Origin of the sequence: Brevibacterium sp. NPDC056726 (genome assembly GCF_042790515.1) — a bacterium.
Taxonomy (GTDB): Bacteria; Actinomycetota; Actinomycetes; order Actinomycetales; family Brevibacteriaceae; genus Brevibacterium; species Brevibacterium sanguinis.
Genome location: NZ_JBHTYZ010000001.1, coordinates 673598 through 788940 on the forward strand (window position 1 = coordinate 673598; position 115343 = coordinate 788940).

A 115343-nucleotide genomic window follows, 5' to 3' on the forward strand; every position below is an offset into this window, starting at 1 on the left:
GAACCGGTTCTGCAGATCGACGAAGAGCTCGAGCACCTTCGCCTGCACCGACACATCGAGGGCCGAGGTCGGCTCGTCGGCGATGAGCAGCTCGGGGTCGAGGGCGAGGCCGCGTGCCAGCGACGCCCGCTGCCGCTGTCCGCCGGAGAGCTCGTGCGGGTAGCGCCCCGCATACTCCGCCGGCAGCTGCACGGAGTCGAGGAGCTCGAGCACCCGGGACTGCCGGTCGCGTGCGGTCATCTCGCGACGGTGGATCGCGAACGGCTCGGCGATGCACTCCCCGATCGTCAGGTGCGGGTTGAACGACGCCGCCGGGTCCTGGAAGACGAACCCGATGCGCTTGCGGATCGGCCGGAAGCCGCCCTCTCTGAACCCGACCATCTCATGTCCGAGGACGCTGAGGCTCCCGCCGCTGGCCCGCGTCAGACCCGCGATCGCCCGGCCGATCGTCGTCTTGCCCGACCCCGACTCGCCGACGAGGCCGTAGACCTCGCCCGCCCTGATGTCGAAGCTCACCGAGCTCACGGCGTGGAAGTCCGGGCGCCCGATGCCGCCGGGGTAGACGATGTCGAGGTCCTTGGCGACGACGACGGAGTCCCTCGCCGAGGCGGTCGCCCGGTCCCGCTCCTCCCCCGCGGCGGGCGCGGTCGCCGGGTCCCGCTCCTCGACGACGGCAGCTTTCCGACTGCCGGCGGCGGCCTTCCGACTGCCGGCGACGGTCGAGCCGAGCTTCGGCACGGCGGCGAGCAGGTCGCGGGTGTACTGCTCCTTCGGCTCGCTGAAGAGCGTGCCCACCGGGGAGACTTCGATGAGGTCGCCGCGGTACATCACGGCCACCCGGTCGGCGAGGTCGGCGACGACGCCCATGTTGTGGGTGATGAGGACGATCGCGGTGCCCGTGGTGTCCCGCAGGTCGCGGAGCAGATCGAGGATCTCGGCCTGCACCGTGACGTCGAGGGCGGTCGTCGGCTCGTCGGCGACGATGAGCTTGGCCCCGAGCGCCAGCGCCATCGCGATGACGATGCGCTGCTTCTGACCGCCGGAGAACTGGTGCGGGTAGTAGTCGAAGCGGTTGGCGGCATCGGGGATCCCGACCTGCTCCATCGCCGCGATCGCCTTGGCCCTGAGCTCGGAGCGGCTCGCCCGCCGATGGTGGGCCCGCAGCCCCTCGGCGATCTGCCAGCCCACCGTGAACACGGGGTTGAGCGCCGTCGAGGGCTCCTGGAAGACCATGGCGACATCGGAGCCGCGCATCTGCCGCAGCTGTTCGGGCGCGACGCTGAGCACGTTGCTGCCCGAGAGCACGACGGCGCCCGTGCGCTGCGCGGTCTCCGGCAGCAGTCCGAGGATCGACCGGGCGGTCACGGTCTTGCCCGAGCCGGATTCGCCGACGATCGCGAGCACTTCGCCGGGACGCACCTCGAGTGAGAGGTCCTTGACCGCGTGGACCTCACCGGCGTCGGTGGAGAAGGTGACGTCGAGGTGGTCGACGTCGAGGATCGGATTGTCGTTCGCACTCATGCTTCGGCCTTTCGATCGCGTGCACCGGCGGCGCCGGCCTTCGTCTTCGCCTTCCGCCGCACCCGCAGGCGCGGGTCGTTGAGGTCGTTCATCGACTCCCCGACGAGCGTGATGCCGAGCACCGTGAGCACGATCGCCAGACCCGGGTAGACCGAGGTCCACCACACGCCGCTCGTGACGTCGGGCAGCGCCTTGTTGAGGTCGTAGCCCCATTCCGCCGCCGAGGTGGGTTCGATGCCGAATCCGAGGAACCCGAGTCCGGCGAGGGTGAGGATCGCCTCGGACGAGTTGAGGGTGAAGATCAGCGGCAGCGTGCGCGTCGCGTTGCGGAAGATGTGCTTGCCGATGATCCGCGTCTTCGACGCCCCGAGGACGATCGCCGATTCGACGAAGGGCTCGGCTTTGAGCCGCAGGGTCTCGGCGCGGACGACGCGGAAGTACTGCGGGATGAAGACGACGGTGATGGACAGCGCCGCCGCGGCGATGCCGCCCCACGCGCTCGACTGCCCGCCGGAGATCGCGATCGCCATGACGAGCGCGAGCAGCAGGGTCGGGAACGCGTAGACGGCGTCGGCGATGACGACGAGGATCCGGTCGAGCCACCCACCGAGGTAGCCGGAGATCAGGCCGAGGGCGACGCCGAGGAAGAGGGAGGCGACGACGGCGACGACGATGACGGCGACCGCGGTCTGGGCTCCCCAGATGACCCGGGAGAACACGTCGTAGCCGCCGACGGTCGTGCCCCAGATGTGCTCGGCGCTCGGCGGCAGCGTGGCCCCGAAGTTCCCCTCGGAGGTGCCGAGCTGGTTGTACCCGTAGGGGGCGATGAGCGGCGCGAAGACCGCGCAGATGAGGACGAGCCCGCAGAGCACGAGACCCGTGACGAGCATGCCCCGCTGCAGACCGACGGACTGGCGCAGATGGGAGACGATGGGCAGCCGGTTGAACCACGACTTCTTCGCCTTCTCATCGAGGACGACGGCGGGGACACCGGTGCCGGGGGCCGCCTCGGCGAAGGACTCCTGGGCGCTCTCCGGCGCTTCGGTGATCCCGGTCTTCTCCGGGTGGGATGTGGACATCAGTACCTCACTCGGGGGTCGATGAAGGCGGCGATGACGTCGACGAGGAAGTTCGTGAACGCCACGATGACGGCGAGGAACACGACGATGCCCTGGACGGCGACGAAGTCGCGGGCGGTGAGGTACTCGGCGAGCTTGAAGCCGAGGCCCTTCCATTCGAACGTCGTCTCGGTGAGCACGGCGCCGGCGAGCATGAGCGCGATCTGCATGCCCATGACGGTGATGATCGGGATCAGCGCGGGCCGGTAGGCGTGCTTCGTGACGAGGCGGAACTCGGAGATCCCGCGGGAGCGGCCGGAGTCGATGTACTGCTGGCCGAGCGTGCCGATGAGGTTCGTGCGCACGAGGCGGAGGAAGACGCCGGCGGTGAGGATGCCGAGCGCCACGGCCGGGAGGACCGCGTGGGCGAGGACGTCGCCGAGGACCTCGAAGTTGCCGATGCGGATCGCGTCGATGATGTAGAAGCGGGTGGGATCGACGACCCCGGACATGATGTATTCGGTCTCCGTCGTGCCGCGCCCCGCCACCGGGAGGATCGGCCAGAAGACGCCGAAGATGAGCTTGAGGATCATGCCGGCGAAGAACACCGGGGTCGCATAGCCGAGGATCGCGAGGATGCGCAGCACCGCATCGGGGGTCTTGTCGCGCTTGTACGCGGCGATCATGCCGAAGGGGATGCCGATGATGAACGCGACGATGAGCGCGTAGAAGACGAGTTCGACGGTCGCCGCCCCGTACGTGAGGAGCACCTCGGTGACGGGCTGGCCGTCGGAGACGGTGGTCCCGAAGTCACCGCGGAGCAGATTGCCCATGTACTCGAAGTACTGGACGAGGATCGGCCGGTCGTAGCCGGCGGCGGCGACGCGTTCGGCCAGCTGCTCCCGGGTCAGGCGCCCGCCGAGTGCCGCGGTGATCGGGTCGCCGGTGATCCGCATGAGGAAGAACACCAGGGTGGTGAGGATGAAGATGGTCGGGATGATGAGGAGGAAGCGGATGAGGACGTAGCGTCCCAGGCCGCTTCCCGGGGCCTTCTTGACCGCGGCGGTCGGCTCGGCCGCCTCGGGTTGGCTGATGGCTGCAGACATGGTTCCTTCGATGTGTCGTCGTGACAGGATCGCCGTCGTGAACGAGCGGAGTCGCGGATGCGCCGCCGGGCGCACGCGCTACCGAGGTGCAGGCAAGCGGTCGGCTCACCTGCACCTCGGTGGCGACGGTCAGGGATGTGACCGTCGCTGCTCGGTGCCGCCTCGGCGCGGGCCGGGACGGGTCACGAGTCGCGTGGTGCTCACTTGCTCAGCAGCGCCAAGCGGAACTGGAACGCGGGGTCGAGGGTCTCCTCGACGCCCTTGACGTCCTTGCCAGACACGGCGATCTGGTTGCCCTGGAGCAGCGGCAGCGTCGGCAGCTGCTCGGAGAGCTGGTCCTGGATCGTGCCCAGCTCCTTCTCGCGTTCGGCCTTGTCGGCGGTCGACGCCTGATCCGTGAGCTCCTTGTTGATCTGGTCGTCACGGAAGTGGTTGGCGAGGAAGCTCGGCGTCTCATCCGTGTCGTAGAAGAACGGCACGAGGTAGTTGTCGGCGTCCGAGTAGTCGGGGAACCACCCGAGCTGGTACATCGGGTAGACGTCGGAGGTGCGGTCCTCGGAGTACTGGACCCATTCCGTCGACTGGAGGTTGACGTTGAACAGCCCGGTCTTGTCGAGCTGATCCTTGATGAGCGCGTACTCATCGCCCGAGGACGGACCGTAGTGGTCAGGGTTGTACTGGAGGTTGAGGTCGACGGGCGTCTGCACTCCCGCGTCCTCGAGAGCCTTCTTCGCCTTCTCGACGTCCGCTCCGCCCTGGCCGTCGCCGTACGCGGACTTGAGCGCCTCGTTCGCCCCCGGCAGCCCGTCGGGGACGAAGGAGTAGAGCGGGGTGTAGGTGTCCTTGTAGACCTGGCTCGCGATCGCCTGGCGGTCGATCGAGTCGGCCATCGCCTGGCGCACGGCCAGCGCCTTCTTCTCGTCGGGGTCGTCGGTCTTCGCACCGAAGGGCATCGTGTCCATGTTGTAGACGATGTAGCGGATCTCGCCGCCGGGGCCCTTGTGGACGGTGAGGTTCTCGTCCTTGCCGAGGTCCTCGATGTCGGTCGCCGACAGCGAGCGCCAGGCGACGTCGATCGTGCCCTTCTGGACGTCGAGCTTCATGTTGTTCGCGTCCGAGTAGTACCGCATCTGCACGCTGTCGGTCTTCGCCGGCTCGACGTAGCCCTGATAGTCCGGGTACGCCTTGTACGTGATGAGCTCGTTGAACTTGAAGCTGTCGATCGTGTAGGGACCCGAGAACGCCTCGGCGTCGACGATCTCCTGGTCCGGGGTGAGCGCGTCGGGCGAGAAGACGTCCTCGTCGACGATCGGTCCCGCCGCCGAGGCGAGCACGCCCGGCCAGGTCTGGTCGTTCTCCCGCTTGAGGTTGAACACGACCGTCTTGTCGTCGGGGGTCTCCACCGATTCGAGCCCGCCGAGGAGGGACGACGGTCCGTTGGGATCCTGGATCTTGAGCTGGCGGTCGAAGGAGAACTTCACATCAGAGGAGGTGAGGTCGTTGCCGTTGGCGTATTTGAGACCGTCCTTGAGCTTGACCTCGTACTTCGTCGGCTCGGTGAAGTCGGCCGATTCGGCGATCGAGGGGTTGAGCTCGGCGGTGCCGGGCTTGTAGGCGAGGATGAACGGATAGATCTGCTGCTCGACGAGCGAGGAGCCGTTGTCGTACGCTCCGGCCGGGTCGAGTGCGACCACTTTGTCAGTGGTGCCGACTGTCAGCGCGCTGCCGTCGCCGCCGGCGTCGCTGCCGGTGGTCGAGGTCGAGCATGCCGAGAGAAGCAGGGCGCCGGCGGCAGCGAGCGCTGCGGCCTTCACACCAGTTCGACGATTCATTGTGTTCCTGTCTTCCACGTGTGCTCTCCGTGTCGTCTTTGCTCGGAGAGATCCGGGTCACATCTTACGGATACCGTCCCAAATAGTGAACTGCCCCACAGAAAATGGTTGATGTCGAAACCATTTCGCAACCTCGCGATCCGCGGATCGACGGGCCTCACCGGCGAATTTGCGTCCCAGCTCACAATCGGCTTCACTTATGAGGTGGCTCACAGCCTAGCCACATCATTCTCTTGGGTAGGGTCCCTTGCGACGTGGCGCACCTGCTGCCCCCGCCGCCCCGGCACCCTCCGACGAAACAACGATTGGAAGAACGTGTCCGCAGTCATCGAATGGCTCAATGGGATCATCTGGTCATCCGCACTCGTGTACCTCTGCCTCGGTGCCGGTGTCTACTTCACCATCCGGTCCCGCGCCGTCCAGATCCGCAAGATCAAGTCGATCTTCACGCAGATGTTCCGGGGCAGGAGCTCCGAGGACGGCGTCTCGTCGTTCCAGGCGCTGTCGATGTCGCTGGCCGGACGCGTCGGCGTCGGCAACATCGCCGGCGTCGCCACGGCGATCGGCTTCGGCGGACCCGGTGCCGTCGTGTGGATGTGGATCTCCGCCCTCCTCGGCGCCTCGACCTCCTACGTCGAATCGACGCTGGGTCAGACATACAAGGAGAAGGACCCCAAGACCGGCGAGTACCGCGGCGGTCCGGCCTTCTACCTCGAGAAGGCCTACGAGTACACGCGCTTCGGGAAGTTCTTCAAGGTCTACGGCTTCGTCTTCGCCGCCGTCACGGTCCTCGCGATGTCGTTCCTCCTGCCCGGCGTCCAGTCGCGGGCCATCGGCGGTGCGGTGACGAACGCATGGAACCTGCCGACCTGGGTCACGGCGCTCGCCCTCGTCGTCATCATGGCCTTCATCGTCATCGGCGGCGTCAAGCGCATCGCGCACTTCGCGTCACTGGCCGTGCCGTTCATGGCCGTCATCTACATCCTCGCCGCGATCGCGGTGACCTTCCTCAACGCCGACCAGATCGTGCCCGTCATCGAGCTGATCTTCAAGTCCGCGTTCGGCATCGACACGAGCACGCAGGCGGCCTTCGGCGGCATCATGGGCCTCGCCGTCCAGTGGGGTGTCCAGCGCGGCATCTACTCCAACGAGGCCGGTCAGGGCACCGGTCCCCACGCCGCGGCCGCCGCCGAGGTGTCCCACCCGACCAAGCAGGGCCTCGTCCAGGCCGGTTCGGTCTACATCGACACCCTCTTCGTCTGCTCGGCCACGGCCTTCATGATCCTGTCGACCGGCATGTACCGCGTGCTCAGCCCCGAAGGCGAGATCATCGGCTCGGGTCGCGGGCAGCTCGTCGAGTCCCTCGAGACGACACCGGGCGAGGGCTGGCCGCAGTCGGGTCTCGACTCGATCTTCCCGGGCATCGGCGCGAGCTTCATCGCGATCTCGATCTTCCTCTTCGCGCTCACCACGATCGTCGCCTACTACTACATGGCGGAGACGAACCTCGTCTACCTGCTCGGCAAGTTCAAGAACCCCGTGTTCCTCACGATCGGCACCCGCGCCCTGCAGGTGCTCATCCTCATCGCCGTCGCGATCGGCGTGATGAACGACAACCCCGGTGATGCGTGGGCGCTCGGCGACATCGGCGTCGGCGCCATGGCGTGGCTCAACATCGTCGGCATCCTCATCCTCCAGCAGCCGGCCTTCAAGCTGCTGCGGGACTTCGAGCGGCAGCAGAAGCTCGGCCTCGACCCCGAGTTCGACCCCCAGGCCGTCGGCATCAGGAATGCGACGTTCTGGGAGGAGCGCTGGGCGCGGATGAAGGCCGGCGAGCAGGTGCCGCAGGGCTGAGTGCCGCGCGGTTCGGGGCACTGCACCGGCTGAATGCCCTGAACCGTGCGCACCGGCTGCCGGCACGAGACCGTGCGCTCCGGCTGCCGGCGCGAGACAGCCCACCTGTTGCAGGCGCGGCACTGAGACGACGAGGCCCGGGACAATGGCGTCCCGGGCCTCGTGCCGTCTCGACTCAGACGGCGGGCAGGTGCTGGGTGATGCAGTGGATCCCGCCGCCGTAGGCGAAGATGTCCCGCGCATCGACGCCGACGATCTCGCGCCCCGGGTACGCCTCGGCGAGCCGGTCGAGCGCGAGGGCATCGTTGGGGTCGTCGAAGGTGCACGCGATGACCGCCCCGTTGGTGACGAGGTGATTGACGTAGCTGTAGTCGGTCCACCCCTCCTCGTCGCGGACCCGCTCGGGAGCGTCGAGCTCGATCACCCTCCACGGCTGACCGTCACGCGCCGAGGCGGCGGCGAGGACCTCGTCGTAGACAGGACCGAGGTGGTGGTCGGGGTGACGGGGGTCCCGCTGCCGGTGGATGAGCACCGTGTGCTCGTCGGGCAGGGTCGCGACGATGTCGATGTGACCGCGGGTGCCGAAGCGCTGGGAGTCCCGGTGCAGCCCGCGCGGGAACCAGATCGTGCGGTCGACGCCGAGGGTGCGCCGCAGCTCCGCCTCGATCTCATCCCGTGACCAGCTCGGGTTGCGGAAGCGGTCGAGCTGGACGGTGTCGGTGACGAGCACGGTCCCGGCTCCGTCGACGTGGATCCCGCCGCCCTCGTTGACGAGCTCGGAGTCGACCACCTCGGCGCCGGCATGTGCGGCGACGATGCGACCGATCTCCCTGTCCTTGCCCCACCGCGCCCATTCCTGCTGACCCCACCCGTTGAACGTCCAGTCCACCGCGCCGAGGCGGCCGCCGTCGCCGATGACGAAGGTCGGTCCGATGTCACGCATCCACGCGTCGTCGAGCGGTGCGGTGAGCAGCTCGATGTCCGCGGTCAGCATCGCCTCGGCGGCGGCGCGGTCGTCAGGGTCGACGACCATCGTCACGGGCACGAAGTCCTGGGTCGCGTGGGCGACGGCCGTCCACGCCCGGCGGGCGTCCTCGGCATCGCCGAAGGACAGTCCGCGGGACGGGAACGCCATGTAGACGCGGTCGTGCGGGGCGGTCTCGCTCGGCATCCGCCAGCGCGGGCTCGAGTCGGCCGCGGGAGTTCCGGTCGCTGTCGTGGTCTCGGTGTTCGTCATCTCGTCATCCTTGGGGTGTCTGTGGGGTCGCCGTGCTGGTCGGCGGTGGGGTGGTCTCGCGGGTGGTTTTGCGTGCGGTCGCCGCGTCGAGGATGGAGGCGGCGCCGAGGCGGATGAGCCGCTGCGCCTCCGCGGTGTCGAGCTGGTCGCTCAGCCACCGTCCCGAGATCCCCTCGACGAGCACGGTGAGGAGGGTCGCGGTTTCGGCCACGACCGCCTCGGTGAGGCCGAGGGAGCGCAGGAGCGGGCCGAAGCGCTTCTCCCATTCCTCCGTCGTCGCGGCCAGCGGGCCGCGGAGTTCGGCTTCGAAGACGGCGATCGCGCGGATCTCGTTCCAGACGACGGAGTCCCCGCGGAGGCCGGCGGCGTCACCGACCTCGCCGACGAGCTGGTCGATGATGATGTCGACGTCGTCGCCACCGGTCGCCGGGTGGAGCACGCGCTCTTCGACGGCCTGGTTGACGGAGTCGATCGTGGCCGTGAGCAGGCCTGCGCGGTCCTCGAAGTGGTAGTAGACGAGTCCGAGGGAGACGCCGGCCCGTTTCGCGACGTTCTGCACCCGCAGCCCGCGCACTCCGTTCTCAGCGATCTCCTCGCGGGTGGCTTCGAGGATCCGCGCGCTTGCATCCGGTTTCGCCATGGTCGGCCCCGCCTCTCTCATCGGCGCGCCTCCTCGGCGAGCGCCGGTACGTCGTCGTCGACACCAGTCTCCGGCCACACCCGCAGCGCACACAAATAGAGTCCCCCGCCGACGATCATCGAGACCGGCAGGCTGATGTCCACGCCCCCGGCGACGTCGGCCAGCGGTGCCGCATAGAGCTCGTTCTGCACGGTGAGGAGGCCGGCGCTCGCGCCGACGAGGAACGGGATGACCGCCCGCAGGTTCCAGCCGCGGGAGAACCAGTACCGTCCGCCGCTCAGCCCGAACCCGAACCGCTGGAGGGCGACCGGGTCGTAGCGGCCCCGGCGGGCGACGAGGAAGCCGATGCCGTTGATGACGACCCACGTTCCGGCGAACGCGTTGAGCACGACGGTCATCGCGGTGATCGAGGAGATCGCGTCGGCGGCGATGACGCCGAGGTACATGACGACGACGGCGATGCCCGAGGTGATGAGCGTCGTCTGGGTCCGCGTGAGGCGGGGAATGATCGATTCGAGGTCGAGTCCGCTGGCGTAGATGTTGATGACGCCCTGACCGAAGCCGCCGAAGACGGCGAGCACGAGCAGCGGGACGAGGTACCAGGTCGGGGCCGCGGCGACGAGATCGGCGACATAGGACTCCGAGAGCACCGGGAACGTCGAGGCGGTGAACGCGCCGAAGACCGCGGTTGCGAAGAGGCCGGTGAAGATCCCCGCCGAGGCGGCCAGAGCCACCTGCCGGTCGCTGAATCTCCGCGGAGAGATCCGCCGCGTGTAGTCGCCGACCGACGGCGCATAGGAGAGGGGACCGCCGATCGAGATCGTCACCGCGAAGAGCCACGTCGGCCAGAAGTCGCCGAGGAGGTAGTCGGCGGCCGGCGCCGCGGGGTCGAATCCGGGAGCGTAGGCGAGGACACCGAGGCAGAGCAGGATCCCGGCGACGGGGATGATGACCTTCTGCAGGGCGACGATCGTCCCATGTCCGAAGAGGGCGATGAGCACGACCTCGACGGCGATGATCGCGTAGCCGATGAGGAACGCCGTGTCGTTCTGCGCGGTCCCGAAGAGGCGGTGCGCTCCGGCGACGAGCGCCTCCCCGGAGGTCCACACGGCGATCGCCGCATAGGCGATGGCGAAGAGGAGCGTCAGCGTCGACCCGAGCAGGCGCCCGCGCATCCCGAAGTGGGCGCCGCTCGAGACGGGATTGTTCGTGCCCGTACGGGTGCCCAGCAGCGTCATCGGCACCATGAGTCCGAGCCCGATGACGAGACCGACGGCGCTCGAGGCGACCGCCTGCCAGAAGCTGAGCCCGAAGGAGATCGGCAGCCACCCGAAGATCACCACGGACAGGGCGAGGTTGCCGCCGACGAAGACGCGGAAGAGGTTTCCCGGCGTCGATCGGCGCGCCGCGATCGGCACGAAGTCGACGCCTGCGCGTTCGACGCGACCGAACCGGTCCGCCTTCCCTCCCACGTCGCGGGCTGCGCCCGGGGTCTGCGCACGTCGTTGTGCTGAGTTCGCCATCTCACTCCTTTGGAAACGTCGTCGTGTCGGCTATCGTAATACTGACTGAATTTTCAGTCAATGAATAACATCGCCATTGAGACCGGGAGCAATGATGACCCCAGTGCCGCCGACCATCACGATCGCCGAACTCCGCGCACAGCTGACTGCGGGCGCGATCTCCGCCGCAGAGCTGCTGGATGTCCACCTCGCCCGCATCGCGGCCGATCCCGCCCTCAATGCCGTCGTCGTCGACAACCCGGCGGCCCATGCCGCGGCCGCGGAGTCCGACCGCAGGCTCGCCGACGGCACAGCCCGCCCTCTCGAGGGAATCCCCTTCACCGTCAAGGACTCGTTCATGGTCGCCGGCCTCACGGTCGCCGCAGGATCCCCGGCGTTCGCCGACCTCGAAGCCCGGTGGGATGCGTTCTCAGTCGCGCGCCTCCGCGCGGCGGGCGCGGTGCTCATCGGCAAGACGACGATGCCGCCGCTCGCCGACGGGGGCATGCAGCGCGGTCTCTACGGGCGTGCGGAGAGCCCCTTCAACCGGGACTTCCTCGCCGCCGCCTACGCCTCAGGGTCGTCGAACGGCTCGGGCGTCGCCGTGGCCGCCTCACTCTGCCAGTTCGGCCTCGGGGAGGAGACCGTGTCGTCGGGCCGCAGCCCCGCCTCGAACAACGGCATCGTCGCCTACACCCCCTCGCGCGGACTCATCTCCCTGCGCGGGAACTGGCCGCTGTTCCCCACTCGCGACGTCGTCGTCCCGCACACGAAGTCCGTCACCGACCTCCTCGAGGTGCTCAACGTCCTCGTCGCCGACGATCCCGAGACGCGCGGGGACTTCTGGCGACTCCAGACCGCCGTCCCGCTGCCGCGACCGAGCGAGTGGCGCCCCGCGGACTTCCGGGCCATCGGCCGGCCCGGCATGCTCGCCGGGGCGCGGCTCGCGGCCCCTCGCCGCTACCTCGGCGCGGATTCCCTCATCGAGGTCCACCCCGACGTGCGCGCCCTGTGGGAGGACACGCGGGCGCGTCTCGAAGCGGCAGGGGCGACGGTCGTCGAGACCGATTTCCCACTCATCGACGAGTACGAGGGCACGAGTCCGACCCATGAGAGGCTCGCCGAGGCGGCCGACCTCCCCCGCGGCTGGATGGAGCACGAATTCACCACCCTGCCCGCCTTCGGCTGGGACGACTTCCTCCGCGCGAACGGGGATCCGGCACTGGACAGCCTCGTCAAGGCCGACCCCGCCCTGCTCTTCCCGCTGCCGGCCGGTACGCTGCCCGATCGCTATCCGGAGGTCGCCGACAACCTCAATCGCTACGACGACATCGTCGCCGTCGCCCGCGCCCACCCCTCCGGCATCGACGTCACTGCGATCCCCGGGTTCGCCGAGGCGCTCGGGGAGCTCGAGGACCTCCGCGTCCGGCTGCTCGAGGACTGGCTCGACGATGAGGGCTTCGACGCCGTCGTCTTCCCCGCGAACGCGGACGTCGGAGGTGCCGACGCCGATCGCGATCCCGCCTCGGCTGACCTCGCGTGGCGCAACGGAACGCACTACTCGAACGGCAACCTCGCGCTGCGCCATCTCGGGGTGCCCACGGTGACGACGTCGATGGGAACGATGGCGTCGACGGGGATGCCGGTTGGCGTCACGTTCGCCGGCGCCGCCTACACGGATGCGACGCTGCTCGGCCTGGCATGGGACTTCGAGCGGGTGCGGGGTCCGCGCCCGCTGCCGCCGATCGACGAGCACTGGGAGTTCGCCGCCGGAACCGAGCCGACCGCCTGAGTTCCGGAGTTTCGGAAAACCTTTTCCATTTCTATCTCAAATGCTGACGTGTCTGTGTGTTTTCTCCGCATGTGCGGATAGATTGACCCAATGAAGAAGAGACTGATTGCCATGTGCACTGCCGCACTGCTCACCCTCAGCGCCTGCTCGACCGGGGCCTCCGGGTCCGACTCGCAGACCGACTCCGCAGAGCCGACGACGCTCACCGTCTTCGCCGCCGCCTCGCTGACCGAGGTCTTCGACGAGATCGCCGCCGAGTACAAGAAGGCGGAGCCCAACGTCGATGTGACGTTCTCCTTCGCCGGCTCCTCCGATCTCGTCTCGCAGATCACCGAAGGTGCGCCCGCCGATGTCATCGCCACCGCGGATGAGAAGACGATGAACGATCTCGAGAGCGCCGAGCTCCTCGCCGGGACGCCGGAGATCTTCGCGTCGAACACGCTCACGCTCGCCGTGGCCCCCGGCAATCCGAAGAACATCGCGAGCTCGCAGGACTTCGCCGGCAACGACCTCGTCGTCTGCGCACCCCAGGTCCCCTGCGGTGCGGCCACGCAGAAGTGGGCGGATCAGAACGGCGTGACGCTCGATCCCGCCAGTGAGGAGAACTCGGTCACCGACGTCCTCGGCAAGGTGAGCGCGGGTCAGGCCGACGCCGGCATCGTCTACGTCACCGATGTCGCCCGCTCCGACGGTTCGGTCGACCAGGTCGACCTCGACGGTGCGGACAAGGTCGTCAACCAGTACCCCGCGGCCACGGTGAAGGCGAGTGAGAACCAGGAGCAGGCCGACGCCTTCGTCAGGTTCCTCACGTCGGACACGGCTGTCGCGATGCTCAAGGATGCCGGCTTCTCGACCCCGTAGGCCGGTGGCACCCCGGGCCACGCGCACCGCTCGCCTCCCGGCGCGCCGGCTCCCGGCACGCCACCTCCAGCACACCGCTCCCCCAGCACACCGAAGGGCCCCGCTTCGCACAATGACGAAGCGAGGCCCTTCGGTCTGTTGCGGCTAGCGCGTGTGCCGCGGCTGGCGCAGCAGGCGGTCACTCGCGCGATCACTCGACCGCTGAATCGCCGTTGCCCGGCTCCAGCGCCCGGCGCTCAGCGCCGCGCGGGCCCGGCGCCGGGTGTCATCACTTGGCGCTCGTGCCCGCCGAGCCGAGGTTCTCGCACGCTTCGACGACGCGCGCGGCCATGCCCGCCTCGGCGGCCTTGCCGTACGACCGGGGATCGTATTCCTTCTTGTTGCCGACCTCGCCGTCGATCTTGAGCACGCCGTCGTAGTGGCGGAACATGTGATCGGCGACGGGACGGGTGAACGCGTACTGGGTGTCGGTGTCGACGTTCATCTTCACGACTCCGTGGCGGACCGCCTCGGCGATCTCCTCTGCACTCGATCCCGAGCCGCCGTGGAAGACGAGGTCGAAGGGCTTGTCCTTGCCGACCTCCTTGCCGACGGCGGCCTGGATCTCGCCGAGGAGCTCGGGACGGAGCTTGACGTTGCCGGGCTTGTAGACGCCGTGGACGTTGCCGAAGGTGAGCGCCGTGAGGTAGCGGCCCTTCTCCCCCGAGCCGAGCGCGCGCACCGTGGCCAGACCGTCCTCGACGGTGGTGTAGAGCTGCTCGTTGATCTCGTTCTCGACGCCGTCCTCTTCGCCGCCGACGACGCCGACCTCGATCTCGAGGATGACATTGGCGGCCGCCGCCAGGCCGAGCAGCTCCTCGGCGAGGGTGAGGTTCTCATCGAGCGGCACGGCCGATCCGTCCCACATGTGCGACTGGAAGTAGGGCTGGCCACCCGACTTGACGCGTTCGGTCGAGGCTTCGAGGAGGGGCTTGACCCAGGCTTCGACGGCGTCCTTGGGGGCGTGGTCGGTGTGGAGGGCGATGTTGACGTCGTAGCTCTTGGCGACTTCGTTGGCGAACGCGGAGAACGCTATCGCCCCGCGCACGCGGTCCTTGATCGTCGGGCCGGAGATGTACTCCGCACCGCCGGTCGAGAGCTGGATGATGCCGTCGGATCCCGCCTCGGCGAATCCGCGGATCGCCGCGTTGATCGTCTGCGAGGACGTGCAGTTGATCGCCGGATAGGCGAATCCCTGGGCCTTCGCCCGGTCGATCATCTCGGCGTACACATCGGGGCTGGCAATGGGCATGTGGGCTCCTTGGTCGGTCCGGTGGCGGTCGTGTGCCTCCACCCTACTCGGTTCTCCCCAGGCGACTGAAGCACATCCGCCGACCTGCTCGCCGTAGGTCGTGCCCGCCCCCGACCGCCCGATCGCGTCGAGTGGCTCGCCGCCGTGTGGCGCCGGGCGGCTCGCCCCGCATTCGCGCCGGGCGACCGGCCCCCGCAGTGTGCCGAGCACGTTTGCGCCAGTTGAAGCTGAGATGGCCAGTTCCCGTATTGGCCATCTCAGGCTCAACTGGCGCAAACCGGAGTGGAGGCCGGCATCGTGGTCGAGCTCCGCGGGTTACCGGCGCCCGCGGGCCGACGCGGGACGCCTCCTGGCGGTCGGGCGCCCGTCGTCGGCAGACCGTCGTCTCCGCGGAAGCTTCCGCTGCAGCTCACCCTGGTTTCCAGGGCTCACGTCATGACATGAGCCGCCGAAACCAGGGTGAGCCCCACCAGGACCCTCGCCGAGGCGGTCGCCGGGTCGTCCGACTCCTGCCGGTTTCGGATCGTTCGCGCAGACGAGAACGGCGGCCATGTGAGGAATCCACATGGCCGCCGCTGCGGTCCGGTGACCGGGCCGAGGCATCTCGGCAGAACACCGTGTCCGGTGGAGGGCCGAGCCGTTTCGCGCCGGAAGCCCAGCCACTCAACCGGACGCCGAACCCGATGACAGGCCCCGACCACTCAGTCGAGTGCCGGGCCCCGCCGCTCGGGGGTCGGTTCCCGAAACCGGGTTCTACTCGAGGCCGTCGCGTCCGGACTGGTCGCGTTCGGAGCCGTCCCGACCAGGACTGTCCTTGCGCAGGCTGAACTTCCGCCCGGTGTCCTTGCCGGACCCGCCGTCACGTGCCCCACCAGAGCGTGCCCCGCCGTCACGTGCCCCACCAGAGCGCGCCCCACCGGAGCGCGGGTCGTCCTTGCGGACGACCTTCTCGTCCTTGCGCACGACCTTCTCGCGCTGACGCTCGATGAGCCCCTTGCTGCGGGTGATCTGGTAGTCGATGCGCTCATCGACGATGTCGCCGAGGTACTCGTCGAAGTCATCGGCGAGGTGCTCGCCGACGGCCCGGTAGGCCGCCGCGCGCTCGATCGCCGCGGTGCGCTTCGCTTCCTTCCCGAACGCCTTGAGCGTCGAGATGCACACGAGGATGAGGATGATGCTGAACGGCAGCGCTGTGATCAGCGACCCCGCTTGCAGCGCGGTGAGTCCACCGGCGGTGAGCAGCGCGATCGCGAGCGCACCCTCGAGCAGCGCCCAGAGCACACGCGACCAGATCGGCGGGTTCGGGTGACCGCCGGAGGCGAGCATGTCGACGACGAGCGAACCGGAGTCCGAGGACGTGATGAAGAAGATCGCCACGAGGATGATCGCGATGACCGAGAGGATCGAGCCCAGCGGCAGATCGCCGAGGACGTCGAAGAGCACACGCTCGGCGACAACGCCCTCCTCCGGGTCGACGAGGTCACCGGCACCGAAGAGCTGGCGGAAGATGCCGGTGCCGCCCATGACGGAGAACCAGAAGAACCCGACGAGCGAGGGCACGAGGAGGACGCCGGCGATGAACTCGCGCACGGTGCGACCACGCGAGATGCGGGCGATGAAGACACCGACGAACGGCGCCCACGAGATCCACCAGCCCCAGTAGAAGAGGGTCCACGACGCGTTCCACTCGGCACCCTCCTCACCGGTGTAGGCGCCGATGTCGAAGGTCATGCCGAGCACGTTGGCGAGGTAGACGCCGAGGGATTCGACGAAGTTCTGGAAGAGGAAGAGCGTGGGTCCGAACACGAGCACGGTGACGAGCAGGACGCCCGCCATCGTCAGGTTGATGTTCGACAGCCACTTGATGCCCGCGCCCACACCGGAGACCACCGAGGTGGTGGCGAGCAGCGTGATGATGACGATGAGGATGATGAGGAAGAGGTTGTCGTACTCACCGACGACGCCGATGTGCGCGAGTCCCGCCGAGATCTGCTGCACGCCGAGGCCGAGCGAGGTCGCGATGCCGAAGACGGTGCCGAAGATCGCGATGACGTCGATCGTGTCACCGGCCCAGCCCTTGACGTAGCGGCCGAGCAGCGGTTCGAGCGCCCAGCGGATCGACAGCGGGCGACCGCGGCGGTGGATCGCGTAGGCGAGCGCCATGCCGAGCACGGCGTAGAGCGCCCACGGGTGCAGACCCCAGTGGACGAAGGTCTGAGCCATGCCCAGCTGGGCGTTCTCGACCTCGTTGCCGCCCCATCCGGGCTTCGGTCCGGTCGTGGCGTAGGTGAGCGGTTCGGCGACACCGTAGAAGACGAGGCCGATGCCCATGCCGGCGGCGAAGAGCATGGCGAACCAGGAGAGGACGCCGAATTCGGGTTCGTCCTCATCCTTGCCGAGCTTGATCCGGCCGTACTTCGAGACGCCGACGAAGATCGCGAAGGCGACGAAGGCGCCGACGACGAGCATGTAGTACCAGCCGAGGTCGGCGACGATCCAGGCCTGGATGTCGAGGATGACCTGCCCCGCGCTGTCGGGGAAGAGCACCGAGAGCCCGGCGACGGCGACGATGACGATGAGGGCGGGCCAGAAGACGCGCGGGGCGATCATGCCCCGGCCGATCTTCACGCCCTGGCGGCGCAGCTTCTCCGTGATCGCGTCGTCGGAGTCGTCCTCGCCGATGTGGAGTCGATCGGGCAGGTGGAGCCGCACCGGATCGGGGGCTCCGAAGAGGTAGTGAGCCTGCTCTTCGGGCGGGATCGCGGTGCCCTGGGAGTCCGCGCCGGGCGCCGCCTCCGCGTCGTGACGGGCGGTTTCGGCACCGTCTCCGCCTGGCGGATCCCCCGCCGCTGTGGCTTTGTCCGCTTGAGAATCAGTCATGATTTCCTTCGCATCGAGTGCACTTAACCGACTTTCTACCTTGCCGGAATCCTGAGGGAACATCAACCGAACTCTCACCCAATGAACAATCTCGGACCTGGGAATTCAGTACAGTGACGTCATGCACTCACCTCCGCGAACCCCTGTCAGCTCGCGCATCGGCGTCTTCAGCTGGGCGCTGTGGGACTGGGGTTCGGCGTCGTTCAATGCCGTCATCATCACATTCGTCTTCACCCCGTACCTGACGAAGGCGGTGGCGAGCAGCGAGGAGTCCGGCTCCGCGGCGCTCGGCTGGTCGATGGCCGCCGCCGGACTCGTCATCGCCCTCGTCGCCCCGGCCGTCGGCACCCGCGCCGATGCCGGCGGGCGGCACAAGCTCTGGCTCGGCGTCCACACGGGAATCGTCATCGTGACGATGGCCGGTCTCTTCTTCGTCCGCGACTCCCCCGCCTATCTGTGGCTGGGTCTGCTCCTCATCGCCGTGGGCAGCGTCTTCTTCGAATTCGCCGAGGTGGCCTACAACGGCATCATGGTCCGCATCACGACCCCCGACAACGTCGGCAAGGTCTCCGGCTTCGGCTGGGGCATGGGCTATGCGGGAGGGCTCGTGCTCCTCGTCCTCCTCCTCGTCCTCGTCATCCAGCCCGAGGTCGGCCTCTTCGGCGCCACCGACGAGGACGGCCTGCGCTTCCGCATCGTCGCAGTGCTCTCGGCCGTGTGGTTCGCGGTCTTCGCGATCCCGGTCCTCGTCACCGCCCCGGGCGCGAAGGTCACGGGCACCTCGGGCGGCCATCCGATCAGGGCGTTCATCGCCGACTACGCATCCCTCGTCCGCCGCCTCGTGCGGATGTGGAAGCACGAGCATCAGACGCTGCGCTTCTTCATCGCCTCGGCGATCTTCCGCGACGGGCTCGCCGCGATCTTCGCGTTCGCCGGGGTGCTCGCGGCCGGCAGCTACGGCTTCTCGGCCACGCAGATCATCATCCTCGGCGTCGCGGCGAACATTGCGGCCGGCGCCGGAGCGATGATCGCCGGGCTCTTCGACGACCGCTTCGGCCCCAAACCCGTGATCATCACCGGGCTCATCGTCATCATCGCCGGCGGAGTGCCGATCCTTCTCACCGACGACCCGGCCGTGTTCTGGGTGTGCGCGCTCGTCCTCAGCTTCTGCGTCGGCCCCGTCCAGGCCTCGTCGCGGTCGTTCCTCGCCCGCCTCACCCCGCCCGAGCGCGCCGGCGAGAACTTCGGCCTCTACGCGACGACCGGCCGGGCCGTGAGCTTCCTCGGCCCGGCGATGTTCGCGCTCTTCATCTCCCTGCTCGGATATCAGCGTGCGGGCACGCTCGGCATCATCATCGTCCTCATCATCGGCCTCGCCCTCATCATCGCGGTGAAGTCGGACGCGCCGCAGCGGTCGATGGCGGCGATGGCGAAGGAGTGAGTCCCGCCGAGGCGGCTGCCCGTTCCGCACCCGACCGCACCGAGGCGGCTGCCCGTTCCGTACCCGTCCCCGCCGAGGCGGGAGGTCGTCAGCGTTCGGCGAGGAGGTCGTCGATCTGCCCGATCGCCGCCGTGGCACCCTCGACGACACCCATCTCGAGGACCGTCTTCAGGCCTTCGGCGGTGTCGAAGACCGAGGTGTAGACGGCCTTCGTGCCGTCGCCGTCGGCGGTGAACGTGTAGGTGTTCGCGCTGCCGGGCAGGGACTGCGCGATGTCGAAGTTCTCATCGGCGAAGTAGTCGCGGAAGGAGAAGCTCACGGGCGCGTCGACGGCGGTGACCTCCCAGAGGCCGTAGTACTTCTCCCCCTCGGGTCCGGTCATGTAGTAGGTGACCCGACCGCCGGGGACGAGGTCGTGGTCGACGACGGTGGCCGGATGCGTCGGCGGTCCCCACACCTTCTCGAGCTGCCGGGGATCGGCGTAGACTTCCCAGACCCTCTCTGGCGGGGCGGCGAACTGCGCGACCATCGTCAGGGTCTTCGTGTCCTCGTTGTGGCTGGTCTCCGTCACCGGCATGACTGCTCCTTCGTCATTGAATCCGTTTATCCCTCCGCGCCCGGGCGGGGCAGAGGCGTCGTGTCCGCGTCGTCGGCGGCGAGCAGGGCATCGATGCGCTCGACGCGGTCCCGCCATTGGAGTTCGAGATCGCCGAGGAGGTCGCGCACGGTGCGGATCGCGCCGACATCGGCCCGGGTGACCTGGCGACGTCCGCTGCGCTCCTTCGTCACGAGACCCGCCCGCTCGAGCACGGCGACGTGCTTCTGCACGGCGGCGAAGCTCATGTCGTAGTCCTCGGCGAGTTCGGACACGGACAGTCCGTCGACGAGGACACGGCGGACGATGTCGCGCCGCGTCCGATCCGCCAACGCCTGGAACATCGCGTCGACATCGTCGTCGAGTCGGGCTGTCATGCTCACATCCTACAACCGAACGGTTGTACGTCAAGGGGTGTGCGCGCACCGCATCGCTCGATCACCCCGCAAACGATGCCCCCGAGGTGGATCCGGCTCGATTTCAGCGGAATCATCGAGCCGGATCCACCTCGCGGAGGGCGGCGCGGCTGCCCGGCGACCAGGCGCAGCCCGTCGACAGCGGCCCGCCGACGCCCCTCTCCGGAGGCGGACCCGACCGCCGGGCTCACCGCGCTGCAGAAAAATTCACCGTCACCCTGTTGACGCCTCGATTGAACACGCGTTTAATATTAAACATGCGTTCAACCACTCCGCGGGACGAGCCCTCCCGCTCCCCCAACTCCTCACCCGAGACGGCTGAGAGGATCCTCGACGCCGCGGTCGGCGAGTTCGCCGCCCACGGCTTCGCGAAGGCGACCGTGCGCGGCATCGCCGCCGCCGCCGGCGTCTCCCCGGGCCTCGTCATCCACCATTTCGGGTCGAAGGAGGGACTGCGCACCGCGTGCGACGACCACGTCTTCGATCTCATCACCGAGAAGAAGGTCGAGAACGCCGGGTACGCGGTCATGGCCGTGCAGATGATGTTCGACGATCCGGCGATGTCGACGGCCGTCGACTACCTGCTCAAGTCGCTGCTCGATCCGAGTGAGCACGGGCAGCGGTACTTCGACCACTACGTCGACCTCGTCGAGTCCTACATCGTCGAGGGCTTCGCCGGCTACGAATTCCGGCAGAGCGAGGACACCCGCGGGCAGGCCGCGATGCTCGCCGTCATGGCTCTGGCCCCGGCGATGCTCAGCCGGCGCCTCGAGGCGAACCTCGGCACCGCGGACGTCGCCTCGACGATGACGCGGCTCGCCCCGCACCTGCTCGACCTCTACTGGAACGGGGTGCTCGCCTCGGCGCCGGAGCAGAGTCCCGCCCCACCGGGCACCGCACAGGCAGGCACCGACGCGGCGCACGACGGGGCACCGGAAACCCCGCCGGGCACCGCCCCACCGACCGGCACCGCCCCACCGACCGACGACACGCCACCTGAGGCCCCACCCCATACCAGCACCACTTCATCACGCACCCAGGGAGATGACGCATCATGACCGCTGACACGAGCACCGTAGACACGAGCACTGCACACGAGACCACGACCTCGACCGCCTCGGCGGCCATCGAGATGACCGACGTCGTCAAGACCTACGGTCGCGTCCGCGCCCTCGACGGGCTCACCCTCTCCGTCGCCCGCGGGGAGGTCCACGGCTTCCTCGGACCCAACGGCGCGGGCAAGTCGACGACGATCCGGATCCTCCTGGGGATCCTGCGCTCGGATGCGGGACGGATCAGCCTCCTCGGCGACAATCCGTGGTCGCATGCGGTGTCCCTGCACCGGCGGCTCGCCTACGTTCCCGGCGACGTCGAACTGTGGCCGGGGCTGACCGGAGGCGAGGCGATCGACCTGTTCTCCCGGCTGCGCGGCGGGGTCGACACGGCCAAGCGCGACGAGCTCATCGAGCGCTTCGACCTAGACCCGCGGAAGAAGGGACGGACGTACTCGAAGGGCAACCGGCAGAAGGTCGCGCTCATCTCCGCACTCGCCTCGAACGTCGAGCTGCTCCTCCTCGACGAGCCGACGGCCGGGCTCGATCCGCTCATGGAAGCCGTCTTCCAGGAGTGCATCCGCGAGGCGAAGGACCAGGGGCGCACGGTGCTGCTCTCGAGCCACATCCTCGCGCAGGTCGAAGCGCTCGCCGATCGGGTCTCGATCATCCGCGCCGGCAGGATCGTCGAGACCGGGGCGCTCGCCGACCTGCGCCACCTCTCACGGACGACGGTGACCGTCCAGGTCGAAAAGGACATCCCCGAGCTCACGACGATGACCGGGGTCCACGACCTCGTCCGCGAAGGACCGCAGCTGCACTTCAGCGCCGACACCGCGCAGCTGCCGGGGATCATGCGGGCCCTGGGCGACCACGACATCCGGTCGCTGACGGCCACGCCGCCCACCCTCGAACAGCTCCTGCTGCGCCACTACGGATCGGAGAACCGGTGATGAACACGCACACGGCGACAACGGCCCGGACCCGCGACGGCGACACCCGCCTGCTCACCTCGGCGCCTCCCGGCACCCACGGCAGGCATGCGGCAGCAGAGGGACACCGGGACCACCCGGCCCACCGGGCCGAGCGGGGCACGAATCTCACCGGGCTCGGCACCCTGTTGCGCTTCATGCTCCGCCGTGACCGCTGGCGCCTGCCGCTGTGGGTGCTCGGCCTCTCGGCGATGGCCGCGTACTTCTCGAACGCGATCGCCCTCGTCCTCGACGGCAGCTCGCTCGAGGCGATGACGGTCTTCGCGAAGAACCCCGTCATGGGCCTCATCACGGGACCCGGTTACGGCTTCGACGACATCACCGTGCCCCGCTTCATCGTCGGGATGTACGGCGTCTTCCTCATGCTCGGGGCCGCGCTCATGTCGATCCTCACGATCTCCCGCCACACCCGCAGCGAGGAGCAGACCGGCCGGGCCGAACTCGTCCGCGCCGACGTCACCGGACGCCACACGCAGCTCATCGCCGCGCTTGTCCTCACGCTGGGGATGAACGTCCTCGTCGCCCTCGGCACGACGCTCGCATTCTTCTACTCCGAGGCCGCACCCCGCCCGTTCTCCTCCGCCCTGCTCTTCGGGGCGAGCATCGGCGCGGTCGGCTGGGTGTTCGCCGGGGTCGCCGCGGTGACCGCGCAGCTCTCCGCGTTCGCACGCGCCTGCTCGGGCATCGCCGGGGCGATCCTCGCGGTGTTCTTCATCGTCCGCGGGCTCGGCGACATGTCCGCCGTCCAGGGCGGGGACCTCGACTGGCTGTCGTGGCTGTCCCCGCTGGGCTGGGCGCAGCAGACGGCGCCGTTCACGCTCGACCGCTGGTGGCCGCTGCTGCTCGGCGTCGGCCTGCTCTTCGTCCTCGTCCCGGTCGCCCTCGTCCTCCAGTCGCAGCGCGACCTCGCCGCAGGCATCCTGCCCGATCGACTCGGTCGCCCGACCGCCTCGGCGGCCCTGTCCTCCCCGTTCGCCCTCGCCCTGCGCCTCCAGCGCTCGAGCCTGCTCTGGTGGTCGCTCGGCGTCCTCATCATGGGCGTCGTCTTCGGCTCGTTCACCTCGGCGATGGCCGACGGCGCGGACGGCATGCCGCCGGAGATCCTGGCAATCATGGGCGGAGCCGACGGCATCGTCGACGGCTACCTCGGGTTCATGGGCCTCTACTTCGCGATCATCGTCGCCGTCTTCGCGCTCATCTCCGCCGGCGGCCTGCGGGCCGAGGAGCAGGGGTTCCGCACCGAGCCCGTGCTCGCCACCGGGGTCAGCCGGCCGGGCTGGATGCTCGCGTGGGCGAGCGTGTCGTTTCTCGGCGCGCTCCTGCTCATGGCGCTCGGCGGCTTCGGCGAGGGCTTCGGGGCCGCGGCCTCGACCGGCGACTGGGATCTGCTCGGTCCCACCTTCGTCGGCCACCTCGCGCAGACCCCGGCGATCTGGGCGCTGCTCGGCATCGCCTTCCTGACCTACGGCATCGTCCCGCGGGCCATGGGCATCGGGTGGATCGTCTTCGCCGCCTCCGCGGTCCTCGCGTTCTTCGGCACGATGCTCCAGCTCGACGAGGCGATCCTCGACCTGTCCGTGTTCGTCCACATCGGGCAGTACCCGTCGGTCGACCTCGAACCGGCGGCGATCGCGTGGCTGACCGCGGGAGGTGTCGTCCTCACCCTCATCGGTGCGCTGGGCTTCCGCCGCCGCAACCTCATCACCGCATGATTCCCCTCGCCGAGGCGGGACGTCGTCACAGCCTGACGACGTCCCGCCTCGGCGGGCTGTCTCCGCGCGACCTTGGTGCGCGACCGCGGCGCGCGCGGCGGTCACGGCGGGAGGAAGCCGAGCGCCCCAGCCCGGGTGATCGCCTCGGCGCGGCCGGAGACGCCGAACTTGCGGTAGAGGGCCGAGAGCCGGTTCTTCACCGTCCCCGGCACCTGGTGGAGCTCCGCGGAGATCTGGGCGATCGAGCGGTCGGTGGCGAGGAGATCGAGCAGGTGGGCTTCGGCCTTGCTCAGCTGCGGCATCGACACCTCGGACACCGACACGGCACCGACCTCGCGCAGCCGCGTGAGGAGCTGGGCGCGCCCGGTGTCGGCGAACGCTCGGAACACCGGCTCCCACGCCGGGTCGCCGGCGCTGAGGTCGAGGAGTCGGGCGCGGTCGGTCCGGGGCAGCCAGGCCAACGGCAGCAGGGAGCTGACGAGCGCGGTGAGCCCGAGGGCCGTGCGGAACTCGTCGCGCGCCTCGGCGTCGCGGCCCAGCCGAGCCTGCGCCGCCGCGCGGATCGCGGCGAGCTCGGCTCGCCCGGTGGGGGTGAGCATCGGGTGGTAGAACCACGCCTCGACCTGGGCGATCGCGGATTCGCTGCGCCCGGCGACGAGTTCGACGCGCACGCTGCCGACGACGCGGGCGGCGGAGTCCGGCGACATCTGCTCGAGTTCGACCTCGGCCCACCGCAGCTGACCGAGCGCGGTGAAGACGGCGCTGCGACTGCCGGACACGAGGTCGCGGCTGAGCCGGGGCAGCGTGGCGGCGCGGTCGTCGAGGTCGTCGTGGGCGACGTCGTCGTTGGCGATGATGAGGTCGGCTGGGGTGCGGGCGGCGAGCACGGCCAGGCGCCGACCGATGACGGGGATCCAGATCCGCAGGCCCATCCCGTCCGGTGCCCGGTCGACGTCGGCGAGGCAGTCCGCGGCGAGGTCGAGGTCGAGGCGGTCGAGGGCGCGCAGGGCCGTGGCGATGCGCCACGGCGAGCGCACGACGTCGTCGACGAGGGTCGGCCGCGGCGCCGTCCGGGCCAGTCGCGCCAGCAGCGCGTCGGTGCGCTCGTGGTCCCCGGCGACCGCTGAGGCCAGCGCCGACCAGGCGACGGCGGCGGGCACGAGGTAGTCGCCGTCGACGTGGCGCGGGGCGGCCTGGACCTCGACGTCGTGGAGGATCGCCCGGGCGCGGGCGACGTCCCCGTCGTGGAAGGCGCAGATCGCGGCCACGAGGCGGATGGTCAGCTGGGCGCGTTTCGCGCCGGGCCGGATGCGCGCCGACAGGCCGAGGTCGGCGGCCTCGCTGTGGCGTCCGGCGGCGACGAGGGCCGACATGTCCCGCAGCACGGACCCCGGCCCCACCTCGGTGGCGATCGCCTGGGGCTGGGGCGGCGCGGCGGTATCGGGGACGGCGAGGAAGCAGAGCTCGCGGAGTCGGCCGGTCCGCGTCTCCCCGATGAGCGCCTCCTGCAGTCGCGCCTGGTCGAAGTCTCCGCCGAGGAGGTCGATGATGTCCTCGGCGATGCGGGCCATGAGGGCGAGGTCGGGTTCGACCGTCATCGCCTCGGGCGGGAGTCCGCCGTAGGCGGCGCAGGCGGCCTGCGGGGCGAGTAGGAACATCGGCAGTCCGACGGAATCGGCGAGCCGGACGAGCACGTCCCAGTGCCGGGCGCGGCGGGCGAGGTCGAGGACGTCGGCGAGCACCTGCGCATCGATCGCCTCGGCGGTCTCGAGATGGTCGACGAGAGCGGGGACGAGATGGGTGAGGAGGCCGGCCGTCTCGCTCCCGCTGTCCGCGGCGGCCGCACTGCGGCGCAGGCTCGCCGCGAGGAGGGCGGGCACCCGCAGGAGTCGCCGGCCGCCGTCGGTTCCGGCATCGGCGACGACACCCGACATGCGCAGGCGCATGAGCACGCCCTCGGGGTCAGGGGGACCGGACCCCAAGTCGGCCGGCGGGGGCACGGAGGCGAGCGCGAAGAGCGCTGTCCGTTCGGTGAACGCGCCGAGGTGGGACAGCACCGTCGCGACCCAGAGGTCCTCGGCGGAGAGGCCGAGGTCGAGCGGCGGCGCCTGGGCGGCGACGTAGTCGGCGAAGCTGCGGGAGGTGGGATCGACGGAGTGGTCGACGCGGGCGGCGGCAGCGGCCGCGATCCGCCCGAGCGCGAGGCACCCGGCGCTCGCGGCGAACAGCTCGGCCGCGAACTCGTCAGACTCGAGACCGAGCTCGCGGGCGAAGCCGGCGATCTCGGCCGCCCGGCCCGTCGGCGCGGGCCCGCCGGCCGGGCCGCCGGCCTCGGCGGGGTCGGTACCGGGGACCATCTTCTCCAGACCTCCACCTCGGCGGGGAACCACCGCGCTGATTTGATCGATGAACATCTCGCAGCCTCTCCTCGATCTGCGTCGCCAGCGGGGAGCTCCCACCGTGGGCGGAACCGCTGCTGTGGAACCAGTCTGGGGGACGCGCCCGCCCGAGGCCGCCGTCGAGCGGCCGGCCTGCGGGAAGCCGTCAGTGTTGTGCGGGTCGGCGAAAGAGTCCGCGGGAGCCATGGAGTCGGGCAGCGGGCCTCCCTACGCTTGAGGATCATGCACACGGTTCGCACGATCGCGACAGATGACTACTGGAGATTCCTCGACCGCACGGGGGACGCCAGCTATCAGCAGACCCCCGAATGGAGTCGCGCCCGCAGCACCGACTGGGAGCATGAGCCCGTGGGCTGGTTCGCCGGCGGCCACGAGCCGGTCGCGGCGGCGGTCATCAGGTACCGGCGGATGCCCGGCAGTCGCCTGCGGTTCGCCTACATCCCCCAGGGCCCGCTCATCGACTGGGCCTCCCCGGAGGTCGACGAGCAGCTCTCCGCGCTCACGACCCACCTGCGCGCCCGCCGCGTCTTCGGTGTGCGCATCACTCCCCCGCTCACCCTGCGGCGGTGGGATTCGGCGACCGTGCGCGCGGGCCTCGCCGATGCCGCGGTCCGCCGCTTCTCCGACCTCCCGCCCGATGCCGTCGACGCGCCGGCCGTGGAGGTGACCGAGCTGCTGGCCCGGCGCGGGTGGCGGCCGATCGTCGGCGACCCCGACACCGAGGCGAGTCAGCCGCGGCTGAACTTCCACCTGCGCTTCGACGACGGCACCGAGGAGACGGCGCTGAAGAAGATGTCGAAGACGTGGCGGAAGAACACCCGCAAGGCCGCGCGCGCCGAGGTGGAGGTCCGTCCGGGAGGTCGCGAGGACCTCGGCGAGGTCCATCGTCTCTTCGTCGAGACGGCCGAGCGCAACGGCTTCGAGCCGCAGCCGCGCGAGTATTTCGAGGCGATCTGGGAGACGATGGGCGAGGCCTTCCCCGGGGAGTTCGCCCTCCATATCGCCCGTCACGACGGGGACGCGGTCGCGGCGAACGCCACCGCGCGGATCGGCGGCCGGGTGCAGGGGGTCCTCGCCGCGACGAGTGCGGTGCGCCCGGAGGCCCGAGGGTCGAACGCGGTGTACTGGGCGATCATCCGCCGGGCCGTGGCCAGCGGCGCGGAGCTTCTCGACCTCGGCGGGGTCGAGGACACCCTCGACGCCGGGGACCACGCGTCCGGTCTCATCCGCTTCAAGGCGGAGATGGGCGCCGATGCCCACGAGTACATCGGCGCATGGGACCTGCCGCTGCGGTCCGCCGTCTACCGCGCCTTCACGACGGTGCTGCCGCTGCGCGCCCGCCTGCGGGCGCTCCGGCCGACGACCGCACGCGCACTGACGACCGCACGCGCACTGCGGAGTCCCGCAAAGCCGCTCCGGAGCGAGACCGAGAGGCGGGCATCGCCAGTAGCATCCCGATAAGCGGGGTATGCACCGCCTCCGCCTTCCACCGACAGGACACCCGATATGCCGAAAGCCTCGCTGCTGTTCGTGACTGTCGGCAACATCGCGACGGCCGCCGCGCAGTGGTACCTCGTGTGGCTCTTCGCCCGCCAGGACGGACCCGCCGCGGTCGGCCAGTATTCGACTCTCATCGCCGCCCTCACGCCGGTGTTCATCCTCTCCCAGCTGGGCCTGCGCAACCTCTATCTCACCCTGCAGGCACGGGTGCGCTGGGGCGTCTACCTCGGTGTGCGGATCTGCAGCGCCGCCCTGGCCGCCGGGATCGGCCTCCTCGTGCTCGGACTCGTCGTCTCCGAACTCTCCTGGCCGATGGCGGCCGCCGTGCTCGTCATCAAACTGTGCGACACGATCGCCGACCTCTTCTTCGCCCGCCTGCAGAGGGCCGAACGACTCCGGGCCTTCGGGCTCATCCTCATCGGCAGCGCCGTCGTCACCGCCGTCACCGTCACACTCGTCATGGCTGTCACGGGGTCCGTGGTCAGTGCCCTGTGGGGTGTTGCCGGAACCGCGCTGCTCGTCGCCGTCGTCACCGCCGTCCTCGGGCAGCGCGCCCCGGCCCCCGAACGCGCCGCGGACTTCGGCCCGCCGGCGGACGCCACTTCCACCGGCACCGAGGTGCGCACCCTCCTCACCGCGGGACTGCCGCTGTCGCTCATGCAGGGGATCTACTCGCTGACGTCCTACGCCCCGCTCGGCGTCGTCGCGCTCTTCGGGGCCGCCGACGACGTCGGACGGTACGCCTCGGCGGCGTATCTCGTCGTCTTCGCGAACCTCGTCGGAGCGTCCGTCGAGACCGTGATGCTGCCCGTCTACCGCCGTCTCCACGAGGACCCCGCGGCACCGCCCCTGCTGCGGACGTCCCTGGTGCGGGGCGGGATCATCATGGCCGCGCTCAGTCCTCTCATCATCGTCGCCCTCGTCCTCGGCAGTCCCCTGCTCGTCGCCGTCTACGGTGAGGCGTTCGCTCTGTCAGCACCGGCGATCGGCATGCTCGCCCTCGCCGCGGTCATCACCGTGCCCACGTACCTGCTGTCGGCGACGCTGCTCGTGCTCAACCGGTACTGGGCGACGACGTTCGTCGGTGCGTTCTCGGTCGCCGTCGCACTGCTCAGCGGCGGGATCGCCGGAGCCGCCGGAATGCCGGCGGTGGAAGCCGGGTGCCTCGCGCTGCTGTGCGGTTCGGTCGGCCGCTATGCCGGTGAGCTGGTCCTCGCGTGGCGGCCCGCGCGCCCTGCCCGCCGCCTCGACCCAGTCGCGGACCCGGTGCCGAGCCAGGGCGGCAGCCGCTGAGGGTCACCGGTCGACGAGGACGTCGAACGACCCGAAGTACACGGCCCACAGGGTGAACGCGACGAGCAGGCCGAGTCGGACGACGGGGGCGGCCGTCCCGCGGTAGGCGAGGAAGGGGATCGACACGACGGCGGGCACGAGCGACCACGAGTACGCGGCGAGGCGGTCGCTGAAGAAGACGAATCCCATGAGCAGGAAGTACCCGTTGAGGAGGATGAAGGCGTTGAGCAGCTTCGGATACCACTCTGGCAGCACCGTGAGCTTCTTGAAGGCGACATAGGACACGGCCAGCGGGCCCGCGCTGAAGAGCCAGAAGCTCGGACGGTTCGTGCCGCCGGTGTACTCCGCGGCCAGTGCGGGATCGGAGTAGACGTCGACCTGCTCGACGCTCGCGCCGAGCGGCCCGGCCAGGCGCTCGTTCATGCCCGTGAAGTAGGCGGCGGAGAGGATCACCCACACGCCGAGGAGGATGTCGGTGCGCATGCGGATGAGCCGGATGAGGACGATGATGAGCGCCGCGGGAATGGCCGACCAGTGGAAGAGGAGACCGACCCCGACGAGGAGGACGATCCACACGACCCTGGCGCCGCGCAGCACGAGGGCCAGGGCGAGGAAGAGGAACGAGATCGACAGCCCCTGCCGGAGCAGGAAGCTCGAATAGTCCATGAAGAAGCCGAAGCAGAAGGTCACGTAGAGCACGACGGCCGTCTGCCACCCGGAGCCGAGGACGAGCCACAGGGTCGCGGCGAGCATGATCCCGCAGAAGGCCGCCGCGACGACGAAGTAGACGCGGGCATCATGGGTGAAGAGACCGACGATCCAGTTGAACAGCAGGTACGCTGGCTCCCTGCCGTCGGCGACGGTGTCGGCGAAGATCTCGTCCGGCGACGCGAAGCTCATCGACTCGAACTCGAGGGCGTAGCGGTTCTTGTCGACGACGTCGTAGTTCGCCGCCGAGGCGGCCAGCACCGTGATCGTCACGAGCGAGAGGATCGGGAACAGCGCGTTGCTCCAGTGCCGGAACTTCGAGGTCTCCCCGACGACGCAGAAGCCGACGATCCACAGGGTGGCGAGCACGAACCACGAGACGAGGAACATCCCTCACGCCTCGATTCGGTCGAACTGCTGCTCCCATTTGAGAAGCGTCCGGATCGCCGGCATCATCTCATCGAGCATCGTCTGGTGGACCTCGTCGGTGCCGCCGATCGGGTCGACGACGTCATCGTTGCCGCCGTCGCCGGGAGCGGCGTGACGGTACCGCTGGGCCAGCGCCGCGAGCGACTGCCACCGCTCCGTCGGCGACGAGCCGTTCTCGGGCGGCACGAGGGGCAGGATGCGGGCGAACTCGCGCAGCGTGAACGTGCGCTTGAGGGCCGCCGGGAGCATCTGCACGACGGCAGCGCGCTGTGCCCGCTCCATCGTGAGGACGAGGTCGGCGGTGCGGATGTGGCCGGGTTCGAGCCGCCGCGAGGCGAATCCGTCGAAGGTGAGCCCGTAGCGTCCGGCGATCTGGGCGATCTCCGGGGTCACCGTGTCGTCGGGGAGTCCCTGCGTCCCGGCACTGGAGACCGCGAACTGCATGGGCGCCAGCTCATCGAGCCCGTCCTGGAGCACCCGTTCGGCGAGCGGGGACCGGCAGACGTTTCCGGTGCACACGACGAGGATGGCAAAGGGCCCCAGGTCGACGTCCCATCCCCCGTTCATCGGCGGCCTCCGACGAGACCGGTGAGGCGGAAGAGCGAACGGTACCCGAGGAGGTTGTAGGCGGAGCCGAGCACCCGCCGCCCCGGTCCGAGACCGTCCATCCGCACCGAGGGCACCTCGATCCGGTACTCCCTCGCCCGTTCCAGCCGCTGCTCCCTGGGCACGTCGCAGTCGGGGCGGTGGAGGTCGCGCACGCAGGAGAAGACGTTCTTCGCCCTGATGAAGTCGACGGCCGCGGCGAGTTCTGGCGATCCCGTGCTCTGCGCCCAGTCCGCGAGCCGCGTCCCGACGATCGTGAGATCCGTGAACTTGTCGGGGAGGTAGCGTCCGGTCGCCGAGGCGGTCCCGCCCCGCCGATAGAAGTGACCGCGGATCGGCACCGTCCGCACCACCTGAGCGCGGGAGATGCAGTCGAGATTGAAGAGGAGGTCCTCACCCATCCGGATCCCCTCGAGGAAGCGGGTGCCCCCCGCGTCGATCAGGGTGCGCCGGTAGGCCTTGTCCCACACCGCGTTCGCGGTCTCGGCGGCGATCATCGTCGCGATCTCCCGGTGGTCGAGGACGACATCGACCGCCTCGGCGAGCGCCGCCTGCAGCCGCCGGTCGCCATCGCCTCCGACGCTGCCGATGGCACCCGGGTCGTCGGTGGAGGCGAAGCCGACGATGTCCGCGTCGTCCCCGCCGGCCCGGACGAGCGCCGTGAGGAGCAGCGGGTCGATGAGCAGGTCGTCGGCGTCGAGGAAGAGGATCCACTCGCCGTGCGCGGCATCGAGGCCGCGGTTCCGGGCGGCGGAGACACCGCGATTCGGCTGGCGGAGGGTGCGGACCCTGGTGTCCGCCGCGGCGAGGTCGGCGAGGAGCGCGGGCGTGGCATCGGTCGAGCCGTCGTCGACGACGATGAGTTCGAGGGCTCGGTGGCGCTGGGCGAGCACCGAGTCGAGCGTCGCCTGCAGGTGCGCCTCGCCGTTGCAGACGGGGACGATGACGGAGACGAGGACCTCGGTGCCGCTCATCGCTCTCCCCGACCGACCGCAGTGCTCGACGCAGGCCGGGACGTGCGGTCGACGAGCGTCTCGAGGAAGACCCTCACCGACTCCGCGGTCTCCGCCGAGTCGAGGCGGGAGCGGTCGTAGGCCAGGGGTGCCGTCATCCTCCCTGTCGACCAGTCCTCGGCGATCGCGGTGACGAGGGCCGCACTGTCGCGATCGGTCACGAGTCGGGCCTCGGGGATGTCGCGCACGCCTTTGACGTCGAAGGCGTACGAGCGCCGCCCCACGGCGACGGCTTCGAGCATCACCCGCGGCAGACCCTCCCACGCCGCCGTGTGGAGGAGACCGTGACTGCCGCTCAGGGCGTCGACGACCGTGCCGAACCCATGGGCGGTGACGGCATCGGCGAGGTCGAGGCGGCGCACCCGGTCGGTGATCCGGGCTCGCAGCGGACCGTCGCCGAGCATCCGCAGGCGGACGTCGACTCCCGCCGCCCGGAGACCGGCGACGACGTCGACGGCGAGGTCGGGCCGTTTGCGGGGGCTGAACTCGCCGATCCAGACGAGCTCGAGCCGGTTCCCGGCCACCGGGAGCGCCGGTGCCGCAGCGTAGCGCTCGAGGTCGAGTCCGACCCCGGTCTCGAGACGGAGCAGCCGGTCGGCCTCCACGTGGGGCGCGAACCACGCATGGTCGTCGGAGTTGATGGTGATGATCCCGCTCGTGCGTCGCAGCAGCGAGCGCTCCACGGTCTGCCACATCCGGTCGGCCGGCCGGGCGCCGGTGTTCCAGTGCAGTCCGTGGCAGAAGTAGACGACGGGAACGTCGAGCGAGGCGGAGCGCACGAGCCCCGACGCCGTTGCGGAGTTCGTGACGACGACGTCGATCCCGGCGTCCCGGACCCAGGACCGCAGCCCGGCCCGGGCCGCGATCATGCCCGGCCCCGGGCGTCGGCCGAGGCCGGCGATGACGACGCCGTGACCGTCGGCGGTCGGGGTCCCGGCCGCGGTCGACACCGCGTGCCCCGCAGCCGTCCACGATGCGATGATCTCGGGGAAGAACGAATCGATCATGTGCCCGACGCTGGCGAGCAGGCCGATCCTCATGGCAGTCGTCCCATGCTCTCCCGCCGCGTCTGCGCTCCGGTGCGGGCCAGCCTCCGCGGGCGCAGGTGACGTCCTGCGGTGGCGTCGTCGCTCGTCGTCCAGGTCGGGCTCGCCGCCTCGGCGGTCTGTTCGCTGCCGCGACCGGACCAGGCGTCCTCGGTGCTGCCCGGCCAGGTCCGCGGCACATCGGACGGGGGCACGTCGGAGGGGATCTCGGGACCCGGCCCCGCGGTCTGCTTCTGCGCCCGGCTCGAGTAGCACTGGTAGTAGCCGTTGGTCTCCGCCGAGGTGCGCGGCACGCGGTTGAGGACGACGTCGACGGGAACATCGAGGACGTCGAGGCTGCGCACCGCCTCCTGGAGGTCGTTCGTGCGCACCTGCCCGACGCTGGCGACGAGGAGGACCCGACCGACCTGCTTCGACAGCACGAGGCTGTCGGCGACCGGCAGCAGCGGCGGCCCGTCGAGGATGACGATGTCGAACTCCCCGGTCAGGCGCTTGATGAGTGTTCCCATCGCTCGCGAGTCGAGCAGTTCGGTGGGATTCGGCGGCATCATCCCGGCGGTGAGGACGTAGAGCTCGTCCTGCCCCCAGGGCTGCATGAGCTCGGAGAGGTCGGCGGACCCGACGAGGGCGGTCGTCAGTCCCACGGAGTTCTCGAGGCCGAGCTTCTCCGCGACCGTCGGCTGCCGGAGATCGACGTCGACGAGGGCGACCCGGCTGCCGGCCTGGGCGAGCGCGATCGCGAGATTGATGCTCGTCGTCGACTTGCCCTCCTGCGCTCCCGCCGAGGTGATGAGGATCGCCGAGTTCGTGTCGTCGACCTGGGCGAAGCCGAGGTTCGTCCGAAGCCGGCGGTAGGCCTCGCCGCGGACGTTGTCGAGTCCCATCTGGGTGAGCAGCGGCTGGTCGGTGATCTTCGGGTCCGTGGGGATCGAGGCGAGCACCGTCGCCGAGGTGATCGCCTCGACGTCCTCCTTCGTCCGCAGCCGGCTGTCGAGGTTCGAGCGCAGCAGGGCGATTCCGAGTCCGATCGCCAGTCCGACGGGCAGTCCGAGGCCGATGCACATCCACAGCGGCAGACCGTCCGGCACCGTCGCCGGCACGGCGGGGTTGGCGACCTTGAGTTCGATCTGCCCGGTGTCGGCGCTGCCCGAGTTCTCCATCTCGCCGATGACCGTGACGAGGCTGCCGGCGATGGCGTCGGAGAGCTGCGCGGCCTCGTCGGGGGTGGCCGCCGCGGCTTCGACGGTGATGAGCACCGTGCGCGGGTCGCTGTACGAGTTGACCTGTCCGGCCAGCTCCTCCGGCGTCTCGTCGAGGTTGAGGCGGTCGATGACGGGTTCGAGCACGGGCCGGCTGCTCGCCATGTCGACGTAGGTCTGGATCCGCTCCTGCATGAAGCTCGAGGCCATCTGCAGCTGGTAGGGATCGCCCGAGGTCGACACCGAGGCGAAGAGCTCCGTGCGCGAGGAGTACGTCGTCGGCAGCAGCGCCCAGATCCCGAATCCTGCGGCGCCGCCGAGCACGGTGGCGATGACGAGGAGGGCGACGTTGCGCCGGATGAGGCGCAGATATTCTTTGAGTTTCATGGCTCGTTCCGCTCCGGTGGGCGAGTGCGGGCGATCGGCGCCGCCGCTCGTCGACGAGGTGTTCGTCCTGGTCCCAGGCTATGGGGGTGCCTGAGTGGTCTGATATGCCCCGTGCTCCGGGGTACGGGCGCCCGCATCACCGGTGCGGCCCTCCGCATCGGAACGCCGTGATGGCGGTGAGCACCCGGTCGAGCTGTGCGCTGCTCAGCGCCGACCCGCTCGGCAGCGTCAGCCCGGTCGCGAAGAGCGACTCGGACATCCGCCCGCCGTGCATCGTGCGCCCGCGGTGGACGGGCTGGAGGTGCATCGGCTTCCACAGCGGTCGCGTCTCGATGCTGTGCGCGGCCAGCCACTCGCCAAGCTCACCGGCGGTGAAGCCCGCCGTCTCGGGGTCGACGAGCACCGCGCTCAGCCACGCATTGTCCGCGTGGGGGTTCTCGCGACCGAAGAGCTCGACACCGGCCCAGTCCCCGAAGAGCTCGCAGTAGCGGGCCCGGTTCGCCCGGCGGGCCGCGATCATCGAGTCGAGGCGGAGAAGCTGAGCCCGGCCGAGCGCCGCGAGCAGATTGCTCAGGCGGTAGTTGAAGCCGATGTCAGTGTGCTCGTAGTGGGCCACCGGTCGCCGGGCCTGTGTCGAGAGGTAGGCCGCGCGGGCGGCGAGGTCGGAGTCGTCGGTGAGCAGCACCCCGCCGCCCGAGGTCGTCATGATCTTGTTGCCGTTGAAGGACACCGCTGCCGCGTGTCCCATGCTCGCGGTGGCCCGGCCGCCGCAGTGCGAGCCCAGGGATTCCGCGGCGTCGACGAGCACCGGCACCCCGAACTCGGCGGCGATCGGCAGGATCCGATCGTAGTCGGCGGGCCGCCCGAGCAGGTCGACGGGGACGACGGCAGCCGGCAGGCGTCCGGCCCGCGCCCCCGCACGCAGCGCCTCGTGGAGGAGCCCGGGATCCATGTTGCCGTCAGCGGTGCAGTCGACGAAGACGGGTTCGGCCCCGCAGTAGATGATCGCGTTCGCGGTCGCCGCGAAGGTCATCGTCGACGTCACCACGGTGTCACCGGCGCCGACGCCGAGACCGAGGAGACCGAGGTGGAGGGCGGCGGTTCCCGAGGCGAGACCGACGGCGTGCCGCACGCCGACCCGCGCGGCGAGTTCGGCTTCGAACGCGGTGAGGTCGGGGCCCGTCGGGGCGATCCATCCGGAGCGGAACGCGCGGATGAGGTACTCCTCCTCGAGCGCTCCGACGTCGGGAGTCGACACCGGGATCGGCTCGAGCTCGGTCGGTGTCGCCGAGGTGGTCGGCTGGGCGTTCGAGATCGTCATGACGCCATCCTCAGGTCGGGGTTCGGTGCGGTCTCGGGCCAGAGTGCGCAGCAGAGGAGCTCTCCTCCGGCGGCGACCGCGGCCGGCTGGGGCAGGGCGGTCAGCGGCGGCGCCTCGGTGACCGGGCGGAAGCCGTACGAGAGGTAGAGATCCGCCGCCGCGCCGGCCGTGGCGACGGGGCAGAAGGCGAAGTCCGCATCGGTGCCGCGCGCCCGGTTGAGCAGCAGCCGAAGGACCTCGCGGGTGAGCACCTCGTGCTCGTCGGGGGCGAAGGCGGCATCGACCGGGTGCGGCAGGAACCGGATCAGCCGGGCCGATTCGCCGAGGCTGACCATCTCGCACAGCCCCACCCGCTGACCCGCACGGGTCCTCGCCATCCACTGCGTGAGGTCGCGGGTGCGGGCGATCTGCTCGAACTCGATGAGGTCGGAGCGCAGACTGCCGCCGTAGCTGAACGTCGTCGCCGCACCCGGGTGGCTGACCCCGGTGCGCCGGACGACCGTGCCCACGGTCCGGGCGAGGATGCGCAGATCCGTGCGCAGGCTCATGGTCTTCACGTACTCGAGGTCGAGGTCGAAGCGCTCGTCCCACGACAGCGCGTTGCGGCCGCTGACCTGGGCCAGTCCGCTCAGGCCGCCGCGCACTGCGTGACGACGGGACTGCTCGGGGGTGTAGAGCGCGAGGTAGTCGGTCGTCAGGGGACGCGGGCCGATGAGGCTCATGTCGCCGACGAGGACGTTCCACAGGCTCGGCAGCTCGTCGATGCTCGTCGCCCGCAGGAGGCGGCCGAAGGCGGTGAGCCGCGTGGCATCGCTCGTCCAGCCGCGCGCGGGGTCGAGCGGTCGCATGCTCCGGAACTTCCGCAGCCGGAAGATCCGCCCGCCCTGGGTCACCCGCTCCTGCGCGAAGATCACCGGAGCACCGTGGAAGGCGAGGACGAGGCCGGCGGTGAGCAGCAGGAGCGGAGCGCACACGAGCAGTCCGAGTCCTGCCCCGAGGCAGTCGAACGCACGTTTGATGCGGGAGTAGGGCATCTCAGGACCTCGCCGGCTCTGCCTGCCGGGCAGGTGTCGACTCCTCTGACAGTGCGGCCGGTGCCGACCCGCCGGTCGACGGCGACCCGCCGGCTGACGGCGCGGGCTCGGCGGCCTCCGGTGTCAGGAGTTCGGCGCCGCGGCGGTAGGCCGGGAAGAAGTCGCTGCTCTCGTCGAAGTCGAGACCGCGCGCGGCCAGCCGCTGCCGGTGCGCGGCGAGGAGTGCGTCGTAGGCCGGGGCGGAGATGATGCGCTCCCCGGTGAGGTAGTCGACGCGGCCGTGCGGGGCGAACCCCCGCTTGTACCGGTCGAGGCTGTCATCGGGTGCGGCGGTGACGCCGCCGCCGAGCACATAGCTGCGGCACCCCCGGGCCTTGAGCCAGGTCATCGATTCCATCTTCACGAGGTCGTTGGGGCGCGCGCGGAACGCGGCCGCCTCGGTGCCGCCGAGGAAGTAGTAGCCGGTGTCGGTGCCGAAGAGGAGGAGGTCGGCGGAGACGAGCCGCCCGTCGAGCTCGGCGTAGACATAGGCGAACTGGCCGGCGAGCGCCGCGTGGAGGCCTTCGAAGAAGGGGCGTTCGAAGCGGTACCAGTCCGCGCTGTCGCGGCGCTGCATCGTCTCGGTGTAGATCCGGACGAAGTCGTCGACGAACTCCCCGTCGGTGTCGATGACGATGGTCACGCCCTCGCGCCGGGCGCGGCGGACATTGCTGCGCACCTTCGGTGCGACCTCCCAGCCGAGCTCCTCGACGGAGACGCTGAGGTCCCGCACGTAGTTGTTCTGACGCTTGCGGGTCGCGCCCCGGTACGGCAGCAGCGTCTCCCCGAAGAGGGACAGGCGGGAGAACTCGCTGACCACGGAGTGCTCCAGCGCCCACGCATCGAAGCGGTGCCAGAACACCTCCGCAGTCGCTTCGACGTCGGTGAGCCCCCAGTGCATCGGTCCGCCGTAGCCGTAGGGGGAGACGATGTCCCGCCAGCCGTCGCTGCCGCTGATCTCGCGGAGGAAGAACGGGTAGAGGACGTGTCCGCCGCCGTGGGACAGGGCGACCGCCATGAGCCGACCCTCGGCCGGACGCAGGAGGGAGCACACATCCGGGTGGGCGAAGGGCTGGCGTTCGTCCGACGCCGCCCACAGGGCGATCCACGCGTCGCGGTCGGCGGGCACCTCGGCGTCCCAGACCTGCCACTGTTCACTCATGCTGACACCTCTGATTTCACATGCTTGCGCAGACGGGCGATGGTCAGTCCGGAGGCGGCCGCCGCCTCGGCGACGCGCTGCTGGCGCGCCGCCGCCGGCTCGGCGGGGGTGGTGTCGGCGTCGACGGGGTCGGGTCGCGCAGCCTCGGCGCGCACGACCTCGGCGGCTGCCTCGGTCACGGCCCTGACCTCGGACGACGGAGACGGGACCGCCCGCTTCCGGGCAGGTGCCTCCGGGGTGCAGATCTGCGTGCAGAAGAGGTCGATGACCTCGCGGGAGGCCGACCGGCTCGGCAGCACGCGCGGATCGAGCTCCGGCGCCTCGACCCGGCTGATCTTCTCGTGGATGCGCATCACGGTGCCCTCATCGACGCCGAAGAGCTCCTCGTCGAGCTTCTCGCCCTCGCGCAGGCCCGTGTAGATGATCTCCATCTGCCGGTCCGACATCGCGACGAGGCTGCGCGCGATGTCGTCGATGCGCACGGGCTCTCCCATGTCGAGGACCATGACGTTGCCGTCCTGCCCGATCGCCGCGGCTTCGAGCACGAGCTGGCAGGCCTCGGGGATCGTCATGAAGAAGCGCCGGACCTCGGGATCGGTGACCGTGACCGGACCGCCGCGCCGGATCTGCTCCTGGAACGACAGCAGCACCGAACCGCGGGAGCCGAGCACGTTGCCGAACCTCACCGAGAGATAGGTGCCCGGCGAGCGCGAGGCGAAGCCGCTGACGAGCTGTTCGGCGATGCGCTTGCTGCGGCCCAGTTCGCTCGTCGGCGCCGCCGCCTTGTCGGTGGAGATGTTGACGAACGTGTCGACGCCGGCAGCGGCTGCGGCCTCGAGGACGTTGAGCGTGCCGTGGACATTGGTCTTCCACGCCTCTTCGGGGAACCGCTGGAGCATCGGCAGGTGTTTGAGCGCTGCGGCGTGGAAGACGATCTGCGGTCGCGTGGCCGCGAAGATCCGCTCGAGCGCTTCGGGGTCGCGGATATCGGCGAGCACCGTGTTCGGCGAGGTCAGCAGGGCGGAGCCGAAGAGGGTGAGCTCGACGCCGTGGAGGGCGGACTCGTCCCGGTCGAGGAGGATGAGGGACTCCGGTCCGAGCGCTGAGAGCTGGCGGCACAGTTCGCTGCCGATCGACCCGCCGGCCCCGGTGACGAGGACGCGGCTGCCGGCGATGGTCGCGGCGATCTCCGTGAGATCGGTGTGGATGGGACTGCGGCCGATGAGGTCTTCGACCCTGAGGTCGCGGATGTCGGCGATCTCGACCCGGCGGTCGACGAGTTCGGCCAGCGGCGGGATCGTCCGCAGCCAGCGCCCGGTCATCTGCAGGCTGCTGCGGCAGGCCTGCAGGAACTGCGCATCGGAATCGGCGATCGCGACGATGACTCCGGCGACGTTGAGCGCTTCGACCACCTCGGCGATGTCCTCGCTCGTGCCGCGCACGCGCACGCCCTGGATGCTCAGGTGCCGCTTGCGCGGATCGTCGTCGATGAGTCCGACGGGCAGGTAGGCGCCCGCCGGATCCGAGAGCATCTGGCGGATGAGGGAGTCGGCGGCGTCTCCGGCACCGACGACGAGGACCCGCTCGCCCTGGGTGGGCCGCGTCGTCATCTGGTGGATGTAGCGGATGACGTACCGGCTGCCCGACATGAGGATGAGGGCGGAGAAGACGAGGAGCAGGACGAACGGGGAGTCACCCGCGGTGACGAGCAGCAGGACCACGGTGACGGCGAGGCTGAGGAGGACGAGACCTCCGTATTCGGAGAAGCTGCCGTAGTGGTAGCGGCTGCGGTAGAGGCCGAGGCTCAGGCCCCCGAGCAGCTGGAGTGCGAGGGCGACGGCGAGCACGAGTCCGATCGTCCACCCGTCGATCCAGCCGAATCCGAGGACGAACCAGGTGAGGCCCGCGGCGAGGACCCACGCGGCGGCGTCGAGCACGATCTGGAGGCGCGCCCGGCGCTCCCAGACCGCCAGCGCCAGTCGTGACGACCGGCTGCCTGCGGTTCCTGGTTCGGCCTCCGGTTGTGCCGATGCTGTCATTGCGATCTCCAATGCTTCAGTGAGACCGGCAGCGCCGTTCTCGGTTCTGCAGACGCCCGGGCCGCCGAGGGGACGGCAGTGACCTGACCGCTGAGGGGGAACGGCAGCGCCGGGCGATTCGCGATTGCTTCCCAAGCTATTTCCGAAGCGGGGGTGTCAGACCCGTGTGCGCCGGTGATCTGCGGTCATCCGCGATCAGTGTGCGGACTGCCGCCACACCGGGCGCACCGGCAGACGAGACTCAGACGACCGCGAGGCTCGGGTTGCCGGCCAGGCGGGAGATCAGCTCGGTGCGGGACCCGACTCCGAGCTTCCGGTACGCGGCGGTGAGGCGCAGCTCGACGGTGCGCAGGGACACGAAGACCCGCCGGGCGATCTCCTTGTTCTTCAGCCCCGCCCGCACGAGTTCGACGACCTTGAGCTCCTCGTCGCTGAGCTCGCGCAGCTGCGGCAGCTCGGGCGCGGCGGTCTCGACCGGGGCGGGCGGTGCCGTGTGATGCCGGGCCAGGCCGTCGGCCCCGAGTTCGAGGAAGGTCGCCGAGGCGACGCTCAGCTGCTCCCGGGCGCGAGCCTGGGCGCCGATCCCGCTCAGCCGCCGGCTGAAGGCTAGCTGGGTGAGCGCCTTCTCATAGAGCGAGTCCTCGGACCGGAACGCCCCCAGGGCGAGCGTGAAGAGCTCGAGGCTCTTCTCTCCGGTGGCGAGCAGCGCCTCGCAGCGACGCAGCGCGTGTGCGGCCCAGCGTGAGGGGCAGCGGTCGACGCGGCGGCGCAGCTGCGCGACGAGCATCCCGGCGTGTTCGCGCCGTCCGATCTCGATGAGCGCCTCGATGAGGTCGGCTTCGTGGCGCCGCACGTTCGGGTTGAGCTCATGGGCGGAAAGCTCGTCGCAGCGCCGCAGATGGCGGACGGCCTCGGCCGGGTAGCCCAGACGCAGCAGGCAGCTGCCCTGGAGGGCGTTGAGTTCGGCGAGGAGGCGTCGGTTGTCCGTCGTCGTCGCGAGTGCCGCGAGCTCAGCCTCAACGGGTTCGGCGGCGCAGGCCTCACCGCGCATGAGCAGCTGCCAGCAGCGCAGCTGCAGGATCCGGTCGGGTCTGACCTGGCCCGCGCCGGCGGGCGCGTGGCCGATGTCGTCGATGAGCTCGCTGGCCGCCCGCAGGCTTCCGGCGCGCAGGGCGATCTCCGCCTGCAGCCCCAGCGCCCGCGTGCGCCAGATCGTCGCCCCGTCGACCTCCCCGCGCAGCAGGGCGAGCGCGGCCTGCGCGGACTCGTAGTGCTCGGTGAGCATGAGGCCCGTGGCGACCGCGAGGACGAAATGGGGCTCGCACTCCTCGATCTCACCGGTCCGCAGAGCGGTGAAGCACCGCAGCGCCGTCTCGTCCCGACCGCGGGCGGCCTCGAGCCTGATCGTCGCGGCGTCGAGCAGCTGGGACTCGGCGTCGCCGAGGTGGTCGCCGGCGTCGCGGGCGGCGGTGAGCAGCTCCTCGGCCTCGGCGTACTCGCCGCGATCGCAGCGGCCGATGCTGAGGAGGAGCTGGAGCCGGGCGACGTCGGCCGGGGCATCGAGGAGCTCCTGCTTCGACCAGCTGTTGACGAGATGGGGCGGAAGCGTCTGGCGTCGGGTGAACGTGATCTCGACGTCGAGGGTCCGCGCCCGCACGGCGAGCGAGGGCTGCCGGGATCGCGCCGCGAGGTGCCCGAAACGGGAGGCGAAGACGAACTCGCCGCGGTCGTAGAGATCGCGGGCGACGGCGAGGAGGTCGGCGGCGAGGGCTTCGTCATCGGTGCTCACGCGGATCGCGCGTTCGACGAATTCGATGCCGTCGGCGGTCATCCCCTCGCGGATGAGGAGACGCGCGTCGGCGATGAGGGTCGGCGCCGAGTCCTCCGTCGGCCGCGAGAAGGACGCATGCCAATGGGCCAGCCGCGGATCGACGCCCGCGCAGTCCTCGGCGAGCCGGACGTGGCCGGCGATCCGCTCGGTCGCGCTCATCGTCTGGTGGGTCCACGCCCGCACGAGGCCGTTGGTCAGTCGCAGGTGCGCGTCGCGTCGCTCGACGAGGTCGCGCATCTCGAGGTCGTCGACGATCTCCCAGAAGCCGTCGACCCGTGCCGCGAGCGGGCCGCAGGGCGTCGACGGAGCCAGTGCCAGCAGCCTGAGCAGGCTCTGCGTGTCAGCGTCGGGGGTCCCGATGATGTCGCGCACGAGCGCGTCGGCCTGCGTGCCCGGGCGCGGCGGGATCGTCAGCGGGAGTTCGCCGAGGCGCTCACGGCGATTCATCGCGTCGAGGATGTGGCGCAGCGCCAGCGGCAGCCCGGACGACGCCGCAGCGGCGACGTGGGCCGCCGCCTCGGAGAGTCCGCCGCCGCACTCCTCCTGGGCGAGCGCGACGAGTTCGCCGTGGTCGAGCTCGCGCAGCTCGACGGTGGGCAGAGGTGCCAGCGGACTGTCGGTGGGCAGGGCGTTGACGGAGATGACCATCCGGGTCCGCCCGGACTGCGAGCGGCGCAGCCACTGTCCGAGCACGTCCTGGGAGGGGCGGTCCATCTTGTCGGCGCCGAGGATGACGATGAGGCCGTCGTCGGGCAGCTCGGCCGCCCGCAGCGCGCCCAGCACCGCTTCGGGGACGGCGGCCGCGTCCTCGATGCTCGGGGCGCCGAGGGACGCGAGCAGGACGTCGATGCCGGAGTAGTCGGTGCCGGCCTCGGCGCGGTTGTAGTGCACGCGGTAGACCGGGCCCTCCCAGCGCGCTTCGAGGGCTCTGAGGAGTCCGGTCTTGCCGAGGCCGACGCGACCGACGACGGCCGCGGCCGTATGGCGATCGAGCAGGGTCTGGAGTTGGTCGGGATCTGGGGTGGGGATTGTGGGGATGTGCATGAGGTCCATCCTCGTGACCTGCGAGATCGGTCACTAGGTGGTCATTACGGGATGTTCTTCGGTCATTACTCGACTCGGGGCGCACGCGCACGGGCAGTCACTACTCGGTCATCGTGCGATGTCGATTGCGTGACCTTCGACGACTACTCGAATCACGTGCCTGTCGTTCTCCCCTACTCGCTCGTCGTCGGTCGGCATGCGCGCTGAACTGGGATTTCACCACACCGGTCAGCGGTTCGTCGACGGCGGCCGCTCACGCGGGAGCGTCATTGCGCAGTCGTGTGATCGCCTCGGCGACCTCGGACCGGGAGGTGATGTCGAGCTTGCGGTACAGCCGGTAGGTGTGACCTTCGACGGTGCGCACGGCGACCCCGAGCTCGTCGGCGATCTCGGCGTTCGTCAGGCCCGCGATGATGAGGCGGGAGATCTGCTGCTCGCGACTCGTCAGCTCGACGTCGTGCACGCGGTGGCGGTGGGGCGGCGGGCTCTCCGCCCAGGACTCGGCGAGGGTGAGGCAGCGGTCGACGAGCGCGGGCAGCTCCGGCGACAGCCGCTGGGCGAAGGCGACGAGCGCCTCGGCGTCCTCGGCGCAGAGGGCGGCACCGAGCTCGCCGAGGAGGTGTCCGTCGCGATCACCGCCGTCGAGGGACGCGGCCAGACGGCACATCGCCTCGGCGTCGTAGTCCCCGAAGTGGACGAAGATCTCGATCCGCGCACAGGCGGCGGCCGCGAGCGCCCCGCGCTCCTCGACGGCGAGCAGCGCCGCATCGAGCTCCTCGCGATACCGCTGCCGGCCGGTGAGCTTGGCGCGGACGACGAGCCGGAGGATCTGCGCGCGACGGGACTCGACGTAGGCGGCACCCGGCGGCAGGTCGAGGTAGCGGGCGTCGAAGTCATCGGCGGCCTCGGCGTTGCCGACCATCATCGCGGCGTACTGGGCCTGGGCGAGGGCGAGCGCGGCGAACTCGTACTGCTGCCAGTACTCGATCGCCTCGGCGGCGGCGCAGGCCCGGCGGAACGCCCGGTCCCAGCGTCCCGCCTCGGCGTGGAGCCGGGTGACGATGAGGTCGCGCGCCCCGCTGCCCGCCGCCCGATACGCGAGGTCGGTGCTGCGGGGCACGGCGAGCACGGCGGCGGCAGCCTCCCGGTCCCCGCTCTGCAGGTGGGCCCACGAGCGCGCGAGGTCGAGGATGATCGTGCCCGAGCCGATGTTCTCCGAGACGCCCTCGATCCGGTCGAGGAGGTCGCCGACGACGTTCCCGTGGCCGCGTTCGAGCTCCTTGGCGGCGACGACCATGGTGATCGCCACCCGCAGGGTCTCGGGGATGCCTTCGGCGCCGAGCCAGGTGAGCACCGAGCCGTCGTCGCCGGGCAGACCCTCCCACGAGCTCTCGCTGACCCGCTCGAGGGTCGCGCGGGCGAGGTCGATGGCGTCGACGGCGTCGTCGAGGCGCCCCGCGGCGGCGGCCTCGGCCTGGATCCGATCGAGGGCGGCGACGAAGTCGGCCCCCGACAGCGGCGGAGAGATGCGCTCGACGTCCCGGAGCACCCAGACGACGAAGGCTTCGACGACGAGGAACGGATCGTCGGTCTTCCGGATCGCCTGGGCGAGGACGTCGCAGCCGACGGGGATGAGGTTGACGTCGCAGTAGAGGGTGCCGAGGTCGAAGAGCGCGGGGGCGTCCATGACCTCGGAGGGCACCTCGGCGAGGATCCGCAGCGCCCGCTGCCACTCCCCCATGCCGGCGGCGACGCGGGCGGCCTCGACGGAATCGGCGACCGAGACCTTCGCCCCGCAGCTGAGCGCCCAATCCGCCCGCAGCATCCGCGCCCGCTTCGACGGGGTGCCGGGGTGGGATTCGACGAGGGCGAACATCTGCCGGCTGCGTCCCACGGGGACCGTGTTCCGCACGGTCTCCGTCGAGTAGCTCTCGATGCACGTGTAGATCGGTCGGCCGCGACCGCCGAGGTCGAGGACACCGGCGGCGACGAGCGAGTCGGCGGCTTCCCCGAGTCCCGCGGCGAGCATGAGCTCGACCTCGACCTCACCGGCGAGGACGACGAGTTCGAGCGCTTCGCGCTGCTCGTCGGTGTACCGGGAGAGATCGCTGCTGACGAGGTCGCGGGCCCGCTGATCGTAGTCGATGTCAAGACCGTCGAGCAGCCACACACCGCGCTGGAGGACCAGACGGCGGCGCCGGCGGGCGTAGCGGAGCAGTTCGATGATGAGGCCCGGGACTCCCGAGGACTGGAAGGCGGCGACGTCGAGGGCGCCGTGGGAGACGATCCCGCCGAGGTGGTGCTCGAGCATCGCGGAGACATCGTCGAGGGTGAGCGGTTCGAGGAGGATGTGGTGGACGACCCCGTCGGCGACGAGTTCGCCGAACGACCCGGTCCGGCCGTCGACGGTCGGGGTCATCGTCGCGACGACCTTGATCTCCCCGTCGCTGGCGAGCTGCCACAGTGCCGAGAGGCTGCTCTCGTCGAGGCAGTGGGCGTCGTCGGCGAAGACGACGGGAGTGCCGGGACCCTCCGTCAGCGCTGCGACGACGCGGGCGAGGATCGTCTCGGGTTCGCCGTCGAGGTCGACGAGGAGCCCGAAGGCCCCGAACGGTACCGCCTCGAGCACCCGGTCACCGCGGATCCAGGTCTCCTGCCCGCCGCGGTCGGCGTGCACCCGCGCCGCGATCCGGGACTTGCCCATTCCGTGCTCGCCCTCGATGACGACCCCGGAGACCTCAGTGCCGCGCAGGGCGGCGTCGATCTCGGCGAGTGCGCGATCACGGCCGAAGATCGCAGTGTCGACGACGTCGCTCACGGATCATCCCCCCCACGCGGCGACGACGTCGCGCAGTTCACGGCGGTTGGCCACCTGCAGTCGGCGGTAGATGCGGGTGAGGTGCCATTCGATCGTCCGGGCGGAGAGATGGTGGAGCTCGCCGAGGTCGTGGCTGCTGCGTCCGGCCATGACGCCGTCGACGAGCTTGCGCTCGAACTCGGTGAGCACGGCGTGGAGCTTGGGGCCCGGAGTGGAGAAGCGCACGGTGCGGGTGCTGTTGCCGATGAGGATGCGCGCCTCCCGCGCCGCCGTGCGGTCGCCGTCCTCGACGGCCCGCTTCTGGGCGCGCTTGGCCAGTTCGGCGCACGCGACGACGGCGCCGAACTCGAGGGCGAGGCGGGCGGCGTCGAGCAGGGCGGAGGGATCGCTGCCGCCGATCCCCTCGGCCGTCGCCCGGGCGAGGTCGCCGATGCCGCCGTCGATGCGGTCGGCCACCTCGGCGAGCGCATGGGCGGCCGTCTCATGGCCGAGCCGGGCGGCCTCCATGAGCGCCCCGGCGGCCATCGTCGTCGCCCCGATCTCCGCGGCCTCGACTCCGAGGGCGTGCAGGCGGGCCGCCGCGGGGTCGGGGCGGGTGACGGCGAGGGCCTGGAGGTCGAAGAGCCGCGCCTCGAACTCCGACCACCACGAGTACTGGTCGGGACGGGTCTCGACCGAGGTGGACTCGAGGAGGGCGTCGGGGTTCGACAGGCGACCGAGCTGGGCGTCGACGTAGCGCTTGGCGGCGTGGCCGACCCGCGTGATGTCGATGAGGTCGGTCTCCTGGAAATGGCTGAGCAGCGTGTGCAGGGTCGACTGCGCGCGGGCGGGGTGGCCGGTGCGCGCATCGACGAGGGCGCCGGCGAAGTCGATCATCCGGTCCCCGGTCCGCGCCTGCCGCACCGAGCGGCGGGCACCGGCCCAATCCCCGGCGAGGTACCGCGCGACGAAGATCTGCGGGGCGGCGTCCTCGACCTCGTAGCTCGTCAGCCCGGCAAGGCCGAACATCAGCTCGGCCTGGTCGATGTAGCGCAGGCCGAGGTCGACCTGCCCCCGCGTGACCTGTCCGATGCCGATGATCGCGCAGGCCCGCAGGCGGTGTCGGGTCAGGCACGCGTGATCGCGGTAGACCGCCTCGGCGAGCCGCATCCCCTCCTCGAAGCGGCCGCCCCGCTGTTCGTACCGGGCCCGGGTGACGTCGAGGCGGCCGGTGTCGGCGGGACTCGTCAGCCTCTCCCTGGCCCACTGCACGACGAGGTCCTCCGGCGTCCGGGGGTCGGTCAGCCGAATGTCCATGCAGGCCAGCCGCGACAGGTAGCTCGCGTCGTCGGCGTCGGAGCCGGTGACGTCCTCCCCCCGCGTGCTCGCCCCGTCGGGACTGCCGTCGGCGAGCCGGGCGACGAGGCGGTCGAAGGTCCGACGCCCCTCGTCGACGTTGCCGCGCTCCTTGTCGGCGCGGACGAGTTCGAGGAGGATGCGGCTCGTCTGCCACCGGGAGACGGTGATGAGCTCGGCGGCGTCGGAGTACCGGCCCTCCGTGTTCGCGGCACCGACCGCGGTGAAGACGGTGTCCTCGGCCTGGCCGAAGCCGAGGGAGAGCCCCCAGCGCAGGTAGCCGAAGAGCGCGCGGCCGGTCAGCGCGGCGACGTCGACGACGGACTCGTAGACCTTGTAGAGGCTGAGGCTGTGGGCGGGCATGACATGGGCTTTGAGCGTCTCGGCGATGACGCGCTCCGACAGGCGCACCCCGGATCCGCGTCCGCGGTCCATCGTCACGAGTCCCTTGTCGGCGAGGTCGTCGAGCTCATCGGCCGAGCAGAGTTCGGCGAGTGCTTCGTAGGGGGCCGCGTCGACCATCGCGATGATCTCGAGGATCGGCCGCAGCTCGGTCGGGATGTTCCACAGGATGCGCTCGTGCGCCCGCGTCTGGTCGAGGCCGAAGACGAGCTGGTTGACCAGCCGCGGATTGCCGCCGGTGTCCCGCAGCACCTCGGTGGTCGACCGGTCGATCGCCCCGGGCGATTCGAGGAGGGCGGCGATCGCCCCCTCGTCGAGGCCGTCGAGGTCGATGCGCACCATCGACCCGCCCAGCCACAGCGTCGCGATGAGATCGACGGGCGGGCGGATCGACTCGGCACCGACGACGAGGCGGATGCGGTGGGCGTCGGCGAGCTGGCAGAGCACGGAGATCGACTCGACGTCGACGAGGTTGGCGTTGTCGAGCTGGACGATCGGCACCCCGGGGCTGCGGCCGACGACGCGGGCGACGACCGAGAGGGCGGCACCCGGTCCGATGTCCCGATTGACGCCCTCCTGCGACAGGAGGATCTCGAGGATGCCGAGCGCGCGGTCGCGCAGCAGCTCGGATCCGCGCAGGCGGAAGATCGCGGCGTCCCGGTCGAGCTGGTCGAGAGCGCGATTCATCACGGTCGTCCGTCCGCTGCCGGCGGGTCCGATGATGAGGCACCCGCTGCGGTCGGGATCGGCCAGGGTCTGGCGAAGTGCGGAGACTTCGTCGGCGTACCCGAATGCACGGCCCTGGGGTGAGGGGACGGTTACCGACATTCGCGCTTCTTTCGATGTCACCGATCCGCTGGTCCGACGAGTTCTCGCTCGCCCGACGCAGCTCTCGGCCGGGTACCTCGCGATCGACTCGGCATCGGCGGCATGGGTGGCCGTGATTCCAGGTCAGGTGTCTGCGGTGGGGTGGACCGTCGACGACCGCGAAGCTGGGGATGTGGGGACACAATAACCGCATATGCCATGGCACGCAATGAGCTTCCCGCATCCCGGGCATCGGGGCGGGCCGCTCCACTTGTGAGTGACCTCACGCGACCGTACTATGGGAGCTAACTTACTGAACGATCTATCAGGAGCTTTCATGGACACCCTTCTGAGCGCAGAAGAGCGCGAATTCGCGCAGCAGATGCGTCAGTTCTACCGCACGGAGATCCCCGAAGAGCTGCGCTTCAAGGTCGCCACCGGGCAGGAGCTGACCAAGGACGACATGGTCACCTCGCAGCGCATCCTCAATGCGAACGGCTATGCGGTGCCCCACTGGCCCGTCGAGTGGGGCGGCCAGGACTGGACCCCCGTCCAGCGCCACATCTGGCTCGAGGAGATGCAGCTGGCGAGCGTGCCCGCGCCCCTGCCGTTCAACGTCTCGATGGTCGGTCCGGTCATCGCGACCTTCGGGTCGCAGGAGCTCAAGGAGCGGTTCCTCCCCGCCACGGCGAACCTCGACATCTGGTGGTCGCAGGGCTTCTCCGAGCCCAACGCCGGGTCCGACCTCGCCTCCCTGACCACCTCGGCGGTGAAGTCGGGTGACAAGTACATCGTCAACGGTCAGAAGACATGGACGACCCTGGGCCAGTACGGTGACTGGATCTTCATGCTCGTGCGCACCGACCCCGACGTCAAGAAGCAGGCGGGCATCTCGTTCCTCCTCATCGATATGAAGTCCCCCGGCGTGACCGTGCGCCCGATCCAGCTCATCGACGGCGGCCACGAGGTCAACGAGGTCTTCTTCGACAACGTCGAGGTGCCCGTGGAGAACCTCGTCGGCGAGGAGAACAAGGGCTGGACGTACGCGAAGTTCCTCCTCGGCAACGAGCGCACCGGCATCGCGCGCATCGGCGCCTCGAAGGTCAACCTCGCCCGTGCGAAGGCCTACGCCGCGGTGACGAAGACGGCGACCGGCACGCTGCTCGACGATCCCCTGTTCTCGGCGCGCCTGACGAGGCTGGAGGCCGAGCTCACGGCCCTCGAGATGACGCAGCTGCGCATCCTGTCGACGCAGGCCGCCGGATCCGAGAAGCCGGACCCGCGCTCCTCGGTCCTCAAGCTCAAGGGCTCGCAGCTCCAGGAGGACATCAGTGAGATCCTCGTCGACGTGCTCGGTCCGCAGGGACTCGACTTCGTCACCGACCGCGTCCAGGGCGAGGGTCTGACCGACCTGCCGCTCGGCGCCGTCGACGCGCTGCCCGCCTACTTCAACACCCGCAAGGTCACCATCTACGGCGGTTCGTCCGAGGTGCAGCGGGGAATCATCTCGAAGGCCCTGCTCGGTCTCTGACTCGGTCACTGAAAGGTACGAACACAGATGGATCTTGAACTCAACGACATTCAGCAGGAACTCGCCAGCACGCTGGGGAAGTATCTGCGCACCGAGTACGACACGGCAACCCGCGAAGCCATTCTTGCCAGCGACGAGGGCATCTCGCGTGAGAAGTGGCAGCAGTTCGCGGAGATGGGCCTGACCGGTCTGACGATCCCCGAATCCTACGGCGGAGCGGAGATGACCTTCGCCGAGGTGGCTGTCGTCCTCGAGGCGTTCGGCCGGGCGCTCGTGCTCGAGCCCTTCGTCGCCACTGCCGTCCTCGGCGCGAACGCCGTGCTGCTCGCCGGCAGCGAGGAGCAGAAGCAGGCGATCCTGCCCGGCGTCGCCGAAGGGGAGACCTTCCTCGCCGTCGCCGCCCTCGAACCGGGTCAGCGCTACGCCCTGGCGCAGCCGACGACGACGGCGACAGCGGCCGGAGATGGCGTCACCCTCTCGGGTGAGAAGAACGGTGTGCTCGGCGGCGACGTCGCCGACCACTTCATCGTCACCGCCGTCGAGAACGGGGAGCTCGGGCTCTTCCTCGTCGCCGCCGACGCCGCGGGGCTCACCCGCGTCGCCCACCGCCAGGCCGATGGCCTCGGCAGTGCGAGCGTGCGCTTCGCCGACACTCCGGCGCAGCGCCTCAACGCGGCCGATGCCCGTGCCGTGCTCGACGAGGTCTTCGACCTCGGCAATGCCGCGATCATGGCTGAGGCCGTCGGCGCGATGGAGGCCTCGCTGACGATGACGGCCGAGTACCTCAAGACGCGCGAGCAGTTCGGGGCGCCGATCGGCGCGAACCAGGCCCTCCAGCACCGGGCCGCCGACCTCTACGCGGATCTCGAGTACGCCCGCAGCATGGCGCTCTTCGCCCGCCTCGCGGTCACCGCCGAGAGCGAGGGCGCGGAGAAGGATCGGCACCGCGACGTCATCGCGGCGAAGATCGTCATCGATTCGACCTCGCGGCACGTCGCGCAGGAGTCGATCCAGATGCACGGCGGCATCGGCATGACGATGGAGTACCCGATCGGGCACTACGCGAAGCGCCTCACGGTGATCTCGCGGACGTTCGACGACGCGGATTCGCTCACGGCGGAGCTCGCGCAGATCGGCGGGCTCATCGAGCCTCACGCCGCAGACCTGTCCTGACCGGGCGGGCCGGGCCGCAGATCTGTCCTGACCGGGCGGGGCGGGGCTGGGCGGGCGGTCCGGCCCGGCTCGCAGAGGTTCGACAGCACAACGGCGCCGGGAGACCGACTGAGTCTCCCGGCGCCGTTGTGTGTTCGCGCGCGGTCAATTGTCCCAGCTCCGTCTGGGACTGAGCGACGGGGCCGCCGGCCTTGTCTGGGCCTGATCGACGAGTCAGATTCCGGACCGGGCCGGGCCTGAGCGACGGGGTTGTCGGCCTGACGTTCGAGCGGGAGCCTCGCCGTGTTCGCGCGAGGGTCACGACGGGCCTGCTGAGGCATGTCCGCGACGCGCGCTCCAGCCGTGACGATTCTGCGCCGCTTCCGAGGTGAGTGTGCGCCGCACCTATGGCGAATTCGACGCTGATTCCGCCCTCAACCTTCCGCGCAATCCGGGCGGCCACCCTCAGTCTTCCGCACTTCGGCGAGGAGGGCAGGCTGCCCGGCGCTCGGCGTGCCCGCAACCCCCTACCCGACGGGCTGGTCGAAGACGTGGCGGCGCACCCACGCGTGCATCGTGATCGCTGCCGCTGCGGCGGCATTCATCGACCGGGTCGAGCCGTACTGCGCGATCGAGAGCACCGCCGAGCTCGCCCGGTGCGCCTCCTCGCTCAGCCCCGGCCCTTCCTGACCGAAGAGGAGGAGGCAGCGCTCCGGGAGGTCGTAGGTCTCCAGCGGCACCGAGTCGGGGAAATTGTCGACCCCGATGAGCGGCACCTCGTTGTCGCTGCACCACTGGAGCAGGTCGTCGACGCTCGGATGGTGGATGACGTGCTGGTATTTGTCGGTGACCATCGCTCCGCGCCGATTCCAGCGCCGTCGCCCGACGATGTGGACGGCGGCGGCGTTGAAGGCGTTCGCCGTGCGCACGACCGACCCGATGTTGAGGTCGTGCTGCCAGTTCTCGACGCCGACGTGGAATCCGTGCCGCACCGTGTCGAGGTCGGCGACGATCGCGTCGTGCCGCCAGTAGCGGTACTTGTCGACGACGTTGCGCCGGTCACCCTCGGCGAGCAGCTCCGGATCGTAGTGCTCGCCGACAGGCCAGGGGCCGGTCCACGGACCGACCCCCACCTGCTGTGATTCGTGACCGTCGGTCACTTCGCGTCGTCGCTGTCGGCATCCTTCGCGGGGTTCCCTGCGCCGGTTGCCTTGGTCCCCTTCGCCGAGGTGGTCCCCTTCGATGCGGTGGCGGACTTCGCAGACGCGGTCCCCTTCGCCGAGGTTATGACAGTCTCGGACTCTTCGACCGTCACCTCGTCGGACGCGTCCGCGTCGCTGTCGTCGGCGTCCTTCGCATCGGAGCCCTCGGCACCCGACGTCTTCGAGTTGGAGTCCTTCGCGTCCGCATCCTTCGAGTCCGTGCCCTTCGCATCGGCGTCCTTGGCCGCAGCGACCTTCTTGGCCCGCTTGCTCATCTTCACGGTCTTGCCGCCGCGCCCGCCGCCGGCGAGCACCGACCGGACGTAGGCGCCACCGGCGAGCGCGTGGATGATGAAGGCGAGCACCGCGGCGATGGCGGCGGCCACGAGACCTTCCCACCATTCCGGCTGGGCGGCGAAGTAGCGGTCGGCGATGCCGATCGGCGAGGTGAACGGAGCCCAGCCGAGCACCCGGCCAACCGTTCCCGAGGCGCCGACGATGACCGGGGCCATCGCACCTCCGACGGTGAGCACGCCGATGATCGCGACCATCGTCTTGCGCGCCTTGTCACCGGTGATCGTCGAGGCCCACACGAGGAGGGCGAAGATCGTCCAGGCGGTGAAGAACAGGGTGAGCGCGAACCAGCCGAGCCCCGGCAGCATCGCGAACGCGAGCGAAGTCTGACCTGAGATCGAGAGACCGAGCTCGAGGACGACGGCGGCCACGAGAAGGTGGATGACGACGAGCGTGAGCATGCCCGTCACCCGCCCCGAGGCGGCGGCGCGCGGCGGAATCGTCGCGGCGATGATCTCCGTGATCCGGTTGCGCTTCTCGAGCCGGAGGTTCTGGTAGAGCGCAGTGCCGAGCGTGGCGATGACGAGGAGTGAGAACACGACCATGCCCCACAGCAGCGGGACCGCCACGTCCTCGGGCACGGCCGGGGTCTGCAGCAGCGTCGCCTCGGTCTGCGGGGCGAGGCGCTCGAGGAGCGCCGTGGGCTGCTTGTCGAGGGCGATGATCGTCGGCTGCGACTGGCCCGAGGGGTCCTGGATGAACGCGGCGTCCACCGTGCCGTCGCGGACGAGCTGCTCGGCCGCCTGCGCATCGGGAGCATCGGTGATCGAGACGCCGAGCTGCTGCTCGTACATCGCGGCCTGCTCGCCGACGCCGACCATCGCCATGCTCGGGGTGCCCGAGTTCGCCTGTGCGTCGCGGACGATCCCGCTGACGATCACCGCGACGATGCCGAGGACGACGACGGCGACGGTGACGAGGAAGAACGGACTGCGCATCGTCGTCGAACTCTCCCGGTTCGACACGAGCCATGAAGCCTGGCGCTTGCCGACGTCGACGAACTCCGAGACGAGTCCCGTCTCAGGCAGATCCTCGGGGTCCGGGGTGTCCTCGGCGAGTTCGTAGGGAACCTCGTCGAGACCGAGCGTCGAATCCGCGGAATCCTCGCCGAGGCGGTCGTCCGCGTCCGCCGAAGCGGCCTTCCCGGCACCGGCTTTCCCGGCGGCAGTCTTCCCGCCGGCAGCCTTTCCGGCGCCGGCCTTCGCGGCGCTGGCCTTCCCCGCACCCGACTTCCCAGCCGCTGAGACGTCGCCGGTCACTCCGCCGAGGTCGTCGAGGCTCGTCGGGGCAGTGCCCTTCGACGTCGTCGTCTTCGTCGCGTCGTCGTCGGGCGTCTGCTCGTCCCGCGCATCGTCCTTGCGTGCCATCACAAAGTCTCCTTGAACTGCTCGGCCAACGTCGGGCGCACCCGCTCGAAGCGCTCCACCTTGCGCAGCGTCGCCACCGACGCGGCAGCGGAGCCGGGATCGTCGCTGCGGAAGCGGATGACGGTGTCGATGACCTCGATCTCCGTGATCCCCGCGCGTCCCCGCAGGGACGTCGCGGCTGCCTCGGCGTCGGCGAGGGCGACCTCGTAGCGGTGCTCGCCGAGGAGGTCGTCGACGCTGCCGGCAGCGGTGACCTTGCCCTGGCTGAGCACGACGATGTCGTCGGCGAACTTCTCCGCGGCCTCCCAGTCGTCGGTGGCGAGGATGACGGGCACGCCTGAGGCCGCATGGGCCCGCAGCAGGGACATGACGAGTTCGGTCGACTTCGTGTCGAGGCCGTTGAACGCGTCGTCGATGACGACGACGTCGGGGTCGGCGGCCAGGGTCGCTGCGATGTCGACGCGGGCGATCTCGGCGCCGCTGAGGTTCTTCAGCGGGGCGTAGCCGCGGTCGGCGAGTTCGAGCCGGCCGAGCAGGGTCAGGGCATTGCGCTCGGCAGCGCCGAGGGTGATGCCGTGGAGGCGCGCGAGGTAGACGATCTGATCGATGACGCGCATGTTCGGGTAGCCGCCGCGCTCACCGGGCAGGTAGCCGAAGTTCTGCCGGTCGCCGAAGTCGAGTTCGTAGCCCTCGAGTTCGACAGTGCCCTCATCAGCGGTGATGAGGCCCATGATGACGCGCACGAGTTCGGTGCGGCCTGCCGATCGGGTTCCGACGATGGCGGTGATCCGACCCGGCTCGGCGGTGAAGCTCACCTCATCCAGATATGTCCGCTTCCCCTTGCGCAGGGAAATCCCTTTCAGTGTGAGCACACGCGATCCTTACGTTGTCCAACGGGCGCCGTTTGCAGCCACGGCCCTTGAGAGTTTCTCATCTATCGTGGTGAATCGCGCAGGGCGATTCAAACCAGGTCCGGGATTTCAACGGAATTGACAGTCGAGTCCCAGCTGGTGGTCGCGAGCTCAGTCGAGCCCGAGGTCCTTCGTCGTCAGCGCCGTGAGATAGGGGATCCCGGTGGCTTCGACCTTCTCCTTCGCCCCCGTGTCACGGTCCATGACGACGGCCACGGCGACCACCTCGGCGCCGGCCTCCTTGAGAGCGTCGACCGCGGTGAGCACGGAACCGCCCGTCGTCGAGGTGTCCTCGACGGCGATGACGCGCTTGCCGGCGACATCGGGACCCTCGACGCGACGGGACATCCCGTGCTTCTTCGCCTCCTTGCGGACGACGAACGAGTCGACGGGGGTGCCGCGGACGACCGAGCGGTGCATGACGGCGGTGCCGACGGGATCGGCGCCCATCGTCAGTCCGCCGACGGCGTCGATGGAGTCGAGCAGGCCCTCGGCCTCGAGGAGGTCGAGGACGACGTCGCCGATGAGCGGGGCCGAGCGGTGGTCGAGGGTGACCCGGCGCAGATCGAGGTAGTAGTCGGCCTCGCGGCCCGAGGAGAGGGTGACCCGACCGCGAACGACGGCGAGTTCGTCGATGAGGTCGAGGAGTTGGCGGCGGGAGTCAGCGCTGTCGGTCATGCCCTCAGTCTAGGCGGTGTGCGCACGCCGAGGCGGCGGCAGGGTGGCACCCTCCGCGGCGGTCAGGCTTCACCGAGGTGGCTCAGCCCGCCGCGGTCGACGTTCGCCGGGGTGGCTCGGTTCCCCGCGGCCGCTCAGCTCGCCGCTCAGCTCGCAGCGCCCCGGCTGATGACGCGGAGGTCGATCTCGACCGGTTCGCCGACCTCACGGTCGACGGCGGCGAAGATGTCGTCGACGACGGCGGCCACGGACCGCGAGTCGTCGAAGTGGGCGTCGATGCGCACCCGGTACCCGTCGTCGGACTGCGTGAGGTCGATGCCGGTCGGCTCACCGCCGGCACGCCGCAGCACCTTCGCCGTCGCGCTGACGACGAGGTCCTTCATGCCCGGAGCGAGCGAGGCGACGCCGGGAATGTGGGAGACCGAGCGTGACAGCTCCTGCGCGGTGTGAGTGAGCGGGCTGACCACCTCAACCGATTCGTCGGCCGCGGCACTGTCGACAGCCGTGTCCCCGGTCAGAGCAGTTGCCCCGTCGGCGTCAGTGGTCCCGTGGCTGCCGGCCGCGCGGCCCGTGCCGGTCGGCGCGGTTGTCGCGTCCTTCTTCACACGCCCCGAGTCGGCTGCGGCACCTGACTTCGCCGCGGCATCAGTCGACTTCGCCGCGGCGCCTGACTTCGCCGCGGCACCGGTCGACCATGCCGTGGCACCGGTCGACGTTGTCGCGGCAGACGAATGTGCGGCCGGCAGCGGGGCAGAGGGCTGATCCTCGTGGACGAGTTCGGGTTCGAGGACCGACTCGTGGCTGACCTCGAGCGGCGTGGGGGCCTCGGCTTCGGTCTCGCGCTTGTTCTCGGGCGACATGGGCTCATTCGACATAGGCATCCTCGACTTCGATATCGATCCGGGAAGCGGGCACCCCGAGCTCGCGCACGAGCGCCTCGGAGACCGCGGTCCTGATCTCGTCTGCTGACGTGACGAAATGGATGTCCGCGCGCATCGTCACGGTCAGCGCCACCTCGGCGGCACTGCCGTAGGGCTCCCCGGCGGACACGATCCTCACACTGCGGGAGCGGATGCCGTCGACCGTGTCGACGGCATCGCGGACGATCGCGCGCACAGCCGTCGACGCGATCGAGTACTCGTGCCCCTCATCGGTGCGCAGCTTCGTCGACGGCCCCCGGTAGAGGTCGTTGCGGACGAGGTGGAGGATGCGCTCGCGGATGCCCGCGGTCTGTTCGGGGTCGGGAACGAAATGACCCATGTAATCGTCGATGACGTCGCGCAGCTGCGCGTCGAGGTCAGGTGCGGCGCGCTCACCATCGGCGCGCCGGCGATCATCACTCATGTCCATCCCTTCATCCCTTCGACGATGGCGGCCCGGGCGCGGTGGATGCGACCGCGCACGCTGCCTTCCGTGATGCCCAAGGTGTCAGCGACCTCAGCGTAGCTCAGGCCCTCCATCTGGCAGAGCACCCACGTCACCCGTTGCTCCGACGACAGCGTCGAGAACACCTGGGCGAACCGCTCGAGCGCACTGCGGGCCTCGACGCGCTTCTCGACCGAGGCGCGATCGTCGGCGTGCGCGCCGAAGTCCTCGGGGTCGAACGGGTCGGACGGGCGGCTGACGCGCTTGCGGAGGACATCGGTGCACCGATTCGAGGCCATGCGGTAGAGCCAGGTCCCGAAGGCTTCGGGCGAGGCGAGTGCGTTGAGCGACTTCCAGGCCTGGACGAACGTGTCCTGCACGACGTCCTCGGCGTCCTGCCGGTCACCGAGGGTGCGCACGCAGAACCGCAGCAGCTTCGTCTCATACCGATCGACGAGGGAGGCGAAGGCATCGACATCGCCTTCACGCGCCCGCACGACGAGTGTCACGATGTCCAATCGATCATCTCCTCTTGCCATGCTCCTGATGATAGGCGAGAGGAGCCGATGGGAACACTCCTTGTCGGATAGTTGCCGCGAAGTTCATCAGATCGAGACTTTCGGGCCGCGTCGGGCGCGCCCGCAGGTCCAGTCTCCGGCCCGGTCATCGGCCCTCCCAACCGGGCCGTCCGGCGGTAGCTGACCCCGCCTCCGACCCACCCCGCACCGGGCGGCCGAGAAATCCGGCGAAAGAAATTTCACCAAGCTGCGTGAGGATCTCCGAACAGCCCCGTCTGTACCTATGTCAGCACATCCGACACGAAAGGGAATGAACGATCATGCCTGCCAACACCGATTCCTCCACTTCCTCCACCACCTCGGCGTCGACTGCGAACGCTGGCCAGGACATCAACAGCCCCCTCGTCACCGACAAGGGCAACACGACGATCGCTGAGAACGTCGTCGCCAAGCTTGCCGGCATCGCGGCTCGCGAGGTCCCCGGCGTCTTCGGCATGGGCAATGCCGCACGCCGCGCCTTCGACACCCTCACCGATCGGATCCCCGGCTCGCAGACGAACGTCTCCGGCGGAGTCTCCGTCGAGAAGGGCGAGAAGCAGACCGCAATCGACCTGACGATCGTCGTCGAGTACGGCACCTCGATCGTCGATGTCGCCGAGGCGATCCGTCGCAACGTCATCCGCGCCGTCGAGCAGGGCACCGGACTCCAGGTCGTCGAGGTCAACATCGACGTCACCGACGTCCACCTCCCCGACGACGACAACGATGACGATCAGAAGAAGAGCGACAGCACCAACGAACTCTCCTGACACATCCATTCGTCGCTGATGCCCCGGGGCGCGGCCCCACCCGGCACTCGCCCCGGGGACATCACGACCGCAGCGGAAGGACTGCCATGTCGAAAACACTCATCGGACTGCTTGTCGGACTCACCCTCGGCATCGTCGCGTACTTCGGAGGATTCGTCGCATTCCTCGTCGTCGCGATCTGCGGCGGGCTCGGTCTCACGATCGGCTTGGTCCTCGACGGCCGACTCGACCTCGGAGCCCTGAGCTCACGTTCGACGACGCGGAGGTGATCGCTGTGGCTGCATCACGCGGTAGCCTCACGATCGCCGACCGAGTCATCGAGAAGACCGCCTCGGAGATCCTCAAGGGCCTCCCCGGGGTCGGCGGGTCGACGTCGGGCTTCCTCGGCATCGGCGGGAACTCGAGTCTCGACACCCGACCGAGCGTCGACGTCACGCTCTCAGGCCGCAGCTGCACCCTCGATGTGAAGCTCGGACTGGCCTACCCGCTGCCGATCTCGGCGACCACCGAAACCGTTCGGCAGCAGCTGAGCACCGAGGTGGAATCGCTCACGGGCGTGACCGTCCGGCAGGTCGACATCGACGTGACCTGGCTCAAGCCCGAATCGGCGAGCCATCCCAGCGAAGTGAGGAGTCTGGCATGAGCGCTCATCTCCTGCGCGCCCGTCCCGCACGGGTCGTGCCATCAGTCATCGTCGCCGTCGTCTTCCTCCTCGTCGCCGTCGGGCTCGGGTGGGCGGGCATCGCCGCCATCGCCCAGTCCGGCGCCGAGGCAGCGCTGACGACGACGCTGCCGGGTGTCTCCGGCGCCGAGTCCCTCCAGTGGGGGATGCCGATCGTCATCGGCGCAGGCATCGTCCTCGGTGTCATCGGACTCATCCTCATCATCCTCGCGATCTCCCCGGGACCCCGACGCATCGTCGGCTTCCGGGCACCGACGAGCGAATACATCGAACAGTTCGAAGTCGCCCTGCCGACCTCGGCGGTCTCGGACCTCGCGGCAGCCGCCGCGGACTCCGTCGACGGGGTCTCCCGCGTCCGCGCGGCCTCGAACGCGCGGTCGACGATCGTCACCGTCGCGACCCCGGTGCGCGACACCGCCGCGATCCGCAGCGATGTCGGCCAGGCCGTGACGGACCGTCTCTCGGCGATCGGCTTCGACAGGCAACCGAGCGTGCGCGTGCACGCCCAGAGGAGGCAGTGATGAGAAGAATGGCCGCAGGTGCCAATCGCACCCTGCTCTTCATCGTCGGACTCGTGTGCCTCATCGTCGGCGCCGGTGCCGCGGCCGCAGGCTTCGGCTTCCTGTCGGCGATCGTCGCCGGACTCGAACCGTCGAGCTCCCTCGGCGTCCTCGCGGTGCCGTTCACGTGGTCGTTCTCGGCCCTCGTCGCGGTGCTCATCGCGGTCGTGCTCGCGATCATCGGGATCTGGTGGCTGTCGCTGCAGATCCCGCGCAAGGACGCGGCGAAGCCGCTGCGTCTGCAGCAGGATGCGCGCACCGGCCTGACCACGGTGACGGCCAATGTCATCGCCGAGGCGGTCTCCGACGACCTCGAGACCATCGAGGGCGTCGACTCCGCTCAGGTCATCGTCCGCGGCACCGCGCGTCGCCCCGAGCTCGTCATCCACATCGACGTCGACGATCGCGCCGACATCGATGCGATCGTCGCCGAGGTGGCCGACAGGGTCGCCCGCAACGCGAGCAGTGCGCTCGGGGAGCCGCTGGCGGCGGTCGGACTCGAGATCGGCATCGCCCGCACACCCAACCGCAAGCAGCGCAGCGTCACCCTCGCCTAGCGCAGTCAGCGGGTCTCACCGCCGGATCCCCGGCGGTGAGACGGCGCTCAGTCGCCGGTCTGATTCCCGGGAGCAGTCCCGGACCCCCAGCCGGTCGTCGATTCGGCCGGCACTTCCACCGCCGCCGGCCGGATCGGCGGCCTCCGCCGTCCAGCCGACGGCACCATCACCCCGACCCGGGTCCCTGCACAGGACCTGGTGTCGGGGTGATGTCGTCTCAGCTGCCGAGTTCGGTGCTGCCAGAGTCAGTGCTGCCGGGGTCGACCTCGAGGACGACCTTGCCGACGGTGTGTCCGCTCTCGATGTCGGTCAGCGCCGCGGCGGCCTGCTCCAGCGGGTGCGTCGCTGAGATGTGCGGGGTGACCGTCCCGGCGGCGACGAGCCTGGCGATCTCGGCGAGCTCTGCGCCGTCGGCTTCGACGGTGAAGCGCAGCGCCCGCACCCCGTGCGCCCGAGCCTCCTCCTGTGAGGGCGCGTCGCGCGTGGTCACGAGCACACCGCCGGGGACGAGCACGGCCCACGATGCCGCCCTCGCAGCACCCCCGACGAGATCGAGGACGACGTCGACGCCGGTCACGCCGGAGAGGTCCTGCGTCTCGTAGTCGATGACGACGTCGGCGCCGAGCTCCCGGGCGAAGGCGACGTGCGGCGTCGACGTCGTCGTGATGACACGGGCGCCGGCCGCCTTCGCGAACTGGATCGCGAAGTGCCCGACCCCGCCGGTGCCGCCCTGGATGAGCACGGTCGAGCCCGCGGTGACTCGCCCGTAGCGGAAGAGCCCCTGCCACGCGGTGAGGCCCGCGGTCGGAATCGACCCGGCCCGGACGGCATCGACGCCGGCGGGTGTCGTCGTCAGCGCATGCTGGTCGACGACGACCCGTTCGGCGTATCCGCCGCCGTGCATGTCGACCATCCCGAAGACCGCGTCGCCGACGGAGAACTTCTCCGCCTGCGCCCCGCACTCGACGACGACGCCGGCGACGTCGCGCCCGAGCGTGTACGGCAGCCGGTCCTCGCCGACACCGGGATACCGGCCGGACCGGATCCGGACGTCGACCGGATTCACCCCGGCCGCCGCGACGGCGACGCTGACCTGCAGAGCGTCCGGGGCCGAGACTCCGAGCCGGCTGACGTGGAGGACGTCGTCGCCGCCGAAACGGTCGAAGCGGACCATCCGCGCCGTCACCGGTGGGTCCGCGCTCACAGCTCCCACGCCTCGGCGAGCAGTTCGAACGACCGCGCGCGCATCGCCGGGTCGAACGTGTACGTCGTGATGATGAGTTCGTCGACGCCGAGGTCGGCGATGATCTCCTGCAAGGCGGTGACCACGGTCTGCGGGGATCCGACGGCCCGCACCTGCTGGAAGTCCTCGATGAAGGCGAGCACGCCGGCATCGACGACCTCCCGGATGTCGCCGACCGGCGGGGCGAGCGGGGTGCGCCGGCCGGTGCCGATGCCGGCGGCGAGCTGCTGCGCGGTCGTGAAGAGGTGCTCGGCCTCCTCGTCGGTGGGGGCGACGAGGACGTTGACCCCGGCCATGACGTAGGGCGCGGAGAGCTCCGCGGTGACGTAGTCGGTGGAGAAGTTCTCCCGGTACCGCCGGATCGCTTCGTGGCGGGCGGCCGGCGCGAAGTGCGAGGCGAAGACGTAGGGCAGGCCCATGGCCGCGGCGACCGTCGCCCCGTCGAGGCTCGACCCGAGGATCCACAGCGGCACCCGGGTGCCCTGCCCGGGATGCGCTGTCGTCTCCCCCGTCCCGTCGCCGAGGTGGCGCTGGAGTTCGACGACGTCCTCGACGAAGGTGTCCGCCGAGGCCTGCCCTCGGCGCAGCGCCGCCGCCGTGCGCGGGTCCGTGCCCGGGGCGCGGCCGAGTCCGAGGTCGAAGCGGTCGCCGTACATCGCGGCGAGCGTGCCGTAGTACTCGGCGACCATGAGCGGGGAGTGGTTGGGCAGCATCACTCCCCCGGAGCCGAGCCGGATCCGACTCGTGTTCTCCGCGGCCCGCCCGATGAGCAGGGACGTCGCCGAGGAGGCGAACGTCGGCACGTTGTGGTGTTCGGCGTACCAGTACCGCCGGTAGCCGAGACGGTCGGCGAGCTTCGCCAGGGCCAGCGACTCGTCGAGTGCGGTGCGGGTCTCCATTCCCTGGGAGACGGGGACGAGGTCGAGGATGGACAGCGGGGTCATGATGGTGCTCCTCTCTTCGGGGACGTCGCGGCGAGTGCGGCGGCGATGATGACGACTCCGACCTCGCAGAGGCCGTAGACGATGAAGGTCGGGACGAGGCCAAAGTGCTGGGCGGCGAGGCCGGCGAGCACGGCGGGGACGCTGAACGCGGTGTAGGCGACGATGAATGTCGTCGCGAAGGTGCGGGAACGGTCCGCGGCGGGAGCGGCCTGGCCGATCGTTCCCATGACCCGGGAGAAGCCCGCGCCGAAGCCGGCCCCGGCCAGCGCCGAGGCGACGATGTAGAGGGCGAGCGAGTCGACGAGGACGGCGACGACCGTGCAGAGAACCCCGAGCCCGAGCAGCCCGAAGCTGAGCAGTCCGTGCCGCCGCGGGGTCATCCCCCGCATCCGCCACGTGGCCGCCGGCGCGGGGAGGAAGAAGACGGCCAGGGTGAGCCCGACGACGAAGGTGTTGTCGACTCCGAAGGTGGTGTGGACGAGCGAGGCCCCGAGGGACAGGTAGAGTCCGGCCGGTGCCCAGATCGCGAGCAGCGCGGGGATCCGGCGGATGAAGAGCGGGCGCACCGCCGCGGGAAGCCCGACCCGCGGGACGAGGGCCCGCAGGCGCACCGGCTGCCGCGGCACGGGATCGCGGGGCAACAGGATGAGGGCGATCAGCAGAGCGGCATAGGTGCCGAGCAGCACCGAGTAGACGAGCTGGCGCGGCCACGGAGCGTACTCGACGAGGAGACCGGCGAGCGCGGCGCCGAGCGCGAGCCCGATCGGCGAGGAACCGCCGGAGACGAGGGCGCCCGCCGGCTGACTGGGCTGGTGGGCGACGATCATCGCCGACGCCGCCCCCGTGCACAGTCCCGTCGCCGCTCCCTGGACGAGGCGGGCGACGATGAGGGGACCGACGCCGTCGGCGAGGATGAAGAGGACCATCGCCGCGATCTGGACGAGGAGTCCGGCGACGAGGACGGAGCGGGTGCCGACGACGTCGGCGAGCGAGCCCAGCGCGATCATCGTCGCGAGCAGGGCGAGGACGTAGATCGCGAAGATCACCGTGAGGGTGAAGTCGGAGAACCCCCACAGCTGCTGGTAGACGGGATAGAGGGGGGAGGGGGCGGCCGCGGCGGCGAGCAGCGCGACCATGATGAGACCGGCCACGGCGAACCTCGCCGTCTGCGCCTCCTTGACCATGCTCACCCCCTCACCCTCCGCCGTCCGGTCAGAATATACCCAGGCCGGGGACTTAGACTCAGGGTTCCCTGACAATGCACCTTCACGCGATGGGCTGATCTCGATGGCGAGAATCCTCTGTGTGCTCTACCCCGACCCGCAGTCGGGCTACCCTCCGCCCTATGCCCGCGATGAGATCCCGGCGGTGACATGGGACGTCGACGGCGCACCGGCGCCGATGCCCAAGCCGCCGCTCGGCTTCGTCCCCGGCCAGCTCGTCGGCTGCGTCTCCGGAGAGCTCGGGCTGCGCGAGTACCTCGAGTCCCACGGCCACGAGTTCGTCGTCACGAGCGACAAGGAGGGCCCGGACTCCGAGTTCGCCCGCCTCCTGCCGAGCGCCGACATCGTCATCTCGCAGCCGTTCTGGCCCGCCTACCTCACCCGGGAGCGGATCGCCTCCGCCCCGCACCTGAGGCTCGCGCTCACCGCGGGCATCGGGTCCGATCACGTCGACCTCGAGGCCGCGGCGGAGGCGGGCATCACGGTCGCCGAGGTGACCGGGTCGAACTCCGACTCCGTGGCCGAGCACATCGTCATGATGATCCTCGCCCTCGTGCGCAACTATCTGCCCTCGCACTTAACGGCGGCCAGCGGCGGCTGGAACATCGCCGAATGCGTCTCCCGCGGCTACGACGTCCAGGGGATGGCCTTCGGCGCCGTCGGCGCCGGACGGATCGGCCGTGGGGTGCTCAGGCGGCTCGCGCCCTTCGGACTTCAGCTCCACTACACGCAGCGGCACCGGCTCGACCCCGCACTCGAGGAGGAGCTCGGCCTCACCTTCCATCCCGACATCGGTCAGATGGCTCAGCATATGGACATCATCAGCCTGCAGGTTCCGCTCTATCCGGCGACTCGGCATCTCTTCGACGCGGAGCTGCTCGGCTCCCTCAGGCGTGGAACGTACCTTGTCAACTGCGGGCGGGCCGAGCTCGTCGACCCCGCCGCCGTCGATGCCGCCGTGCGCTCGGGGCATCTGGCCGCGTACGCCGGCGATGTGTGGAATCCGGAGCCGGCCGGCGCCGACGACCCGTGGCGGTCGATGCCGTGGAACGGGATGACCCCGCACATCTCGGGAACGACGCTGTCGGCCCAGGCGAGGTATGCCGCCGGCACCCTCGACATCCTCCAGCGCTTCCTCGAGGGGCGCCCCATCGAAGAGGACTACCTCATCGTCGAGGGCGGCGGGCTCGCCGGAACGGGTGCCCAGTCCTACGGACTTCGCTGACCTCGTTGCGATCTCAGCTGATCGCCCGTTCGAACCGGTCGGTCATGTCCCGTTCGTGACCTGTCAGCGACTTGTTCATGACGTGCGTTTGTCGTGAATGACAAAGACCCCGGGGCGCGTAATCGCGTCAACCCGGGGTCCTCGCAGCACTCCCCTCGAGTACCCGGACGCATCCCCATACGTCCGTTATGTCCACCCGATCCCCACCGGGCGGACATCACAATTCCACCACACTTCACGGCCTGTTGTAAAGAATGATTTGAGACATATTTGGTCTCATTGAACAAGAATGCTGAACGCGAACTTCCGCGAATTTCCAGTTCAGAGCGGTGGGTCAGATGGTTCAACCCTCAACTTCTCTTACCGCGTGCGGCCGAAAAAACTTTGCGAAAAAGTTTCCCTCAGGCCCCTCGCGCACCGCCCTCGCCGCGCTGCCGATCGAAGGCGAATCCCGCCGACCCCCAGCGGATGAGACGGCGCGGGACCAATCTCGCCGCATTTGCCGCAAGACGGTAGTGGATTCCGGGGATTGAGACGACCTTCCCGGCCCGCGCGTCACGCAGGGACACGTCGACGACCTCGTCGATGTCGAGCCACATCCAGCCCGGTCCCGGACGCCTCGCGCCGAGGCGGTCGTGGAACTCCGTGCGGACGAAACCGGGGAGCACGGCGGTGACCGTGACCGGCTCGTCGCGCAGCTCCCCGGCGAGCGCCTCGGTGAAGACGAGGGCGGCAGCCTTCGAGGCCGCGTACTGGCCCATCGTCGTCACGGCCGCGAGCGAGGAGACCGTGATGATCCCGCCGCGACCGCGGGCCCGCATCCCCGGCACGGCGGCCAGGGCGAGCTCGCGCACGGCGGTGCTGAGCACCCGGTCCTGAGCGGCGAGCGCCTCGGGGTCGGAGTCGAGGAGGCCCTCCTTCAGTCCGTAACCGGCGTTGCCGATGAGGACATCGATGCGCGTGGACCTGATGACCTCCGCGACCGCGGCGATGCCCGCCTCCGTCGCGAGGTCGGCGACGACCACATCGGCGCTGATCCCGTGGGCGGTCGACAGCTGCGCCGCCAGCTCCCGCAGCCGGTCCTCAGCCCGGGCGACGAGCACGAGGTCATAGTGCTCCGCCGCGAGCGCCCGCGCGTACCCGCGCCCCAGCCCGGCACTCGCGCCGGTGACGAGGGCTCTCGGACGGGGGCTCTTGCTCACTTCGCGCCCTGCCCCACTCGCACGGTCAGAGACTGGGCCGCGGTGCCGAGCGGGCCGGTGGCGTCGCTGAGGACGCTCGCGGTCTCCCCGATCCCGGTCGGACCGAAGGCCACGCGGGTCTCGAAGCCGACCCAGCCGGGCTCCGGGGTGCGCGTGAGGTGGATGGTGAGGTCGACGTTGGGGAAGAACGTCGTCGCCGGATCGACCCGGACGGCGAGGCCGTTCGCGGTGTCGACGAGTTTGACCAGCGCCGCGGTCGGCGGGTCGACCTCGCCGTCGACGAGCGGGAAGGGCGAGCGGATCCAGCTGCGCGCATGGCCGGGCCGGGCGTCGTCGGCCTGTCGCCCCTCGAGGGAGGCGATGAAGCCGCCGGACCACCGCTGGGCGAACGGGACGGCGGGAACGAACTCCGGGTCGGGCAGGTGCGTCCACTCGTGGTCGGCCACGTCCGCGGTGTCGCTGCCGAGCAGCCGCCACACCCGGGCGGCGATGCTCACGCGGTCGCCGTGGCGCATCCGCGCCTCGACGAGTTCGATCGTCCGACCCGGCCGGACGACGTCGACGTCGATCGTGAACTCACCGGAGTGGATGACGCCGAGGATGTCGTAGCTGATGCGCGAGACGATCTTGTCACTCGGCAGGCGGCGTTCGACCTCGGCGAGGATGAGCCCCGACGCGGGCGCGAGATGCTGCTCGCCGGGCTGCCACGCCCCCTGGCTGTGCAGGGTCGAGACGAAGCGGTCCTCGCCGCGGCGCACGTAGTAGGAGTCGGGGACCGGTGATCCGTCGTGGCCGAGGTGGGCGTTGAGAGCGTCAGGCATGGCTTCAGACTATCCGGTAACCGGTTAGGGTGGTGGGGTGAGAATCGCGACGTGGAATGTCAACTCGATCCGTGCCCGCCAGGAGAGGATCGGAGCGTGGCTCGACCGCTCCGATGCCGATGTGCTCGCCATCCAGGAGCTCAAGTGCCGGGACGACCAGTTCCCCCGGGAGATCTTCGACTCCCGCGGCTACGAGGTCGCCTTCCACGGGCTCAACCAGTGGAACGGCGTGGCGATCGCCTCCCGCGTGGGGCTGAGCGATCCGCAGATCGGCTTCGCCGGCATCCCCGAGTACGAAGGCGTCGTCGAGGCGCGTGCGCTGTCGGCGACGTGCGGCGGGGTGCGGGTCCACTCCCTCTACGTGCCCAACGGCCGTGAGCTCGACCATCCGCATCTGGCCTACAAGCTTGAGTGGTACCGGGCGCTCACGGCCGACATCGCCGGGCAGCTCGCCGCAGACCCCGAGAAGCGGATCGTCCTGTGCGGCGACTTCAACGTCGCCCCGCTCGACATGGACGTCTGGGACATGGCGGCCTTCGACGGCGCCACCCACGTCTCCCCGCCCGAGCGCGCGGCGTTCACCGACCTCCTCGGCGCGGGTCTGCAGGAGGTGACCCGGCAGTTCACCCCGGGGCCCGGCGTCTACACGTACTGGGACTATCAGAAGCTGCGCTTCCCGAAGAAGGAGGGGATGCGCATCGACTTCGAGCTCGCATCCTCAGTCCTCGCCGAGGCGGCGGTGTCCGCGCAGATCGACCGCGAGGAGCGCAAGGGCAAGGGCGCGTCCGACCACGCCCCCGTCATCGTCGACTACGACCTCTGAGGTCGGCTGGGACTGCTGAGTCGCGCGGGCGGTCGACCGCGCCCGCGGATTCTGCCCGCGGATTCCCCGCCACCGCCTCGGCGAGTGATCCGGTCGCGCAAAACGACGCGCAAAGCATGGACATCGCCCGTCTCATCTGGTGAAGTTGAACCAGGAGGAAGGTGACGACGATGTCAGCAAAAGTCCGCGAGCTAGTCGGTGAGGCCTACGACCGGCGCGAGTCCACCTGGAGGGCAGCGCTCGAGACGGTCGAGGATTGGATCGAGTCCGCCCGCTCGCGGTCTCCGCAGCTGACGGAGGACCGCGTCCGCATCGTCCCCGGCCGGATCAAGGACCCGCTGCGCACGGGCGAGAAGCTGCGCCGGAAGCTCGCCGACGCCAACGATGAGATCCACGAGGCCGTCGAGGTCGAGAACCAGGTCATCGACGTCGTCGGAGCCCGAGTGGTGTGCCGCACCGAACGCGAGCAGGCCGTGCTCTGGGACGTGCTCACCGATCCGAACGACGATTCGTCCCTGTCGATCGCCGAGGTGCGCGACTACTCCGCACACCCGAAGCCCTCGGGCTACCGGGGACGCCACCTCATCGTCGAGGTGCCCTTCGACTCCGAGCCCTCCGTCCTCGTCGAACTCCAGATCCGCACCATCCTCCAGGACGCGTGGTGCGTGCTCTCCGAGGAGCACCTCTTCAAACCCGGTCAGGTGCTCACCTCCGACTCGCAGCAGGAGAGGCTCGGCCTCGTCCTCGCCGGGCTCTTCGCGCAGGCCGATTCCGTCGCCGGCTTCATCGCCGACGACGTCGGCGCCTACCTCGGCCTCGGCAACGCGGCCCCGCCGCGGGCGATGACCGACCCCGACACCGAGGCGCCCTCGATCGAAGTGACCATCCGCGAGCTCAAGCACTCCTACGTCCTCGCCGCCGACGAGGTGGGCCGCCATGGGATCATCCGCTTCGAGACCCTCGGGCTCACCCCGGACAACCCGGACCGGGCGGGACTGCCCTCCCCCGGCGACACTCTGCGGGTGCGGATGGACGAGTCCCACTCGACCCGGTACTTCATCCCCGTCGCCGGGGAGAGTTGAGGCCGCGCCGGACGCTGACCGCCCAGGGGCCCGGCACCGATTAGACTTGCGTCCCATGGGAAAGAAGTCGAAGCGCTCCAAGGAAGACCTCATCGCCAAGCGTCTGGCCCGGGCTCAGGCCACGGCCTTCGTGCCCCGCCCCTTCGAGGGCCTGCCGTTCGAAGCCGACCTCATCTGCCTGCGCGAACTCGTGCCCGCCGCGACCGCGGAGGTCCGGCTGCGCGAGGACTTCGGCGGACACACCGTGACGATCGCCTCCCTGCTGCCGGCGGCCTGGCAGGCCTGGCACCGCGAGGACGGCACCGTGCTCGCCGGCATGCAGGTGCCCGTGTCCTCGACCGATGCCTCCCGTGACGTCGCCCGCGGCATCCTCGCCGCCGCCGACGCGGCCCCCGGCACGACGATCGAGGCGACGACCGAACCCGGTGAGGGACCGCGGCTGCAGGACATCCTCGACGACGCCCACCCCTTCGACGTCCGCGTCCTCGAGACCTTCGAGTACTGGGAGCTGCCCGGTGACGACGCCGAGGTGGCGGCTGCCCTCGAACAGGCCAACGACTCGATCGCCCCGACGGAGAAGCTCGCCTCCGTCGACTCCGCCTACTGGACGGAGATGTCGGGCCGGACCTATGTGCGCTGGGCCCGGTCCGAAGGCGAGGACCAGGTCGTCGACGCCCTCGCACGGCTGCAGGCCGAGGGGCGCAACGACCTCGGCGGACCGGGGACGTTCCTCGGCTACTTCCGCGCCCACGGGATCATCGTGCCCGTCTGGGAGCTCGAGTTCGGCACCCAGGTCGACGACGTCGAGGAGCCGATCGCCGAGTTCGCGACGCGTCTCGACGAGGCCCTGAGCGACGACTCCCCGCTGAGCACCGAGGCCCGCCGGACCCGCTCCGGCATCGTCGCCCGCCAGCTCACCATCCACTGACCATGACTGAGCACCCGAGCCCGATCGGCATCGCCGCCGTCATCCCCGCGATGAATGAGGCCGAGCGCATCGCCGCGACCGTGGCGAGCACGAAGCTCATCCCCGGCGTCGACATCGTCATGGTCGTCGACGACGGGTCGAGCGATGACACCGGCACCGTGGCCCGGCGCGCCGGCGCCGAGGTCGTCACCCACCCGAAGAACAAGGGCAAGGCCGCGGCGATGATGACCGGGGCCTTCGCGATCCGCAACCGGGAGATCTCTCAGACCCCGCCCGGGCAGACACCGGCCCACCGGGCGCTGCTCTTCATCGACGGCGACCTCGAGGACTCCGCGGTCAACACCGCACCCCTGGCCGCCCCCGTGCTCGCCGGGGAGGCCGATATGACGATCGCCATCCTGCCCGCGCAGAAGCGCAAGGGCGGGGGCTTCGGCTTCGTCGTCGGGCTCGCGAAGAAGGGCATCGCCGAACTCTCCGGGTTCGAGGCCACCCAGCCCCTGTCGGGCATGCGCTGCCTCTCCCGGGAGGCCTTCGACGCGGCCCTGCCGTTCGCCGCCGGCTGGGGTGTGGAGACCGGCATGACGATCGACGTCGTCAACGCCGGCCTGCGCGTCGAGGAGGTCGAATGCGACCTCCACCACCGGGTGACCGGCCGCGATCTCAAGGCGCAGCTCCACCGCGCAGCCCAGTACCGCGACGTCGCCCGAGCGCTCATGGCCAGGCGGCGGCAGGCGAAGCAGGCGTCCTCATGAGGTACGCGTACCTCGGCCCCGAGGCGACCTTCACCGAAGCCGCTCTGCTCAGCTACCTCGGCGAGCAGGGACAGACCGAGACGGCGACGACCCTGCCGATGCGGGGCGCCGCGGCCGCCCTCGACGCCGTCCTCGACGGCGACTGCGCGGCCGCGATCGTGCCGATCGAGAACTCCGTCGAAGGCGGTGTGCCCGCGACGATCGATGCGCTCACCGGGCACGGAGACCTGCAGATCATCGCCGAGGTGGTCGTGCCCGTCCGCTTCGTCCTCGCCGTGCGCCCGGGCACCGACCCGAACGCGATCACGTCGTTCGGCAGCCACCCGCACGGTGAGGCGCAGGTGCGCGGCTACATGGCCGAGCACTTCCCCGACGCCGTCTACATTCCGACGTCCTCGACGGCCGCGGCCGCCCGCGATCTCGCCGGCGACGCCGCGGACTACGTCGCCGCCGTGTGCCCGGCACTGGCCGCGCAGCGCTACGGCCTCGACGTCATCGCCGAGGACATCGGCGACCGCCAGGATGCCGTCACCCGCTTCGTCGTCGTCACGCTGCCCGGACGCATTCCCGATCCGACGGGAGCGGACAAGACGACGGTCGTCGCGGCCCTGCGCTCCGACCGGGCCGGCGCCCTCCTCGAACTCCTCGAGCAGTTCTCGACGCGCGGGATCACGATGTCGCGGATCGAGTCGCGCCCGACCGGCGACCGCCTCGGCCTCTACCAGTTCTCGATCGACCTCCTCGGCCACATCAGCGAGGCCCGGGTCTCCGATGCCCTCATCGGCGTCCACCGGGTCGCCCGGTCGCTGACCTTCCTCGGCAGCTACCCGAGCGCCGACGGGACCCGGCCGATCGTCGATCCGACGACGACCGACGCCTCGTTCGACGACGCGATCGCCTGGATGTCCGGCATCCTCGACGCTGCGGACGGTTCGCCGACCGCCTGACCCCACCCGCCGACGAAGGAGTCGAGCCCGATGAGCACCGCCGCCACCTCACCGACCCCGGACGCGATCATCGTCGGAGCCGGCCTCGCCGGACTCGTCGCCGCCCACGAGCTCACGCAGGCCGGCAGGTCCGTGCTCATCGTCGACCAGGAGAACCGGGCCAACCTCGGCGGGCAGGCCCACTGGTCGCTCGGCGGCCTGTTCCTCGTCGACTCCCCCGAGCAGCGCCGCCTCGGCGTCCGGGACTCCCTCGCCCTCGCGCGGCAGGACTGGGCCGCCTCGGCGGGATTCGACAGGGCCGAGGACCGCTGGCCGCGTGCGTGGGCCGAGGCCTATCTCGAATTCGCCGCCGGGGAGAAGCGGGACTACCTGCGCCGGCTCGGTCTGCGGCTCACCCCGATCGTCGGCTGGGCCGAGCGCGGTGGGTCCGGTGCCTCCGAGCACGGGAACTCCGTGCCCCGCTTCCACCTCACGTGGGGCACCGGCCCCGAGGTGGTCCGGGTGTTCCGGGAGCCCGTCGAGGCCGCGGAGGAGCGCGGGCTCGTCGACCTGCGCTTCCGCCACCGGGTCGACGAACTCGTCGTCGCCGACGGCGCCGTCGTCGGGATCCGCGGGCACGTGCTCGCCCCGAGTCCGACGGCCAGGGGTGTGGCCTCGAACCGCGAGGAGGTCGGCGAGTTCGAGTTCCGCGCTCCCGCCGTCATCGTCACCAGCGGCGGGATCGGCCACAATGCCGAACTGCTGCGCCGCTTCTGGCCCACCGACCGCCTCGGCGAATTCCCCGCCCACCTGCTGGCCGGCGTGCCCGCCCACGTCGACGGGCGGATGCTCGACATCGCGCAGGCGGCTGGGGCGAACCTCATCAACCGCGACCGGATCTGGGCGTACACGGAGGGCATCGAGAATTGGAATCCGATCTGGCCGGGGCACGGGATCCGGATCATCCCGGGACCGTCCTCGCTGTGGTTCGACGCCGCCGGCAACCGCTTCCCCGCCCCGAACTACCCGGGCTTCGACACGAACCGGACGATGGCGGCGATCCTCGGCACCGGTCACGACTACTCGTGGTTCGTCCTCAACGAGACGATCATCGCCAAGGAGTTCGCGCTCTCGGGCTCCGAGCAGAACCCCGACATCACGCTCAAGGACTGGCGGCTGAGCCTCGCGCGCCCGGTCCACCGGGGCACCGGCCCCGGTCGAGGCGTTCACGCGCTACGGTGCCGACTTCGTCGTCGCGGACACGACCGAGGAGCTCGTCGCGGGGATGAACGCCCGCTCCCGCGGACCCGTCATCGACCACGACCACCTCGTCGCCCAGATCGTCGACCGGGACCGGGAGGTCGCCAACCCCTACTCGAAGGACCCGCAGGTGCAGGCGATCCACGGAGCCCGCCGCTACCTCGGCGATCGGATCGTGCGGGTGGCGCCACCGCATCCGATCCTCGATCCCGCGCACGGCCCGCTCATCGCGGTGCGGCTGGGGATCCTCTCACGCAAGACCCTCGGCGGGCTCGAGACGAACCTCGAGGGTGAGGTGCTCGCGTCCGACGGGACGCCGATCCCCGGGCTCTTCGCCGCCGGTGAGGTCAGCGGCTTCGGGGGCATGCACGGGTACAACGCGCTCGAGGGGACGTTCCTCGGCGGGTGCATCTTCACGGGGCTGCGCGCCGGACGGGCCGTGGCGCAGTCGGTCTAGGCGCTCCGGTCCGGGGCGTCGGGGCCCTGCTGGAAGCGCGAGGGCGTGAGGAACTGGGTCGTCGAGATGCCGAGGACGCGCTGCTGCCGGGAGAGGTTGTACGTCCGGTCGAACTGCAGGTACTCGACGAGGAAGAGCCGGGCGCTGTCGCCGCGCTTGAAGAGGGACTTGACCTTGAGCCCGACCTTCGCCGCGACGAGGGCCTTGTCCTTCGCGATCGCCTCGATGACGACCGGCGGATAGCCCATGCGCGCGAAGTGCGTGGCCACGGCGTCCTTGAGCCGGTACGGGGTGGGGTCGCCGATGTTGAACGGACCGGAGGCCGAGGGCACGTCGAGGCACGCGAGCGCGGCCCGCACGAGGTTGTCGATCGCCGTCAGCGTCATCTTCTGCCGGCCGCCGCCGGGCAGGGTGAGCACGCCCTTCTTCGCGAAGTGGCTGAGGCTGGGCATGAGCATCGTCTCCCCCGGGCCGTAGACCGCGGCGGGACGGAGGACGGCGGCGTCCGGGCGGATGCGGGCGAGCAGCTGTTCGGCGAGCACATGCGTCTTCGCATAGTCGTCGTGGTACTCGCTCGGATCCTGCGGGCCCGCCTCCTCCCACAGGTCGGTGTGCGGCTGGGTCGGCGAGTAGACCGTCGTCGAGGAGATGTGGACGATCCGGGCGTCGGCGAAGACGTCGAGGACGTGGCGCGTGCCGGTGACACGGACATCGTAGAAGTCGTCGTAGGCCGCGGTGACATCGGTGAGTCCGGCGCAGTGGAAGACTGCGGTGACGGACTTCGCCAGCGACTGCACGGCGGTCGGGGCCGGCTGCCTGATGTCCCACTCGTGGAAGTTGACCCCGGGGATCTCCGGGTCGCGGCGGCAGAGCGCATAGACCGTCTCGTCACGCGTCGCCAGGGCGCGAGCGATGGCTCCGCCGATGAAGCCGCTTGCGCCGGTCACCACTATCGCCACCGCTGCTCCTTCCCTTCAACCGCTCTCCCGCACGCTGTGCGTCGCCCTGCTAGTGCCACTGTAGCCGACGTCGGGGCCGCATCCGCGCGGATGCCCACATGGTCGATCCGCATCCGCGACATCGCACGGTCCGCACCGGCCCGCGACACCCGGGCCCCGCCTCGGCGCCGCGATTTCCTCATCCTTTCCCCTCTCAAGCGGTGAGCGCGAGCCTACAATGGGCACTGTCGCAACCGATACCTGTGCGAACAGCCTGCTCGCACACGCCGCCGCAGGAGGATGCCGATGACGACTCTGCTCATGGTCATCGGCTTCGGCGCGGCGACGAGCATCGTCGTCGGCATCGGACAGCGGCTCCGTCTGCCCTGGCCCGCGCTCATGGTCGTCGTCGGCATCGCCGGCGCGTTCATCCCCACCTTCGCCGATGTCACGATCGACCCCGAGCTCATCCTCCCCCTCTTCCTCCCGCCGCTGCTCTTCGCAGCCGCGCAGAAGACCTCGTGGGCGCTCTTCGCGATCCGGTGGCGGACGATCCTCGGCATGGCCATCGCCCTCGTCGGCGTCACGGTCGCCGCCGTCGCCGGGTCCGCGCTGCTCCTCATCCCGGGGATCACGATCGCCGCGGCCATCGCCCTCGGCGCGATGCTCGCCCCGCCGGACCCCGTCGCCGTCGACGCGGTCGCCGGCACCGTGTCGATCCCGCGCCGGATCATGAGCACCCTGCAGAGCGAGGGCCTGTTCAACGACGCCGCCTCCCTCGTCATCTTCCAGACCGCGATGGCCGCCGCCCTGGCCGACACGGATGTCGACTTCGGCAGTCTCGCCGTCGCCTTCGTCCTCTCGGCGGTCGTCGCGATCGCCATCGGCTGGCTCGTCGTCTTCGTCGCGTGGTGGGTGATGGAGCGCATCGACCACACGGTCGCCCGGTCCTCACTCCTCTTCGTCCTCCCCTTCGGCGTCTACCTGCTCGCCGAGCACTTCCACGCCAGCGGCGTCATCGCCGTCGTCGTCGCCGCCCTTGAGGTCCGGCGGCGCGACGTCGAGGGCAACTCCGCCGAACGCGTCACGCAGGCCACGACGTGGCAGGTTCTCGAGATGCTCATCACTGGCATCGCGTTCGGCCTCATCGGCCTCGACCTCCGCGTCGTCATCGAGACCGAGAGCTCCGACCTCGGGCGCGCCGTGCTCATCGGGCTGGCGATCGCCGCGGTCATCATCGTCGTGCGATTCGTCTGGCTCCTGCTCTCGATGCTGCTCATCAGCAAGCGCATCCGGGAGGAGGATCCGGACGCGGCCCCGCTCAACGTCCGCGACTCGGTGCTCATGACCTGGGGCGGGATGCGCGGGCTGGCGACGATCGCCCTGGCCCTGTCGATCCCGCAGCTGACCGACTCCGGCGAACCGTTCCCCGGTCGCTCCTACATCCTCGTCGCCGCCGCCGTCGTCCTCCTCGTCACCCTCGTCCTCGCGGGCCTGACGTTCCCGGCCGTCGTCGGGGCCCTCGGCATCGACGACGAGGCGGAGAAGGAGAGGCGGCAGACGGAGGAGATCGCGAAGCGCGCGTATGCCGCGGCGATCAGGCAGATCCAGTCCGATGACGACCTGCCCGATGATGTCGCCGAGGCGCTGCGGACCCGGTTCAGGACGCTGCGGACCCAGCTGCTCGGCACTCCCGATGATCAGGTGAGTGCGGAGAAGGCGACCGAGTTCAAGGAGAACCGCCAGCGGCTCCTCGCCGTGCAGAAGCGGGCGATGCAGGCCGCCCGGGACGAGGTGCTCCGGGCCCGCCGCGAACGCGGCATCGACCCCGAGGCGGCGGACAAGGTGCTGCGGCGCTTCGACCTGCAGGCGGTGCTGCAGTCGTGACCGGGACGGAGGCATGGGACCCCTGACATGAACGCTTGTGTGAACTGACCCTCGAAAATCAAAGTTGAGTGGAATAGACTCAACTTTGGAGGCGTTGCACCAGAGAGAAGCACAATCCACCACTGTTGAGGAGATGCGCATGGACGCACAGATGACCACCAAATCGCGAGAGGCGCTGCAGACGGCAGTCAACGACGTCGTCGCGCGCCACAACAACCAGGTCGAGCCCGCCCACATCGTGGCCGCACTGCTCGAACAGCCCGATTCTCTCGCCTCGAACCTCCTGGCGAAGGTCGGCGCTGACCGCAGCACCGTGCTCACCGCGGTCGCCGCCGTCATCGGCGGCTTCCCCACCGTGAGCGGACAGTCCGTGGCGCAGCCGAGCCTGTCCCGGGCCGCCCTCGAGCTGATGAACCAGGCGCAGGAGGAGATGACCTCGCTCGGAGACCAGTACGTCTCCACCGAGCATCTGCTGTTCGCCGCCGCCGGCGGCCATGACGGCTCCGGCGATGCGCTGCGCGCCAACGGCGCCAGCCGCGACGCCCTGCTCGCGGCTCTGCCGGAGCTGCGCGGAGGCAAGAAGGTGACCTCGGAGAATCCCGAGGACACGATGCAGTCGCTCGAGAAGTTCGGCATCGACCTCACCGCAGCCGCCCGCGAGGGCAAGCTCGATCCCGTCATCGGCCGCGACAAGGAAGTCCGTCGCGTCATCCAGGTGCTCTCCCGCCGGACGAAGAACAACCCCGTCCTCATCGGCGAGCCCGGAGTCGGAAAGACGGCCGTCGTCGAGGGCCTCGCCCAGCGCATCGTCGCCGGTGACGTGCCGGAGTCGCTGCGGGACAAGACGCTCATCAGCCTCGACCTCTCGGCCATGGTGGCCGGCGCGAAGTACCGCGGCGAGTTCGAGGAGAGGCTCAAGGCGGTGCTCGAGGAGATCAAGAACGCCGACGGCCAGATCATCACGTTCATCGACGAGCTCCACACGATCGTCGGCGCCGGTGCCGGCGGCGACTCCTCGATGGACGCCGGCAACATGCTCAAGCCGATGCTCGCCCGCGGTGAGCTGCGGCTCATCGGCGCGACGACCCTCGACGAGTACCGCGAGAACATCGAGAAGGATCCGGCGCTCGAGCGTCGCTTCCAGCAGGTCTACGTCGGGGAACCGAGCGTCGAGGACACGATCGCGATCCTCCGCGGTCTCAAGGAGCGCTACGAGGCCCACCACAAGGTCTCGATAAACGACGGCGCGCTCGTCGCCGCGGCGGGTCTGTCGAACCGGTACATCACCGGGCGTCAGCTGCCGGACAAGGCGATCGACCTCGTCGACGAGGCGGCCAGCCGGTTGCGCATGGAGATCGACTCCGCTCCGGCGGAGATCGACGAGCTGCGCCGCTCGGTCGACCGTCTGAAGATGGAGGAGATGGCGCTGTCGAAGGAGACGGACTCCGCGTCGCAGGAGCGCCTGAGCAATCTGCGCGCCGACCTCGCCGACAAGGAGGAGAACCTCCGTGCCCTCGAGGCGACGTGGGAATCCCAGCGGGCCGGCCTCAACCGGGTCGGTGAGCTGAAGACGAAGCTCGACGAGCTGCGGTCGCAGGCCGAGAAGGCCCAGCGCGACACCGACCTGGAGACGGCGTCCCGCCTGCTCTACGGGGAGATCCCCGCCGTGCAGAAGGAGATCGCCGAGGCCGAAGCCGAAGAGGCCGAAGCCGATGCCGGGCAGAGCTCGGATCCGATGGTCAGCGACAAGGTCACGGCCAACGACATCGCCGAGGTCGTCGCCTCGTGGACCGGCATCCCCGCCGGACGTCTCATGCAGGGCGAGGTCGAGAAGCTCCTCGGCGCCGAGAACGAGCTGGGCAAGCGACTCATCGGGCAGAAGGACGCGGTTGCAGCGGTCTCCGATGCGATCCGCCGGTCCCGGGCCGGGGTCTCCGACCCGGATCGCCCGACCGGTTCGTTCCTCTTCCTCGGCCCCACGGGTGTCGGCAAGACGGAGCTCGCGAAGTCGCTGGCCGACTTCCTCTTCGACGACGAGAAGGCCCTCATCCGCATCGACATGAGCGAGTACGGCGAGAAGCACACGGTCTCGCGGCTCGTCGGTGCGCCTCCCGGCTACGTCGGCTACGACGAGGGCGGTCAGCTCACCGAGGCGGTGCGCCGTCGGCCGTACTCCGTCGTCCTCCTCGATGAGGTGGAGAAGGCGCACCCGAGCGTCTTCGACATCCTCCTGCAGGTGCTCGATGACGGTCGTCTCACGGATGGTCAGGGCCGCACGGTCGACTTCCGGAACACGATCCTCATCCTCACCTCGAACCTCGGTTCGCAGTTCCTCGTCGATCAAGCGATGACCGAGCAGGAGCAGAAGGACGCGGTCATGGACGTCGTCGCCTCGGCGTTCAAGCCCGAGTTCCTCAACCGCCTCGACGACATCGTGCTCTTCGATGCGCTGAGCAACGACGAGCTGACCTCGATCGTCGACCTGCAGATCAAGAGCATGGACAAGCGTCTGGCCGACCGCCGGATCACGCTCGACGTCACGCAGGAGGCGAAGGACTGGCTGGCGCTCGAAGGCTACGATCCCGCCTACGGCGCGCGTCCGCTGCGTCGCCTCGTGCAGCGCGAGATCGGCGACAAGCTCGCCCGTGCGATGCTCGCCGGTGACGTCCAGGACGGCGACACCGTCGAAGTGACGATGCCGGTGCACGCCGACACGACAGGACTGGAGCTGCACGCGAAGAAGTGAGCACAGATTGGACGAGGGGGCGACCGCACCGGTCGCCCCCTCGTTGTGTCTGTCGCTGCGTCTGCGGCCACCTCGGTGAGGGTGCAGCGCTCAGCCGGCCTGCCGCGCTCAGCCGGTCTGTCGGGCACCGCTCCGGGAGCCGATGCCCGACGCTGACCACCAGCGTCGCAGGAGTGCGCTGAGCTTCTCGTAGCTGCTGTCCTTGATGAAGATCGCGTCGACGGCGATCATCGTCAGCGAGAACCACGGCAGGCCCATGAGGAGGGCGATGCCGAGGTGGAACGAGAGGATGCCGAGGAGCGCGACGACCCGCGTGTAGCGGTTGAAGAGCATGAACGGGAAGGCGCACTGGAAGAGGATCGACCCCCACGAGATGACGACGACGCCGGGACCCCACGCGGTGACGAGGTCGGAGAGCACCGGCCAGGTGCCGAACTGGAGGGTCTGCAGCGGGTTGTAGACCGCGTAGCCGTGCTGCCACGCCTGGCCGCCGGCCTTGTAGAGTCCCCCGGACATGTAGATCGCGCAGACCTGGAAGGCGAGCACGACGATCGCGAGGTTGTTGGCCATGATGAGGATCCACGGGCCGTCGGCGGCCGCAGGGAGGGTGCCGAAGCGCTTCCGGTGGCGACGGGAGTCGAGAGACCAGCGTCGCGTCGTGTCGGCGAAGAGGAGCGCGATGAGGAAGATCCGGTAGGCGTTGTCGCCCTGGTCGCCGGCACTGTCGTTGAGCTCGATGAAGCTCACCCAGGCCACGAGGTAGAACGGCAGGATGATGCGGGTGCGCCAGCCGAGGATGATCGTCACGGCGAGCACGGCGAGGCCGATGATCATCGCCGTGAACAGCGGCGGGTTCGTCACCGCCCGGTGGAAGAGGGAGAACAGCCAGATGTTCGGGAAGTCGCTCTGGGGTTCGGCGATCTCGCCGTTCCAGGCCGCCCCGACGCCGAAGGCATAGTTGCGGGCCGCGAAGTTCGTGAGGATGAGCCCGAGCCCCGTCACCCCGATGAGGATGCGGGTGACGGCGAGTCCGTAGGTCGCGTGGTAGCGGCCGGTGAGCATCTCCTCGAGCCAGTTCCAGCCGCTGGCGAGCTTCGTCACGATGCGGGCGGCGACAGGGGTGGCCGAAGCGTCAGCGGCGCCGGCGGCGTCGCTGTGGTGGCTGCTCTCGAGGGTGTCGGGGCTGTCGGAGCCGTTGGTGCTGTCAGAGCCGTTGGTGCGGTCAGCGCCGCCGGAGCCCTCAGCGCCGCCGCTGCGGTCGTCCCGGTCCACAGTCGCTTGCGGCGTTCCCGTCATCGCATCATCCGCTGACACTGCGTCCGACGGCGTCGTGGTCCTCTTCCCGGACGGCATCTCACTGCTCACTGACGCACCTCACTGTGTCCGAGGCGCAGAAGTAGTCCGCGAAGTCCTCGTTCGATTGGTCATCGGCGAAGGTCAGCGCCCGCCAGCCGACGGTGGCGGGCTGGACCGCGGGACGCTCGGCGTCCTTGTCGTTGCGCTGCGCGAACGGCACGACGTTCTGCCGGGCCGCGAGGAACTGGACCCGCTGCACATCCTCGCCCCAGACGGCGAGCGCGACCTGCGTCGCGTACGCCGTCGCCGTGTTCTCCTCCGCCAGGTAGTCGTCGACCACGCCGTCGGGGTCGGCGTACTCGTCGAGCTTCGTCGTCAGTCGCTCGACCGAGTCCTCTCCCCGGAAGTAGTCGAGAGCGACGATCGACTTGTGGTCGTCGCTGAGGTCGTCCCACGATCCCTTGAGATCCGAGGCCACACTGATGCCGAGGCCGGCTGACCGCGGCGGGAAGAGCTTGTACGTCGAGTGGTCGAGTTCGATATCGGTCGCCCGCACCCAGTCCGTCGTCTCCTCTCCGCCGTCCGGTGTGGAGACGACGGCGCGGACGTCGAAGTAGTAGTCGCCGTTGATCGGTTCGGGGGCGAACACGCTCCACGACTGTCCCCACATCGGGATCATGTACTGCGAGAGCAGGTTGCCGGGGATGACCTCCCGCAGCGTCGACGACGGCGCGATCCAGAGGAACGAGGCGAACAGGTGGAACCCGGTCAGCGCCATGGCGATGACCATGATCGTGCGTTTGACCACGGGATTCGTCTTCGACTTCGCTGTTCGCGGCGAAGCAGTGCTCTTCGTGTCGTCCATCTCAGTTCCGGATTCGTCGTCGGCCACACCGCCGCGGAACCCGCGGCCGCGGGCACCGATCACCTGGCGATTCAGGGTTCGTTCAGACTCTAGGCTAACCGAGTCGCGAGCGCTCCCGTCGACTTTTCGCCATCACACAGCTCCCGCCGACAACGATCCCTACCATCGCAGCCACGCGCCCCGTCGCCGAACTCATTCCCCCGCCGGCAGCGTCACGCGCGCCCTGCCACCGGAATCACGCACCCCGTCACCGGACTCATTCCCCCGCCGGCTGTCGCAGCCACTCCTTGACCGCTTCGGTGCTCTGCCCGAGCGTCGGCGGCGCGAGATCGTAGCTCGGCGGCGTCTCGGACAGGCGGATCGGGTTGGCTACGGTGGGGATGACGCGGTCACCGGTGCCCGCCTCGGCGATGGGGTCGAGGCCGAGTCGGGCGGCGAGCTCGACGCCCTCGGCGATCGTGTTGATCGGCGCGCTCGGCAGCCCGGCCGCTGAGAGGAGCTCGTACCATTCCTGGTTCGTCTTCCGGGCGAGGGCGGCGACGAGGTAGGGCTCGAGCTCGGCACGGTTCTCGTTGCGGTTCGCGGCCTGGGCGAAACGGTCGTCAGCTGCCCATTCGGGGTGGCCGAGCACCTCGGCGAGCTTGCCGAACTGAGCGTCGTTGCCGATGGCGATGATGATCTGGCCGTCAGCGGTGGGCATCGGCTGGTACGGGTAGAGGCTCGGGTGGGCGTTGCCCATCGCCCGCGGCACGACACCGCCGGCGATGTAGGCCGAGGTCTGGTTCGCCAGGCCCGAGAGCGCCGAGGAGAGCAGGTTCGTCTCGACGAGTTGCCCGACGCCGGTCTCCTGGCGGTGGACGAGCGCGGCGAGGATGCCGACGGTCGTGTGGAGGCCGGTGAACACGTCGACGATGGCGACACCGGCCTTGACCGGGCCGGACTCCTCGGTGCCGGTGACGCTCATGAACCCCGACAGTCCCTGGATGAGGAGGTCGTAGCCCGGTTGCGGATTGTCCCGCCCGAATCCGGTCACCGAGGCGTAGACGATGCCCGGGTTCTCCGCCCGCACCGAGTCGTAGTCGAGGCCGTACTTGGCCAGGCCCCCGGCCTTGAAGTTCTCGACGAGGACGTCGGCCCGGCGGGCGAGCTCCTGGGCGAGGGCGCGATCGTCGGGGTCGGTGAAGTCGAGGACGACGGAGTGCTTGTTCCGGTTGGCTGTGAGGAAGTACGTCGCATCGTCCCCGCGCCGAGGCGGTGCCCAGTACCGGGTGTCGTCACCGGTGCGGCCCTCGACCTTGATGACCGTGGCGCCGAGGTCGGCGAGCATCATCGTCGCGTACGGGCCGGCGAGGACCCGGGAGAAGTCCGCGACGAGGATCCCGGCCAGCGGACCGGTCCCCTTCCTGGCGAAGAGCTCGTCGATGTCCTCGGTCTTCACGTGCGACTCCCTTCGGCGCTGCCAGTCGGTCTCCCCTGCCGGACTGATCTCCTCGCCCGACTATACGGGGTCGGCAGGTGCGAAATCCGCAGGCCCTGCCGCGCACAGGATCGCTAGACTCGGAGTCACACTGCGTCCGCAGTCGCACCACCAGATCTCCGGATGAGAGCACCACAGAAGAGGTAGACGATGACGTACCGCATGCCGGCAGAGACCGCCGCCCACGACCGCATCTGGATGGCGTTCCCGTCCTCGGGCTATGCGCTGGGCGCCTCGGAGGAGGACGCCGAGGCGGCGCGCACGACGTGGGCGGCCGTGGCCAATGCGGCCAGTGAGTTCACCCCGGTCAGCGTCGTCGTCTCCCCGGCGCAGGTCGACCATGCCAAGCGCCACCTCGGCGAGGGCATCGAGATCGTCACTGCGGAACTCGACGATGCGTGGATGCGCGACATCGGCCCGACCTTCGTCGTCGACGACGAGGGGAAGCTCGCGGCCGTCGACTGGGTGTTCAACGGCTGGGGCGCGCAGGAGTGGGCGACGTGGGACAACGATGAGCACATCGGCCGCTTCGTCGCCGAAGCCGCGGACGTTCCGGTGATCTCCTCGCAGCTGCGCAACGAAGGCGGCGGCATCCACGTCGATGGCCGCGGAACGGTGCTCGCCACCCGCAGCGTGCAGCTCGATCCGGGACGGAATCCGGGGCTCACCGAGGCCGATGTCGAGGCCGAGTTCGCCCGCACGATCGGCGCGAAGAAGGTCATCTGGCTCGATCACGGGCTGCACCGGGACAATCAGACCTTCGGCACGCGCGGGCACGTCGACATCGTGGCGACGATGCCGAGCCCCGGTGTCGTCCTCGTCCACGATCAGCGCAATCCCGAGCACCCGGACCATGAGTTCAGTGAGCAGCTCAAGGAGTTCTTCGCGCACGAGACGACCGCCGACGGTCAGCCGTTCGAGGTCGTGCCGATTCCGGCGCCGGAGATCCTCAAGGACGACGAGGGCTGGGTCGACTACTCCTACGTCAACCATCTCGTGACGAACGGCGGAGTCATCGCGTGCACGTTCGATGACCCGATGGACGCCGAGGCGCAGGCGATCCTCGAGCGGGTGTACCCGGGTCGCACCGTGGTCGGGGTCGACGCCCGCGAGCTCTACGCCCGCGGCGGCGGCATCCACTGCATCACGCAGCAGCAGCCGAGTCTGTGACGGTGTCGCTGTGTTCTCAAGCGGCATATCGTTGCGCTGAGGACACAGTCCGCTGACGCTGGGAGTTTTCCGGCAATGTCGCTTTTCCCCATGGGCGCCGTGCGCGGCAGTACGCGCCTGCCCTGGAGGGCGGTGGCACGATCGACCCCGCAGCGCGAAATTGCCTCACCACTGACCCGGTGTGTCGGTATAGGCTGGTGGCTCAGAACACATTTGCGACGCAGCGAAGGAGAGCACAACCATGAAGAAGCGATTGATTCTCCTGGCCGGACTGGGAATCGGGTACGTCCTCGGATCTCGGACCGGCCGCCAGAGCTACGAGAAGCTCAAGGCGCAGTTGCAGGAGCTGTGGACCGACCCGAAGGTGCAGGAGACGGTCGAGAAGGCCAACCAGTCGATCCGCGAGAAGGCTCCGGCGGTGGCCGATGCCGTCCAGACGGCGACCGACAAGGTCAACGCCGCGGCGCAGGAGCTCGACGGTGACGAGGATGCGCACGACGGACCCTCGTCGAGCGGCTCGGCAGGGTCGAGGGGTTCGAGCGCGGCTGGTTCTGCCTCGGCAGGTTCGTCGGGGGCAAGTTCGGCAGCGGCTGGTTCGAGCTCGACTGGTTCGGCGGCCTCCGGATCGGCGGGGTCGTCCGCTGCCGGCACGGCGTCGAAGCCGGTGTCGCCCGGAACCGGTTCGCCCAGCGGTTCGAAGCCGACGACAGGCTCGACCAGCGGTTCGAAGTCGACAACGGGCTCGAGCTCGACCATCGGAACCGGTTCCACGGCCGGTTCCACGCCCGGCTCGGCGACCTCCGGATCGGCCGCGACGCCGTCGCCGAAACCGGCCGGCAGCTCGGCAGGCGGCGCGACTCCCTCGCCGAAGCCCGGCGCCAAGCCGACTCCGGGCACCACCGCGGGTGCTGGGTCGACGGGTGCTGGGCCGAGCGCGAAGCCTGCCGGGGGCACGACCCCGACGCCGAAGCGAGTCAACGATGTCATCTCCGACCCCGAGCGCTCGATCGAGGACGAAGGACCTGCCCGCAGCTGACGGCGTTCAGAATAGCGGCGGCTGCCTCATCGAGGCAGCCGCCGCTTCGTATTGCCAATGTCTGCAGCGGCGAGCTCATCAGACAGCGCCTTGAGCAGCGCACTGCCAGCTCCTACAGCAGCGAGCTCGTCAGCCGCGCGACGTTCTCGATGTACTTCTTGTGCAGCGGCCGGTTCCGCCACTCCTCGGCGTCGAGCTCGACGGAGTTCGGCGCGTACTCCTCGGCTTCGAGCGCGTACATCCGCGCCGTGAACTCCTTGTCGACGATGAACATCGTCACCTCGAGGTTCATCGCGAACGAGCGCTCGTCCATGTTCGAGGATCCGATGATCGACACATCATCGTCGATGAGGAGGAACTTCGAGTGGAGGACGGTGGGCGCGTGGTACATGAAGATGCGGACCCCGGCGCGGACGAGCTCGTCGTAGTACGACTGCTGGGCACGGTGGGTGAGCCAGTGGTCGCTCGTCTCACCAACGTAGAGGCGGACGTCGACACCCGAGCGCGCCTCCGTCGTCAGAGCGTGGAGCAGCGACTCATCGGGGACGAAGTACGGGGAGCACACGACGACCGTGCGGTTGGCGTTGTAGATGAGGTGGTTGAACAGTCGCAGGTTGTTCTCGTCCTCGAACCCGGGACCGGACGGGACGACCTGGGCGAGGGCACCACCGCTGATGGGCGCGTTGAGTTCGAGCTGCGCGGACTCGTCGAAGAGCTCGTCGGTCTCCGAGTACCAGTCCGTGGTGAAGACCGCGTCGAGTTCGTCGACGACCGGCCCCTCGCATTCGAGGGAGAGATCCATCCACTGGAAGCCCTTCCGCCGGTTGCGGGCCTTGTTGTACGAGCGGTCGATGATGTTCTGCGAACCGGTGAACGCCCTCACCCCGTCGACGACGAGGATCTTGCGATGGTTCCGCAGGTCAGGACGCTGGTACTCGCCTCGCCAGGGGCGGATCGGGAGGGCTCGGCGCCAAGGTATGCCCGACGAGTCGAGCCGTTTGACGAGCTCCGAATAGCCCGGGTACCCGATCGACCCGAGGTGGTCGATGAGGATCCGCACCCGCACTCCCCGCGTATGGGCGTTGAAGAGGGAGTCGATGAGCCGTTTCGTCGTCGCGTCGATGGCGACGATGTAGAACTCGAAGTGGACATAGTCGTGGGCGGCGTCGATGGCGTCGGCCATCGCCTCCATGCACTCGTGGTTGTCCGTGTGGAGGATGAACGCATTGCCGTGGGTCATCGGCAGGGCGCCGAGGTCGAAGTTGAGCTGGGCCGCCGTCGCCAGGGGTTCGGACAGGTGGCTGTGCTCGCCGACGATCGCCTGTTCGTTCGACTCCTCGCGGATGATGTCGTTGATGACGGTCTGCTTCTTCCGCCGATGCTTGGGCAGCTTCGAGGAGCCGAGCAGGAGGAACGCGAGCAGCCCGACATAGGGGATGAGGAAGATCGCGAGCAGCCAGCCGAGCGCCACCGACGGGCGGCGGTTGTGCGGGATCCACCCGAGCGCGATGATCCGGATGAGGAGGTCGACGGCGAAGAGGAGGAAGATCAGCCAGTTCGGCCAGGCGCTGTCGACGGTGAAGAGGGGGTAGACCTCCACGTCGATCACCTCCTCCGCCTGGCACTCCGGCCGCCGGGGCGGCTCTGACTTCCTCATCGTATCGCGCAAGGTCACCCTGCCGATCCGCGGTGCGAACGCGCGATAATGTGATGACCAGCCCCGACCGAAGGTGTCCACTGCTATGACCGTCGATCCCACCGCCGTCCCCATCCGTCCAGCCGTGAGCGTGATCATGGTCAGGGACGGCGAGTCCGGACTCGAGGTCTTCGTCCAGCACCGGGTCTCGACGATGGATTTCGCCGCCGGTGTCGTCGTCTTCCCCGGCGGCCGTGTCGATCCCGTCGATGTCGCCGGCGCCGAGGCGGTCGTCGTCTCCGACCCCGAACTCCACCGGGCGGCGTGGCAGCATTCCACGATCGACGATTGGCGGGTCCTCATCGCGACCGCGGTCCGTGAGGTCGCCGAGGAGACGGGTGCCGTCATCGATCCGAATGCGCTCACACCGTGGGCGAACTGGGTGACCCCGCTCGGACAGCCGAAGCGCTTCGACACGTACTTCTACGTCATGGCCGCTGACGAAGCGCTGGCCCCGCAGCATGTCACGACCGAGGCGCACACGAGCGAGTGGCTGCCGGTCGCGGCGCTCCTCGCCGCTGAGTCGGCCGGCGAGCTCAAGCTCATGCGTCCCACGTTCGTCCTGCTCAGCGAGCTGGCGACCTTCGCCTCCGCCGCAGCGGTCACGGCCGGACCTCGCGCCATCGACGTCGTGCGCCCGGACGAGGCGCGCTAAGCCGCACTGCGATTCAGCGGCGGGAGGCCCGCATGCTGGTGAGGCGTTCTTCGACGACTCGGCTCTGTTCGTCCGAACCGAGGAGTTCGGAGAGCGCCTGCTGTTCGGCGGCGAGTCCCTCGGCGAAGGGGACAGAGTAGGAGAGGTCGACGAGGCGCTTCGACCACACGAGCGCCTGACGGGACTTCGCGGCGATGTCGGCGGCCAGCTCGAGGGCTCTGGCGATCGGGTCCTCGGCGAGCTCCTCGACGAGTCCGATCCGCTGCGCCTCGACGCCGCCGATCGCCTCACCGGTGACGATGAGCTTCTTCGCCATGCCGGGGCCGACGAGACGGGGAAGCAGCTGGGTGCCGCACATATCGGGGATGATCCCCCATTTGATCTCCATGAGCGAGAACTGGGAGTCGGGGCTCGCGACTCGGATGTCGGCGCCGAGGGCGATCTGCATGCCCCCGCCGAGGGCGGGCCCGGTGACCGCGGCGATGACGGGCACCTCGACGAGGGACCACACGTGCACGGCCTTCTGAGCAAGGGCGCGGGCCGAACCGAGGAGGTCACCGTCGGCGCCGATGCCACTGGGTCCCTCCTCGGCGATCCGGGCCATCTCTGCGAGGTCGAGACCTGCGCTGAAGGCGCGCCCGCGGCCGGAGAGGACGATCGCGCGCACCTCGGGGAGCGTGCTGAGGTGGAGACCGACCTCGACGAGCTCCTCGAAGACGTCCCTGGTCAGGGAGTTGAGTTTGTCGGCGCGGTCGATCTCGACGTGGGCGACGCCGTCGGCGATGGAATGGACGATCTGGGGCATCGAGGATCCTTTCACTGGCGTTGTCTGAACCCTACAAGGGTGAGCACGATCACGGCGACCAGGGAGGTCAGGCACATCCCGACGACGCCTGGCCAGGCGAAGTCGGTGAAGAGCACGGCGGAGAGCCAGGCCCCGAGGCTCGTGCCGAGGTAGTAGACGGTGAGGTAGATGGCGGACGACCGCGTGGTGTCGACGCCGGGTCGGGCGGTGCTCGCGGCGGCCGAGGCGCCGGTGTGGCCGAGGAAGAAGCCGCCGGTGAGCAGCGACATGCCGATGACGATGAGCGGGAGGGAGTCGACGAGGGTGAGGCAGGCGCCGATGATCGCGGTGACCATGCCGATGAGCGTGAGGCGACGGCGGGTGAAGGCCACGGCGAGGCGGCCGTAGTACGTCGTCACGACGGTGCCGACGAGGTAGATGAGGAAGAAGAGGGCGACGGTGCCTTCGCTGAGGTTCCACGGGTCCTGTTGGAGTCGGGAGCCGAGCATCGTGAAGGAGCCGCCGAACACGATCATGCAGAGGAACCCGGTGAGGTAGATGCCCCACAGCCCGCTTGGGGTTCGCCGAGGCGATCGGGTCGTGTCGCGCGGGGTCGTGTCGGGCTCGGGCCGGACCATGTCGCCGCGGAGGAGCCAGACGACGATGAGTCCGATGGCGAGCGCGACCGCCGCGGTGAAGGCGAGGCCGCCGTGCCAGCCGAGGACCTCGGCGGCGAGTCCGGTGAGCAGCCGGGAGCACAGGCCGCCGATCGTGTTCCCGGCGATGTAGACGCCGATCGCGCCGGGCAGGGCCGAGGGCGGAAGCCGCAGTGACAGGTAGGCCATCGCGGTGGCCGGCACCGAGGCGATCGCCACGCCTTGGAGGAAGCGGACGGTGATGAGCAGTTCGGGGTTGGGGGTGAACGGCAGGATGAGGGCGAGGACCGCGGCGAGGATGACGCCGCCGACGATCTGCCGGGCGTGGCCTATGCGGGAGGCGAGCAGTGAGAACGGGATGAGGAAGCAGGCCATGGCGACGTTCGTCGCCGAGACCGTGAGGCTCGCGGTGGGGGTGTCGATCGAGTATGCCTCGCGGATGGCGGGGATGAGGCCCTGGGTCTCGTAGAGGACGAGGAAGACCGAGATGCCGGCAAGGAACACTGCGACGATGGTGCGCCGGTTGCTCGTCGCGTTCGGCTCACCGGTGCTCATGGTCCTCACGGTATGCCTGCGGGACGGGATCGCTCAAACCGTTCCGCAGAGCGAACCCGCGACCGCTCAGCTGTCGAAGAGCGTGTCGATGATCCCCTGGGCGACGAACTTCGCATGGAGGATGGGTCGTCGTTCCGGGTCGATCGAGGCGGGTGGCACCCACGCCGGTTGGCCACTGGTGAGCATCACCGAATGCCAATCCGATCTGTCGATGAGGTGGTGGTGTGCGCCGCAAGCCAGTGTGAGGTTGTTGATGTCGGTGATGCCGTTGTCGATCCACGGCACGATGTGGTGGACTTCGCACCACCCCGGCGGTGCATCACAACCCGGGAAGGTGCACCCCATGTCTCTCGCCGTGATGATCGCCGTCTGCTTCTCATCGGCGAAGCGCTTCTCGGTAGCGACCTGCACCGTCTTGGCCGAGTCGCTCATGAGGTGGAAGAACACTCTGCCGTTGAGTCCGGATGAGGTGAGTTCGGACATCGGCACCGGATTCTCGGTGCCGGTCTTGCCCTGACCGGTGTTCGAGGCGAGGTCTTCGGCCTTCGCCGTGACGACGAGCGAGTACCTCGCGCCCGAATTCGGGCGATTCATCTCGATCTTGCCGATCAGGGAGGCGAATCGTTCGTAGATCCACCGGCGGGCGGAGGGCTGGGCGTCGACTGTGCTCACCGTCGTGCCGTCGCGGCGCACTCCATAGGCGCTGCCGTCGTAACCCGTCGCCCCGGGTGTTCCGTCTGAAGCGTCGGCACTGGTTCCCGTGCCGGGAAGTCGCTGACCGGTGCCGTCCTGAGCGAAGAGCGGCGCATCGTGCCGGTCGCCGGAGAGCACCGCGTCGAGTACATCGAAGGCGCTGGGTGACTCCTCGCCGGCCGCCTCGGTGCCGGGGAACCCGCTGCTGACGAGGCCGCTCCCGACGCCATCCCTGCCGGCGTCGCCATTCCCGGTGGCGTCGCCACCCTGGCTGGCATCGCCATGACTGGCGGGGTCGCCATTCCTGCCGGCGTCGCCTTGGCCGCCTGGCGCGTCCGCACCGCCCTGCTCGCCGGTTGTCCGGCATGACTCGATCCTCGACGTCAGCAGGCCGTTGAGCAGGCCTCCGGTGATCGGGTCGAGCCGGCCTGACAGCTCCCAGTCACCGTTGCGGCGAGCGCGCAGATGCACCGAGTAGTCCGACCGGTCGCGTCCCTCGGACGGCTCCTTGCCGTCGGGGTCGATGATGTCGAGCATGCGCTGGAAGATCTCGCGCAGGTCGGAGACGCGGACGTTGGGCGCTTCCTTGACCAGTCGCTCCTCGGTCTCGGCCCGCAGTTCGGCGCTCACCCAGGCAGGCAGTCGTTTCATGCATTCGGCGATGACCGCCGCCTGGTTCGCCGACAGGACTCCCTCGTGGAGGCCGTCTGCGGCCTTGGGGGCCAGCGGCGGCATCGGCTGACCGGAGAGGTCGACGCGTCCGCCGAGGTTGTTCGCCGCCTCGGTGCGCCGATAGGCCTCCTGGTCCGACAGTCCCAGACGATCCTTGACGAGTGCTTTCGTCGTCTTCGCGCCGAAGTCCGTGGGTACTCCGACTCTCTGGAAGATGGCGAGGGTGACGGCGTTGAGTGAGGCGTTGACGCGGTTGATCGCTTCGAGCGCATCGGCGAGGATCACCGCGTCGTCGGGGCCCACCGGCCGTTCGAAGGTGCGGACTTCGCTTTCGAGCCGGGTCAGATTCGTGATGCTGTCGAGGACTTCGGGCGCGAACTCGGACAGGCGGGACCAGGCCGCATCGGTGAGCAGCGGATGCCGGCTCAGCTTCCTCGTGTCCGGCATGGAGCGTGTCGAGTCGGTCACGGAGCTTCTCGAGATGGGCATCGCGTTTCTCGAGTCAGACGTGGCGTTTCCCGAGTCGGACGTGGAGTTCCCCGAATCAACTATGTCGGCGACCGCCGCAGCCGGGTCGTCGTCATCGATGGGTCCCGGGCCGGTCGGGTCTTCGTCGACCGACAGTGCCGAGACGTCGGCCGCGAGTGCTGCGCTGCGGCGATGCCCATAGTCATCGGGATCGTCGACACCGGGAGAGTCATCGGGCTCCTCAGCGCCGGGTGCTTCCCCGGCCGGAGTCGCATCACTTTGAACCTCGCCGACCGGATTCCCATCGATCGGAGCCCCCTCGACCGGAGTCTCCTGGATCGAAGCCTCAGCGATCGACGTCTCAGGCGACGCTGGACTCTCAGCTTCCGGTACGGCCGGGATCTCCTCGAAGAGTTCGGCGTGGACGCTGCCGGTGAGGTCGAGTCCGGCATCCCTGAGCTGGTCGAACAGCGATTCCGGAGCTCCGGTCGATCGACTCGAGCCGCCTGCGGATGACCCCGGCCCAGAAGAACTCGGCCCCGATGAACCTGGCCGCTTCGACGCGGGGCCCCGCTTCCCCGCAGGCGACATGCGGGCACGGTCGCCGTTCCCGTGGTTCTGCCTGTCCGGGGTGAGTGTCATGACTCCTGATCCGTTCGCCAACGCTCATCGTTGTTGTCCTGATTCTACTCCGCGAGTGTGACATGCACAACAGTCTGTTCCCAATTTATTCGATCTTTTTTTCACAATGAATTCATTCACTCAGCGCTTTTCTGTCAACGACTCCATCCGTCCTGGCGACAGCTGCCCGCACAGCACACCCACAGGACGTTCAGTCGCAGCCGCAGAGATGTGTCCATCGCGGCAAACACGGTGACGCCATCACACCTCCCAGCACGGACGATGACAGTGCCAGGCCCGGCAGTCACCGGCGCCCTTTCGCACGCAACTGCAGTCCTGCGGAGAGCGCGGCTCTCCTCCGCTCGGGTCGCCGCGGTGAGCTGACGGACAGACACTGTCGACTCGCCGCGGAGGCGAAGTCACCACCGTCGCTACGAACCCTGGAAGGCTCCTGCCTGGAGGCACACCGCAAGGCACCTTGCAACCCTTTCAGTGCCTCAGGCCCTTCCCGACATCGCCGCGTCGACTGATCCCACGGAGCTTCGACGAACGTCCTTCGAACACAGTTGACAGAGGAAAGTGAGCACAAGCGTCGCGACAGTCATTGCGATGAAACCGAGAACATAATCACCCGTCGAATCCCTGACGTAGCCGATGAAGAAGGGATAGACGAAACCACCGACGATGAAGCCGATTCCGAGCACGAAGCCATTGACAGTTCCCGCCCGGGTCGGCGGAACGGATTCGGCAGCCAGTGCGAGCGCCAACGGCATCCCCATGTACACGCTGAGCCCGACGAGCGGCAGGCACACCGCGACGAGCACATAGTTATCGGCTGCGATGGCCGTGGTCAGGGCCGCCATGAACACCGTCATCGATGCCCCTGCGAGAACAATGAGGTTCCGTCGCCTGCCAAGGCGATCCGAGATCAGTCCGAAACTGATCGAGGTGATCATTCCGACGACGACATAGAGGGACGAGAACAGCCCGGCCGACGACGTTGACCACCCTGCGTTCTCAATGAGGATTGTCGGCATCCAACTGGCGACGACCGCGAAGATTCCCCACTCTCCAACGAAGAAGGCGGCTGCCGTGAGGACATTGCGTCTGGTCACAGCGCCCCAGATCGTTGACTTTCCGGGTGCGGCAGTGGCGGCCCCAACCTCATTGTCCGCGTCGTCGGGTGCATCGCGGAGCACGACCGCCGCAATGATGAGAACCACGAGGAGCACGAGACCCCCGACGATCGATCCGCTTCTCCACCCCAACGCGACGGTGACGATGGAGAACCCATAGAGCGCAAAGGCCGTCCCGACCCCGTCGGAGGTGAACATCGTTCCCAGCGCGACCCCGCTCTTCCGCTCGCGCTCGAACCAGTTGACGGCCATCGTGTAAGGCCCGACGAAGAGAAGGCCCACTCCAACACCACTCAGGGAGCGGCTGAGCATGAGCGAGAGGTAGTCGGGCGCCCACGCGAACATGAACTGACCGGCGATCGCGGCGATCAGTCCGACGATGATGATCTTCTTGACACCCCAGCGATCACCGATGAACCCGGCGAAGGGAAGTATCACCCCTCCGACCAGCGCCGTGATGGAGCCGAGGAGTCCTGCTTCAGTGAAGTTGAGAGACAGCTCCTGGGAGATCTCGAGCAGATTCGGCGTCCACCCGATGTAGGGGATGAAGCAGGCGATGAGCACCAGATAGGAGGTCGCCAGCATCAGCCACTTCGTTGTGGATGTGATTGTCTTCATGTGTAGCTCACCTTTGAGCGGTCCCGGCCGAGCAACCGGGAGAACTGTGCAGATTCACTGCGGATGGCTGTCGGAACATCACCCGTGACAACGGGTCGGCCCGACCAATGGAACCTCTCCTTTCAGGAATCGAATCCGAGTTTGAGCCGATCGAGCACGGACAGCCAGAGGCCGCGTTTACCGCCGCGACGATCCGACCGAGCCATCTGAGAAGCCGTGAACGTGATCGCCGCCCACGCGAACGGCTCCGGCGGAAAGGGCATGGGAACAGTGCGAACCATGCGAGATCGTGTGCGCCTCGTGTCCGCCCCCTCGAGAAGATCGAGCATGGCGTCCGCTGCGAAGCGAGTCGCCGCCACTCCGAGACCGGTGAATCCCGACGCATATGCAACACGCCCATGGTGACTCAGCGCGAAGAACGCGAAGAAGCGGCTGCAGGTGTCAATCATCCCGCCCCAGGCGTGCGTGAACTTCACACCGCTCAGCGAGGGGAAGAAGACTCCCAGATGGACGGCGAGCCGTTCAAAGGTCGGTTCACTGACTTCGAGTTCCGGTCGAACGGCCCGGCCATAGTGATAGAGGGCGTCATAGCCGCCGATGAGAATGCGCGTACGCCCCTCAGAGTCGACGATCTTCCGCAGGTAGTGGAAGCGATTGTTCAGATCGGTCAGGCCCTGGCGCTTCTTCCAGCCGATCTCCTCTTCCTGCGCAGCCGACAGGGGCTCCGTCACAACCGCATAGTCGTAGACAGGCACCGTCCTCAGCCGCTGCCTGCGCACCAGAGGAGAGAAACCGTTCGTGGCGAGAACGACCTGCTTCGCGGTGATTCGGCCTCGGCCGGTCGTCGCCAGAATCGAGCCTGCGGCAGGCTCTTCCTTGAGCGCGTCGACTCTGGTGTTCTCGAAGACACGCACACCGGCGCGCCTGCAGGCGTCCAACAGGCCGAGCACCAGCTTTGCAGGATTGAGCACGACGCCGTCCGCTTTGGCCCAAGCTCCGGTCGAGGCTGCAGCTGTGCGCACCTGATCCTGCAGGTCCTGCCCGGTGAGCAGTTCGACATCGGCCTCGCTCGCAGCAAGGGCACGCAACGACTCCTCCTGATGTTCTTCGGTAGCCAGTTTGATGACTCCATGCGCGTCGATGTCGCAGTCGATGCCGTACCGCTCGAGATCAGCGAGTAGGCCCTCAAGGTTCTCGACCCCCATGTCCGAATGCATTGATTCCTCGCCGGGCAGGTGCCTGGCGGCATTGGCGCGACCATGAGTCAGGCTCGGTTCGCAGAACCCGCCGTTCCGACCCGATGCGGCCCAGCCGACCGTTTCGGCTTCGATCAGGACGACCTCGCGGTCCGGCTTGCGCTCCTTCGCCTTGAGCGCCGTCCACAGGCCGGAGAATCCTCCGCCGACCACAAGGAGATCGGTTGACAGATCTCCCTCAAGTGCGCGCGGACGATCCTGCCGAGGGTGGTCATCGAACCAGAACGGCTCGCGCTTCGCATCCGCAAGGGCCTCCCGGATCCGATCGCGGTCCGCTGAGGCCTCAGCCTGCTCAAAGCTCGTCAGAGTGGTCATCTGCCCGTCCTGTGTCGATTCGTCCTGTCACAACTCACTGAGTACAACAGAAACTATCCACCTGAAGTTGAGCATTCGTCAACTGTTTTTCCTTTTCAATGTTGTTTCAGCAATTTATGCCCGACATTGATTGCTCAATCGGCAAATCGACTGTAGGCTCGATCCACCAGAGTCAACGACGACAGGAGTCAGCCATGTCAACCCAGGAGAGTGCCACTCGCGAATCAGCTCGCGACACCGGCATCCGCGCTCAGCTGTTCATCGACGGTGAATACACCGACGGCTCGGGCTCCCAATCGACAACGATCATCAGCCCGGCCACCGGCGAACCGATCGCCGCACTGCCGGTCCCCGGCCGAGCGGATCTCGATGCAGCAGTCAGCGCGGCGAATCACGCTCAGCGCGCATGGGGCAGAACAGGAGTCTGGCAGCGTGCAGATGTCTGCCATCGCATCGGAGACGCACTCGGTGCCCATGTCGAAGAACTCGCACGCCTTCAGACACTCGAGCAGGGCAAACCGCTGGCCGAGTCCAGAGCCGACATCGAAGAGGCCGCCCAGCTGTTCCACCTGCACGCAGAAGATGCGGTTCGACTCTACGGTGAGACACTCCCCTCCACCGACCCGTCGAAACTCATGTTCACGTGGCGCAAACCCGTGGGCACGTGGGGAATCATCACCCCGTGGAACTTCCCACTGCTGATGTTCACAGAGTTCGCGGCCCCCGGCCTCGCCACAGGAAATGCGATTGTGGTCAAGCCCCCGACGCACACTGCTCTGACCGTGCTCAAGGCAATGGAATACATCGTTGAGGCCGGACTTCCCTCCGGCTTGGTCAACGTCCTGCCCGGTGAAGGCGACTTCGGCGCCCAGCTCGTCGGACATGACGGCATCGATGCGGTCGGTTTCATCGGATCGTCAGCGACCGGAGCCAAGATCGCAGCAACGGCCGGCTTGAAGCGCTCAGTCATGGAATGCTCCGGCAACGGTCCCGTCATCGTCCTCGACGACGCCGACATGGAGCGCGCTGCCAAAGCCGCCGTCGACTCGGCTTTCTACTGCGCCGGCCAAGTCTGCTGCGCTACCGAGCGAGTCATCGTCCACAGGGATGCGCACGAGGCGTTCGTCGCGGCCGCAGTCTCCTACGCCAAGACCGTTCGCCTCGGCGACCCATTCGACGAAACCACCAACCTCGGTCCTCTGAACAATCCCGGAGTCGCAGAGAAGATGGACCGACACCTGACCGAGGCCCGTGAACGCGGATTCGATGTCATCCTCGGCGGTGGGCGAGCGCAGGGCTATCCCACCGACCTCTACTTCGAGTTCACCATCGTCGACAACGTTGCGGAGGACTCGCTGCTCTCGCGCGAAGAGTCGTTCGGCCCCGTCCTGCCGATCATCGTCGCCGAGGACGACGAGGACGCCCTGCGCATCGCCAACTCCGATGACCTCGGCCTGCAGTCAGCCGTCTTCACCGAGAACATCAATCGCGGATTCCGCTTCATGGAGGAGCTGGAGACAGGTCAAGTGCTCATCAACGAATCGAACGGATGGTGGGATGTCAACATGCCGTTCGGCGGCGCCGGCGGGAAGAACACCGGCTGGGGAAGGATCGGCGGGATGTACACGCTTCATGACATGACCGATCTGCGGACCGGTGTCATTCACGTGGAGAAGTAGGCTAGTCACCAGACATTCGCGGCCCCGCCCCCACACCGACAGGCACGGGGCGGGGCCGTGAAGTGCCGGGAGGATGCGAGACCTCGCAGGACGCGAGAACCAGACGATGAAGGACGTGGGTGCGGTGAGTGAGGACGTTCACAAGGGACCGGAACAGCTTGATGAGTTGGATCGCAAACTGATCTCGGCCCTGCAAGTCGATGGACGCACGTCTTTCAGCGTTCTTGCGGAGCGGTTCGGGGTGCCAGCCTCGTCTGTTCGCTACCGGGTACAGCGCCTGCAGGACAGCGGCATGTTTCAGATCGTCGGCATTGCGAACCCACTCAATATCGGCTTCGACCGACTCGCGATGATCGGCATCCGCTGCCAGGCTGGCAAAGGTCCCGAGGTCTGCGAAAAGCTCTCCGCCCTGCCGGAGACGAGCTACGTCATCCTCACCAGCGGCTCGTTCGACGTCATGGTCGAAGTGGTGTGCCGCGACATCGACCATTACACCGAGCTCATGTTCGAGCGTCTGCAGAAGATCCCCGGAGTCGAAGCGACCGAGTCGTTCTTCGTCCTCAAAGCCCACAAGCTCGCCTACGGGTGGGGAGTCGGCGAAGCCTAGCGTCTCTCCTGCTTGTGGGGTGGTCGCGAACCCGCTTTCCCGCTGCGCCCATGACCTCCGATTACTCCGGTCCTGGACCCTCCCAACTCCGGATGTCATCCCCGCCCACCCCCGACTCGCGGTCCCTCCCACCCCAGACGCCAACCCCGCACCACCACCTCCGAACATCCACCCCGCACGCCGAGAACACCCAGGGTTCACGAAAACTCAGGTCGCCCTTTCCTGAAATCTCCATCGCGGCAGTCTAGGCTCGGCTGGAGGCACACCTGTGCACGTCGTCCGCGCTGGCCTGCGCGGTTCGCCGCCCGCACAGAACCGTCAGATCCGCACAGACCCATCAGTTCCCACAGAGCCGATAGTTCCGCACAGAGCCGTCAGTTCCCACAGCACCGTCAGTCCGTGCAGGGACCACCGTCGCGCACCGCCGCCTCGGTGCCTGCGCTGACGGGCAACCCAAGGAGGCGCAATGAAAGGTCAGCTCCCCATCGTTCGCTTGGTCACCGGTGAGACCACGGGACAGCGCATCGCACGGATCGCCGCAGCCGCCTCGGCGGTCGGGCTCGGAGCACTCGCCGCCTGGGACGTCACGCAGAAGAAGCACTCGATCCTGCGCAACTACCCGATCGCGGGACATGCGCGCTTCCTCCTCGAGTCGATCCGACCGGAGATCCAGCAGTACTTCATCGAACGGAACTGGGACGGCCGACCCTTCAGCCGCGACGCCCGCACGACGATCTACGAACGGTCGAAGGGCATCCTCTCCGAGCACGCCTTCGGCACCGAGCACGACGTCGACCGCACCGGCTACGAAGCGCTCATGCACTCGACGACCCCGCTGCCCAACTCCCCCACCCCGCCGCGAATCCGGGTGGGCGGCAAGGACTGCACTCAGCCCTACGACATCTCCCTGCTCAACGTCTCCGCGATGAGCTTCGGCTCGCTCAGCGACAACGCCGTGCGCGCGCTCAACAAGGGCGCGGCGATGGGCGGCTTCGCCCAGGACACCGGCGAGGGCTCGATCTCCCCGTACCACCAGGAGTTCGGCGGCGACCTCATCTGGGAGCTCGGCACCGGATACTTCGGCGCCCGCACCCCCGACGGCGACTTCGACCCCGACAAGTTCGCCGCGAAGGCCCAGGACCCGCAGGTCAAGATGACCTCGCTCAAGCTCTCGCAGGGAGCCAAGCCCGGCCTCGGCGGCGTCCTCCCCGGCAAGAAGGTCACCGAGGAGATCGCGAAGATCCGCGACGTGCCCGTCGGTCAGACGTGCATCAGCCCACCGAACCACCGCGTCTTCTCCACCCCGATCGAGCTGCTCCAGTTCATCGCGAAGATGCGCGAGCTCTCCGGCGGCAAACCCGCCGGCTTCAAGCTCTGCGTCGGCTCCCGCACCGAGTTCCTCGCGATCTGCAAGGCGATGCTCGAGACCGGGATCACCCCCGACTTCATCATCGTCGACGGCTCCGAGGGCGGCACGGGTGCCGCCCCCCTGGAGTTCGAGGACAACGTCGGCCTCCCCCTCACCCAGGGCCTGATGATCGTCCACAACGCGCTCGTCGGCGCGGGGCTGCGCGACCAGATCAGGATCGGCGCCTCGGGCAAGGTCGCGAGCGGCTCCGACATCGTCAAGCGCCTCATCCAGGGCGCCGACTTCACGAACTCGGCCCGCGCCATGATGATGGCCGTCGGCTGCATCCAGGCCCAGGTCTGCCACACCGGCAAGTGCCCCGTCGGCGTCGCCACGCAGGATCCCCGCCGCGCTCGCGCGATCTACGTTCCCGACAAAGCCGAACGCGTGCGCAACTACCACGACGGCACCGTCGCCGAGGCGGTCCGCCTCATGGCCTCGATGGGCGCAGCCCATCCCAGCGAACTCGAACCGACGATGCTCCGCCGCAACCTCTCCCCGTCCGAATCCTGGTCCTACGCCCGCCTCTACGACTGGCTCGAACCCGGCGAACTCCTCAACGGCGCCCCCGAGGACTGGGCCGCCGACTGGGCCACCGCCCGCGCGGACACCTTCCACATCGCCCGCGGACAGAGCCGCTGACCAGTCAGGACACGCTCATGAGCCGGATCGTCCTCCTCCACTCCGCGTTCGGGCTCACCCCAGGCATCGGCCGCATCGCCGACGAGTTCCGCAGCCGGGGCCACGAGGTCCACACCCCGGACTACTACGCGGGGCAGACCTTCACCAGCGCCGAGGCGGGGGTGGCCCATTCCCGGGACGTCGGGTTCCGCACGCTGGTCGACCGCGTCACCGAGCTGAGCAGCGAGCTGACCGGGCCGCTCGTGTTCGCCGGGCTCTCGCTCGGGGCGAGCGTCGCCCAGCAGATGGGCAAGAACGATTCCCGCGCCCGCGCGGCCCTCCTCTTCCACGGCGGCGGCTTCCCCTCCCGCACCCGCTGGCAGCCGCAGGTGCCCGTGCAGATCCACTTCGCCGTCGACGACGAATGGCGCACGCCGGGTCTTGCGGAGACCCTCTTGGAATCCGCCGCCGCTGCCGGGGCGCCGGCCGAGTCCTTCCTCTACCCGGGCGGCTCACACCTCTTCAGCGACCCCGAATCGCCGGACTTCGAGCCCGAGAGCGCCGCCCTGCTCCTCGCCCGCGCCGACCGCTTCCTCGCGGAGTTCGCGGACTGAATCGGCGGCACCTCGCCGCCCCCGCACCGGGCCCCTCACCGGGCCACTCGCCGAGCCGCTCGCCGGGCCCCTCAGCCGTCGCCCGCGGCGCCCCGCACGCCGCGGCAGAGCCCTTTCGCGGCGGTTTCCGATACAGGCAAGCTCACCTGACAAGCCCGCCTCATTGATGACGTCATTGAAAAATCTTCTAAAAGTGGGGTTACATTCGTCACGCAATGTTCTACTCTGGAATGAAAATTCCATACCGGTGAGCGACCTTCGGAATCCGTGACGCACGGTCACCCCCGTGCCCTCGATTCCCCGGCTCAGGCTGCGATGCCCCGACCGTCCGCCTCCTCCAGCGAGGCTCCGACGGCGGAGCTCCCTCATCGCCAGCACTCCGATGCGCACCGGCTGGCAGCGACCACCCCACGCTGCGAGCACCGCGCACCAGGCGAACTTCGCCGCTCCCCTCCTGCGCCCACCTCTGCGAACGGATCCCCATGACCAGCACCCGCCCCGATCCGACGGCTCCCACCACGAGCCGTCGGCGGACGCAGCCCGACTCCCCACCTGCGTCCACCCCTCGACGTACCCGGACGGCACCCCAGAACCCCGGCGCTCCCCGTGTCTCCTCGACACAGCACCGACATCCCTCGTGCCGGTGGTCGCGATGAACGACAGCGGGACGGGTGACATCCCGATCATCGGCACCCCGGCCTCCGGGATCCCCGTCACCCCGCCCGGGCCCGACGGACCGGCCCCCTACCGGGCGAGCGACAGCGGCTCGGGCAGCCTCGGCGGATCCGGAAACGGGCACACGACCACCGGCGGTGCCGGCGAACGGTCCTACGCGATCCCGACCGGGTTCCCGAGCGTCCCCTTCGGCCAGCGACGCCACCCGGGACGACGCCGATGAGCTGGACCGCCGCCCCTCACAGCCGGTCCGCGCCCCTGCTCAGCCGCAGCCGCAGCGGGTCGATGCGGCTGAGGCGGTCGACAGCGGCCTCCCCCAGCTCGGCGGCGACGAGCTCGCTCACCGTCTCGACGAGCGCGAGCATCGGAGCGAGGGTGTCCGCCGGCCCTGCCGCCCGGACCTCGGCGGTGAGCACCCGATCAGCCAGCGACGCCGCCGGGGAGAGCCACAGGTCGGTGAAGACGACGACGGTGAGGCCGAGTTCCTTCCCGATCCGCACCACCTCGGTGATCGCCGGATCGTAGCGCCGGACATCGAGGACGACGAGGATGTCGCCGCGTTTGAGGTCGAGGAGATCAGCGGCCGCGAGCAGCGGATTCGCGTGCACCCGGACGACCCCCGAACGCACCGAGCCGAGCTGCGCGTGGAAGATGTCGGCGATGTGGGCCGTGTACGTCGCGCCGACGAGGGCGACGCTGCGCTTGGGTTGGGCGAGGAGCTCGACGGTGCGCTCGAGCTCGTCGCCGATGACCGAGTCGAAGGTCTCATCGATGCCCGCGTGGAACGCGGCCCGCGCCGCATCGAACTCCGCCCCCTCACCGGGGGCGAGCGCCTGCGAGAGATTCGACTCCTCGCGCTCGCGCATCTCCGCCTTGAGGGCGTCCTGGAACTCCCGGTAGCCGCTGAAGCCGAGCGTGCGCGCGAACCGCACGACCGAGGGTCCGCTGACACCGGCGGCGTGCGCGAGGTCAGCGATCGGCTCGAGCCCGGCGAACGGGTAGGCGGCCAGGACGGCGCGTGCGATCTTCTTCTCCGCCGGAGTGAGCCGGGACATCACCGCACGCAGGCTGATGGCCAGGCTCGGCCCGTCGTCCGTCATCGGTCCCTCTCCTTTGGAAATCGCCCTCGACTCCACCGCCCAGGCAGCACGATTCCCGCAGGTCACCGCCTCAACTATCGCTCCAGCATAGCGAGGCCGAACTGGAAATGGGGTGTCAGCTCATGACATACCCGTTGTCGACGATGAGGTTCTGTCCGGTCACCGCGCGGGAGTCCGGGGAAGCGAAGAAGACCACCGCCGAGGCGAACTCCTCCGGAGTCGTCACGTGCCCGAGCGCACTCGCCTCAGCGATCCGGTCGAAGACCTCCTCCGCCGTCGCCGCCGAGGCGTCCGTAGTCCGCAGGAGACCGCCGGAGACCATGTTGACCCGCACCCCGAGCGGCCCGAGGTCCCGCGCGAACGTCCTGGTCAGCGCGAGCAGCGCCGCCTTCGCAGCGGTGTAGTCGTGATACGGCACCACCGGGTTCTGGACGAGGTTCGAGCCGACGTTGATCACCCGCCCCGAACCGATCTCCCGGAACCCGCTCATCGCCGCCTGGACCGTGTTCATCGCCGAGCCGACGGTGCCGCGGAACTGGGCGGAGAGGTCCGCGAAGTCGATCTCGTCCGCCGGCTGCCGCCCCTCGACGTCGAACGTGTAGTCCATGAGCGCACTGTTGACGACGGTGGACACGGGCATCCCGAACTCGGCGTGGGCGGCGTCGAACATCGCATCGACGGCCCGGTCGTCGGTGACATCGGCCTCGAGAGCCGCCGCACGTCCGCCGCGAGCCCGGATCGCCTCGGCGAGCTCCTCCGCGGCATCCGCGGAATAGCGGTAGTTGACGACGACCGCGGAGCCGACGTGGGCGAACGCCTTCGCGATCGCCGCCCCCAGGCCACGGCCGGCTCCGGTGACGAGGACGAGCTGCTGGTCGAGCGGCATCGCCGCGGTCGAGAAGGCCTGGGCGTTGCTCATCGGGAATCTCCTTCGAAGGCCGGCGCGAGTGCTCTGCAGTCAGCTTACCCAGGACAGGTGCAGTCAGGGCGGTTGCACGGCAGAGTCACAGGAACGCCGGATCTCAGGAGCGCCGAGTCGCAGGACCGCGCGCGGGAAGCCAATAGAATAGGACAAGACCACTGTTGTCCAATCCACCGTCTGCCCTGCAAGGAGGAGCCTATGGCCGAGATCGGCGCCAACCTCTCGATCGGAGTCCTCGCGGCCATCGTCGTGATCCTCATCTACGTGCTCGCCGCGAAGGTCGGCAAGTGGTACCCGGCCCCCGAGTACCGCGGCCCCGGCGGAGCGCAGCCCGGGCAGCCGGGTTACGGACAGCAGGGTCAGCCAGGCTATGACCAGCAGGGATACGCGCAGCAGGGCTACGGGCAGCCGGGGCAGCCGCCGACGCAGCAGCGTCGCCGGGACATGCGCGCCTACAGCGCCGACGAGGCCGAGACCCGGGTGATGTCGACGACCGAGGACGATGAGAAGGCGACGACCGCCGAGCTCACGCAGAACATCGCCCACTCCGGTCAGATGATCGCGCAGAACCGGCGGGCGGCGACGGCCGGCAACGGTGACACGCTCGCGGTCTTCACGTACATCCTCGGCGCGGGTCTGCTCGCGGCCATCGCGTTCGTCTTCTTCAACAACCTCCTCCTGCCCGCCACGGTCGGCGCGCTCGTCGGTGCGATCATCTGCGTGGCGCTGGCCGCGACTTACACGATCCGGAACCTCGACTTCTGGCCGGACAATTCGACGATCACGATCATCAACCTCGGCGTCGCCCTGGCCGCCGCGCTCGTCATGTACATCGGGGCCAGCCGCACCGAACGCGACCGGATGACCCTCAACTCGATCATGGACTCCCTCGATCCGCTGCCGCTGGGCGAGGGGTTCTCCGGCTTCATCACCGCGATCGGCGACCGCGTCGTCACGTTCTTCGAAACGTACGGCTTCCTCGGCTTCGTCTTCCTCCTCTTCATGGCCATCGGCGCGATCATCGTCTTCACGCTCGCCGCGAAGTCCCTCATCGACGTCATGGACTGGCGGATCTTCGCCCAGTTCGGCCACAACGTCACCGATCGGCCGATGGCGTACTCGCGTGCCGAGCGCTTCCAGTCCTCGAAGGTCTCGCACACCGTGACCTCGATCGTGCTCGCGGGCATCGCGGTCCTCGCCGCGACCGGCCTGCTCTACGACGGGTTCACGTGGTTCACGCGCTGAGCCGCCTGCGGGCGCGGCAGCCCGGGCCCGCAGGCGTAGCAGTCCGGGTGCCCAGGCGCAGCAGGTCGCCACAGACCCCGGCAGCAGCCCCGGCACCTGGGCGGGAACCGCGCCGCGACGGCACTGAGCACAGTCTCAGACACCGCGCGCTAGGATAGTCCCCGAACTTCCTCCGCCCACCCTGCCCGCCAGGACGGTGGGCGCAGACGTCGACGAACGACCCGAAAAGGGATGAGAACCTCAATTGGCGAACGGCAACGCAACTTTCCGTCACTCGAATGTGGCTCTTCTCGGTCTGGCCGAGATCATCGCCCCCAACGTAGTGACCTCCCACGAATTCGACGAGCGCCTCGCCGATACTCTGACCACCCTCGGACTCCCGACCGGACTCCTCCAGCGCGTGGCAGGCGTTGACGCCCGCCGCAACTGGGATCAGCCGGCCGAGTTCGTCGCCGGGGCCGTGGCCGCCGGCAAGAAGGCCCTCGCCGAGGCGGGTGTCGAGCCGGGTGCCATCGGGCTGATGGTCAACACCTCCGTCACCCGCGAGCACCTCGAGCCCTCGGTGGCCGTCGGCGTCCACGCCGGCATCGGCCTCGGGCCGCAGGCGATGAACTTCGACATCGCCAACGCGTGCCTCGGCTTCGTCAACGGCATGACCCTGGCCGCGAACATGATCGACGCCGGGCAGATCGACTACGCCCTCGTCGTCGCCGGGGAGGACGCCTCGCGCGTCCAGGAGGCGACCCTGCGTCGGCTCACCCGCGACGGCATCACCCGTGAGGAGTACCTCAACGAGTTCGCCTCGCTCACGCTAGGCTCCGGGGCGGCCGCCGCCGTCATCGGCCCCGCGGATCGGCATCCGGAAGGCCACCGCATCCTCGGCGGGATCACCCGTGCGGCCACCCAGCACCATGAGCTCTGCGTGGGCGACCACAACGGGATGTTCACCGACACGAAGGGACTGCTCGCCGGCGGCATGGAGCTCGTCGTCGCCGCGTGGGAGGAAGCCCACGAGGACGGCTGGGATTGGCGGAACATGGACCGATACGTCATGCACCAGGTCTCCGACGTCCACACGAACTCGATCACGCGCGCCGCGGGCCTCGACCCCGAGCGGATCCCCGTGACGTACCCCGAGCTCGGCAACGTCGGGCCGGCCTCGCTGCCGATCACGCTCAGCCGCGAGGTCGAATCCCTGGAGAAGGGCGACCGCATCCTCTGCATGGGCGTCGGCTCCGGGCTCAACACCGCAATGACCGAGATCGAGTGGTAGGACATCGATGAACCATCCCGGACGGCCGGCCGCCCTTCCCCCGACGCTGCCCGAATGGGATCCCGCGTGGTCCCGGATCGTCGAGGTCGACACCGGCGACGACGCGCATGCGTTCCACGTCCTCGACACGCTGTCGGCCCTGCGCGCCGAGGGGATCGAACCGACCGGCACGATCCTCGCCCTCCACGGCAATCCGACGTGGTCGTTTCTGTGGCGTCGCCTCGCCGCGGCCACCGTCGAATCCGCGCGCTCCGGTGGGCGCGCGTGGCGGCTCATCGCCCCCGACCAGCTCGACATGGGGTTCTCCGAGCGTCTGACCCATGACGGCCTGCCGACCCCGCACGGCCCCGAGGTGCGCCGCATCTCCCAGCGCATCGCCGATTTCGATGCCGTCGTCACAACCCTCCTCGCCGAGGCGGCCGGCAGTTCCGCAGCCGACACCGCCGAGGCGGGGCCGGAGCATCCCGTCGTGACGATCGGCCATGACTGGGGCGGTGTCCTCTCGCTCGGGTGGGCGGCCCGGAACACCGACCGGGTCGCGGCCGCGATCAGCCTCAACACCGCCGTCCACCAGCCCGAGGACGCACCGCTCCCGGCCCCGCTGCGGGCCACGCTCGCCGGCCCCATGCTGCCGACGGCCACCGTCGTCACCGACGGCTTCCTTCGGGTGACGCTGCGCCTCGGCGAGCTCTCCCCCGAGGTCCGTGCGGCCTTCCGCGCGCCCTACGAGTCCGCGTCGCTGCGGCACGGGATCGGCGGGTTCGTCGCCGACATCCCCGTCGACGAGCACCATCCCTCGCATGCCGAGTTGCAGCGCATCGGCGCGGACATCGCCGCCTTCGACCGTCCCGCGCTCCTCGTGTGGGGCCCGAAGGACCCGGTGTTCCTCGAGCGCTACCTCCGCGACCTCCGCGGGCGCCTCCCGCAGGCCGACGTCCACCGCTTCGAGCTCGGCTCGCACCTCGTCAGCGAGGACTACGACGTGCCTGGGCTCGTCCTCGACTGGCTCACCGCGCAGTTCCCGACGGCTGCGGACTCCGGGGCCGCCGCGGACTCCGGGGCCGCCGCGGACTCCGGGGCCGCTGCGGACTCCGCAGCGAGGGCCGGCACCGGCTCCTCCGCCTCGACGGCGACCGCCTCGGCGCGACCCACAACACCAGCACCGGACGCGGCGCAGGACACGGCATCCACCCCACGTCCGGTCACCGCGATCCTCGACGCGCGCGCCGACGACGAGACGATCGCCTCGGTGGACTTCTCGCAGGATCCCGCCCAGCAGATCTCGTGGCGGCAGCTGTGGCATGTCACGACGAGCATCGCGCACGGCCTGCGCGACCTCGGCGTGCGACCCGGCGACCGGGTGTCGATGCTCGTGCCGCCGGGCAACAACCTCACCGCCGCGCTCTACGCGTGCCTGAAGATCGGCGCGGTCGCCGTCGTCGCCGACGCCGGGCTCGGCCCGCGCGGCATGACGCGGGCGGTCACTTCGGCTGATCCGCAGTGGATCATCGGGGAGCTGCCCGGACTCGGCCTCGCGCGAGCGTTCGGGTGGCCCGGGCGCCGGATCTCCGTCTCCCCGCTCGGCCCGCTGCAGCGCCGGCTCTTCCGCACCGAGACGAGCCTCACCGAGCTCGCGCGCACCCCGCACACCGGTGCCCTGCCGACGCCGACCGGAGCGGACGATGCCGCGATCCTCTTCACCTCCGGGTCGACGGGTCCGGCGAAGGGCGTGCGCTACACGCACGCGGACATCGCCGCGCTGGCCGCCGTCCTCACCCGGGTCTTCGACGTGCGGGAGGGCACGGGCCTCGTCGCCGGATTCCCGCCGTTCGCCCTGCTCGGACCGGCGATCGGGGCCACCTCGGTGACGCCGGACATGTCCGTGACGAAGCCGAAGACGCTCACCGCGGCCGCGATCGCCGAGGCGATCATCGCCGGTGACGCGACGATGGTCTTCGCCTCCCCCGCCGCGTACCGCAACGTCGCCGCCACCGCGGGCGACCTCAGCGCCGAGCAGCGGGCCGCGTGCGCACAGGTCGAGCTCGTCCTCTCCGCCGGCGCCCCGGTCCCGCTCGACCTCATGGACGCCATCGCCGAGGTGTTCCCCGCGGCAGCGATCCACTCGCCGTACGGGATGACGGAGGGACTCCTCCTCACCGACATCGACCGTGAGGGGGTGGCCGCGGCGGCGGCCGGGGACGACCTCGGCGTGTGCGTGGGCACCCCGATCGACGGGGTCGAGCTCGCGCTGGCCCCGATCGACGACGCGGGGAACTCCGCCGATGAGCTGCTCACGGGCACGGACGCGCGGGGCCGCCTCGGCGAGTTCGTCGTCAGCGCCGCCCACCTGAAGTCCGGGTACGACAATCTCTGGCGCACGTCTGCGCAGGCGGCGCGCGACAGCCTCGGCGGGCGGTCCTGGCATCGGACGAACGACATCGGGCACATCGACGACGCCGGTCGGGTGTGGCTCGAGGGTCGACTGCAGCACGTCGTGACGACGCCGCGCGGGCCGGTGGGTCCCGGCGGGCTCGAGGCGCTCATCGACACGGACCCCGAGGTCAGCCGCAGCGCCGTCGTCGGGGTCGGTCCGCGGGGGACGCAGGCGCTCGTCGCCGTGCTCGACGCCGAGGGGACCGCGCTGCCACCGGGCCTCGCCCCGCTCGACCTCTCCGCGCGGCTGCGCGCCCGGGTCGCCGAGGTCGACGGCCAGGATCTCGCGGCTGTGCTCGTCGCCCCGACGTTCCCCACCGACATCCGCCACAACTCGAAGATCGACCGGTCGCGGTTGGCCGCCTGGGCCGCTCGCGTGCTCACCGGCGACGGCGTTCCCCGTCGCGTGTGAGTGCGGCCACCCGGCAATCTGCGGCCACCGACCTGAGGAGCCTCATGAAGATCACCGTCACCGGAGCCTCGGGCCTGCTCGGCTCGTCCGTGGCCCGCGCCCTCGTCGCCGCCGGCCACGCGGTGACGACGCTCCAGCGGCGCCCGTCGGGAGTCGAGGGTGCCCGCGATGTCCTCGGCACGGTGACCGATCCGAACGCCGTCGCCGAGGCGGTCGCCGGGGCCGATGCGGTCATCCACCTCGCCGCGAAGGTGTCGCTGACCGGTGACCCGAGCGAGTTCGCGGCCGTCAACATCGGGGGGACCCGGACGCTCATCTCTGCGGCGCAGACCGCGGGAGTGGAGCGGTTCGTCCACATCTCGTCACCGTCGGTGGCGCACACCGGCGAGTCGATCGTCGGCGACGGTGCAGGCCCGGCCTCCCCCGATCACGCCCGGGGCGAGTACGCCCGGACGAAGGCCGCCGGGGAGCGGCTCGCGCTGGCTGCCGATGCCGACGACTTCCGGGTCCTCGTCCTCCGGCCGCACCTCATGTGGGGTCCCGGCGACACTCAGCTGACCGAACGCGTCATCGACCGGGCCCGGGCGGGCCGGATGCCGGTGCTCGGGTCGGGGGCCGCGCTCGTCGACACGCTCTTCGTCGACAACGCCGTCGAGGCGATCGTCGCGGCGCTGGCCGCTGTCGACGTCACGCACGGGGAGGCGCTCGTCGTCACGAACGGACAGCCGCGTCCGATCGGCGAGCTGATGTCGCGGATCGCGATCGCCGGCGGGGCCGCGGAGCCGCGGCTGCGGATTCCGGTGGCGCCGGCGCTGGTCGCGGGGTCACTCGTCGAGCGGGTGTGGGACCTGTCCGACCATGACGACGAGCCCCCGCTCACCCGATTCCTCGCCGAGCAGCTCTCGACCGCGCACTGGTTCGACCAGCGCCGGACGCAGGAGGTGCTGGGCTGGACGCCGCGCGTGAGCATCGAAGAGGGCCTCGACCTCCTCGCCGCGCACTGTGCGCAGCGCGGGGGCGGCAGCGGCGCGTAGGGGCGTCGCTGCTCCGACGGGCAGAGCGTGGCACCGGTGCGTCGCCTCGGAGGTCGCGATCTCGGCTCGAATCCGCGTCACAGGTGACGACTGCACAATGGGTCCATGACTCCGACCGCCCCGTCACCGGTGATCCTGCTCGCAGGCGTTCCCGGAGCGGGCAAGACGGAGACCCTCAAGGAGGTCCGGCGGCGGGCGTCGTGGCTGCGGGTTTCCGATCCGGAGACCGTGCGTGACGGCCTGCGTCGCCTCGCCCCCTGGCTGCCGTACACGCTGGGGCGTCCGATCGTCCACACGATCGCTCATGTGCTCGCGCTCTTCCGGATCCTCCGCCGAGGCGGTCCCCCGCTCATCGTCCACGATCCCGGCACCCGCCGGTGGAGCAGGCGGCTCTTCCTGCGTCTGGCGCGGCTGAGTCGGCGCCCGGCCATCGGCGTGTTCATCGATGTCGATCGCGATGTGGCGCTGCGCGGTCAGAAGAGGCGGTCGCGCATCGTCCGCGGTCCCGCGTTCGCCAGGCATTGGCGGCGGTGGCTCGGCCTGCGTTCGCACCTCATCGCCGAGGAGGAGCCGACGCCCGGGGAACGCTGGCCGCAGATCGTGCTGACGACGAGGGATCGCGCCGTCGACGATCTCCTCGCCCTCGTCGGCCGCTGAGGCGGAGCCGCGTCGAGCCGGCGCAACCTCGCGGGGCGACATCAGTCTCTGTCCCTGCCCGCTCAGCGGGATGACACCAGGGTCAGCGGGACTCGCGCGGATCCTCACCGTGATAGTCGCCGGAGTCCTCGCCCTCGTACGAGCTCGATTCCTCGCCCCGGTAGCCCGAGCCGGAGCCCTCGGCGTCGCGGGCATCGGCTTCGTCGTCGAGAGCGCTCGAGGAGATCCCCGGCTGCCCGACGGGCGGAGCCTCGAGGGACGAATTCGTCGCTGTCTCCTCGTGGGCATGGTCCTCGGAGTCGCCGTCAGTCCTGTCGTCGGCCTGCGCCGCGTCCGCACCGTCGGCACGATCCTCGCGCTCCGCTGAACCTTCGCCGGAGCCTCCTGCTGCCACAGCACCCGCGCGACCCGGTGAGTTCGCGCCGCCAGTGGCCCGGCCATCCGCGTCCCTCCGGCTGCCGGCGCTCTCCTCCGCGTCAGCCCCCGCAGACCGCTGTCCAGCGGCGTCCGCAGGGCGCTTTGCGTCAGCCTCCGCAGGCAGCTCGCCGTCGCCTTCGCTGCCCGTCTCCTTCTTCAGCCGTTCGATGTCCTCGGACTCCTCCACGGCCGCGTCGTAGCGCTCGAGACTCACCCCCGCCTCGGCGGCGAGCTGGGCACGACGCTCCGCACGGGCCCGCGCGCGCTCCTCCTCGCTGAGCTTCGGCTTCGCGGTCTCGGCGTGCTGGCTCGGCCGCACCGCCTCCCAGATGAGGAGCACGGCGACCATCGTCACCCCGACGATGCCGCCCATGATGAGCGACCCCCACGGGCGGGGCATCGAGAAGAGGTCGGCGAAGATGTTGACGACGAAGAGAAGGACGACGCCGAGGACGAGAGCAACGAGATAGCGCATCTCCCCATTGTGCCCCGTGAGCCTGAGCAGATGAGGGAGGTCGCAGATCACGGTTCGCACGCCCCACCTCGGCGAGGAGATGTGCCATGCGTCACAATGGGGACATGAACGCGAAATACGATGACGTCATCGCAGAGATCTCGCAGGACCCGGGCGCCTTCTGGCTCACGCAGGCCAAGGAGCTCATCGACTGGGTGAAGGAGCCGACCGAGGCCGTCGACGACGCGAACGCCCCGATCTACCGCTGGTTCCCCGACGGCGAACTCAACGTCGCCTACAACGCGCTCGACCGCCACGTCGCCGCCGGCCGCGGCGATCAGGCTGCGATCATCTACGACTCGCCCGTCACCGACACCGTCCGCACGATCACGTACGCGCAGCTGCTCGACGAGGTCTCCCGCTTCGCGCGCGCTCTCTCCGACCGCGGCGTCGAGAAGGGCGACCGCGTCGTCATCTACATGCCGATGATCCCCGAGGCGGCCGTCGCCATGCTCGCGTGCGCGCGCCTCGGGGCGATCCACTCCGTCGTCTTCGGCGGGTTCGCCCCGGCCGAACTCGCCGTGCGCATCGACGACACCGCGCCGAAGACGGTGATCTCCACCTCAGCGGGCGTCGAGCGCGGCCGCGTCCTCGAATACAAGCCGATGCTCGATGAGGCGATCACCATCGCCGAGGCGAAACCCGAGTTCACCGTCATCGTCCAGCGTCCCGAACACCGGGCCGAGATGGGCGAGACCGACCTCGACTACGCCGAGCTCCTGGCCGCCACCCCCGAGGGCATCGACCCGGTGACAGTGAAGTCGACCGACGAGCTCTACGTCCTCTACACCTCGGGCACGACGGGCAAGCCCAAGGGCATCGTCCGCGACTCCGGCGGCTACGCGGTCGCCCTGGCCTACTCGATGCCGAACATCTTCGGCCTCGAACCCGGCGACACGATGTTCACCGCCTCGGACGTGGGCTGGGTCGTCGGGCACTCCTACATCGTCTACGGTCCGCTGCTCGCCGGGGTCACCTCGGTGCTCTTCGAGGGCAAGCCGATCGGCACCCCGGACGCGGGCACGTTCTTCCGCATCATCGACGACCACGACGTCAACGTCCACTTCACGGCGCCGACGGCGATGCGCGTCGTCCGCAAGGAGGATCCCGACGGGGCGCTGATGAGGAAGTACGACCTCTCCTCCCTGCGGGCGTCGTTCCTCGCCGGTGAGCGGCTCGACCCGGACACGTACGAATGGACGACGTCGAAGCTCGCCGAGGCGACCGGTCGTGACATCCCCGTCGTCGACAACTGGTGGCAGACGGAGACCGGGTGGCCGATCGCGGCGAATCCGCTCGGCCTCACGCAGTTCCCCCTCAAGCCGGGGTCACCGACCAAACCCGTGCCCGGCTATCAGATCGAGGTCGTCGACCCCGGCGGCGCCCCGGTGCCCGCGGGCCAGGAGGGGCTCATCGTCATGAAGCTGCCCCTGCCACCGGGGACGATGGCGACGGTGTGGGGCGACGATTCGCGATTCGTCTCCTCCTACCTCGCCGCGTTCGACGGCTACTACCTCACCGGCGATTCCGGTTACCTCGACGAGGACGGGTACGTCTTCGTCATGGGCCGCACCGACGATGTCATCAACGTCGCCGGCCACCGGCTCTCGACCGGAGTGATGGAGGCCGTCATCGCGTCCCACCCGGCCGTCACCGAGGCGGCGGTCATCGGCGTCCACGATGACACGAAGGGGCAGAGTCCGCGGGCGCTCGTCGTCCTCGGTGATTCCGCCGAGGCGGTCGATGCGGATGCGATCAAGGCCGAGCTCGTCGCGATGGTGCGCCGGGAGATCGGGCCGGTCGCCGCATTCCGCGAGGTCGACATCGTCTCTGCGCTGCCGAAGACCAGGTCGGGAAAGATCCTGCGCAAGACGATGCGCGAGATGGCCGACGGCGCCGAGAACCCCGCGGTGCCCTCGACGATCGAGGACCGCACCGTGCTCGACGACCTCGAGGCCGTGCTGCGCCGCAACTGATGGAAGGCGCCGGGGCTGCCGGTGGCTCGGCGGGGTCAGTCGTCGCGACGCTTGCCGGCCTCGAAGCCCTTCTCGAAACCGTCGGCGAATCCCCGCTCGTAGGCATCGTCGCGTCCTCGACCGCGATCGCCTCGCGCACCGCGGACGAACTGCGCGAAGAACTCGCGGGGGTCCCAGTCGACGTCGGGGCCGCAGCCGGAATCGGAGCGCCCGCGTCCACGCGGTCCGCCACGGTCAGCCGAACGGCTGCGGTCCGCGCCGGGCCCGAAGCCGTCGCGGCCTCCACGGCTGCGCCGACCGTGGCCGCCGAAACCGCGACTCGGCCCGAAGCCACGTGAGGGATCGAAACCGCGCGAGGGGTCGAAGCCGCGCGAGGAGTCGAAACCGCGGCGGCGGGCGAACTCGCGCATGCGGTCGCGGACCTCGCGGATGTCCTCCTCGTCGGGACGGAGTTCGTCGACGATCTTCGTCAGCGTCGCGATCATGGCTGCGACCTCGTCATCACTGAGAACCTCCTCGACGCGCGCATTGACGCGGTCACGCAGCGCGCGGACCTGGGCCCGGATCTCGGCTTCACGGGTGGCCTCATCGGCGGGCTCGGTCTCGGCGGCATCATCGAGCCAGGCATCACCGGCCACGACGTCGTCAGTGCGCCGATTGCGCCGTGCTCGTCTCCGCAGATCCGCGACCTCGCGCGGATCGATGTCGGCATCGTCCATCGCCGAGAAGAAGTCCCGACGCAGGGTTCTGCCGACCTGACGAAGAAGATCGGCGAGCTGCGGCGCATCGTCGCTCACCTCATGGTCGATGGGCCGGTCGCCCGCGTCTGTGCCTGTGCTGTCGACATCTGTGCTGTCGACGCCCGTGCCGTCGACGACGTTCGCCTCAACGGGCTCGGCAGCGTTCGCTCCGGACGAGTCGGCCTCACCACGCGCGCGGTCTGTGCCCGCCGCCTCGGTGCTGTCGGTGTCGCCACGGCCGTCACGGTCATTGTCATTGTCAAAGTTGTGTGGGGTGGACATGTCATCTCCTTTACTTGTTATCTGACATGTATATGTATAGTCACATGTATTCCCAAAGCATGTCAAGGGACATGTAAAATCGAGGCATGGACACCACCGACAAGATCGCCGAGGCGCTCACCAAGCTCCAATGGAGGCGCGGCTTCCGCGGATTCGCGGGCCCGGGAGGACCTGGCGGACGCTCGGGAGGTCCCGGGGGCCGTCACGGCCGACAGCACGGCGGACCGTTCGGCAAGGACGGGCTCTTCGGCGAGAACGGCCCCTTCGGCGACGGCGGACCGTTCGGTGACAGCGGTCCCTTCGGCAAGGACGGTCCGTTCGGCAGCCACTTCACCGACACGGACGGCCCCGGTCACGGGGAGACCGTCGGACGCGATGAGTGGCGGGAGTGGGCACGCCGCCTGGGCGGTCGCCTCGGCGGACGTGCCCAGCTGCGTCTCCTCATCGCACTCGCCCAGGTGGGGCATGCGATCGGCGTCAGCGCCCTCGGCGAGGCGATCGGCGTCGATCAGCCTCGCGCCTCGCGCCTCGTCGCGCAGGGCGTCGAACTCGACCTCCTGCGCAGGGAGGCCGACCCCGACGACGCCAGACGCACGCTCATCGCGCTCACCGACAAGGGGCGGGCGATCACGAACCGCTTCCTCGGCGCGCAGAAGGCCAGCGTCGATGTCGCACTCGACTCGTTCACCGACGAAGAGAAGGAAACCCTCGCGAACCTCCTCACCCGCCTCGCCGACGCCTGGCCGAAATAGGATCGCCTCGGCCAGGCGAACTCACGGCTCAGCGAGTACTCAAGCCCGGTCACGCCTCGGCGAGGGCCTTGAGCCTCTCGAGCGATGCTCGCAGGCTGTCCGCCGTCGTCGACTGCGCACGCGGCAACCGCTGCGGGTCGCGCAACTCCGTCCAGTCGTAGGTGTGGCGCACGAGCACAGAGCCCTCCACTGCCGGTTCGAGCTCCCATCTCCAGACATGCCCGAGCATCGGCTGACCCACCTCGGCGGGCTTCCACGCGATCCGCCGCCCCTCCTCGAAGTCGACGACGTGATTCTCCCGATCGACACCCTTCGTCAGCGTCGTGATGAACGTGCCCCCGGTGCCGGTGATGCGCTGACCGGGCGCCGCCTCGCCGAGGTTGTCGTTGCCGTCCCATTCCGGCTGCCGGGCGGGATCGGCGATGAGTTCGAAGACCTCGGCCGCGGGGGCGTCGATGGTGATCTCTGCGGTGACGACCTTGAGGGCGGGGTCGATCGTGTCGAAGACGGAGTCGTCGGCGGGTGTCGGGGAATCGGTCATGGGCGTCCTCTCGTCGTTGAGTCTGCCGCTGCGGCAGCCGCTTTCAGACTACTCCGCGGCATCGCCTCAGTCCTCGATCGCGCGGTCCTGCCGGTCGGCTCGGGCCGCCTCGGTGCTGAAGCGGGTGAAGAGACGGGAGGAGTCGCTGGAGAGCGTGAGCAGGACGCCGACCTGCAGGGCGATCGTCATGAGCGAGTAGAAGTTCGTCTCGACGTCGCTGTCGCCGGTGAAGAAGTTCGTCATCGAGACGATGACGGAGAACGTCGACAGCGCGAGGATCCACAGCCGGGCGCGGTTGCTGCCGCGGAAGACGGCGATGCTCGCGATGACCTGGATGATGCCGATGAGCAGGCTGATCCCGATGAGGATGCCGGCGACGATCCGGGCGACCTCCTCGTCGGAGAGTCCGCCGGCGTCGCCCTCGACGCTGGCGACCGCTGCGCGCACGCTCCCCCAGTCGGTGAAGGTGCTCGCGACGTCCCAGGCCTGGAAGATGAGGAGCACGAGTACGAGGCCGGCGCCGATGAGGGTCTGCAGCGGGCGCTTGCTCCACAGCGTCCGGGCGACGTCGGAGACCGTGTGCGACTGGTTGTAGATCTGCGTGGCGTCGAGCGCGAGATCGAGCCGATCGGGGTAGTCGGAGGAATCGGTCGTGACGCTGTCGACATCGAGGATCGGCAGATTGCCGTCGGTGATGATCGCGTCGCCGCCGCCGTTGCGCGAGTGGTATCCGGTGGAGAAGTCCTTGATGACGTCGACGGTCACCGACGGTTCGGCCTCGGTCACCGTCTTGACGATGTAGTCGCGTTCGACGTCGGTGTTCTCTTCGATCTTGTGGGTGATCTGCAGGGTGAAGAGCGAGAGGCCGACGCTCTTGTCATACGTGCCCGCGGCGAGCCAGCCGACCTCGTATCCGCCGGGCAGCAGCCACCCCTTGGGCGTCTTCCAGAAGCGGACGTGGTGCCGCTGACCCGGATCGCCGTCGACCTCCTGCTGATAGGCGAAGTCCTGCCGCCGGCCGAAGAGGAGCAGTGGCGAGACCGGGGCCTCCGGGTAGCTCTTCTTCGTCAGCGTCGACTTGATGATGCCCCACGTCGAGGCGGCGGTGATCTCGTCGGCGAGGGTCCACCCGGCC

The 115343-nt window shown here is 69.3% G+C and carries 92 protein-coding genes and 1 pseudogene (2 of these 93 running past the window's edge); 41 read left to right on the plus strand and 52 right to left on the minus strand.

Going from position 1 to position 115343, the window contains the following annotated elements; genetic code table 11:
• From ACFQ91_RS03000 to ACFQ91_RS03015, 4 genes are all read right to left on the minus strand, one after another.
• Nucleotides 1–1521: the 5' portion of an ABC transporter ATP-binding protein gene (locus ACFQ91_RS03000; protein WP_198499823.1), read on the minus strand. 237 nt of this gene lie to the left of the window's left edge; the window shows 1521 of its 1758 coding nt (coding positions 1–1521); its start codon is at nt 1519–1521; its stop codon lies off the left edge, out of view.
• Nucleotides 1518–2600 (minus strand): ABC transporter permease, encoded by a 1083-nt coding sequence (locus ACFQ91_RS03005; RefSeq protein ID WP_232623734.1) that lies wholly within the window; start codon nt 2598–2600, stop codon nt 1518–1520. Before ACFQ91_RS03005 ends, ACFQ91_RS03000 begins: the two co-directional genes overlap by 4 nt.
• Nucleotides 2600–3685 (minus strand): ABC transporter permease, encoded by a 1086-nt coding sequence (locus ACFQ91_RS03010; protein WP_198499824.1) that lies wholly within the window; start codon nt 3683–3685, stop codon nt 2600–2602. Before ACFQ91_RS03010 ends, ACFQ91_RS03005 begins: the two co-directional genes overlap by 1 nt.
• 200 nt (nt 3686–3885) lie before the next feature.
• Nucleotides 3886–5517, minus strand: coding sequence for an ABC transporter substrate-binding protein (locus ACFQ91_RS03015; protein ID WP_198499825.1), 1632 nt, complete (start codon nt 5515–5517; stop codon nt 3886–3888).
• 315 nt (nt 5518–5832) lie between these two features.
• On the opposite strand from ACFQ91_RS03015, the gene ACFQ91_RS03020 reads away from it, so the two are divergent.
• A complete protein-coding gene (locus ACFQ91_RS03020; RefSeq protein WP_198499826.1) occupies nt 5833–7371 on the plus strand; it encodes a sodium:alanine symporter family protein in 1539 nt (512 codons plus the stop codon).
• A 175-nt stretch (nt 7372–7546) separates the two neighbouring features.
• Here the strand turns inward: ACFQ91_RS03020 and ACFQ91_RS03025 are convergent, their stop codons facing one another.
• From ACFQ91_RS03025 to ACFQ91_RS03035, 3 genes are read right to left on the minus strand one after another with little or no spacing between them, the layout of a single operon-like run.
• Nucleotides 7547–8608, minus strand: coding sequence for an agmatine/peptidylarginine deiminase (locus ACFQ91_RS03025; protein ID WP_232623735.1), 1062 nt, complete (start codon nt 8606–8608; stop codon nt 7547–7549).
• Nucleotides 8609–8612: 4 nt separating this feature from the next.
• Nucleotides 8613–9248: a TetR/AcrR family transcriptional regulator gene (locus tag ACFQ91_RS03030; RefSeq protein WP_198499827.1), complete on the minus strand. Its 636-nt coding sequence runs from the start codon at nt 9246–9248 to the stop codon at nt 8613–8615.
• A gap of 17 nt (nt 9249–9265) precedes the next feature.
• Nucleotides 9266–10771: a cytosine permease gene (locus ACFQ91_RS03035; protein ID WP_198499828.1), complete on the minus strand. Its 1506-nt coding sequence runs from the start codon at nt 10769–10771 to the stop codon at nt 9266–9268.
• 94 nt (nt 10772–10865) lie between these two features.
• Here ACFQ91_RS03035 and ACFQ91_RS03040 point away from each other — a divergent pair, with 94 nt between their 5' ends.
• Entirely contained in the window at nt 10866–12542 is a 1677-nt protein-coding gene (locus ACFQ91_RS03040; RefSeq protein WP_376870325.1) for an amidase, read from the plus strand.
• Between the two features lie 90 nt (nt 12543–12632).
• Nucleotides 12633–13403 (plus strand): molybdate ABC transporter substrate-binding protein, encoded by a 771-nt coding sequence (gene modA / locus ACFQ91_RS03045; RefSeq protein WP_198499830.1) that lies wholly within the window; start codon nt 12633–12635, stop codon nt 13401–13403.
• Between the two features lie 268 nt (nt 13404–13671).
• On the opposite strand, the gene fbaA is transcribed toward modA, so the two are convergent.
• Both fbaA and ACFQ91_RS03055 read right to left on the minus strand, forming a co-directional pair.
• Entirely contained in the window at nt 13672–14694 is a 1023-nt protein-coding gene (gene fbaA, locus ACFQ91_RS03050; RefSeq protein ID WP_198499831.1) for a class II fructose-bisphosphate aldolase, read from the minus strand.
• A gap of 753 nt (nt 14695–15447) precedes the next feature.
• Nucleotides 15448–17574, minus strand: a complete 2127-nt coding sequence (locus ACFQ91_RS03055; RefSeq protein WP_232623737.1) for a BCCT family transporter — start codon at nt 17572–17574, stop codon at nt 15448–15450.
• A 121-nt stretch (nt 17575–17695) separates the two neighbouring features.
• Between ACFQ91_RS03055 and ACFQ91_RS03060 the strand changes: the two genes are divergently transcribed.
• Nucleotides 17696–19015 carry an MFS transporter gene (locus tag ACFQ91_RS03060; RefSeq protein WP_198499832.1) on the plus strand — a complete coding sequence of 440 codons (1320 nt, stop codon included), beginning with the start codon at nt 17696–17698 and terminating at the stop codon, nt 19013–19015.
• Between the two features lie 88 nt (nt 19016–19103).
• Here ACFQ91_RS03060 and ACFQ91_RS03065 read toward each other — a convergent pair whose 3' ends face one another.
• Nucleotides 19104–19592 carry an SRPBCC domain-containing protein gene (locus ACFQ91_RS03065; protein WP_198499833.1) on the minus strand — a complete coding sequence of 163 codons (489 nt, stop codon included), beginning with the start codon at nt 19590–19592 and terminating at the stop codon, nt 19104–19106.
• Between the two features lie 26 nt (nt 19593–19618).
• Nucleotides 19619–19987 carry a helix-turn-helix transcriptional regulator gene (locus tag ACFQ91_RS03070; protein WP_198499834.1) on the minus strand — a complete coding sequence of 123 codons (369 nt, stop codon included), beginning with the start codon at nt 19985–19987 and terminating at the stop codon, nt 19619–19621.
• A 296-nt stretch (nt 19988–20283) separates the two neighbouring features.
• Here ACFQ91_RS03070 and ACFQ91_RS03075 point away from each other — a divergent pair, with 296 nt between their 5' ends.
• The 3 genes from ACFQ91_RS03075 to ACFQ91_RS03085 all read left to right on the plus strand — a co-directional run bounded on the left by ACFQ91_RS03075 (nt 20284) and on the right by ACFQ91_RS03085 (nt 23782).
• Nucleotides 20284–21084, plus strand: a complete 801-nt coding sequence (locus tag ACFQ91_RS03075) for a TetR/AcrR family transcriptional regulator (protein ID WP_198499835.1) — start codon at nt 20284–20286, stop codon at nt 21082–21084.
• 74 nt (nt 21085–21158) lie between these two features.
• Nucleotides 21159–22031, plus strand: a complete 873-nt coding sequence (locus ACFQ91_RS03080; protein ID WP_232623871.1) for an ABC transporter ATP-binding protein — start codon at nt 21159–21161, stop codon at nt 22029–22031.
• Nucleotides 22031–23782, plus strand: a complete 1752-nt coding sequence (locus tag ACFQ91_RS03085; RefSeq protein WP_232623738.1) for an ABC transporter permease — start codon at nt 22031–22033, stop codon at nt 23780–23782. The genes ACFQ91_RS03080 and ACFQ91_RS03085 overlap by 1 nt, the downstream gene beginning before the upstream one ends.
• A 101-nt stretch (nt 23783–23883) precedes the next feature.
• Here ACFQ91_RS03085 and ACFQ91_RS03090 read toward each other — a convergent pair whose 3' ends face one another.
• Nucleotides 23884–26196 (minus strand): helix-turn-helix transcriptional regulator, encoded by a 2313-nt coding sequence (locus ACFQ91_RS03090; RefSeq protein WP_198499837.1) that lies wholly within the window; start codon nt 26194–26196, stop codon nt 23884–23886.
• Nucleotides 26197–26403: 207 nt separating this feature from the next.
• Here ACFQ91_RS03090 and ACFQ91_RS03095 point away from each other — a divergent pair, with 207 nt between their 5' ends.
• Nucleotides 26404–27642 (plus strand): lipid II:glycine glycyltransferase FemX, encoded by a 1239-nt coding sequence (locus tag ACFQ91_RS03095; protein ID WP_376870316.1) that lies wholly within the window; start codon nt 26404–26406, stop codon nt 27640–27642.
• 45 nt (nt 27643–27687) lie between these two features.
• A complete protein-coding gene (locus tag ACFQ91_RS03100; protein ID WP_198499839.1) occupies nt 27688–28974 on the plus strand; it encodes a lipopolysaccharide biosynthesis protein in 1287 nt (428 codons plus the stop codon).
• A 3-nt stretch (nt 28975–28977) separates the two neighbouring features.
• Here the strand turns inward: ACFQ91_RS03100 and ACFQ91_RS03105 are convergent, their stop codons facing one another.
• The 12 genes from ACFQ91_RS03105 to ACFQ91_RS03160 all read right to left on the minus strand — a co-directional run bounded on the left by ACFQ91_RS03105 (nt 28978) and on the right by ACFQ91_RS03160 (nt 48215).
• Nucleotides 28978–30072, minus strand: coding sequence for an EpsG family protein (locus tag ACFQ91_RS03105; RefSeq protein WP_198499840.1), 1095 nt, complete (start codon nt 30070–30072; stop codon nt 28978–28980).
• A 3-nt stretch (nt 30073–30075) separates the two neighbouring features.
• The gene (locus ACFQ91_RS03110) at nt 30076–30678 is read right to left on the minus strand and encodes a low molecular weight phosphatase family protein (RefSeq protein WP_198499841.1); all 603 of its coding nucleotides are present in this window, start codon (nt 30676–30678) and stop codon (nt 30076–30078) included.
• Nucleotides 30675–31691, minus strand: coding sequence for a glycosyltransferase family A protein (locus ACFQ91_RS03115; RefSeq protein WP_198499842.1), 1017 nt, complete (start codon nt 31689–31691; stop codon nt 30675–30677). Before ACFQ91_RS03115 ends, ACFQ91_RS03110 begins: the two co-directional genes overlap by 4 nt.
• Nucleotides 31688–32770, minus strand: coding sequence for a glycosyltransferase (locus ACFQ91_RS03120; RefSeq protein ID WP_198499843.1), 1083 nt, complete (start codon nt 32768–32770; stop codon nt 31688–31690). The genes ACFQ91_RS03115 and ACFQ91_RS03120 overlap by 4 nt, the downstream gene beginning before the upstream one ends.
• Nucleotides 32767–34362, minus strand: coding sequence for a polysaccharide biosynthesis tyrosine autokinase (locus tag ACFQ91_RS03125; RefSeq protein ID WP_198499844.1), 1596 nt, complete (start codon nt 34360–34362; stop codon nt 32767–32769). The genes ACFQ91_RS03120 and ACFQ91_RS03125 overlap by 4 nt, the downstream gene beginning before the upstream one ends.
• A 136-nt stretch (nt 34363–34498) precedes the next feature.
• Nucleotides 34499–35683 (minus strand): DegT/DnrJ/EryC1/StrS aminotransferase family protein, encoded by a 1185-nt coding sequence (locus ACFQ91_RS03130; protein ID WP_198499845.1) that lies wholly within the window; start codon nt 35681–35683, stop codon nt 34499–34501.
• Complete coding sequence (locus ACFQ91_RS03135; protein ID WP_198499846.1) at nt 35680–36717, minus strand: sugar transferase; 1038 nt, start codon at nt 36715–36717, stop codon at nt 35680–35682. Before ACFQ91_RS03135 ends, ACFQ91_RS03130 begins: the two co-directional genes overlap by 4 nt.
• Before the next feature lies 1 nt (nt 36718).
• Nucleotides 36719–37918 carry a GNAT family N-acetyltransferase gene (locus tag ACFQ91_RS03140; protein WP_198499847.1) on the minus strand — a complete coding sequence of 400 codons (1200 nt, stop codon included), beginning with the start codon at nt 37916–37918 and terminating at the stop codon, nt 36719–36721.
• Complete coding sequence (locus tag ACFQ91_RS03145) at nt 37915–39957, minus strand: nucleoside-diphosphate sugar epimerase/dehydratase (protein WP_198499848.1); 2043 nt, start codon at nt 39955–39957, stop codon at nt 37915–37917. The genes ACFQ91_RS03140 and ACFQ91_RS03145 overlap by 4 nt, the downstream gene beginning before the upstream one ends.
• Before the next feature lie 241 nt (nt 39958–40198).
• The gene (locus ACFQ91_RS03150) at nt 40199–42832 is read right to left on the minus strand and encodes a LuxR family transcriptional regulator (protein WP_198499849.1); all 2634 of its coding nucleotides are present in this window, start codon (nt 42830–42832) and stop codon (nt 40199–40201) included.
• A gap of 253 nt (nt 42833–43085) precedes the next feature.
• Entirely contained in the window at nt 43086–45650 is a 2565-nt protein-coding gene (locus tag ACFQ91_RS03155; protein WP_198499850.1) for a helix-turn-helix transcriptional regulator, read from the minus strand.
• Nucleotides 45651–45653: 3 nt separating this feature from the next.
• Nucleotides 45654–48215, minus strand: a complete 2562-nt coding sequence (locus ACFQ91_RS03160; RefSeq protein WP_376870306.1) for a LuxR C-terminal-related transcriptional regulator — start codon at nt 48213–48215, stop codon at nt 45654–45656.
• A gap of 316 nt (nt 48216–48531) precedes the next feature.
• On the opposite strand from ACFQ91_RS03160, the gene ACFQ91_RS03165 reads away from it, so the two are divergent.
• Both ACFQ91_RS03165 and ACFQ91_RS03170 read left to right on the plus strand, forming a co-directional pair.
• Complete coding sequence (locus tag ACFQ91_RS03165) at nt 48532–49725, plus strand: acyl-CoA dehydrogenase family protein (protein ID WP_198499852.1); 1194 nt, start codon at nt 48532–48534, stop codon at nt 49723–49725.
• A gap of 27 nt (nt 49726–49752) precedes the next feature.
• Nucleotides 49753–50898 carry an acyl-CoA dehydrogenase family protein gene (locus tag ACFQ91_RS03170; RefSeq protein ID WP_198499853.1) on the plus strand — a complete coding sequence of 382 codons (1146 nt, stop codon included), beginning with the start codon at nt 49753–49755 and terminating at the stop codon, nt 50896–50898.
• A gap of 506 nt (nt 50899–51404) precedes the next feature.
• On the opposite strand, the gene ACFQ91_RS03175 is transcribed toward ACFQ91_RS03170, so the two are convergent.
• From ACFQ91_RS03175 to ACFQ91_RS03205, 7 genes are all read right to left on the minus strand, one after another.
• Nucleotides 51405–52037: a TrmH family RNA methyltransferase gene (locus ACFQ91_RS03175; protein ID WP_198499854.1), complete on the minus strand. Its 633-nt coding sequence runs from the start codon at nt 52035–52037 to the stop codon at nt 51405–51407.
• Nucleotides 52034–53800 carry an ABC transporter permease gene (locus tag ACFQ91_RS03180; protein WP_198499855.1) on the minus strand — a complete coding sequence of 589 codons (1767 nt, stop codon included), beginning with the start codon at nt 53798–53800 and terminating at the stop codon, nt 52034–52036. The genes ACFQ91_RS03175 and ACFQ91_RS03180 overlap by 4 nt, the downstream gene beginning before the upstream one ends.
• A complete protein-coding gene (locus tag ACFQ91_RS03185) occupies nt 53800–54672 on the minus strand; it encodes an ABC transporter ATP-binding protein (RefSeq protein ID WP_137824425.1) in 873 nt (290 codons plus the stop codon). The genes ACFQ91_RS03180 and ACFQ91_RS03185 overlap by 1 nt, the downstream gene beginning before the upstream one ends.
• A 150-nt stretch (nt 54673–54822) precedes the next feature.
• Nucleotides 54823–55389, minus strand: coding sequence for an orotate phosphoribosyltransferase (gene pyrE / locus ACFQ91_RS03190; RefSeq protein WP_198499856.1), 567 nt, complete (start codon nt 55387–55389; stop codon nt 54823–54825).
• Between the two features lie 146 nt (nt 55390–55535).
• Nucleotides 55536–56249 carry a hypothetical protein gene (locus ACFQ91_RS03195; protein WP_198499857.1) on the minus strand — a complete coding sequence of 238 codons (714 nt, stop codon included), beginning with the start codon at nt 56247–56249 and terminating at the stop codon, nt 55536–55538.
• Between the two features lie 4 nt (nt 56250–56253).
• Nucleotides 56254–56733: an alkaline shock response membrane anchor protein AmaP gene (locus tag ACFQ91_RS03200; protein WP_232623739.1), complete on the minus strand. Its 480-nt coding sequence runs from the start codon at nt 56731–56733 to the stop codon at nt 56254–56256.
• On the minus strand, nt 56730–57263 hold the full coding sequence (locus ACFQ91_RS03205; protein ID WP_376870363.1) for an RNA polymerase sigma factor: 534 nt from the start codon (nt 57261–57263) through the stop codon (nt 56730–56732). The genes ACFQ91_RS03200 and ACFQ91_RS03205 overlap by 4 nt, the downstream gene beginning before the upstream one ends.
• Before the next feature lie 329 nt (nt 57264–57592).
• On the opposite strand from ACFQ91_RS03205, the gene ACFQ91_RS03210 reads away from it, so the two are divergent.
• The 5 genes from ACFQ91_RS03210 to amaP all read left to right on the plus strand — a co-directional run bounded on the left by ACFQ91_RS03210 (nt 57593) and on the right by amaP (nt 59880).
• A complete protein-coding gene (locus ACFQ91_RS03210) occupies nt 57593–58081 on the plus strand; it encodes an Asp23/Gls24 family envelope stress response protein (protein ID WP_137824420.1) in 489 nt (162 codons plus the stop codon).
• An 86-nt stretch (nt 58082–58167) separates the two neighbouring features.
• Nucleotides 58168–58350 (plus strand): DUF2273 domain-containing protein, encoded by a 183-nt coding sequence (locus ACFQ91_RS03215; RefSeq protein ID WP_137824419.1) that lies wholly within the window; start codon nt 58168–58170, stop codon nt 58348–58350.
• A 5-nt stretch (nt 58351–58355) separates the two neighbouring features.
• Entirely contained in the window at nt 58356–58724 is a 369-nt protein-coding gene (locus ACFQ91_RS03220; protein ID WP_232623740.1) for an Asp23/Gls24 family envelope stress response protein, read from the plus strand.
• On the plus strand, nt 58721–59284 hold the full coding sequence (locus ACFQ91_RS03225; RefSeq protein WP_198499859.1) for a DUF6286 domain-containing protein: 564 nt from the start codon (nt 58721–58723) through the stop codon (nt 59282–59284). Before ACFQ91_RS03220 ends, ACFQ91_RS03225 begins: the two co-directional genes overlap by 4 nt.
• A complete protein-coding gene (amaP, locus tag ACFQ91_RS03230; protein ID WP_198499860.1) occupies nt 59284–59880 on the plus strand; it encodes an alkaline shock response membrane anchor protein AmaP in 597 nt (198 codons plus the stop codon). Before ACFQ91_RS03225 ends, amaP begins: the two co-directional genes overlap by 1 nt.
• 217 nt (nt 59881–60097) lie before the next feature.
• Here amaP and ACFQ91_RS03235 read toward each other — a convergent pair whose 3' ends face one another.
• Genes ACFQ91_RS03235 through ACFQ91_RS03245 form a run of 3 tightly spaced genes read right to left on the minus strand, consistent with a single transcriptional unit; the run spans nt 60098 to nt 63251 of the window.
• Nucleotides 60098–61084, minus strand: coding sequence for an NADP-dependent oxidoreductase (locus tag ACFQ91_RS03235; protein WP_198499861.1), 987 nt, complete (start codon nt 61082–61084; stop codon nt 60098–60100).
• Nucleotides 61081–62067 (minus strand): LLM class flavin-dependent oxidoreductase, encoded by a 987-nt coding sequence (locus tag ACFQ91_RS03240; protein ID WP_198499862.1) that lies wholly within the window; start codon nt 62065–62067, stop codon nt 61081–61083. Before ACFQ91_RS03240 ends, ACFQ91_RS03235 begins: the two co-directional genes overlap by 4 nt.
• Nucleotides 62064–63251, minus strand: a complete 1188-nt coding sequence (locus ACFQ91_RS03245) for an MFS transporter (protein ID WP_232623873.1) — start codon at nt 63249–63251, stop codon at nt 62064–62066. Before ACFQ91_RS03245 ends, ACFQ91_RS03240 begins: the two co-directional genes overlap by 4 nt.
• 103 nt (nt 63252–63354) lie before the next feature.
• On the opposite strand from ACFQ91_RS03245, the gene ACFQ91_RS03250 reads away from it, so the two are divergent.
• Nucleotides 63355–64515 carry an NAD-dependent formate dehydrogenase gene (locus ACFQ91_RS03250; protein WP_198499864.1) on the plus strand — a complete coding sequence of 387 codons (1161 nt, stop codon included), beginning with the start codon at nt 63355–63357 and terminating at the stop codon, nt 64513–64515.
• Nucleotides 64516–64916: 401 nt separating this feature from the next.
• On the opposite strand, the gene ACFQ91_RS03255 is transcribed toward ACFQ91_RS03250, so the two are convergent.
• Both ACFQ91_RS03255 and ACFQ91_RS03260 read right to left on the minus strand, forming a co-directional pair.
• Nucleotides 64917–65717 (minus strand): SDR family oxidoreductase, encoded by an 801-nt coding sequence (locus ACFQ91_RS03255; RefSeq protein WP_198499865.1) that lies wholly within the window; start codon nt 65715–65717, stop codon nt 64917–64919.
• Nucleotides 65714–66538 (minus strand): thioesterase family protein, encoded by an 825-nt coding sequence (locus ACFQ91_RS03260; RefSeq protein WP_198499866.1) that lies wholly within the window; start codon nt 66536–66538, stop codon nt 65714–65716. Before ACFQ91_RS03260 ends, ACFQ91_RS03255 begins: the two co-directional genes overlap by 4 nt.
• A gap of 37 nt (nt 66539–66575) precedes the next feature.
• Here ACFQ91_RS03260 and ACFQ91_RS03265 point away from each other — a divergent pair, with 37 nt between their 5' ends.
• From ACFQ91_RS03265 to ACFQ91_RS03290, 6 genes and pseudogenes are all read left to right on the plus strand, one after another.
• Nucleotides 66576–67361, plus strand: coding sequence for an exodeoxyribonuclease III (locus ACFQ91_RS03265; RefSeq protein WP_198499867.1), 786 nt, complete (start codon nt 66576–66578; stop codon nt 67359–67361).
• 170 nt (nt 67362–67531) lie between these two features.
• On the plus strand, nt 67532–68443 hold the full coding sequence (locus ACFQ91_RS03270; RefSeq protein WP_198499868.1) for a GTP pyrophosphokinase family protein: 912 nt from the start codon (nt 67532–67534) through the stop codon (nt 68441–68443).
• Nucleotides 68444–68498: 55 nt separating this feature from the next.
• Entirely contained in the window at nt 68499–69371 is an 873-nt protein-coding gene (locus ACFQ91_RS03275; protein WP_376871062.1) for a DUF5926 family protein, read from the plus strand.
• Between the two features lie 2 nt (nt 69372–69373).
• Nucleotides 69374–70123: a glycosyltransferase family 2 protein gene (locus tag ACFQ91_RS03280; protein ID WP_198499870.1), complete on the plus strand. Its 750-nt coding sequence runs from the start codon at nt 69374–69376 to the stop codon at nt 70121–70123.
• Nucleotides 70120–71070, plus strand: coding sequence for a prephenate dehydratase (gene pheA, locus ACFQ91_RS03285; RefSeq protein WP_376871058.1), 951 nt, complete (start codon nt 70120–70122; stop codon nt 71068–71070). Before ACFQ91_RS03280 ends, pheA begins: the two co-directional genes overlap by 4 nt.
• Before the next feature lie 30 nt (nt 71071–71100).
• Nucleotides 71101–72766, plus strand: a pseudogene (locus ACFQ91_RS03290) (FAD-binding dehydrogenase).
• Here the strand turns inward: ACFQ91_RS03290 and ACFQ91_RS03295 are convergent.
• A complete protein-coding gene (locus tag ACFQ91_RS03295) occupies nt 72763–73725 on the minus strand; it encodes an NAD-dependent epimerase/dehydratase family protein (protein ID WP_376871055.1) in 963 nt (320 codons plus the stop codon). The pseudogene ACFQ91_RS03290 and the gene ACFQ91_RS03295 sit on opposite strands and share 4 nt — an antisense overlap.
• A gap of 285 nt (nt 73726–74010) precedes the next feature.
• Between ACFQ91_RS03295 and ACFQ91_RS03300 the strand changes: the two genes are divergently transcribed.
• Nucleotides 74011–75591 carry a Na+/H+ antiporter gene (locus ACFQ91_RS03300; RefSeq protein WP_376871052.1) on the plus strand — a complete coding sequence of 527 codons (1581 nt, stop codon included), beginning with the start codon at nt 74011–74013 and terminating at the stop codon, nt 75589–75591.
• A gap of 139 nt (nt 75592–75730) precedes the next feature.
• Complete coding sequence (clpB, locus tag ACFQ91_RS03305) at nt 75731–78337, plus strand: ATP-dependent chaperone ClpB (protein WP_376871049.1); 2607 nt, start codon at nt 75731–75733, stop codon at nt 78335–78337.
• A gap of 108 nt (nt 78338–78445) precedes the next feature.
• Here clpB and ACFQ91_RS03310 read toward each other — a convergent pair whose 3' ends face one another.
• From ACFQ91_RS03310 to ACFQ91_RS03320, 3 genes are all read right to left on the minus strand, one after another.
• On the minus strand, nt 78446–79633 hold the full coding sequence (locus ACFQ91_RS03310) for an HTTM domain-containing protein (RefSeq protein ID WP_376871046.1): 1188 nt from the start codon (nt 79631–79633) through the stop codon (nt 78446–78448).
• Between the two features lie 58 nt (nt 79634–79691).
• Nucleotides 79692–80498, minus strand: coding sequence for a DUF5819 family protein (locus tag ACFQ91_RS03315; RefSeq protein ID WP_376904033.1), 807 nt, complete (start codon nt 80496–80498; stop codon nt 79692–79694).
• Nucleotides 80499–80754: 256 nt separating this feature from the next.
• Nucleotides 80755–81936 carry a CaiB/BaiF CoA transferase family protein gene (locus ACFQ91_RS03320; RefSeq protein ID WP_376871042.1) on the minus strand — a complete coding sequence of 394 codons (1182 nt, stop codon included), beginning with the start codon at nt 81934–81936 and terminating at the stop codon, nt 80755–80757.
• Nucleotides 81937–82137: 201 nt separating this feature from the next.
• On the opposite strand from ACFQ91_RS03320, the gene ACFQ91_RS03325 reads away from it, so the two are divergent.
• On the plus strand, nt 82138–83145 hold the full coding sequence (locus tag ACFQ91_RS03325; protein WP_376871039.1) for an agmatine/peptidylarginine deiminase: 1008 nt from the start codon (nt 82138–82140) through the stop codon (nt 83143–83145).
• A gap of 241 nt (nt 83146–83386) precedes the next feature.
• Nucleotides 83387–84181, plus strand: a complete 795-nt coding sequence (locus ACFQ91_RS03330; protein WP_376871036.1) for a hypothetical protein — start codon at nt 83387–83389, stop codon at nt 84179–84181.
• A gap of 112 nt (nt 84182–84293) precedes the next feature.
• Here ACFQ91_RS03330 and cls read toward each other — a convergent pair whose 3' ends face one another.
• A complete protein-coding gene (gene cls / locus ACFQ91_RS03335) occupies nt 84294–85781 on the minus strand; it encodes a cardiolipin synthase (RefSeq protein ID WP_376871033.1) in 1488 nt (495 codons plus the stop codon).
• 142 nt (nt 85782–85923) lie between these two features.
• Here cls and ACFQ91_RS03340 point away from each other — a divergent pair, with 142 nt between their 5' ends.
• Nucleotides 85924–86532 carry an NUDIX domain-containing protein gene (locus tag ACFQ91_RS03340; protein WP_376871030.1) on the plus strand — a complete coding sequence of 203 codons (609 nt, stop codon included), beginning with the start codon at nt 85924–85926 and terminating at the stop codon, nt 86530–86532.
• A 13-nt stretch (nt 86533–86545) separates the two neighbouring features.
• Here ACFQ91_RS03340 and ACFQ91_RS03345 read toward each other — a convergent pair whose 3' ends face one another.
• From ACFQ91_RS03345 to ACFQ91_RS03355, 3 genes are all read right to left on the minus strand, one after another.
• Nucleotides 86546–87337 (minus strand): enoyl-CoA hydratase-related protein, encoded by a 792-nt coding sequence (locus ACFQ91_RS03345; RefSeq protein ID WP_376871027.1) that lies wholly within the window; start codon nt 87335–87337, stop codon nt 86546–86548.
• Nucleotides 87338–87348: 11 nt separating this feature from the next.
• Nucleotides 87349–88527, minus strand: a complete 1179-nt coding sequence (locus tag ACFQ91_RS03350; protein WP_376871024.1) for an MFS transporter — start codon at nt 88525–88527, stop codon at nt 87349–87351.
• Between the two features lie 66 nt (nt 88528–88593).
• A complete protein-coding gene (locus tag ACFQ91_RS03355) occupies nt 88594–90339 on the minus strand; it encodes a DUF222 domain-containing protein (RefSeq protein ID WP_376871021.1) in 1746 nt (581 codons plus the stop codon).
• A gap of 213 nt (nt 90340–90552) precedes the next feature.
• On the opposite strand from ACFQ91_RS03355, the gene ACFQ91_RS03360 reads away from it, so the two are divergent.
• Nucleotides 90553–90876 (plus strand): hypothetical protein, encoded by a 324-nt coding sequence (locus tag ACFQ91_RS03360; protein WP_376871018.1) that lies wholly within the window; start codon nt 90553–90555, stop codon nt 90874–90876.
• 602 nt (nt 90877–91478) lie between these two features.
• Here the strand turns inward: ACFQ91_RS03360 and ACFQ91_RS03365 are convergent.
• Nucleotides 91479–92735: a nitrate/nitrite transporter gene (locus ACFQ91_RS03365; protein WP_376871015.1), complete on the minus strand. Its 1257-nt coding sequence runs from the start codon at nt 92733–92735 to the stop codon at nt 91479–91481.
• A 122-nt stretch (nt 92736–92857) separates the two neighbouring features.
• Nucleotides 92858–94306 (minus strand): FAD-dependent oxidoreductase, encoded by a 1449-nt coding sequence (locus tag ACFQ91_RS03370; protein ID WP_376871012.1) that lies wholly within the window; start codon nt 94304–94306, stop codon nt 92858–92860.
• Between the two features lie 98 nt (nt 94307–94404).
• Between ACFQ91_RS03370 and ACFQ91_RS03375 the strand changes: the two genes are divergently transcribed.
• From ACFQ91_RS03375 to ACFQ91_RS03395, 5 genes are all read left to right on the plus strand, one after another.
• Nucleotides 94405–95985, plus strand: a complete 1581-nt coding sequence (locus ACFQ91_RS03375; protein ID WP_376871009.1) for an aldehyde dehydrogenase family protein — start codon at nt 94405–94407, stop codon at nt 95983–95985.
• A gap of 106 nt (nt 95986–96091) precedes the next feature.
• Nucleotides 96092–96592: an Lrp/AsnC family transcriptional regulator gene (locus ACFQ91_RS03380; protein WP_376871006.1), complete on the plus strand. Its 501-nt coding sequence runs from the start codon at nt 96092–96094 to the stop codon at nt 96590–96592.
• A 466-nt stretch (nt 96593–97058) separates the two neighbouring features.
• Nucleotides 97059–98642, plus strand: coding sequence for an FMN-binding glutamate synthase family protein (locus ACFQ91_RS03385; protein WP_376871003.1), 1584 nt, complete (start codon nt 97059–97061; stop codon nt 98640–98642).
• A gap of 17 nt (nt 98643–98659) precedes the next feature.
• The gene (locus ACFQ91_RS03390) at nt 98660–99235 is read left to right on the plus strand and encodes a dienelactone hydrolase family protein (protein WP_198499884.1); all 576 of its coding nucleotides are present in this window, start codon (nt 98660–98662) and stop codon (nt 99233–99235) included.
• Between the two features lie 652 nt (nt 99236–99887).
• Nucleotides 99888–100133 carry a hypothetical protein gene (locus ACFQ91_RS03395; RefSeq protein WP_198499885.1) on the plus strand — a complete coding sequence of 82 codons (246 nt, stop codon included), beginning with the start codon at nt 99888–99890 and terminating at the stop codon, nt 100131–100133.
• A gap of 16 nt (nt 100134–100149) precedes the next feature.
• On the opposite strand, the gene ACFQ91_RS03400 is transcribed toward ACFQ91_RS03395, so the two are convergent.
• Together ACFQ91_RS03400 and ACFQ91_RS03405 are read right to left on the minus strand one after the other, a co-directional pair.
• On the minus strand, nt 100150–101010 hold the full coding sequence (locus ACFQ91_RS03400; protein WP_198499886.1) for a MurR/RpiR family transcriptional regulator: 861 nt from the start codon (nt 101008–101010) through the stop codon (nt 100150–100152).
• Nucleotides 101011–101125: 115 nt separating this feature from the next.
• Nucleotides 101126–101929 (minus strand): 3-oxoacyl-ACP reductase, encoded by an 804-nt coding sequence (locus ACFQ91_RS03405; protein WP_198499887.1) that lies wholly within the window; start codon nt 101927–101929, stop codon nt 101126–101128.
• Between the two features lie 201 nt (nt 101930–102130).
• Between ACFQ91_RS03405 and ACFQ91_RS03410 the strand changes: the two genes are divergently transcribed.
• From ACFQ91_RS03410 to ACFQ91_RS03430, 5 genes are all read left to right on the plus strand, one after another.
• The gene (locus ACFQ91_RS03410; protein ID WP_198499888.1) at nt 102131–103177 is read left to right on the plus strand and encodes a hypothetical protein; all 1047 of its coding nucleotides are present in this window, start codon (nt 102131–102133) and stop codon (nt 103175–103177) included.
• 244 nt (nt 103178–103421) lie between these two features.
• On the plus strand, nt 103422–104450 hold the full coding sequence (locus tag ACFQ91_RS03415) for a 3-oxoacyl-ACP synthase III (RefSeq protein WP_198499889.1): 1029 nt from the start codon (nt 103422–103424) through the stop codon (nt 104448–104450).
• Between the two features lie 7 nt (nt 104451–104457).
• Complete coding sequence (locus ACFQ91_RS03420; RefSeq protein WP_376904035.1) at nt 104458–107295, plus strand: alpha/beta fold hydrolase; 2838 nt, start codon at nt 104458–104460, stop codon at nt 107293–107295.
• Nucleotides 107296–107339: 44 nt separating this feature from the next.
• Nucleotides 107340–108329: an NAD(P)-dependent oxidoreductase gene (locus tag ACFQ91_RS03425; RefSeq protein WP_198499891.1), complete on the plus strand. Its 990-nt coding sequence runs from the start codon at nt 107340–107342 to the stop codon at nt 108327–108329.
• Nucleotides 108330–108434: 105 nt separating this feature from the next.
• A complete protein-coding gene (locus tag ACFQ91_RS03430) occupies nt 108435–108986 on the plus strand; it encodes an AAA family ATPase (protein ID WP_376870991.1) in 552 nt (183 codons plus the stop codon).
• An 82-nt stretch (nt 108987–109068) separates the two neighbouring features.
• On the opposite strand, the gene ACFQ91_RS03435 is transcribed toward ACFQ91_RS03430, so the two are convergent.
• Nucleotides 109069–109878 (minus strand): hypothetical protein, encoded by an 810-nt coding sequence (locus ACFQ91_RS03435; RefSeq protein ID WP_198499893.1) that lies wholly within the window; start codon nt 109876–109878, stop codon nt 109069–109071.
• A gap of 104 nt (nt 109879–109982) precedes the next feature.
• Here ACFQ91_RS03435 and ACFQ91_RS03440 point away from each other — a divergent pair, with 104 nt between their 5' ends.
• Nucleotides 109983–111893: an acetate--CoA ligase gene (locus ACFQ91_RS03440; protein WP_198499894.1), complete on the plus strand. Its 1911-nt coding sequence runs from the start codon at nt 109983–109985 to the stop codon at nt 111891–111893.
• Between the two features lie 35 nt (nt 111894–111928).
• Here the strand turns inward: ACFQ91_RS03440 and ACFQ91_RS03445 are convergent, their stop codons facing one another.
• On the minus strand, nt 111929–112915 hold the full coding sequence (locus ACFQ91_RS03445; protein WP_198499895.1) for a hypothetical protein: 987 nt from the start codon (nt 112913–112915) through the stop codon (nt 111929–111931).
• Between the two features lie 86 nt (nt 112916–113001).
• Between ACFQ91_RS03445 and ACFQ91_RS03450 the strand changes: the two genes are divergently transcribed.
• Nucleotides 113002–113667: a MarR family winged helix-turn-helix transcriptional regulator gene (locus tag ACFQ91_RS03450; protein ID WP_232623748.1), complete on the plus strand. Its 666-nt coding sequence runs from the start codon at nt 113002–113004 to the stop codon at nt 113665–113667.
• A 49-nt stretch (nt 113668–113716) separates the two neighbouring features.
• On the opposite strand, the gene ACFQ91_RS03455 is transcribed toward ACFQ91_RS03450, so the two are convergent.
• Together ACFQ91_RS03455 and ACFQ91_RS03460 are read right to left on the minus strand one after the other, a co-directional pair.
• A complete protein-coding gene (locus ACFQ91_RS03455) occupies nt 113717–114208 on the minus strand; it encodes an SRPBCC family protein (RefSeq protein WP_198499896.1) in 492 nt (163 codons plus the stop codon).
• A 66-nt stretch (nt 114209–114274) separates the two neighbouring features.
• Nucleotides 114275–115343, minus strand: the 3' portion of a protein-coding gene (locus ACFQ91_RS03460; protein ID WP_198499897.1) for an LssY C-terminal domain-containing protein. The gene runs 401 nt beyond the window's last position; 1069 of the gene's 1470 nt are visible here — the last part of the coding sequence; its start codon lies beyond the right edge, outside the window; it ends in the stop codon at nt 114275–114277.

Excerpts from the sequence above, each read along its gene's own strand:
- ACFQ91_RS03400 (WP_198499886.1), bottom strand. The coding sequence starts at position 101,010 with ATGACGGACGACGGGCCGAGCCTGGCCATCAGCCTGCGTGCGGTGATG.
- ACFQ91_RS03215 (WP_137824419.1), top strand. The coding sequence starts at position 58,168 with ATGTCGAAAACACTCATCGGACTGCTTGTCGGACTCACCCTCGGCATC.
- modA (WP_198499830.1), top strand. The coding sequence starts at position 12,633 with ATGAAGAAGAGACTGATTGCCATGTGCACTGCCGCACTGCTCACCCTC.
- ACFQ91_RS03135 (WP_198499846.1), bottom strand. The coding sequence starts at position 36,717 with ATGCCCTACTCCCGCATCAAACGTGCGTTCGACTGCCTCGGGGCAGGA.
- ACFQ91_RS03430 (WP_376870991.1), top strand. The coding sequence starts at position 108,435 with ATGACTCCGACCGCCCCGTCACCGGTGATCCTGCTCGCAGGCGTTCCC.
- amaP (WP_198499860.1), top strand. The coding sequence starts at position 59,284 with ATGAGAAGAATGGCCGCAGGTGCCAATCGCACCCTGCTCTTCATCGTC.
- ACFQ91_RS03120 (WP_198499843.1), bottom strand. The coding sequence starts at position 32,770 with ATGAGGATCGGCCTGCTCGCCAGCGTCGGGCACATGATCGATTCGTTC.
- ACFQ91_RS03075 (WP_198499835.1), top strand. The coding sequence starts at position 20,284 with ATGCGTTCAACCACTCCGCGGGACGAGCCCTCCCGCTCCCCCAACTCC.
- ACFQ91_RS03090 (WP_198499837.1), bottom strand. The coding sequence starts at position 26,196 with ATGTTCATCGATCAAATCAGCGCGGTGGTTCCCCGCCGAGGTGGAGGT.
- ACFQ91_RS03040 (WP_376870325.1), top strand. The coding sequence starts at position 10,866 with ATGACCCCAGTGCCGCCGACCATCACGATCGCCGAACTCCGCGCACAG.
- ACFQ91_RS03380 (WP_376871006.1), top strand. The coding sequence starts at position 96,092 with ATGAAGGACGTGGGTGCGGTGAGTGAGGACGTTCACAAGGGACCGGAA.
- ACFQ91_RS03180 (WP_198499855.1), bottom strand. The coding sequence starts at position 53,800 with ATGGCACGCAAGGACGATGCGCGGGACGAGCAGACGCCCGACGACGAC.
- ACFQ91_RS03385 (WP_376871003.1), top strand. The coding sequence starts at position 97,059 with ATGAAAGGTCAGCTCCCCATCGTTCGCTTGGTCACCGGTGAGACCACG.
- ACFQ91_RS03405 (WP_198499887.1), bottom strand. The coding sequence starts at position 101,929 with ATGAGCAACGCCCAGGCCTTCTCGACCGCGGCGATGCCGCTCGACCAG.
- ACFQ91_RS03195 (WP_198499857.1), bottom strand. The coding sequence starts at position 56,249 with ATGTCGCCCGAGAACAAGCGCGAGACCGAAGCCGAGGCCCCCACGCCG.
- ACFQ91_RS03360 (WP_376871018.1), top strand. The coding sequence starts at position 90,553 with ATGCCCATAGTCATCGGGATCGTCGACACCGGGAGAGTCATCGGGCTC.
- ACFQ91_RS03170 (WP_198499853.1), top strand. The coding sequence starts at position 49,753 with ATGGATCTTGAACTCAACGACATTCAGCAGGAACTCGCCAGCACGCTG.
- ACFQ91_RS03370 (WP_376871012.1), bottom strand. The coding sequence starts at position 94,306 with ATGACCACTCTGACGAGCTTTGAGCAGGCTGAGGCCTCAGCGGACCGC.
- ACFQ91_RS03145 (WP_198499848.1), bottom strand. The coding sequence starts at position 39,957 with ATGACAGCATCGGCACAACCGGAGGCCGAACCAGGAACCGCAGGCAGC.
- pheA (WP_376871058.1), top strand. The coding sequence starts at position 70,120 with ATGAGGTACGCGTACCTCGGCCCCGAGGCGACCTTCACCGAAGCCGCT.
- ACFQ91_RS03365 (WP_376871015.1), bottom strand. The coding sequence starts at position 92,735 with ATGAAGACAATCACATCCACAACGAAGTGGCTGATGCTGGCGACCTCC.
- ACFQ91_RS03450 (WP_232623748.1), top strand. The coding sequence starts at position 113,002 with ATGGACACCACCGACAAGATCGCCGAGGCGCTCACCAAGCTCCAATGG.
- ACFQ91_RS03435 (WP_198499893.1), bottom strand. The coding sequence starts at position 109,878 with ATGCGCTATCTCGTTGCTCTCGTCCTCGGCGTCGTCCTTCTCTTCGTC.
- ACFQ91_RS03355 (WP_376871021.1), bottom strand. The coding sequence starts at position 90,339 with ATGCCGGACACGAGGAAGCTGAGCCGGCATCCGCTGCTCACCGATGCG.
- pyrE (WP_198499856.1), bottom strand. The coding sequence starts at position 55,389 with ATGACCGACAGCGCTGACTCCCGCCGCCAACTCCTCGACCTCATCGAC.
- ACFQ91_RS03270 (WP_198499868.1), top strand. The coding sequence starts at position 67,532 with ATGTCAGCAAAAGTCCGCGAGCTAGTCGGTGAGGCCTACGACCGGCGC.
- ACFQ91_RS03010 (WP_198499824.1), bottom strand. The coding sequence starts at position 3,685 with ATGTCTGCAGCCATCAGCCAACCCGAGGCGGCCGAGCCGACCGCCGCG.
- ACFQ91_RS03070 (WP_198499834.1), bottom strand. The coding sequence starts at position 19,987 with ATGACAGCCCGACTCGACGACGATGTCGACGCGATGTTCCAGGCGTTG.
- ACFQ91_RS03455 (WP_198499896.1), bottom strand. The coding sequence starts at position 114,208 with ATGACCGATTCCCCGACACCCGCCGACGACTCCGTCTTCGACACGATC.
- ACFQ91_RS03245 (WP_232623873.1), bottom strand. The coding sequence starts at position 63,251 with ATGGTCAAGGAGGCGCAGACGGCGAGGTTCGCCGTGGCCGGTCTCATC.
- ACFQ91_RS03225 (WP_198499859.1), top strand. The coding sequence starts at position 58,721 with ATGAGCGCTCATCTCCTGCGCGCCCGTCCCGCACGGGTCGTGCCATCA.
- fbaA (WP_198499831.1), bottom strand. The coding sequence starts at position 14,694 with ATGCCCATTGCCAGCCCCGATGTGTACGCCGAGATGATCGACCGGGCG.
- ACFQ91_RS03210 (WP_137824420.1), top strand. The coding sequence starts at position 57,593 with ATGCCTGCCAACACCGATTCCTCCACTTCCTCCACCACCTCGGCGTCG.
- ACFQ91_RS03325 (WP_376871039.1), top strand. The coding sequence starts at position 82,138 with ATGCCGGCAGAGACCGCCGCCCACGACCGCATCTGGATGGCGTTCCCG.
- ACFQ91_RS03055 (WP_232623737.1), bottom strand. The coding sequence starts at position 17,574 with ATGACTGATTCTCAAGCGGACAAAGCCACAGCGGCGGGGGATCCGCCA.
- ACFQ91_RS03260 (WP_198499866.1), bottom strand. The coding sequence starts at position 66,538 with ATGCCTGACGCTCTCAACGCCCACCTCGGCCACGACGGATCACCGGTC.
- ACFQ91_RS03125 (WP_198499844.1), bottom strand. The coding sequence starts at position 34,362 with ATGAAACTCAAAGAATATCTGCGCCTCATCCGGCGCAACGTCGCCCTC.
- ACFQ91_RS03300 (WP_376871052.1), top strand. The coding sequence starts at position 74,011 with ATGACGACTCTGCTCATGGTCATCGGCTTCGGCGCGGCGACGAGCATC.
- ACFQ91_RS03105 (WP_198499840.1), bottom strand. The coding sequence starts at position 30,072 with ATGTTCCTCGTCTCGTGGTTCGTGCTCGCCACCCTGTGGATCGTCGGC.
- ACFQ91_RS03390 (WP_198499884.1), top strand. The coding sequence starts at position 98,660 with ATGAGCCGGATCGTCCTCCTCCACTCCGCGTTCGGGCTCACCCCAGGC.
- ACFQ91_RS03395 (WP_198499885.1), top strand. The coding sequence starts at position 99,888 with ATGAACGACAGCGGGACGGGTGACATCCCGATCATCGGCACCCCGGCC.
- ACFQ91_RS03160 (WP_376870306.1), bottom strand. The coding sequence starts at position 48,215 with ATGTCGGTAACCGTCCCCTCACCCCAGGGCCGTGCATTCGGGTACGCC.
- ACFQ91_RS03315 (WP_376904033.1), bottom strand. The coding sequence starts at position 80,498 with ATGGACGACACGAAGAGCACTGCTTCGCCGCGAACAGCGAAGTCGAAG.
- ACFQ91_RS03150 (WP_198499849.1), bottom strand. The coding sequence starts at position 42,832 with ATGCACATCCCCACAATCCCCACCCCAGATCCCGACCAACTCCAGACC.
- ACFQ91_RS03060 (WP_198499832.1), top strand. The coding sequence starts at position 17,696 with ATGCACTCACCTCCGCGAACCCCTGTCAGCTCGCGCATCGGCGTCTTC.
- ACFQ91_RS03280 (WP_198499870.1), top strand. The coding sequence starts at position 69,374 with ATGACTGAGCACCCGAGCCCGATCGGCATCGCCGCCGTCATCCCCGCG.
- ACFQ91_RS03440 (WP_198499894.1), top strand. The coding sequence starts at position 109,983 with ATGAACGCGAAATACGATGACGTCATCGCAGAGATCTCGCAGGACCCG.
- ACFQ91_RS03425 (WP_198499891.1), top strand. The coding sequence starts at position 107,340 with ATGAAGATCACCGTCACCGGAGCCTCGGGCCTGCTCGGCTCGTCCGTG.
- ACFQ91_RS03340 (WP_376871030.1), top strand. The coding sequence starts at position 85,924 with ATGACCGTCGATCCCACCGCCGTCCCCATCCGTCCAGCCGTGAGCGTG.
- ACFQ91_RS03115 (WP_198499842.1), bottom strand. The coding sequence starts at position 31,691 with ATGAGCGGCACCGAGGTCCTCGTCTCCGTCATCGTCCCCGTCTGCAAC.
- ACFQ91_RS03065 (WP_198499833.1), bottom strand. The coding sequence starts at position 19,592 with ATGCCGGTGACGGAGACCAGCCACAACGAGGACACGAAGACCCTGACG.
- ACFQ91_RS03030 (WP_198499827.1), bottom strand. The coding sequence starts at position 9,248 with ATGGCGAAACCGGATGCAAGCGCGCGGATCCTCGAAGCCACCCGCGAG.
- ACFQ91_RS03095 (WP_376870316.1), top strand. The coding sequence starts at position 26,404 with ATGCACACGGTTCGCACGATCGCGACAGATGACTACTGGAGATTCCTC.
- ACFQ91_RS03250 (WP_198499864.1), top strand. The coding sequence starts at position 63,355 with ATGGCGAGAATCCTCTGTGTGCTCTACCCCGACCCGCAGTCGGGCTAC.
- ACFQ91_RS03085 (WP_232623738.1), top strand. The coding sequence starts at position 22,031 with ATGAACACGCACACGGCGACAACGGCCCGGACCCGCGACGGCGACACC.
- ACFQ91_RS03165 (WP_198499852.1), top strand. The coding sequence starts at position 48,532 with ATGGACACCCTTCTGAGCGCAGAAGAGCGCGAATTCGCGCAGCAGATG.
- ACFQ91_RS03310 (WP_376871046.1), bottom strand. The coding sequence starts at position 79,633 with ATGACGGGAACGCCGCAAGCGACTGTGGACCGGGACGACCGCAGCGGC.
- ACFQ91_RS03445 (WP_198499895.1), bottom strand. The coding sequence starts at position 112,915 with ATGTCCACCCCACACAACTTTGACAATGACAATGACCGTGACGGCCGT.
- ACFQ91_RS03140 (WP_198499847.1), bottom strand. The coding sequence starts at position 37,918 with ATGAGTGAACAGTGGCAGGTCTGGGACGCCGAGGTGCCCGCCGACCGC.
- ACFQ91_RS03100 (WP_198499839.1), top strand. The coding sequence starts at position 27,688 with ATGCCGAAAGCCTCGCTGCTGTTCGTGACTGTCGGCAACATCGCGACG.
- ACFQ91_RS03330 (WP_376871036.1), top strand. The coding sequence starts at position 83,387 with ATGAAGAAGCGATTGATTCTCCTGGCCGGACTGGGAATCGGGTACGTC.
- ACFQ91_RS03035 (WP_198499828.1), bottom strand. The coding sequence starts at position 10,771 with ATGGCGAACTCAGCACAACGACGTGCGCAGACCCCGGGCGCAGCCCGC.
- ACFQ91_RS03350 (WP_376871024.1), bottom strand. The coding sequence starts at position 88,527 with ATGAGCACCGGTGAGCCGAACGCGACGAGCAACCGGCGCACCATCGTC.
- ACFQ91_RS03240 (WP_198499862.1), bottom strand. The coding sequence starts at position 62,067 with ATGACCCCGCTGTCCATCCTCGACCTCGTCCCCGTCTCCCAGGGAATG.
- ACFQ91_RS03275 (WP_376871062.1), top strand. The coding sequence starts at position 68,499 with ATGGGAAAGAAGTCGAAGCGCTCCAAGGAAGACCTCATCGCCAAGCGT.
- ACFQ91_RS03015 (WP_198499825.1), bottom strand. The coding sequence starts at position 5,517 with ATGAATCGTCGAACTGGTGTGAAGGCCGCAGCGCTCGCTGCCGCCGGC.
- ACFQ91_RS03345 (WP_376871027.1), bottom strand. The coding sequence starts at position 87,337 with ATGCCCCAGATCGTCCATTCCATCGCCGACGGCGTCGCCCACGTCGAG.
- ACFQ91_RS03130 (WP_198499845.1), bottom strand. The coding sequence starts at position 35,683 with ATGACGATCTCGAACGCCCAGCCGACCACCTCGGCGACACCGACCGAG.
- ACFQ91_RS03200 (WP_232623739.1), bottom strand. The coding sequence starts at position 56,733 with ATGAGTGATGATCGCCGGCGCGCCGATGGTGAGCGCGCCGCACCTGAC.
- ACFQ91_RS03025 (WP_232623735.1), bottom strand. The coding sequence starts at position 8,608 with ATGACGAACACCGAGACCACGACAGCGACCGGAACTCCCGCGGCCGAC.
- ACFQ91_RS03080 (WP_232623871.1), top strand. The coding sequence starts at position 21,159 with ATGACCGACGTCGTCAAGACCTACGGTCGCGTCCGCGCCCTCGACGGG.
- ACFQ91_RS03375 (WP_376871009.1), top strand. The coding sequence starts at position 94,405 with ATGTTGTTTCAGCAATTTATGCCCGACATTGATTGCTCAATCGGCAAA.
- ACFQ91_RS03005 (WP_232623734.1), bottom strand. The coding sequence starts at position 2,600 with ATGTCCACATCCCACCCGGAGAAGACCGGGATCACCGAAGCGCCGGAG.
- clpB (WP_376871049.1), top strand. The coding sequence starts at position 75,731 with ATGGACGCACAGATGACCACCAAATCGCGAGAGGCGCTGCAGACGGCA.
- ACFQ91_RS03420 (WP_376904035.1), top strand. The coding sequence starts at position 104,458 with ATGAACCATCCCGGACGGCCGGCCGCCCTTCCCCCGACGCTGCCCGAA.
- ACFQ91_RS03110 (WP_198499841.1), bottom strand. The coding sequence starts at position 30,678 with ATGAACGGGGGATGGGACGTCGACCTGGGGCCCTTTGCCATCCTCGTC.
- ACFQ91_RS03410 (WP_198499888.1), top strand. The coding sequence starts at position 102,131 with ATGGCCGAGATCGGCGCCAACCTCTCGATCGGAGTCCTCGCGGCCATC.